This window comes from Pseudomonas sp. NCHU5216, from assembly GCF_052156495.1.
GTDB lineage: Bacteria > Pseudomonadota > Gammaproteobacteria > Pseudomonadales > Pseudomonadaceae > Aquipseudomonas.
Genome location: NZ_JBQLIX010000009.1, coordinates 56,754 through 167,201 on the forward strand (window position 1 = coordinate 56,754; position 110,448 = coordinate 167,201).

81 protein-coding genes, 1 tRNA gene and 1 pseudogene (1 of these 83 cut by a window edge) are annotated in these 110,448 nt (G+C 64.3%); 30 read left to right on the forward strand and 53 right to left on the reverse strand.

What is annotated here, in order from left to right; translation table 11 throughout:
- The 9 genes from ACSVIK_RS09335 to ACSVIK_RS09375 all read right to left on the reverse strand — a co-directional run.
- A protein-coding gene (locus tag ACSVIK_RS09335; RefSeq protein WP_442444067.1) for a non-ribosomal peptide synthetase crosses the window boundary here: on the reverse strand, positions 1–2,659 show its 5' portion. 1,124 nt of this gene lie to the left of the window's left edge; only the first 2,659 of its 3,783 coding nucleotides appear in the window; its start codon is at positions 2,657–2,659; its stop codon lies beyond the left edge, outside the window.
- Positions 2,656–11,670, reverse strand: a complete 9,015-nt coding sequence (locus ACSVIK_RS09340) for an amino acid adenylation domain-containing protein (RefSeq protein ID WP_442444068.1) — start codon at positions 11,668–11,670, stop codon at positions 2,656–2,658. The genes ACSVIK_RS09335 and ACSVIK_RS09340 overlap by 4 nt, the downstream gene beginning before the upstream one ends.
- A 2-nt stretch (positions 11,671–11,672) precedes the next feature.
- Entirely contained in the window at positions 11,673–21,149 is a 9,477-nt protein-coding gene (locus tag ACSVIK_RS09345) for an amino acid adenylation domain-containing protein (RefSeq protein WP_442444069.1), read from the reverse strand.
- 50 nt (positions 21,150–21,199) lie between these two features.
- Positions 21,200–26,005 carry a condensation domain-containing protein gene (locus ACSVIK_RS09350; RefSeq protein ID WP_442444070.1) on the reverse strand — a complete coding sequence of 1,602 codons (4,806 nt, stop codon included), beginning with the start codon at positions 26,003–26,005 and terminating at the stop codon, positions 21,200–21,202.
- A 68-nt stretch (positions 26,006–26,073) separates the two neighbouring features.
- The gene (locus tag ACSVIK_RS09355; protein WP_442444071.1) at positions 26,074–27,060 is read right to left on the reverse strand and encodes a TauD/TfdA family dioxygenase; all 987 of its coding nucleotides are present in this window, start codon (positions 27,058–27,060) and stop codon (positions 26,074–26,076) included.
- 185 nt (positions 27,061–27,245) lie between these two features.
- A complete protein-coding gene (locus ACSVIK_RS09360; RefSeq protein ID WP_442444072.1) occupies positions 27,246–28,181 on the reverse strand; it encodes an ABC transporter substrate-binding protein in 936 nt (311 codons plus the stop codon).
- Between the two features lie 30 nt (positions 28,182–28,211).
- On the reverse strand, positions 28,212–29,255 hold the full coding sequence (locus ACSVIK_RS09365) for a FecCD family ABC transporter permease (protein WP_442444073.1): 1,044 nt from the start codon (positions 29,253–29,255) through the stop codon (positions 28,212–28,214).
- A complete protein-coding gene (locus ACSVIK_RS09370) occupies positions 29,252–30,235 on the reverse strand; it encodes a FecCD family ABC transporter permease (RefSeq protein WP_442444074.1) in 984 nt (327 codons plus the stop codon). Before ACSVIK_RS09370 ends, ACSVIK_RS09365 begins: the two co-directional genes overlap by 4 nt.
- Entirely contained in the window at positions 30,232–31,038 is an 807-nt protein-coding gene (locus tag ACSVIK_RS09375; RefSeq protein WP_442444075.1) for an ABC transporter ATP-binding protein, read from the reverse strand. The genes ACSVIK_RS09370 and ACSVIK_RS09375 overlap by 4 nt, the downstream gene beginning before the upstream one ends.
- 413 nt (positions 31,039–31,451) lie before the next feature.
- Here ACSVIK_RS09375 and ACSVIK_RS09380 point away from each other — a divergent pair, with 413 nt between their 5' ends.
- The 7 genes from ACSVIK_RS09380 to ACSVIK_RS09410 all read left to right on the forward strand — a co-directional run bounded on the left by ACSVIK_RS09380 (position 31,452) and on the right by ACSVIK_RS09410 (position 37,362).
- Positions 31,452–33,581, forward strand: coding sequence for a TonB-dependent siderophore receptor (locus ACSVIK_RS09380; RefSeq protein WP_442444146.1), 2,130 nt, complete (start codon positions 31,452–31,454; stop codon positions 33,579–33,581).
- A 296-nt stretch (positions 33,582–33,877) separates the two neighbouring features.
- The gene (locus ACSVIK_RS09385) at positions 33,878–34,138 is read left to right on the forward strand and encodes a pyocin activator PrtN family protein (RefSeq protein WP_442444076.1); all 261 of its coding nucleotides are present in this window, start codon (positions 33,878–33,880) and stop codon (positions 34,136–34,138) included.
- A gap of 40 nt (positions 34,139–34,178) precedes the next feature.
- Entirely contained in the window at positions 34,179–34,481 is a 303-nt protein-coding gene (locus ACSVIK_RS09390) for a tyrosine-type recombinase/integrase (RefSeq protein WP_442444077.1), read from the forward strand.
- Between the two features lie 289 nt (positions 34,482–34,770).
- Entirely contained in the window at positions 34,771–35,634 is an 864-nt protein-coding gene (locus ACSVIK_RS09395) for a hypothetical protein (RefSeq protein WP_442444078.1), read from the forward strand.
- A gap of 156 nt (positions 35,635–35,790) precedes the next feature.
- The gene (locus ACSVIK_RS09400) at positions 35,791–36,021 is read left to right on the forward strand and encodes a helix-turn-helix transcriptional regulator (protein ID WP_442444079.1); all 231 of its coding nucleotides are present in this window, start codon (positions 35,791–35,793) and stop codon (positions 36,019–36,021) included.
- Positions 36,018–36,476, forward strand: a complete 459-nt coding sequence (locus tag ACSVIK_RS09405; RefSeq protein WP_442444080.1) for a Rha family transcriptional regulator — start codon at positions 36,018–36,020, stop codon at positions 36,474–36,476. Before ACSVIK_RS09400 ends, ACSVIK_RS09405 begins: the two co-directional genes overlap by 4 nt.
- A 253-nt stretch (positions 36,477–36,729) precedes the next feature.
- Entirely contained in the window at positions 36,730–37,362 is a 633-nt protein-coding gene (locus tag ACSVIK_RS09410) for a hypothetical protein (protein WP_442444081.1), read from the forward strand.
- A 111-nt stretch (positions 37,363–37,473) separates the two neighbouring features.
- Here the strand turns inward: ACSVIK_RS09410 and ACSVIK_RS09415 are convergent, their stop codons facing one another.
- The 8 genes from ACSVIK_RS09415 to ACSVIK_RS09450 all read right to left on the reverse strand — a co-directional run bounded on the left by ACSVIK_RS09415 (position 37,474) and on the right by ACSVIK_RS09450 (position 46,155).
- Entirely contained in the window at positions 37,474–37,761 is a 288-nt protein-coding gene (locus ACSVIK_RS09415; protein ID WP_442444082.1) for a hypothetical protein, read from the reverse strand.
- A 268-nt stretch (positions 37,762–38,029) separates the two neighbouring features.
- Positions 38,030–38,578 (reverse strand): hypothetical protein, encoded by a 549-nt coding sequence (locus tag ACSVIK_RS09420; RefSeq protein ID WP_442444083.1) that lies wholly within the window; start codon positions 38,576–38,578, stop codon positions 38,030–38,032.
- Complete coding sequence (locus ACSVIK_RS09425; RefSeq protein ID WP_442444084.1) at positions 38,575–39,504, reverse strand: hypothetical protein; 930 nt, start codon at positions 39,502–39,504, stop codon at positions 38,575–38,577. Before ACSVIK_RS09425 ends, ACSVIK_RS09420 begins: the two co-directional genes overlap by 4 nt.
- Positions 39,505–39,645: 141 nt before the next feature.
- The gene (locus ACSVIK_RS09430; protein ID WP_442444085.1) at positions 39,646–40,365 is read right to left on the reverse strand and encodes a hypothetical protein; all 720 of its coding nucleotides are present in this window, start codon (positions 40,363–40,365) and stop codon (positions 39,646–39,648) included.
- 48 nt (positions 40,366–40,413) lie between these two features.
- A complete protein-coding gene (locus ACSVIK_RS09435) occupies positions 40,414–40,665 on the reverse strand; it encodes a helix-turn-helix domain-containing protein (RefSeq protein ID WP_442444086.1) in 252 nt (83 codons plus the stop codon).
- A 542-nt stretch (positions 40,666–41,207) separates the two neighbouring features.
- A tRNA-Arg gene (locus tag ACSVIK_RS09440) sits at positions 41,208–41,282 on the reverse strand.
- A 220-nt stretch (positions 41,283–41,502) separates the two neighbouring features.
- Entirely contained in the window at positions 41,503–42,615 is a 1,113-nt protein-coding gene (locus ACSVIK_RS09445) for a Leu/Phe/Val dehydrogenase (protein WP_442444087.1), read from the reverse strand.
- A gap of 72 nt (positions 42,616–42,687) precedes the next feature.
- Positions 42,688–46,155: an indolepyruvate ferredoxin oxidoreductase family protein gene (locus ACSVIK_RS09450; protein ID WP_442444088.1), complete on the reverse strand. Its 3,468-nt coding sequence runs from the start codon at positions 46,153–46,155 to the stop codon at positions 42,688–42,690.
- Positions 46,156–46,351: 196 nt separating this feature from the next.
- Here ACSVIK_RS09450 and ACSVIK_RS09455 point away from each other — a divergent pair, with 196 nt between their 5' ends.
- Complete coding sequence (locus ACSVIK_RS09455; RefSeq protein WP_442444089.1) at positions 46,352–46,819, forward strand: Lrp/AsnC family transcriptional regulator; 468 nt, start codon at positions 46,352–46,354, stop codon at positions 46,817–46,819.
- Here the strand turns inward: ACSVIK_RS09455 and ACSVIK_RS09460 are convergent.
- Positions 46,805–47,800: a DMT family transporter gene (locus ACSVIK_RS09460; protein ID WP_442444090.1), complete on the reverse strand. Its 996-nt coding sequence runs from the start codon at positions 47,798–47,800 to the stop codon at positions 46,805–46,807. The genes ACSVIK_RS09455 and ACSVIK_RS09460 overlap by 15 nt on opposite strands.
- Before the next feature lie 280 nt (positions 47,801–48,080).
- Between ACSVIK_RS09460 and ACSVIK_RS09465 the strand changes: the two genes are divergently transcribed.
- Positions 48,081–48,332: a DUF6316 family protein gene (locus ACSVIK_RS09465; RefSeq protein WP_442444091.1), complete on the forward strand. Its 252-nt coding sequence runs from the start codon at positions 48,081–48,083 to the stop codon at positions 48,330–48,332.
- A 7-nt stretch (positions 48,333–48,339) separates the two neighbouring features.
- Here the strand turns inward: ACSVIK_RS09465 and ACSVIK_RS09470 are convergent, their stop codons facing one another.
- A complete protein-coding gene (locus ACSVIK_RS09470) occupies positions 48,340–49,332 on the reverse strand; it encodes an alpha/beta fold hydrolase (RefSeq protein ID WP_442444092.1) in 993 nt (330 codons plus the stop codon).
- A 270-nt stretch (positions 49,333–49,602) separates the two neighbouring features.
- On the opposite strand from ACSVIK_RS09470, the gene ACSVIK_RS09475 reads away from it, so the two are divergent.
- Positions 49,603–50,265, forward strand: a complete 663-nt coding sequence (locus ACSVIK_RS09475) for a Yip1 family protein (protein WP_442444093.1) — start codon at positions 49,603–49,605, stop codon at positions 50,263–50,265.
- Between the two features lie 61 nt (positions 50,266–50,326).
- Positions 50,327–50,821 (forward strand): SprT family zinc-dependent metalloprotease, encoded by a 495-nt coding sequence (locus tag ACSVIK_RS09480; protein WP_442444094.1) that lies wholly within the window; start codon positions 50,327–50,329, stop codon positions 50,819–50,821.
- Positions 50,822–50,838: 17 nt separating this feature from the next.
- Here the strand turns inward: ACSVIK_RS09480 and ACSVIK_RS09485 are convergent, their stop codons facing one another.
- From ACSVIK_RS09485 to gspE, 9 genes are all read right to left on the reverse strand, one after another.
- Complete coding sequence (locus ACSVIK_RS09485; protein WP_442444095.1) at positions 50,839–51,363, reverse strand: type II secretion system protein M; 525 nt, start codon at positions 51,361–51,363, stop codon at positions 50,839–50,841.
- 2 nt (positions 51,364–51,365) lie between these two features.
- Entirely contained in the window at positions 51,366–52,505 is a 1,140-nt protein-coding gene (gspL, locus tag ACSVIK_RS09490; RefSeq protein WP_442444096.1) for a type II secretion system protein GspL, read from the reverse strand.
- A complete protein-coding gene (gspK, locus tag ACSVIK_RS09495; RefSeq protein ID WP_442444097.1) occupies positions 52,502–53,473 on the reverse strand; it encodes a type II secretion system minor pseudopilin GspK in 972 nt (323 codons plus the stop codon). Before gspK ends, gspL begins: the two co-directional genes overlap by 4 nt.
- Positions 53,470–54,111, reverse strand: coding sequence for a type II secretion system minor pseudopilin GspJ (gene gspJ / locus ACSVIK_RS09500; protein WP_442444098.1), 642 nt, complete (start codon positions 54,109–54,111; stop codon positions 53,470–53,472). The genes gspK and gspJ overlap by 4 nt, the downstream gene beginning before the upstream one ends.
- An 83-nt stretch (positions 54,112–54,194) precedes the next feature.
- Positions 54,195–54,581, reverse strand: coding sequence for a type II secretion system minor pseudopilin GspI (gspI, locus tag ACSVIK_RS09505; RefSeq protein ID WP_442444099.1), 387 nt, complete (start codon positions 54,579–54,581; stop codon positions 54,195–54,197).
- Entirely contained in the window at positions 54,578–55,099 is a 522-nt protein-coding gene (gspH, locus tag ACSVIK_RS09510; RefSeq protein WP_442444100.1) for a type II secretion system minor pseudopilin GspH, read from the reverse strand. The genes gspI and gspH overlap by 4 nt, the downstream gene beginning before the upstream one ends.
- Before the next feature lie 91 nt (positions 55,100–55,190).
- Positions 55,191–55,619 (reverse strand): type II secretion system major pseudopilin GspG, encoded by a 429-nt coding sequence (gene gspG, locus ACSVIK_RS09515; protein WP_442444101.1) that lies wholly within the window; start codon positions 55,617–55,619, stop codon positions 55,191–55,193.
- A gap of 4 nt (positions 55,620–55,623) precedes the next feature.
- Positions 55,624–56,841 carry a GspF family T2SS innner membrane protein variant XcpS gene (gene xcpS, locus ACSVIK_RS09520; RefSeq protein WP_442444102.1) on the reverse strand — a complete coding sequence of 406 codons (1,218 nt, stop codon included), beginning with the start codon at positions 56,839–56,841 and terminating at the stop codon, positions 55,624–55,626.
- On the reverse strand, positions 56,842–58,329 hold the full coding sequence (gene gspE / locus ACSVIK_RS09525) for a type II secretion system ATPase GspE (protein WP_442444103.1): 1,488 nt from the start codon (positions 58,327–58,329) through the stop codon (positions 56,842–56,844).
- Between the two features lie 546 nt (positions 58,330–58,875).
- Here gspE and ACSVIK_RS09530 point away from each other — a divergent pair.
- Together ACSVIK_RS09530 and gspD are read left to right on the forward strand one after the other, a co-directional pair.
- Positions 58,876–59,439 carry a type II secretion system protein N gene (locus ACSVIK_RS09530; protein ID WP_442444104.1) on the forward strand — a complete coding sequence of 188 codons (564 nt, stop codon included), beginning with the start codon at positions 58,876–58,878 and terminating at the stop codon, positions 59,437–59,439.
- Positions 59,440–59,443: 4 nt separating this feature from the next.
- On the forward strand, positions 59,444–61,393 hold the full coding sequence (gspD, locus tag ACSVIK_RS09535; protein WP_442444105.1) for a type II secretion system secretin GspD: 1,950 nt from the start codon (positions 59,444–59,446) through the stop codon (positions 61,391–61,393).
- A 162-nt stretch (positions 61,394–61,555) separates the two neighbouring features.
- Here the strand turns inward: gspD and ACSVIK_RS09540 are convergent, their stop codons facing one another.
- The gene (locus tag ACSVIK_RS09540; RefSeq protein WP_442444106.1) at positions 61,556–62,620 is read right to left on the reverse strand and encodes a helix-turn-helix domain-containing protein; all 1,065 of its coding nucleotides are present in this window, start codon (positions 62,618–62,620) and stop codon (positions 61,556–61,558) included.
- Between the two features lie 192 nt (positions 62,621–62,812).
- On the opposite strand from ACSVIK_RS09540, the gene ACSVIK_RS09545 reads away from it, so the two are divergent.
- On the forward strand, positions 62,813–64,201 hold the full coding sequence (locus tag ACSVIK_RS09545) for a DUF1254 domain-containing protein (RefSeq protein ID WP_442444107.1): 1,389 nt from the start codon (positions 62,813–62,815) through the stop codon (positions 64,199–64,201).
- A 201-nt stretch (positions 64,202–64,402) separates the two neighbouring features.
- Complete coding sequence (locus tag ACSVIK_RS09550; RefSeq protein ID WP_442444108.1) at positions 64,403–64,789, forward strand: cupin domain-containing protein; 387 nt, start codon at positions 64,403–64,405, stop codon at positions 64,787–64,789.
- Between the two features lie 109 nt (positions 64,790–64,898).
- Here ACSVIK_RS09550 and ACSVIK_RS09555 read toward each other — a convergent pair whose 3' ends face one another.
- Positions 64,899–65,210: a hypothetical protein gene (locus tag ACSVIK_RS09555; protein WP_442444109.1), complete on the reverse strand. Its 312-nt coding sequence runs from the start codon at positions 65,208–65,210 to the stop codon at positions 64,899–64,901.
- 138 nt (positions 65,211–65,348) lie between these two features.
- Between ACSVIK_RS09555 and ACSVIK_RS09560 the strand changes: the two genes are divergently transcribed.
- Complete coding sequence (locus tag ACSVIK_RS09560; RefSeq protein WP_442444110.1) at positions 65,349–65,852, forward strand: winged helix-turn-helix transcriptional regulator; 504 nt, start codon at positions 65,349–65,351, stop codon at positions 65,850–65,852.
- A gap of 4 nt (positions 65,853–65,856) precedes the next feature.
- Here ACSVIK_RS09560 and ACSVIK_RS09565 read toward each other — a convergent pair whose 3' ends face one another.
- The gene (locus tag ACSVIK_RS09565) at positions 65,857–66,621 is read right to left on the reverse strand and encodes a substrate-binding periplasmic protein (RefSeq protein WP_442444111.1); all 765 of its coding nucleotides are present in this window, start codon (positions 66,619–66,621) and stop codon (positions 65,857–65,859) included.
- A 170-nt stretch (positions 66,622–66,791) separates the two neighbouring features.
- Here ACSVIK_RS09565 and ACSVIK_RS09570 point away from each other — a divergent pair, with 170 nt between their 5' ends.
- From ACSVIK_RS09570 to ACSVIK_RS09580, 3 genes are all read left to right on the forward strand, one after another.
- Positions 66,792–67,634 (forward strand): EamA family transporter, encoded by an 843-nt coding sequence (locus tag ACSVIK_RS09570; protein ID WP_442444112.1) that lies wholly within the window; start codon positions 66,792–66,794, stop codon positions 67,632–67,634.
- Positions 67,635–68,033: 399 nt separating this feature from the next.
- Positions 68,034–70,517 (forward strand): glycerol-3-phosphate 1-O-acyltransferase PlsB, encoded by a 2,484-nt coding sequence (gene plsB / locus ACSVIK_RS09575; RefSeq protein WP_442444113.1) that lies wholly within the window; start codon positions 68,034–68,036, stop codon positions 70,515–70,517.
- A 134-nt stretch (positions 70,518–70,651) separates the two neighbouring features.
- The gene (locus ACSVIK_RS09580) at positions 70,652–71,365 is read left to right on the forward strand and encodes a S1 family peptidase (protein ID WP_442444114.1); all 714 of its coding nucleotides are present in this window, start codon (positions 70,652–70,654) and stop codon (positions 71,363–71,365) included.
- 298 nt (positions 71,366–71,663) lie between these two features.
- Here ACSVIK_RS09580 and ACSVIK_RS09585 read toward each other — a convergent pair whose 3' ends face one another.
- The 5 genes from ACSVIK_RS09585 to ACSVIK_RS09605 form a co-directional block, all read right to left on the reverse strand.
- Complete coding sequence (locus tag ACSVIK_RS09585) at positions 71,664–73,271, reverse strand: malate:quinone oxidoreductase (RefSeq protein WP_442444115.1); 1,608 nt, start codon at positions 73,269–73,271, stop codon at positions 71,664–71,666.
- Positions 73,272–73,565: 294 nt separating this feature from the next.
- Positions 73,566–74,249 (reverse strand): LrgB family protein, encoded by a 684-nt coding sequence (locus tag ACSVIK_RS09590; protein ID WP_442444116.1) that lies wholly within the window; start codon positions 74,247–74,249, stop codon positions 73,566–73,568.
- Positions 74,249–74,602 carry a CidA/LrgA family protein gene (locus ACSVIK_RS09595; protein ID WP_442444117.1) on the reverse strand — a complete coding sequence of 118 codons (354 nt, stop codon included), beginning with the start codon at positions 74,600–74,602 and terminating at the stop codon, positions 74,249–74,251. The genes ACSVIK_RS09590 and ACSVIK_RS09595 overlap by 1 nt, the downstream gene beginning before the upstream one ends.
- Complete coding sequence (locus ACSVIK_RS09600; RefSeq protein ID WP_442444118.1) at positions 74,599–75,117, reverse strand: DUF934 domain-containing protein; 519 nt, start codon at positions 75,115–75,117, stop codon at positions 74,599–74,601. The genes ACSVIK_RS09595 and ACSVIK_RS09600 overlap by 4 nt, the downstream gene beginning before the upstream one ends.
- Positions 75,114–76,781: a nitrite/sulfite reductase gene (locus ACSVIK_RS09605; RefSeq protein ID WP_442444119.1), complete on the reverse strand. Its 1,668-nt coding sequence runs from the start codon at positions 76,779–76,781 to the stop codon at positions 75,114–75,116. Before ACSVIK_RS09605 ends, ACSVIK_RS09600 begins: the two co-directional genes overlap by 4 nt.
- Positions 76,782–77,123: 342 nt before the next feature.
- Between ACSVIK_RS09605 and ccoG the strand changes: the two genes are divergently transcribed.
- From ccoG to ubiM, 3 genes are all read left to right on the forward strand, one after another.
- The gene (gene ccoG / locus ACSVIK_RS09610) at positions 77,124–78,536 is read left to right on the forward strand and encodes a cytochrome c oxidase accessory protein CcoG (protein WP_442444120.1); all 1,413 of its coding nucleotides are present in this window, start codon (positions 77,124–77,126) and stop codon (positions 78,534–78,536) included.
- A gap of 164 nt (positions 78,537–78,700) precedes the next feature.
- Complete coding sequence (mapR, locus tag ACSVIK_RS09615) at positions 78,701–80,113, forward strand: GntR family transcriptional regulator MpaR (RefSeq protein ID WP_442444121.1); 1,413 nt, start codon at positions 78,701–78,703, stop codon at positions 80,111–80,113.
- 409 nt (positions 80,114–80,522) lie between these two features.
- Positions 80,523–81,695: a 5-demethoxyubiquinol-8 5-hydroxylase UbiM gene (gene ubiM / locus ACSVIK_RS09620; protein ID WP_442444122.1), complete on the forward strand. Its 1,173-nt coding sequence runs from the start codon at positions 80,523–80,525 to the stop codon at positions 81,693–81,695.
- 4 nt (positions 81,696–81,699) lie between these two features.
- Here ubiM and ACSVIK_RS09625 read toward each other — a convergent pair whose 3' ends face one another.
- Positions 81,700–82,368, reverse strand: coding sequence for a TIGR04211 family SH3 domain-containing protein (locus tag ACSVIK_RS09625; protein WP_442444123.1), 669 nt, complete (start codon positions 82,366–82,368; stop codon positions 81,700–81,702).
- A gap of 212 nt (positions 82,369–82,580) precedes the next feature.
- Entirely contained in the window at positions 82,581–83,936 is a 1,356-nt protein-coding gene (locus tag ACSVIK_RS09630; protein WP_442444124.1) for a putative bifunctional diguanylate cyclase/phosphodiesterase, read from the reverse strand.
- Between the two features lie 284 nt (positions 83,937–84,220).
- On the opposite strand from ACSVIK_RS09630, the gene ACSVIK_RS09635 reads away from it, so the two are divergent.
- The 4 genes from ACSVIK_RS09635 to ACSVIK_RS09650 all read left to right on the forward strand — a co-directional run bounded on the left by ACSVIK_RS09635 (position 84,221) and on the right by ACSVIK_RS09650 (position 87,891).
- On the forward strand, positions 84,221–85,999 hold the full coding sequence (locus ACSVIK_RS09635; protein ID WP_442444125.1) for an acyl-CoA dehydrogenase C-terminal domain-containing protein: 1,779 nt from the start codon (positions 84,221–84,223) through the stop codon (positions 85,997–85,999).
- A gap of 112 nt (positions 86,000–86,111) precedes the next feature.
- Positions 86,112–86,654, forward strand: coding sequence for a chalcone isomerase family protein (locus ACSVIK_RS09640; RefSeq protein ID WP_442444126.1), 543 nt, complete (start codon positions 86,112–86,114; stop codon positions 86,652–86,654).
- Positions 86,655–86,662: 8 nt separating this feature from the next.
- Positions 86,663–87,196, forward strand: coding sequence for a DUF3833 domain-containing protein (locus ACSVIK_RS09645; RefSeq protein WP_442444127.1), 534 nt, complete (start codon positions 86,663–86,665; stop codon positions 87,194–87,196).
- Positions 87,193–87,891, forward strand: a complete 699-nt coding sequence (locus ACSVIK_RS09650; RefSeq protein ID WP_442444128.1) for an SDR family NAD(P)-dependent oxidoreductase — start codon at positions 87,193–87,195, stop codon at positions 87,889–87,891. Before ACSVIK_RS09645 ends, ACSVIK_RS09650 begins: the two co-directional genes overlap by 4 nt.
- Before the next feature lie 6 nt (positions 87,892–87,897).
- On the opposite strand, the gene ACSVIK_RS09655 is transcribed toward ACSVIK_RS09650, so the two are convergent.
- Positions 87,898–88,299: a hypothetical protein gene (locus ACSVIK_RS09655; RefSeq protein WP_442444129.1), complete on the reverse strand. Its 402-nt coding sequence runs from the start codon at positions 88,297–88,299 to the stop codon at positions 87,898–87,900.
- 1,150 nt (positions 88,300–89,449) lie between these two features.
- Between ACSVIK_RS09655 and ACSVIK_RS09660 the strand changes: the two genes are divergently transcribed.
- A complete protein-coding gene (locus ACSVIK_RS09660; protein ID WP_442444130.1) occupies positions 89,450–90,127 on the forward strand; it encodes a DUF4197 domain-containing protein in 678 nt (225 codons plus the stop codon).
- 61 nt (positions 90,128–90,188) lie between these two features.
- Here ACSVIK_RS09660 and ACSVIK_RS09665 read toward each other — a convergent pair whose 3' ends face one another.
- The 4 genes and pseudogenes from ACSVIK_RS09665 to acs form a co-directional block, all read right to left on the reverse strand.
- Complete coding sequence (locus ACSVIK_RS09665; RefSeq protein WP_442444131.1) at positions 90,189–90,974, reverse strand: EAL domain-containing protein; 786 nt, start codon at positions 90,972–90,974, stop codon at positions 90,189–90,191.
- A 47-nt stretch (positions 90,975–91,021) separates the two neighbouring features.
- A complete protein-coding gene (locus ACSVIK_RS09670) occupies positions 91,022–91,885 on the reverse strand; it encodes a methyl-accepting chemotaxis protein (protein WP_442444147.1) in 864 nt (287 codons plus the stop codon).
- Positions 91,877–92,755 (reverse strand): annotated as a pseudogene (locus ACSVIK_RS09675) (CHASE3 domain-containing protein); the annotation flags it as partial. The pseudogene ACSVIK_RS09675 and the gene ACSVIK_RS09670, both read right to left, overlap by 9 nt.
- A gap of 132 nt (positions 92,756–92,887) precedes the next feature.
- Positions 92,888–94,849, reverse strand: coding sequence for an acetate--CoA ligase (gene acs / locus ACSVIK_RS09680; RefSeq protein ID WP_442444132.1), 1,962 nt, complete (start codon positions 94,847–94,849; stop codon positions 92,888–92,890).
- 290 nt (positions 94,850–95,139) lie between these two features.
- Between acs and ACSVIK_RS09685 the strand changes: the two genes are divergently transcribed.
- Both ACSVIK_RS09685 and ACSVIK_RS09690 read left to right on the forward strand, forming a co-directional pair.
- On the forward strand, positions 95,140–96,342 hold the full coding sequence (locus tag ACSVIK_RS09685; RefSeq protein WP_442444133.1) for a CaiB/BaiF CoA transferase family protein: 1,203 nt from the start codon (positions 95,140–95,142) through the stop codon (positions 96,340–96,342).
- Between the two features lie 209 nt (positions 96,343–96,551).
- Positions 96,552–97,487, forward strand: coding sequence for a hydroxymethylglutaryl-CoA lyase (locus tag ACSVIK_RS09690; protein ID WP_442444134.1), 936 nt, complete (start codon positions 96,552–96,554; stop codon positions 97,485–97,487).
- Between the two features lie 16 nt (positions 97,488–97,503).
- Here the strand turns inward: ACSVIK_RS09690 and ACSVIK_RS09695 are convergent, their stop codons facing one another.
- From ACSVIK_RS09695 to ACSVIK_RS09740, 10 genes are all read right to left on the reverse strand, one after another.
- Entirely contained in the window at positions 97,504–99,030 is a 1,527-nt protein-coding gene (locus ACSVIK_RS09695) for a DHA2 family efflux MFS transporter permease subunit (RefSeq protein WP_442444135.1), read from the reverse strand.
- Between the two features lies 1 nt (position 99,031).
- Positions 99,032–100,225: an efflux RND transporter periplasmic adaptor subunit gene (locus tag ACSVIK_RS09700; RefSeq protein ID WP_442444136.1), complete on the reverse strand. Its 1,194-nt coding sequence runs from the start codon at positions 100,223–100,225 to the stop codon at positions 99,032–99,034.
- Positions 100,226–100,234: 9 nt separating this feature from the next.
- Positions 100,235–101,671 (reverse strand): efflux transporter outer membrane subunit, encoded by a 1,437-nt coding sequence (locus tag ACSVIK_RS09705; RefSeq protein ID WP_442444137.1) that lies wholly within the window; start codon positions 101,669–101,671, stop codon positions 100,235–100,237.
- A gap of 8 nt (positions 101,672–101,679) precedes the next feature.
- Positions 101,680–102,147: a MarR family winged helix-turn-helix transcriptional regulator gene (locus ACSVIK_RS09710; RefSeq protein WP_442444138.1), complete on the reverse strand. Its 468-nt coding sequence runs from the start codon at positions 102,145–102,147 to the stop codon at positions 101,680–101,682.
- A gap of 224 nt (positions 102,148–102,371) precedes the next feature.
- Positions 102,372–103,367: a TRAP transporter substrate-binding protein gene (locus tag ACSVIK_RS09715; RefSeq protein ID WP_442444139.1), complete on the reverse strand. Its 996-nt coding sequence runs from the start codon at positions 103,365–103,367 to the stop codon at positions 102,372–102,374.
- Positions 103,368–103,441: 74 nt separating this feature from the next.
- Positions 103,442–104,269, reverse strand: a complete 828-nt coding sequence (locus tag ACSVIK_RS09720) for an HpcH/HpaI aldolase/citrate lyase family protein (protein WP_442444140.1) — start codon at positions 104,267–104,269, stop codon at positions 103,442–103,444.
- Positions 104,270–104,408: 139 nt separating this feature from the next.
- The gene (locus ACSVIK_RS09725) at positions 104,409–105,608 is read right to left on the reverse strand and encodes a CaiB/BaiF CoA transferase family protein (protein WP_442444141.1); all 1,200 of its coding nucleotides are present in this window, start codon (positions 105,606–105,608) and stop codon (positions 104,409–104,411) included.
- Between the two features lie 66 nt (positions 105,609–105,674).
- A complete protein-coding gene (locus ACSVIK_RS09730; protein ID WP_442444142.1) occupies positions 105,675–107,027 on the reverse strand; it encodes an MmgE/PrpD family protein in 1,353 nt (450 codons plus the stop codon).
- A gap of 10 nt (positions 107,028–107,037) precedes the next feature.
- Entirely contained in the window at positions 107,038–108,201 is a 1,164-nt protein-coding gene (locus ACSVIK_RS09735; protein ID WP_442444143.1) for an acyl-CoA dehydrogenase family protein, read from the reverse strand.
- A 179-nt stretch (positions 108,202–108,380) separates the two neighbouring features.
- Positions 108,381–109,208: an FAS1-like dehydratase domain-containing protein gene (locus ACSVIK_RS09740; protein ID WP_442444144.1), complete on the reverse strand. Its 828-nt coding sequence runs from the start codon at positions 109,206–109,208 to the stop codon at positions 108,381–108,383.
- Positions 109,209–109,348: 140 nt separating this feature from the next.
- Here ACSVIK_RS09740 and ACSVIK_RS09745 point away from each other — a divergent pair, with 140 nt between their 5' ends.
- Complete coding sequence (locus ACSVIK_RS09745; protein WP_442444145.1) at positions 109,349–110,236, forward strand: LysR family transcriptional regulator; 888 nt, start codon at positions 109,349–109,351, stop codon at positions 110,234–110,236.
- The last annotated feature ends 212 nt before the right edge of the window (positions 110,237–110,448 follow it).

Sequence of the window (110,448 nt, forward strand, 5' to 3'; positions counted from 1 at the left end):
CATTGCTGTTCAGCGGCAGGGCTTTCAAGGCGAAAATGCCGGCGGGCAGCATATAGTCCGGCAGTTGCCGGGCCAGGTCGTCGCGCAGCAGATCAGCCGCTCGGTTCTGCCCCTCCTCCTCCACGACGAAGGCCAGCAGGCGTTCGCCATCGAGCAGCACCGCCGCCTGTTGCACACCCGGCAGGCCACGTAAGGCCTGTTCGACCTCCACCAGTTCCAGGCGGAAACCGCGAATCTTCACCTGCTGATCGTTGCGCCCGAGAATGCGCAAGGCGCCATCGGCCTGGCGCAACGCCAGATCGCCAGTGCGATACAGACGCGCGCCGGATAGCGGATCCTGGCCGAATGCCGAACTGCCGACATTGCCCAGATAACCACGACCGACACTGGCCCCGGCCACGCACAGCTCACCCGCCTGCCCGGAAGGCACGGGGCGCTGCTGTTCGTCGAGCAGGTAGATACGGTTGTTGCCCAGCACCTGATTCAGTGCCGTGCCGCTACTCCCCAGCTCGCTGTCGATGGCGCGCCAGAGCACGCCCACCGTGGTTTCGCTCGGCCCGTAGTGGTTGTACAGGCGGCAGCCAGCGCCTGCCTGTGCCAGCCGCGCCAGCAGGCTGTCGCCCACCGCTTCGCCGCCGAGCACCAGCACCTGACGCGGCAGCACCCCTTCCAGCGGATGCTCGCCGAGCAAGGCCTCGAGGTGCGACGGCACGATCTTCAACACATCCAGCGGATGCTCGCGCAGCTCCTCGGCGAAGGCCTGCGCATCGGTAACGCTGGCCTGGCTCAGCAGGTGCACACAGCCGCCCTGCAACCACGCTGGGTACAACACAGTATTGCCCAGGTCGGCGAGCAGCGACGACACCAGCCCGTAGTGCGCACCAGCCGGCAGATCCAGGGCATGGGTGATCTGGCTCGCGTAGTGGCGCAGTTGCCCCTGCTCGATCTGCACCCCCTTGGGTTTGCCGCTGGTGCCCGAGGTGTAGAGCACATAGGCCAGGTGTTGCGGCGCACTGGTCACAGGCCCAGCCAGGGGAGCAGCGCTGCTGACCCGCGACCAGGCCAGGCTGGGCACCTCACTCGGGTTCGCCTGCTCATCCAGATGCAACAGCAGCGCTGGCTTGGCATCCTCGAGAATGCTGGCCAGGCGCAGCGGAGGCAGCGCCGGATCCAGTGGCAGATAAGCCGCGCCGGCCTTGAAACAGGCGAGCATGGCCACCAGCATCTGCGCGCTGCGCGGCAACAGCAGCGCCACCACCTGATCAGGGCCGACACCGGCCTGCTGCAGGCTACCGGCTACCCGATCACTCAACTCGTCCAGCTCGGCGTAGGACAGTACCTGCCGGCCATCGCGCAGCGCCGGGCTAGCCGGCTGGTTGCGCGCATGGCTGCGGAAGCGCTCGATGATATCCACGTCCGCAGGCAGTTCCCCGGCAGTCGCCGCCGGCTGCGCCTCCTCCGCCAGCAAGGCCTCCAGGCTGTCCAGCGGCGCTTGCGGCGCCTGCAGCAGTTGCCCGACCCAATGCAGGTAGCGGCGTAGCAGCAGTTGCATCTGCTCACGGCGATACAGCCCGCTGTCGTACACCAGGGCCAACTGGCCCTGGCCGGACTCATCCAGCAGCCAGTGCAGTTGCAGCTCCAGCGGCGTATCGAAGGACAAGGCCTGCAGCGCCTGCACATCGGCCAGATGCTGCACGCGCAGCCCGGCCTGATAGCTGGCGCGCCACTCCGGCAGCAGTTCGGCCTGGCCGAGGTACTCCTGCCAGAGCACGGCGTTTTCCAGTTGCCGCGCCAGTTGCCGCGCCAGGCTGAGCCAACTGGCGTGCTCGGACAGATGCACCTGCATGGGCAGGGTCTGCTCGAACAGCCCGTAGGCGCCCTGCAGCTCCTCATAGTCGTCACGCGGGTCATGCTGCAGGCCCAGTTGCGCATGGCGCTGACCGTTGAGGCGGCCAAGCAAGGCGCCCCAGGCAGCCAGGGCGAGCGGCTCGACGGCCAGCGCCTCGCCCGCCGCCAGTGCCTGCACGGCCGAACGCAAGGCAGGATCGAGCGCCTGCTGCACGCAACCACGGGCACCGCTGGCCATGCCATAGCGTTCGATCAGGCGCAGCCCCGGCACCTCCTGCAGGGCCAGGTTGCGCCAGAACTGCACGCCCTGCTCGGCGTCTTCGTCCAGTTGCAGGCCGGCGATCCACTCGGCGTAGTCGCTGTACTGCATCGGCTCGGCCTGCAGTGCCGCGCTCTGCCCCAGCAGCTCACGGCGCAGTTGCTCGAGGCTGCGCAGATCCAGCGAGTAGGCCGGCAATGCCAGCCATAGCTGTTCATCGCGCCACCAGGCCAGCAGGTCGGGCTGCTGCGCCTGGCACTGAGCCTGGGCCTCGCGCTGCCAGGCCAGCGCATCGGTGTCGGCAGGGGCCCGGCGCCAGTCAAAACGCAGCTCGCCTGGCTCGGCCACGCGCTGGCGCAGGCCAGTGGCGCCGAGCGGGCGCTGGTAGCGCAGGCGCAGCGCCTCATGGCTGCTCAGCAGCTCACGCAGACGTTGTTCGACACGCTCCGGGGCAACGCCGGCGAGCCTCATGCGCACCCAGCGATACGCCTGCGGGTTGGCCTCGGCCAGTTGCTTCTGCGCCGGGGAAAGCGGCAAACCAAGATCCATCATGGTGTCATCTCCAAAGCGTTTTCCTCGGCCATGGCCGGTGCGGGCGCCACCTGATCGCGGCGGTAGATATCGCCCATGGCGACGACGATGCGTCGCTCGCCCTCGAAGGGGTCGCGGGCATGGGCGGCGAGCATGTTGTCGAGCATCACCACATCGCCGCGCTGCCAGTCGAAGCGCACCGCGCAACGCTCGTAGGCGGCGTTGATCGCCTCGATGGCGGCCTCTTCCAGTTCGCTGCCATCGCCATAGAACACCTGCCGGGGCATGACGCTGTCGCGGCCCTTGAGGAACTGCTCACGGATATCGGCATCGAGAAACGCCGGATGATAGAGCTGGATCTGGTTGAAGAAGCTGGCATCGCCGGTCAGCGGGTGGAGGATCACCGCCGGGCAGACCTGGCGCGTGTGCAGTTCGTTGGCACCGCGCCACTCGAACTCGATGCCACCCTCGCGACAGATGCGCTCGGCCTCGGCACGCTCCTCGGTCTGGAAGAAGTGCTGCCAGCTGACGTCCAGGCTGGCGCTGAAGTTGCGCACGTACATCAGTTGCTTGCGGCGCAGCTTGTCCTGCAGCCAGGCCGGCAGCTCGCGGTATACCTCACGGCTGTCGACGATGGGCGTGGCCCCGCCACTGGCAGCCGGCGTCTCGCAATAGAACCACTGGCGGCGCGGCCAGCGATGCTGGTGGGCGCTCTCGTTGTGGAACATGATCATGCGGTCTTTCGGGTAAGGCGTGGACTTGTAGATCTTCTTGCCGCCCTCCTTCTTCGGCAGATCGCCGTACTGGCCGTACAGCTCCGGGCACAGCGCCTGGCAGAACTGCTCGAAGTCCGTCGGGGTGGGCAGATCGAAGCCGCGGAAAAGAATCCCGCCGTGCTCGCGCAGCCAACCTTCCACCTGCTCGCGATTGGCTTCGGCCCATACCGCTGGCGCCAGTTCGCGGTCGCGCAGTTGCACCAGTAAGGGGAAGTTGGAACCGGCGCGCAGCGGCCGGGTTTCGATCGGTATGGCAGCGGCAGCCGGGCCGTTCTGGCGCAGCTTGCCGAGCTTGCTCATCTTGCGTTGCATCGGGTTGTCCGGGGTGGTGGACATGGCAGCGGCTCCCTTGGAAGGCAGTGATAAGGTGTCGATGGGGCTGTCCGGCGCGCCCAGCGCAGCATCGAGCAGCGCCAGGAAGCTGTCGCGCAAACGCTCGATGGTGGCCGGGCGGAACAGGCTGGTGCGATACACCCAGCGCAGGCTGAGGGCATCGCCGTCGGCACTGGCGAACAGCGCCATGTCGAACTTGGAGTGTTGTTGCTCGCCGCTCAGCGGCGTCACCTCGAGGTCGCCCAGACGGCGCGGCTGACGCGGCGTGTTGTCCAGCACGAAGAGGGTCTGCAGCAGCGGGTGCTGGTTGGTCACGCGCGGCAGGTCGAGACATTCCACCACCTGCTCGAACGGCGTGTCCTGCCAGGCGAAGGCATCCAGACAGACATCGCGCACCAGTGCCGCCTGCTCACGGAAGCTCAGCTCCGGTTGCACGCGGATACGCAACGCCAGCAGGTTGACGAAGAAGCCGATCAGCGCCTCGGTGGCCGGGTGTTCGCGGTTGGCCACATCGGTGCCAATGACCAGATCGCGGCCCTGGGTTTCCCGCTGCAGCACGGCGGCATAGACGGTCAGCAGCAGCATGAACAGCGACAGGCCGCTGTCACGCTGCAAGACCTCCAGGCGTGCCAGCGTCGCCGCCGGCAACTGGAAGTCCAGCGCCGCACCACCACTGCTGTCACGTTCGCCACGCGGGAAGTCGAACGGCAACGGCACCTGGCTCGGTATGCCGGCCAGGGTACGTTGCCAGAACTGCTGGCCCTGGCGCTGACGGGCACGCAGCGCCGGCGAAACCTGCCAGGCGGCATAGTCGACGTACTGGATCGCCAGTTCCTGTTCCACGGGTGCCTGGCCCTGGCTGTAGGCCTCGTAACCTTCCACCAGCTCAGCGATCAGCACCGAGCCGGACCAGCCATCGGAGGCGATATGGTGCAGCACCAGTTGCAGCACATGTTCCTGCTCACCGAGGCGATAGAGCACCGCGCGCAGCGGCGCCTCGGCGCTCAGATCGAACGGGCGCGTGGCCAGTTCATGAGCCGCCTGGGCCCACTGGGTTTCACTGCTGCTCTCCACCTGCAGCGTCAGCGCCGATTGCGCGTGGATACGCTGGCGCGCCTCGCCCTGCTGCTGGTGGTAGGTGGTGCGCAGGATCGCGTGGCGCCGTACCACACGCTGCAAGGCCCGCTGCAACGCCTCGACATCGAGCTGGCCACGCAGGCGCACATTGCTGCTCATGTTGAAGCTGCTGTCGCTCGGCTGCAGTTGCTGCATCAGCCAGACCCGTTGCTGCGCAGGCGACAGCGGCTGGTCGAGCTGCTGATCGACCCGCGCGATGCTCAATGTGGCCGGATCGATGGTGGCGGCCTGGGTCTCCAGGCGCGCTGCCAACTCCGTCAGCACGGGCGTCTCGAACAGCCAGCGCAGCGGCACCTCGAAGCCCTGCTCACGCAACCGCGAACGTACCTGCGCGGCCATCAGCGAGTGCCCGCCGAGCTGGAAGAAATGCCCATCGAGCGGCACCTGCTGGAGCTGCAGCACCTGGCCCCAGATCTCGCTCAGCAGGATCTCGCTGGCACTCATTGGCCGCTGCGAAGTGGCGGCTCCGGTCTGCGCTTCGTTGCGTAGCTGTGGTAATTGCTTGCGATCCACCTTGCCATTGCTGTTGAGCGGCAAGGCGTCCAGCGCTTGCAGATGGGTCGGCAGCATATACACCGGCAGGCGTGCCTGCAGATGCTCACGCAGCGCGTCTGCGCTCGGTTCGGCAACGGTATTGGCCACCCAGAACGCGGCCAGGTGCTCGCCCTGCACCGCCACCACCGCCTGGGCGACATCCGGGTGGCTGAGCAGCGCCGCCTCGATCTCGCCCAGCTCGATACGGAAGCCGCGCAGCTTGATCTGATCGTCGCTGCGGCCCAGGTAGTACAACTGGCCATCGGCCTGCCAGCGCGCCAGATCACCGGTGCGGTACAGGCGCCCGCCTGTGCCGAACGGGTCGGCGATAAAGCGCTCGGCGCTCAGCGCCGGCTGTCCGGCATAACCACGGGCCAGCCCAAGGCCTGCGATATACAGCTCGCCGGCACGGCCCGGTGGCACTTCGCAGAGGAACTCATCGAGCACATGGCAGCGCGTATTGAGCAGCGGCCGGCCAATGGGCACCACTGGCTGACTCAGCTCATTCACCGGCGTCTGGGTCGACCAGACGCTGGTTTCGGTCGGCCCGTAGACGTTGATCAGGCAAGCGACATGCTGCTTCAGCTCGCTGGCCATTTCCGCCGCCAGCGCCTCGCCACCGGCCAGGGCGATGCGCCCGGCCAGTACCTGGCGATCGCCCTGCAACAGCATGGCCCAGGTCGCCGGGGTGGCCTGGATCAGATCCACCTCACGCTCACGGATCAGTTGCGCCAGCAGCAGCGGGTCCTGGCGTTGCTCGTCATCGGCCAGCACCACGCTGGCCCCGCGTACCAGCGGCAGGCACAGCTCCAGGCCACTGATGTCGAAGGTCACGGTGGTCAACGCAAGGTAACGCTGTACGCCGTCCAGCGGCAAGGCGCGCTCCATCGCCAAGAGGAAGTTGGCGAAGTTGCCCCGGCTGATCTGCACGCCCTTGGGCTGCCCGGTGGAGCCGGAGGTGTAGAGGGTATAGGCCAGTTGCTGCAGGTGCCTCGGCAGCGCCGGGGCATGAACCGGCTGCGCCGACAAGGCCAGATCCTGCCAGCACTGACAACGCAGCTCGGCCGGGAAATGCTCATCCTCACGCTCGCACAGCAGCAGATGCGGCCGTGCCCGCTGCACGATGGCCGCCTGCCGCGCAGGCGGATGACTGGGATCGAGCGGCAGGTACTGCGCCCCGGCCTTCTGGATACCCAGCAGGCAGACCAGCAGACGTTCATCACGCGGCAGGCAGAAGGCCACCGTCGACTCCGCCGTCACACCTTGCGCCAGCAACCAATGGGCAAGCTGATTGGCCTGCGCCTGCAACTGTCCATAGCTCAGTTGCCGGTCGTGGCAGAACACCGCGGTGCGCTGGGGATGCAAGGCGGCCTGCACCTCGAAGCGGGTCACGAAATCCGCCTCGACCTCCAGCTCGGTGATCTCGCCAGTACGCTGCAACCGCTGAACCGATACGATGGGCAAGTCCAGCAGCGGCTGCTGCAGATCCAGATGCGCCAGGCTGGCCAGCAAACCGAGATAGTCGTCCACCAGGCACTGGATGCGCGCCGGGTCGAACAGCGCGGTGGCGTATTCGACTATCAGTTGGCTGCTGGCTTCATCGCCACGGCCCTGGCTGAACAGGTTGAAGGTGAGGTCGAACTTGGCGCTGATCGCCCCCTGCGGCAATGCCAGGGGCGCTACGGTGACACCCGGCAGTTGCAGATTGCGCTCGCCGAGGTGATCGACCTGGTAGTTGAACATGGCCTGGAACAAAGGCGTGCGGTCGAGGCTGCGCTCCACCTGGAGCACGTCGAGCAGGCGCTCGAACGGCAGTTGCTCGTGGGCCCGGTCATCCGCCAGGCACTGGCCAAGACGGTGCAGGAAATGCTCCAGGCTTTCCAGCTCGTCGAGCTGCACGCGGTAGGCAAGGGTGTTGACGAACAGACCGACCAGCGCCTGGCTGTCCGCCGCCTCACGCCCAGAAACCGGCAGGCCTATGGCGAAATCGCGGCGCCCGGAGTGTTTCCACAGCAGCAGTTGCTGCGCGGCGAAATACAGCACGAAGGGGGTCACCCCAAGCTGCCTGGCGCGGGCCGCGAGTGCCGAGGTCAGCTCGCCCGGCAACGGGAACTGCTCACGCGCGCCGGCATATTCCTGTAATGCGGGGCGCGGGGTTTCGCTGAGGGTCAGCGGCTCATCGCTCAAGCCCTGCAGACGCTGCTGCCAGTAATTCAGCAGTACCTGGCCGGCATCGCCTTCCAGAGCCTGGCGCTGCGCCTCGATCACCTGTAGCAGGCCCGTGGCCGGCGCCGCCTGACGGCCCTCGTAGAGCGCGGCCAGATCCTGTACCAGCAGCCCCATGGACCAGCCATCCACGGCGATATGGTGGGCGTTGAACAGCAGGCGGTAGTCGTCCTCCGCGAACTGGAACAGGTCGATGGCCACCAGCGGCCCCTGGGCCAGGTCGAACACCCGCTGCGCAGCCTGGGCGATCATCGCCTCGCGCGCCTCGGCCGGTGATGCGCGCAGATCGTGCAGGGCAAAGCTGGCCTCGGGCGCCGCGTCCAAGCGCTGACGCACCTGCCCGTTGTCCTCGAAGAAGCGGCAACGCAGGGCTTCGTGACGCTCGATCAGCCCCAGGCAGGCGCTGCGCAGGCGTGGCACGTCCAGCTCACCCTGCAAGGCCAGCAGTTGCGTGACGTTGTAGGCGGTGGCATCGGGTTCGAGCTGTTGCATGAACCACAGCCGCTCCTGGGCATGGGACAGACGCGCCACGGCGGTGATCTGTGCTGGCGGCGCCGCTGCCGGTTCAGGTGCTGGCTCCAGCGCAGCCGCCAGTTGCCGTGGTGTGGGGTTTTCCAGCAACTGGCGCGGCATCAGGCGCAGGTCGGCCTGGCGCAGCCGGGCGATCAGTTGCAGACTGAGGATCGAATCGCCGCCCGCGGCGAAGAAGTCGTCGTCCAGCCCCAGTTGCGGCTGGCCAAGCAGTTCACGGAAGGCCGCCAGAATGCTGGCCAGGCGCGGCTGCGCACGGCAGTCGGCACTTGCTGCCATGGCCTCCAGGGTTGATTGTTCAAGTACGTCGCGCGGTTGCAGGCGCAGCCCTTCGCGCGCGGCCAGGCCGATCAGTTGCAGGCTGAGAATCGAGTCGCCGCCGAGGTCGAAGAAATCGTCCTGGCGGGTGACCGAGGCGCAGCCGAGCACCTGGCACCACAAGCGGGCCAGCAATTGCTCGCTGGGGCCCTGCGGCGCCTGCCAGCCCTCGTCCACTGCCACGTTGGTTTCAGGCTCGGGCAAGGCGCGGCGATCCAGCTTGCCGTTGGCGGTGAGCGGCAAGGCCTCCAGGCTCGACCAGTACGCCGGCTGCAGTGGTTCGGGCAGTTGCGCACGGGCCTGCGCCTGGATGGCACTCAGCTCATCCGCGCTCAGGCGCGGCGCGACATAGGCCACCAGTTGCATACGCCCCTGGATCTCGCGTGCCATCACGGCGGCTTCGCGCACCAGCGACTGTCGGCTCAGCCAGGCACTGACCTCGCCGGGTTCGACGCGGAAACCACGAATCTTAACCTGATCGTCCTGGCGCCCGAGGAACGCCAGACGCCCATGGTGATCCAGGCGTACCCGATCACCGCTGCGGTAGAAACGTCGCCCTGCCTCCTCGATAAAGGCGGCGGCCGTGGCCTCGGGCTGGCCGAGATAGCCCAGCGCCACCTGCGGGCCGCCGATCAGCAACTCACCGGCCACGCCGCGCGGCACCGGCTGGCCCGCCGCATCGACGATACGCAGCTCGGCACCGGCCAATGGCTGGCCCAGCGGCAGGTAAACGTCCTGCCCGGCCTCCGCCACCTCGCCACAGACTACGCCGACGGTGGTTTCCGACGGGCCATAATGGTTGAACACACGCAGCTCCGGGGCCAGTTCGCGGATACGGGCGAACAGCGCCGCATCGAAGCCTTCACCGCCGAGGATCAGCAGCCGACGCGGCAGTACCCGCCGAGCATCGTCCAGCGCCATCAGGCCGCGCAGGTGCGAAGGGGCGATCTTCAGGCAATCCACAGGATGCTGCGCTAGGAAATCGGCCCAGCCCGGTGGATCGAAGGCCAGCGCGGCATCCGGCAGGATCAGCGGATCACCGCTGTGCAGCGCAGCGAAGACGCAGGTAAGGCCCAGGTCGGCGGCCACCGTGGCCAGGGTCGCCCAACGGCTGCCGGCGCTGGCCTGCAAACGCTGGCTGACGGCGGCGGCGTAGTGCGCCAGGTTGGCATGGCTAACCAGCACACCCTTGGGCTGGCCGGTGGAGCCCGAAGTGTAGATCAGATAGGCGGCCTGCTCGGGCTGGCTGAGGCTGGCCACCGGCTGCTGCGGGGCGGGCGCGGCAAGATCGGCGGCGCTCAGTTGCAGGCGTGCGACCGCACTGTTCAGCGCCGGCGCCTCGGCCAGGCTCAGCAGCAGGCTCGCCGCGCTGCTCTCCAGCAGTTGCTGCAAGCGCTGCGCGGGCTGCGCCGGGTCGAGAAACAGGCAGATGGCGCCACGTTGCCAGCAAGCCAGCATGGCCAGCACCTGCTCGGCGCTGCGCGGCATGCACAGGGCCACCACCTGGCCGGGTTCGACACCCTGCTCGGCCAGGCGCAGCGCCAGTGCCTGCACGGCATTGCCCAGCTCGTCATAGGCCAGCGACTGGCGGGCATCGCACAGGGCGGGCGCCTGCGGCGTGCGTGCGGCCCACTGCTGCACCTGGCGATCCAGCGGCTCGACAGCGGCGTCCAGCGCCGGGCCCTGCAGCTCGCTACGCGGCGAAGCCAGACGCAGCGCTGACAGACGCTGTGCGGGATTGCCTGATGCGTCCTGCAGGATGGCCTGCAGATCGTCGAGCAGTTGCTCGATGGTAGCCGCCTCGAACAGCTCGTCGCTGTATTCCAGCTCGCAGCGCAGGCGCTGGTCGGCGCAACGCAGCAGGCGCAGGGTGAGGTCGAAACGGGCATGGCGCTGCGGCGGGTCGAGCACCTCGACGCTGACGCCCGGCAGGCTCAGGGTGCGGCTTTCCGGCAACTCGACCTGGACGAACATGGCCTTGAACAACGGGCTGGAACGCGGTCGATCGAGGGCTTCGAGCACCTTCTCGAAAGGCAGGGTCTGCTGGTCGAACGCCGCAGCCACGCTGTCACGGGTGCGCAGCAAGGCGCTGCGAAAGTCAGGGTCATCCTCCAGGCGCTGGCGAATCACCAAAGTATTGAGCAGCGGGCCGATCAGCGGCGCCAGTTCAGGTCGATCACGTTGCGCCACCGAAGTGCCCAGGCACAGATCACGCTCGCCGCTGTAGCGCGCCAGCAGGCAGGCGAAGGCGGTCAGGCCGAAGATATACAGAGTCACGCTCTGCTCACGAATCGCCTTATCGACCTGCGCCGACAAGGCAGCCGGCAGCTCGCGCACCCGCACTGCACCGCTGTGACGGCGCTGGTTGGCGGGCGGCTGCGGGTGGTCGTAGGGCAGAGCCAAAGGGCCAGGCGCATCGGCCAACTGGTTGCGCCAGTAATCGAGCTGCTGGCGGCAGACATCGCTGGCCAGCCATTCGTGCTCCCAGGCCGCGTAATCGGCGTACTGGATATCGAGCGGCGGCAACTGGGGCGGCTCGCCCAGGCTCAGGGCACGGTAGCCCTCGGCCAGTTCGCGGGTCAGTTGCTGGGCCGACCAGGCGTCGTAGGCAACGTGGTGGATGGTGAAGAACAGCCAGGTGCTGCCCTGCTCGGCATCGCTGAACGCGCGCCAGCGCCAGGGCACCTCGCGGCTCAGGTCGAAGGGTTCGGCCAGTTGCCGGGCGTACTCGTCGGCGCACCATTGCTGCGGGTCGGCGACGGCTTCTGGCGGCAACGGCTCGACCGCCGGCAGGCCCGCCGTCCAGGGCTCGCAGTGCGCCTGCAAGCGGCCCTCGGCATCGGCCAGGTAGCGGGTACGCAGGATGGCGTGGCGCTCCACCAGTTGCTGCATGGCCTGCTGCAGGCAGGCCAGATCCAGGCGGCCATCGAAACGCAGTACCGAGCAGAGGTTGTACAGCGCACGGCTGCTCAAGGCCTCGGCCGAGAGAAAACGCAGTTGCGCATGGGCCAGCGGCAGCGCTGCACCTTCCCCGCCAGCGGCCGGGACAATGGGCAGGCGCCAGCTATCGATGCCCTTCTCGGCCAGGCGCTGGCGGAACAGCTGCTTCTTGTCCGCCGGCAGCGAGGCCAGGCGCTGGGCGATCTCGACGAAGGCCTGTTGGTTGGTCGCATTCATCTTCAGTCTTCCATCTCTGCCAGCAAACGCTGCATCTCATCCAGTGCCTGGTCGGTCGAAGGCCGCTGCGGGTTTTCGATCTGCTCGGCCAGGCCGGCAATGGTTGGGTTATGGAACAGGCTGCGCAGCTCGACCTTGACGCCGAAGCGGCTCTCCACGCGAGTCATCAGGCGCATCGCCAGTAGCGAATGGCCACCCAGCTCGAAGAAGCTGGTGAGCACGCCGACCTGCGGCAGGTCGAGCAGCTCCTGCCACAACTCGGCCAGCTCGCGCTCCAGCTCCGTGCGTGGCGCCACGCCTTGCTCGGCCTGCGCTTGCGGCGCCGGCAGGGCCTTGCGGTCGATCTTGCCGTTGGCATTGAGGGCGAAGCGCGGTAGCTGGATGAAACCGGTCGGCACCATATAGGCCGGCAGCAGGCTTTCCAGATGACGGCGCAGCGCCGTCTCGTCCACCGGGCTCGCGGCCTGCAGCCAGGCGAACAGGCTGTGGCTGCGAGCATCGAGCATGACCACTGCCTCTTCCACGCCGGGGTAACGGCGCAACAGCGATTCGATCTCCCCCGGCTCGATGCGGAAACCGCGCACCTTGACCTGGAAGTCGGCGCGGCCGACATAGGCCAGACGCCCATCGCTACGGCGGCGCACCAGATCGCCAGTGCGGTACATGCGGCTGCCAGGCTCGCTGGCGAACGGATCGGGCAGGTACGCCGCTGCGGTAATAGTCGGCGCCCTCTGGTAGCCACGGGTCACCCCGCTGCCGGCGATATACAGCTCGCCGGTGCTGCCCAGCGGCACCGGGCGCAAGCAGTCGTCGAGCACGTAGCAACGGGTGTTGAGCAGCGGCATGCCGATATCGGCGACGCCGGCCGGCACCTCGCGCAGCACCTGGGTGGTCGACCAGACGGTGGTTTCCGTCGGGCCATAGGCGTTGATCAGTTGCACACCCTTGGCCTGCAGCACCTTGACCAGCTCGGCCGGCACCGCTTCACCGCCGATCAGGCCGCGCAGGGCCAGCCAGTCGTCACGCCCGGTTTCCAGGAGTATCTGCCAGCCGGACGGGGTGGCCTGGAACACCGTAGCGCGGCGCAGCAGCTCGAACAGGCGGTGACCGTCGACCACCTGCTCGCGGCGCGCCAGGAGGATGGCCGCGCCCTTGAGCAGCGGCAGGAACAGCTCCGGCTTGCACATATCGAAGGCGTAGGTGGTGCTGGCCAGCCAGACATCCTCGGCGCTCAGCGGCAAGTGGCGGTCGAGGCCGGCGAGCAGGTTGCTCAGGTTGCCACGGGTGACCTGCACGCCCTTGGGCGTGCCGGTGGAGCCCGAGGTGTAGATCACGTAGGCGCGCTGCTGCGGCGCCACCGGCAAGGCCAGGTCATGCGCCGGCTGCTGCTCCAGCGGCAGGCACTCGACAAGCGTACTGTCGACAGCGACGAGCACCTCGGCGCAGGCCTGCTCGCTGAGCACCAGGGCCGGCCGCGCATGCTCGATGATAAAGCGCAGGCGTTCGCCCGGTTGCTGCGGATCCAGCGGCAGGTAGGCCGCGCCCGCCTTGTGGATCGCCAGGATGCTGGGCAGCAGCCAGGGGCCACGGCTCAGGCACAGTGCGACCAGATCGTCGCAACCGACACCCTGGGCGCGCAGCCAATAGGCCAGGCGGTTGCTCAGGACATTGAGCTGGGCATAACTGTAGCGCTGCTCCTGGCAATCCACCGCCAGTGCATCCGGGGTGCGCTGGGCCTGGCGCTCGAAGCGGGCGATCAGATCCTCGGTTTCGCTCAGCGCGTGCGCCGGCAGGTTCCACGGGCGGCGGGTCAGGGCGTGATCGGCATTGGCCAGATCGATGTCCCATAGCCGCGCGTCGGGGCGTTGCAGCATGCCAGCGAGCAGATGCAGGTATTCATCGGCATAACGCTGCATGGTGCTGGCGACGAACAGCTCGGTGTTGTACTCCAGCACGCAATGCCAGGCGCTGCCGTGCTGCTCGATATGCAGGCCGATGTCCACCAGGGCGCTGTCGCTCTCGACATCCAGGCGCTGCGCTGGCAGGCCGGCGAAGCCCTGGCCGACCGCCGCCACGTCGTCGCGCTGGATCAGGTTGAACAGCGCCTGGAACAGCGGCGTATGGCTGAGATCGCGACGTACCTGCAAGGCCTCCACCAGGCGCTCGAAGGGCACGTCACCGTGCTGCTGGGCGCTCAGATGGGTAGCCTGCAGCGTCTGCCAGAACGACGCCACCGATTGCAGTGGATCGATCTGGCTGCGCAGCACCTGGGTGCTGGCGAAGTAACCGATAAGGTTGTCGGTGTACGCCTGCTGACGCTGCGCCACCGGCATGCCGATCCACAGCTCACGCTGCCCGGAATGCCTGGCCAGCAGCACCTTCCACGCCGCCAGCAGCGGCGCGAAGGCAGTCAGGCCATGGCGCTGCGCGGTGCTGCGCAGGCGCTCGACCAACTCGACCGGCAGCTCGAAGCGCAGGCGCCGGCCGTGGTAGCCCTGCTCGGCAGGGCGCGGCAGGTCGGTGGGTAAATCCAGCACCGGCGGCTCGCCGGCCAGGGCCTGCCGCCAGTAGTCCAGTTGCGCGTCGATGCGCGCCTGCCCGGCCGCGCTCTGCCAATTGGCGGCGACATCGCTGAATTGCAGTGGCAGCGGTGCCAGCGCCGCCTGGGCTCCGTTCAGTTCGGCCTGGTAAAGGCGTTGCAGCTCGTCGAAGAAGATCTCCAGCGAACGGGCGTCGGCGATGATGTGGTGCAAGGTGGCCTGCAGCACGCTCTGCCCTTCGCCCTGGTACAGGCGCACGCGCCACAGCGGCATGGCGCTCAGGTCGAAGGCGCGCTGCGCTTCCTCGCTCAGGGTGCGGGCGAAGGCCGGCGACTGCACATCCTGCTGCAAGGCTTCTACGCTGAGCAGCGGGCCGTGCCATGGCACGACCTGCTGCTGCGCGCCGGCATCCGTCTCGCTGAACACAGTGCGCAGGCTGTGCTGACGCTGCGCCAGTTGCGCCAGGGCGCGTTCCAGTACCTCGGTTTGCAGGTTCCCGTGCAGGTGCATGGCCAGGGACAGGTGGTAGGCCTGGGTGTCGCCCTGCAAGCGGTCGAGGAACCACAGCCGCTGCTGGGTGAAATGCAGCGGCGCCGGCGCCTCGCCGAATGGCTGCAGGATGCTTTCGTCTGCACCCTCGGCAGTGACCAGGCTGGCCGCCAGTGCGCCCAGGGTCGGGCACTCGAAGACGCTGCGCAGCGGCAGTTGCCGCCCGTGGCGTTCGGCGATACGTGCCACCAGCCGTGCCGCCAGCAGCGAATGGCCGCCGAGGGCGAAGAAGTTGTCGCCGGCGCCCACCGCGTTGCAACCGAGTAGCTCACACCAGAGCTCGGCCAGTTGCACCTCCCAGGGCTGGCTCAGCTCGCCGTCGCGCTGGCCCTCATGTTGCGCGGGGGCCGGCAGCGCTTTGCGCTCCACCTTGCCACTGGGGCTCAGCGGCAGCGTGTCGAGGCGCACGAACTGGCTCGGCAGCATGTAATCCGGCAGGTGCTGCGCCAGTTGCGCGCGCAACGTGGCATCAGTCAGCTCTTCTGCCGCCTGGGTGACCGAGTAGTAGGCCACCAGGCGCGCGCTGTCGCCGCTGCCGAGCAGCACCACAGCGGCCTCACGCACCCCGGCGACGCGCGCCAGCAAGGCTTCGATTTCGCCCAGTTCGATACGGAAACCGCGCAGCTTGACCTGGAAGTCCAGGCGCCCCTGGTAGTCCAGACTGCCATTGGCATTGCGCCGCACGCGGTCGCCAGTGCGGTACATGCGCGCGCCCGGCACGAAGGGGTCTGGCAGAAAGCTGGCCGCGCTCAGCGCAGGCGCGGCGAAGTAGCCACGGCCCAGGTTGGCGCCGGCCAGGTACAGCTCGCCGGAAACGCCCGGTGCCACGGGTTGCAGGTCAGCATCCAGCACATAGGCGGCGGTATTCACCACGGGCCGGCCGATTGGCACCTCCACCCCGTCGCTGTCGCCCTGGCGCGGCTCGAAGGTGCTGTAGACGCTGGCCTCGGTCGGCCCGTAGCCATTGATCACCCGCGCGCCACGCTGCTCCATGGCCTCGGCCAGCGCGCTCGGCAGCGCCTCGCCGCCGGAAATGGCACGCACGCCCTGCCAACTGCGCTGGGTATGCGCCACCAGCATGCGCCAGGTGGCCGGCGTGGCCTGCATCACCGTCGGCTGCCCGGCCTCGATCAAGGCATCGAGGGCTTGCGGGTCGCGTGCCTGCTCACGGTCGGCGAGCAGGATGCTGGCCCCGCGAGCGAGCGGCAGCAGCAGCTCGACGATGGCGATATCGAAGGTTGCGGTGGTCAGTGCCAGCACCCTGTCCTGCGCCGTCAACGGCAGCACCTGCTGCACGCCGAGCATGAGGTTCATCAGGTTGCCACGGGCGATGGCCACGCCCTTGGGCTGGCCGGTGGAACCCGAGGTGTAGAGCACGTAGGCGAGCTGGGCGGGATGCACGCTCGGCGCACGGTAGGGCTCGCTGCTGCTCAGTGCATCGATATCCAGCAGTTCGACATCGCTACCCCACTCGGCCAGTTCCGCCAGGGCCTCGGCATTGCTCAGGCACAGCCGTGGCTGCGCGTGGGCGAGAATGTAACGGCCGCGCTCGGCTGGGGTGTCCTCGGCCAGCGGCACGTAGGCGGCGCCGGTCTTGAGAATGGCCAGCATGGCCATGGGCAGCCGTGCATCGCGCGGCAGGCGCAGGGCCACACGATCCTCGACGCCGACACCACGGGCCTGCAAGGCAGCGGCCAGGCGCTCGGCGGCCTGGTTCAGTTCGGCATAGCTCAGGCGCCGTTGGCCGGCCTGCACGGCGATGGCCTTGGGCTGCTCGGCGACCTGCCGGGCGAAAGCCTGCAGGATGTCCTCCTGGCCCTGCACAGGCTCGCCGTGCAAGCGGGCCAGCGCGCGCTGCTCGGGCTGCCAGGCGAGTTCACCGAGTACCTGCTGCGGCTGTTCGAGCACGGCATCGAGCAGCGCCAGGTATTGCTCGAGCATAGCGCGAGCGGTCTGCTCGCGGAACAGCTCGCTGCTGTATTGCAGGCTCAGAGCGATGCCGTGCTCGCTGTCGCGCACGTCCAGATGTAGGTCGCAAAGGGCGCTGTCCGGGCGATTGTCGAGGGGCTCGGCGATCAGCTCGGTCAGCTCGAAACGCTCCAGGGCATGGCCCGGGAAGTAGTTGAACATGGCCTGGAACAGCGGGTTGTAGCTGACCTGACGGGCCACGCCGAGCTGTTCGATCAGGTAGTCGAAGGGCAGATCCTGGTGCGACTGCACCGCCACCGACAGCGCCTGCAAGGCGCTCATGTGCTGCAACAGGCTGGCTGCGCCGGAGAGCTTCTGGCGATACACCAGGGTGTTGACGAAGCAGCCCACCAGCGGCTGCAACGCCGCGTGATGGCGGTTGGCGGCCGGCACCCCGACGAGGATGTCGTGCTCGCCGCTGCGGCTGCGCAGCAGCAACTGGAAGGCGCAGAGCATGGGGATGAAGTTGCTCCAGCCGTGGCTCGCGCTGAATGCCCGCAGGCGCGCCACCAGGGCATCCGGCAGGCGCTGCTCGACGCGCCCGCCAGCCTGGCTGGCATGGGCCGGACGGGGGAAGTCCGCCGCCAGTTCGAGCACCGGCAGTTCGCCGGACAACTGCTCGCGCCAGTAGGCCAGCTCGCTCTGGCAGGCGGCGCTGTCCATCCACTGGCGTTGCCACAAGGCATAGTCGGCGTACTGCATCGGCGTCTCGGCCACCACCGGTTCACGCCCCTGACGCAGCGCGCGGTAATGGGCGCAGAGGCCGTCGATGATCAGTTGCAGCGACCAGCCATCGGCGACGATATGGTGGCAATTGAGCGCCAACACGTGGGCCTGTGGGCCCAGACGGTACAGGCAGGCGCGCAGCAGCGGCGCGCTGTCCAGGGCGAACGGGGTCATCGCGTCCTGGCGCAGCAGCTCGTGCAACTGCGCCTCGCTGGCCACCTCGATCAACGGCAAGGCCAGCTCGGCCCTGGCGAGGATGACCTGCACCGGCTCACCACCGTCGCTGACGAAACGGGTACGCAGGACTTCGTGCTGGTCGACCAGGGCCTGTAGCGCTGCCTGCAGGTCAGCGACATGCAGGTCGCCGCTCAGGCGCACCGCGCCGGCCAGGTTGTAGGCCGGGCTGTCGGGCTGCAGTTGCTGCAGGAACCACAGGCGCTGCTGAGCGAACGACAGCGGTAGGGTCTGCGGACGCGGCAGGCGCTTCGGCGTGTTGCTCTCGCCAGCCTCCTGCTGCTCCAGCCACTCGGCCATGGCGGCGATGGTCGGGCGCTCGAAGACCACGCGCAGGGGCAGCTCCTTGCCGCTGAGCTTACCGATCTGGCCGATCAGTTGCGTGGCCAGCAGCGAATGCCCGCCCAGCTCGAAGAAGTGATCCTGAATGCCGACCCGCGCAAGTCCCAATACGGACTGCCAGGCCTCGACCAGTTGCCCCTCCAGCTCGCTGCGCGGCGCCACGTAGCGCGCCTCGCTCTGCGCGGCGAAGTCGGGTGCCGGCAGCGCCTTGCGGTCGATCTTGCCGTTGGCGTTGAGCGGCATGCGTTCGAGCAGCATGAAGGCGCTGGGCAGCATGTAGGGTGGCAGGTTGGCGGTGACGAACTCGCGCAGCGCCTCGATGGAAGGCTGCGGCTCGGCCACCAAATAGGCCACCAGCACCTTGGCGCGCTGCTGGTCGTCACGGGCCAGCAGCACCGCTTCACGCACGCCGGGGTAACGGGTCAGACAGGCTTCGATCTCGTCCAGCTCGATACGGTGGCCGCGAATCTTCACCTGGTGGTCGGTACGCCCGACGTACTCCAGTTCGCCATTGACCAGAAAGCGCGCCAGGTCGCCGGTGCGATACAGGCGGCTGCCGTCGTTGGCCATGGGGTCAGGCAGAAACACCGCCGCCGTGCGCGCCGGGTCGGCCATATAGCCACGGCCAACGCCGACGCCGGCGACGAAGATTTCCCCCACCGCACCGCGCGGCACCGGTTGCAGTTCGGCATCCAGCAGGTACAGGCGGTTGTTCAGGGTGGCGCGGCCAATCGGCACGCTGCTGCGTGATTCCGGCAGGCGCTCGATAAGCGGATGGAAGGCCACGTCGTCGGAACATTCGGCCGGGCCGTAGGCATTCATCAGCGGGATGCCCGAGTAACGCTCGAACCAGCGCCGCGCCAGCGCTGGTGGCAGCGCCTCGCCAGTGGCCAGTACCCAGCGCAGCGCGGTGCGCTCCAGGCCGGCATCGAGCAGGCTCTGCATCAGCGACGGCACCGCTTCGAGAATGCTCACACCATGCCGGGCGATTGCCTCAGCCAGGGCCTCGGGGTTCTGCATCACGCAGTCGCCAAGAATCACCGTGCGTGCCCCCAGTACCAGGCCGGCGAGGGTCTGCCAGACGGAGATATCGAAGCACTGCGGCGCGCTCTGGGCGATCACGTCATCTTCATTCAGGCCCAGGCCCGGCAACTTGCCGAGGATGTTGTTGAGCATGCCGGCATGGGCCACCATGGCGCCCTTGGGCGTGCCGGTGGAGCCCGAGGTGAAGATGCAGTAGGCCAGCGACAGGCCATGCACGGGAATGTTCAGGTCGGCATCGCTGTAGCCACTCAGGGCCGCTGGCTCGTAGCGGATCGCCGCCGGTGGCTGGGCCATCTGCTGCAGCGCCTGCTGGGCCAGCTCGCTCTGTTCGGCGCCATGGATCAACAGCGGCGAACGGCTCTGGGTGAGCACCTGGGCCAGGCGCTGCGGCGGGTTGCGCGGGTCCAGCGGCAGCCAGCCGGCGCCGGCCTTGAGCGTGGCGAGGATCATCACCACCAGGTCGAGGCCGCGCTCGTCGAGCAGCGCCAGCAGGTCGCCGTCCTGCACGCCATTGGCACGCAGATGACGGGCCAGGCGGTTGGCTGCCCGGTTCAGTTGATCGAAGCTCAGGCTGCGCTCGCCATGCACCACGGCAATGCGCTCGGGGGTGCGGCGCACCTGCTGTTGCACACGCTCGATGTAGAGCAGCTGCAACTGCGCTTCGTCCGCCGCCAGGCCACCTGCGGCCCAGGCATGCTGCTGGGCGATCTCCGCCGCATCGAGCATGGCCAGACGCTGCAACGGCATCTCGGTATCGCGCGCCAGGGCGTCGCCCATATTCAGCAGCAGCGTGCGGAAGTGGCGCAGCATCTGCTCGACTTCCTCGCGCAGGAACCAGTCGGTCTGGTAGGTCAACTGCAGGTGCAGGCGCTCGCCGGGCACGATCACCACGGTGATCGGGTAGTTGGTGTGGGTGCGGTTGGCCATGTCGCTGATCAGGTAGTCCAGCTGGCCCTGACGCAGGCTGGCGGAGATCGGCGCGTTCTCGAAGACGAACAGGCTCTGGAACAGATCCTGGCGCGGCACCTCGCTCCAGCCCTGAATCTGCGCCAGCGACACGCTTTCGTGCTCGCGCAGGCTGAGGTTCTCCGCCTGCAGGGCCTTGAGCCAGGCACCGAGCGACTGCTGCGGCTGCCAGTTCCAGCGCAGCGGCAGGCTGTTGATGAACAGCCCAACGATGCTCTCCATGCCCTGCATGTGCACCGGGCGCCCGGCCACGGTGACGCCGAACAGCAGATCGCGATTGCCGCTGTAGCGCCCCAGCAGCAAGGCCCAGGCACCCTGCACCAGGGTGTTGAGAGTGATGCCCAGGCGGCTGGCGGCCTGCTGCAGGCCCTGGGTCTGCTCCGGGCTCAGGTGTTCGACGCAATCCTCCACCGGCTCCGGCGCATCGAGCACGCGGCCGGCATGGCCGAAACCGAAAGTGGTGGGCGTATCGAAACCGGCCAGGCGCTGCTGCCAGAAGGCCTGATGATCCTCGGGCTTCTGCTGTTCCAGCCAGCGGATGAAATCGCGGTACGGGCGTGGCTTGGGCAGCTCCAGGCGCCGCCCTTCACGCGCGGCGCGGTAGCCGTCGAGGAAGTCCATCATGATGATGGAGAAGCACCAGGCATCCATGAGGATGTGGTGATAGCTGCGCACGAACTGGTAGGTATCCGGCGCCAGCTTGAACAGGCGCACGCGCATCAGCGGCGCCTGGGTGAAATCCAGCCCCTCGCGGCGCTCCTCGGCCAGCAGATGCTCCAGGCGCGCCTGCTGCTCGGCCTCGTCGATATCCGACCAGTCCTCGTAGGTGATCGGCAATTCGACCTGCTTGTGCACCACCTGCATCGGCCGCTTCTGCTGCTTCCAGACGAAGGAGGTGCGCAGCAGCTCATGGCGCTCCACCACCTGTGCCCAGGCCTGGCGGAAGGCGTCCAGGTCGAGCTGCGGCAGTACCATCACGTGGCGGTACTGCAGCAGGTACATGCCCTTGCCCGGATGCATCAGGCTGTGGAACAGCAGCCCCTGCTGCATGGGCGCCAGTGGGTAGATGGCCTCGATATTGCGGGAAAGTGCCTTGACCTTGTCGTTCATGCCGAGGGTCTCCTTGCCGTGAGCTGGGGATGTGGGGGCGCCAGGTGTGGTCATTGCAGTTGCTCGAGCAGGCCGAGGAATTCGTCGTCGGAAAGCCCCGAGTCGGCGAAGTCGGCAGCGGTGGCGCGGCCGGCTTCGGGATCCAGGCAGTGTTCGAGCAGGGCTTCGATGCGCTGCTGGAACTGCTGCGCCAGCGCGCCGATCAGAGCCTGGTCATGTACCTGCGGGGCGTAGCGCCATTCGATGTGCAACTGGCCCTGGTCGACCAGTGCGGTGACATCGAGCAAGTGGGTGCGGCGGGTATCGGAGGCACGCATGGCCGGGCACAGCGGCTGCGCCAGGCGCCACAGGCGCGAACCGCCCAGCCACTGGTCGACCCGCCCCAGATAGTTGAAGGTGAGCAGCGAAGCGGCGCCGAGCCCGTGCCGGGGATCGAGGCGCAGCAGGCCGTAGCCGATGCCCTGCTCCGGTATGCGGCGCAGTGCTTCCTTGGCAGCGATGATGGCCTCCTCCGGTTGCTCGGCGGCAGGCACGGCCAAGGGGTAGCGACTGGTGTGCCAACCCACCGAGCGCGACAGATCCGGGCCCTGCTCCCAGCCACTGCGACCGTGGCTTTCCATCTCCAGGGTGACCTGCTCGCGCCCCAGCCATTGGCCGATCACGCCAGCCAGCGCCGCGACCAGCAGATCCTGCACCTGGGTGCCGTAGGCCCCATGGCAGTCGCCCAACAACCATTCGGTTTTCTCGACGGACAGCCTGGTTTCCAGTGTGCGGCTTTCGCCATACAGGCTGACGTCACGGGCGACCTCGCCCTCCTCGGCCAACTGCGCCTGCCAGTAGTCGCGCTGGGCCAGCACTTCGGGAGCCTGACGATGGCGCTGCAAGGCCGCGCTCCAGCCATGGAAACTGGTGGAAACCGCCGGCAGCGCGGCTTGCGGGTCGAGGTACAAACCTTCCAGCTCTTCCAGCAGCACCTGCCAGGACACCGCATCGACCAGCAGGTGGTGCGCCGTGCACAGCAGATGCCCGCTGCCGGTGAAGTACACCCAGCGGATCAACGGCGCGCGATCCAGTTGCCAGCCTTGCTGCCATTGCTGCAGCAGCGCGTCATCCAGTGGCTGTTCGACCACCTGCAGCAGCTTGCCGGCCATGTCCGCCGACAGCGGTTGATAGCGTTGCTGCCAGCCCTGCGCGCTCTGCTCGAAAACCAGCCGCAGGCTGCTGTGACGCTGCAGCAAGGTGGCCAGCGCCGTGGCCAGACGCGCCGGCTCCAGCGGCTGCTGAACGGCCAGCAGCAGGGACTGGTTCCAGTACTGCGGGGTGGTCTGCTGCTGATCGAAGAACCAGGCCTGGATCGGCGTCAGAGCGAAAGCGGCGCTTGGCTCGGCGTTATCGACCTTGGCCGGCTCGTCCACACTGGCGAGATCCACGGCCTGCTCGGCCCAGCCGCTGACCGAAGGGAACTCGAAGATCTGCTTGGGCTTGAGCTGCAGGCCCTGCTGCTTGGCGCGGGCGATGATCTGCAGGCTGAGGATCGAGTCGCCACCGACCGCGAAGAAGTTGTCGTCGGCTTGCAGGTCGGGCTTTTCCAGAATCTCCCGGGCAATCGCCAGCAGGCGCTCGCCCCTGGCCCGCTGCGGCGTCTGCGCCACTCGCGCCAGCGCCCGCACGCTGGGCTCGGCGAACAGTTGCTTGGGCGTGAGGGTGATCTGCTGCTGGCGCGCGCGGGCGATGATCTGCAGGCCGAGAATCGAGTCGCCACCCTGGGCGAAGAAGTTGTCATCCGCGCCGATATCCGGGTTGCCCAGCAGCTCGCGCCAGATATCCAGCAGGGTGCTTTCCACGGCATTCAACGGCTGCTCGGCACGCGCCTCGACACTGCGCGGCGCTTGCTCGGCCAGGTTCAGCAATGCCTGACGGTCGACCTTGCCGTTGGCCAGCAGCGGCATGGCCTCCAGGCAATGCCACTGCGCCGGCTGCATATAGTCCGGCAGGCGTGCCTGCAACGCGGCCTGGATATCCGCCAGGTCGCCATCGGCAGCGACCAGGAAGGCCACCAGGCGATTACCGGTCAACGGCGTCGGTGCGTTGAGCACACGCACGTCCGCAACCTGCGGCAGCGCGCGCAATTGCGCCGCCACTTCCGAAGGCTCGACGCGGTAACCGCGAATCTTCACCTGCTCGTCCAGGCGCCCGAGGAACAGTACCCGCCCCAGATGATCGAGGCGCACCCGGTCGCCCGTGCGATAGCCGAGTTCGCCGAAGCGCGCCTGATCGGCCTCGCTGGCACTCAGATAGCCACGCGCTACGGTGGCGCCTTCGATATACAGCTCACCGCTGACGCCAGCCGGCAGCAGCGCGCCATCCGGCCCACGCACGCTGATGCGCACGTTGCCCAGGGGCCGACCGAGCGGCGCGTCACCCTCGCCTTCGACCTCGTGGGTCAGCACGCCCACCGTGGTTTCGCTGGGCCCGTAGTGGTTGACGATGCGCAGATGCGGGCTCAGGGCACGTACCCGCGCCAGCAGCTCGGCACCCAGCGCCTCACCGCCGAGCACCAGGCACTGGCGCGGTAACAGGCGCTGTGGTTCGCTGGCCACCAGCAGGGCATTGAGGTGCGAGGGCACGATCTTCAGCATGTCCACGGGTTGCTGGCCGAGCAACGCCGCCAGTTCCTCGGCATCGAAGGCCAGCGCCTCGTCCAGCAGGCGCAAGCGCCGGCCGCTGAGCAACGCGCCGAACAAGGCGGTGTGGCCCAGGTCCGTGGCGCAACTGGCCAGGCTCGTCAGGCTGGCGTCACCGCTCAGTTGCAGGCGCGCCAGGCAGGCGCTGACGTAGTGGATGAGGTTGCCCTGGGTCACCTCCACGCCCTTGGGTCGCCCGCTGGAGCCCGAGGTGTAGACCACGTAGGCCGGCAAGTCCGCCGGCACGCTGGTGCGCAGCGGCGCATCGCTGAACGCTGCCTCGCCCGGCACGGTCAGCCACTGCACCTGCTCTGGCAACCAGTCTGGCCGCTCGCCCTCGCCCACGCAGACCCTGGGCGTGGCATCCAGGCAGATGTCCTGCAGACGCGACTCGGGCCACTGCGGGTCGAGGGCCAGATAGGTGGCGCCGCACTGCCAGGCGGCGAGCATATGCATCACCAGTTCACGACTGCGCGGCAGGCACAGAGAAACGCGATCGCCCAGGGCGTTCAGCGAGCCTTGCAGGCGCTCGCCACGGGCGACCACGGCGCTGGCCAGCTCGGCATAAGTCAGTTGGCCCTGCTGATCCTCCAGGGCGATGGCCTGTGGTTTTGCCTGGCAGTGTTTGGCAAAGGCCTGCCAAGCGCCCTCCTCCGGCACCGGCAGAACCTCGCCAGACAATTGCGAACGCTGCTCCAATGGCTGCCAGTCCAGTTCGGCGAAGGGCACATGCGGCTGCTCCATGGCCGCCATGACCAGGGCCAGGAACTGCGCCTGGAAGCGTTCGACGCTCTCGCGCCGATACAGCGCCTTGCTGTAGCGCCAACGGCCGATGAACTCGGGCAGATCATCGATGATCACCAGGTTCAGCTCATGGGCCGCGCCACGCTGCTCGCCGATCATGCGCTCGATATAGCGCTCGAATGGCACGTCACGCTCCTTGTTCAGCGTGAACATGTGCTGGAACACCGGCGCCCTGCCCATCTGCCGTGGCAGATCCAGATGTTTGGCCAGGCGCGCGAAGGGATAGTGGCGGTGGCGCAAGGTCTGCCGCATAGTGCCTGCCACCTGCCTGGCCCAATCAGCGCTGGACAGGTCGCGCCGCACGCGGCAGCGCACCGGCAAGGGGTTGACCAGATAACCCGGCAGCTCGGCCTGCTCGCGCTTCAGGCGCCAGCCACTGGGGGTGCCGAGGATGAAATCATCCTGCCCGGAGAGCAGGCCGAGAAACTGCTGGAACAACGAGAACCAATAGACATAGGGCGTCACGCCCAGGCTTTTGGCCACCGCACGCAGCCGCTCGCTGTTGGCCGCGCCGAAGTGAAACGACAGCTCGCCACCCTCGAAGCCCTGGGTGCTGCCATGGGCGAAGTCGGTGGGCAGTTCCAGGGTCGGTGCATCGGCCAGTTGCGCCTGCCACCAGGCCAGCTCTTCGGCTTCGATCACTTCACTGCGCAGGTAGAGGGCACTGCACCAGTTGCGGTAGGCCTGGGGATCGACCTCGGCCAACTCCTGGCCATCGACCAGGGCGAACAGCTCGCTGAACAGCACGTCGAAGGTGGTCAGGTCGGAGGCGATATGGTGAATGCCCAGCAGCACTGTGTGCTCGGTACGGTCGCCCAGTTCGTTGCTCAACAGGACGAGCCGGCTGACCTCGCCGGCTGCGAGATCGAAAGGTGTGTCAGCCAGCTCGATCACGCGCTGCTGCACGCTGGCCGCATCCGCGCACTGCCAGGTTTCGCACTGCAGCGAAGTCGGCTGGGGACGGCTGTCCCACTGCAGCAACTCGCCATCGCGCTCGACATAGGCACTGCAGAGGTGCGGATAACGCCGCTGTACCGTCTGCCAGGCCCGCTCCAACCGCTGTGGCAGATCCGCCCAGAGATACTGCGGCCTGACCCGCCCGGCCAGGGCGATGTTGTATGCGCAACTGCCTGGCTCCATGCGCTGCAGGAACCACAGGGCCTGCTCGTTATCACTGAGCGGACGCGCCTCGAAGTAATCCGGGTGGCACTGCAGCCAGGGCAGAATCTCGGCAGTGCGCGCCTGCAGTTCCTGCTCCAGCTCGGCGCTCAGGGCCTCCGGCAAGGCAGCGGAAATCATCAGGCGGCCTTCGCTGGCGGACAGGCGAATACCGCGCAGCCAGCAATCACGCATCAGGCGATCGAGCATGTGTCGTCCTTCATCTTGCAGAGTCGAGTTCTGCCGCCTTCGCGGCGGCATCGGAAATGAGCGGGTTATCAGCCCGCCGGCGCAGGCTCGGCCATGGCCACCACCACCTTGCGCGCCCCCTGGAAGGTGGAGCGCCCATGGGCGACCAGCATGTTGTCGAGCATCAGCGCATCGCCCGCCTGCCAGGGGAAAATGATCTGGGTGCGCTGCAGTACATCGCGCAAATGCTCCAGCGCCTCCAGTTCGATGGCCGAGCCATCGCCGTAGAAAACGTTACGCGGCACGCCCTCCTCGCCGACGATGGACACCAGCGTCTCGCATAGCGCCGCCGGCAGGTTGGAGATGTGGAACAGGTGCGCCTGGTTGAACCAGACCCACTCGCCGGTGACCGGGTGCTGCGCCACAGCCTGGCAGACCTGGCGCGTGCGCAGCTCGCCGTCATCCTTCCACTCGAAGTCGATATGACTGAGGCGGCAGAAGCGCTCGACCTCATTGCGATCCTCGGTGCTGAACGCCTGCTGCCAGGTGAGATCCAGGCCATTGCCGTAATTGCGCACGTACATCAGACGCTTCTCGGCAAAACGCTGGCGAATGGCGGGATCGATGCGCTGGTAGACCAGGCGACTGTCGGCGATGGGGGTTTCGCCGCCGACCGGCGCGGCCTGGATGCAGTGGAACCAGATCTTCATCGGCCAGTTCAGCGAGTAGGACTGCTCGTTGTGCAGCGGAATGACCTGGTGGGCCGGATATTCGGTGGAGGTGTAGACGCGGCTGTTGAGCTTGGTGCGCGGCGTGGAGGCGTAGTCGTAGGTCAGCAGCTCGTGACCGAAACTACGGGCGAAATCCTCGAAATCGCCGGCATCACGGAAGGCGAAGTCGCGAAAGAGGATACCGCCGGTGGTGTGCAACTCGCGGTCGACGGTTGCCTTGATAAGTTCCGCATGATCGCGCCAGGAGTCGCCTGACACAGGGGCGCGCAAGACGAATGGCAGAGCCCCCTCGATATCTGCTTGAACCGGGGCGTGGTCTGCGCGGAAGAGCGAGTCGGTGAGCATCTGGATTCCTTGGCGCTACTGATGAGGCGCACCAAATTATCGCAAAACACACTCACTATCAAACAGGAATTAATATTATTTGATAATAAACCATGAATCGCTCACACCTTTGCGAAAAGCCCGAGATAGAAGGCTCCATGGCCATTATTTGGCCACCCTGCAACCTGCTGTCTACAGCCAGCCGCTCACTTCTCCTGCAGGTTGTAGGCACGCTCACCGATATGCGACAGCAGCAGGTAGGCCGAGCCGATCATGCCCTGCATGGTGTCGGCGAAACGGCTGCGATTGAAGTAGAGGAACTGGTGGTTCTTCACCGCGAACAGGTTCTGCCATTGCGGCGAACGACGGAATGCGGCGGTACTGGCTTCGGAGTCGAGCATTTCTTCGTAGGTATCGATGATGAAGTCACTGTCGAAATCACCAATGCGCTCCAGGCTGTAGGGTACGTTCTGCCGCGCCTCCTTGTAGGCCGCCACACGTCCGAGGCCGAAGTCGGCGATCACGTCATCCATGCCGGAACGACCGATCAGTTGGAAGCCATCCGGATAGACTTCCAGGGTGGTCACAGTGATGCGTCCCGGCTCCTTCACCCGTTTGGCGAACTCGCCGACGATCCACTGGTACTCCTTGAGCATCTCCTGATAGCGCTGCTGCTTGCCCACCAGATCCGCCAGCTCCTTGGCGTAGGTCTTGATATTCGCTTCACGCGCCGGCAGCAGCACCACCGGGGCGATCTTGCTGAGCCGCTCCTTGAGCTCCTCGTGATAGGACAGCCCGACGATCAGGTCCGGCTTGAGCGCCGCGATGGCCTCGAGATCGGGCGACTGGTGCGAGCCGACATAATGAATGCCGGAGACATCGAAGCGCTGCTCAGCGCCGCGGAACAACGCATCGGAGAACAGCTTCTTGCGGCCCGTGGAGCCACACGGCGTCACGCCCAGCTCGAGCAACTGCGTGGTCAGGCTGAGATCATGCAAGGACACCACGCAACGCGGCGCCACGGGCACCTCGACACGACCGAAACGGTTCTCGAACACGCGCGTCTCGGCGGCACCAGCCTGCACCGAGGCCAGGCCGAGCAGCACGCAGGCCATTGGCAAAAGGGCTTTGAGCTTCAGCATCATTTCCTCATGTACTTGTATGGCGACACGTCAGCGATTACGTTGCCGCGCCAGCAAAACCAATAGATAGGGGGCGCCAATGAGCGCCACCACCAGCCCGGCCGGCAACTGCAAAGGCGGTAGCAAAGCACGGCCCAGGGTGTCACCGAGCAAGACCAGGACGGCACCGAACAACGCCGACAGCGGCAGCAGCGCTCCGTGTCGTTCACCACAGAGTTGCCGCGCCAGATGCGGCGCCACCAGGCCGACGAAAGTCATCACGCCGATATTGGCCACCGTCGCCGCGGTCAGCATGACGCTGCACAGCAACAGCAGGAGCATCAGCCAGGTCAGGTTTAGGCCTCGGCTGAGCGCCACGCCCTCGCCCAGTTGCATGAGATTGAGCTGGCGATGGCAGAACAGCAGCGGCAGACCGGCAATCAGCAGCCAGAGCGCGAGACTCTGTACCTGCGGCCAACCACCGCGATGCAGGCTGCCACCGAGCCACATCAGCGCCGATTCGACGCGATCGATATTGCCGTAGGTGATCAGCAGATCGGCGACGGCACCGAGCATGGCCGTCAGGCCCACGCCCACCAGAATCAGGCGCAGTGGTGCAATGGCGCCACGCCAGGAAAGGCCGACGATGAACAGCGCCACCGCCAGGCCACCGAGCAGCGCCGCCAGCGGATAGAGTTGCAGCGGCAAGGCCGACGGCCACAGCACCAGGATCAGCAGCATGGTGACGCTGGCGCCCGCCTCCACCCCAACCAGGCCCGGCGCAGCCAGCGGATTGCGCGTCAGCGACTGCATCAGCACACCGGCCAGGGCCATCGCCGCACCACCGAGAATCGCCAGCAGGATGCGCGGCAGGCGCAACTCCCACAACACGTTGTCCTGTATGGCAGACAGATCGCCACTGAACAGGCTCTGCCAGAGCTGCGCCATGCCCAGTGAATAACTGCCTACCGTGGCGGCATACAGCGCCAGGCCGAGCAGCACCGCGATCAGCAGCAAAGCCGAGAGCAGGTCGATCGGCCGCCCGATCCAGGGCAACCCGGCAAGACGCCTGGGTGTCGTCAACCAGCGGCTCATTTCATCTTCCTCAATACCAGGACGACGAACACCGGGCCACCGATCAGGGCGGTGACGATGCCGGTGTTGAGCTCGTAGGGGCTGACCAGGGTACGCGCGACCACATCGGCCAGGATCAGCAGCAAGCCACCGAGTAGCGGCGCCGCCAGCAGCAGACGCCGCAGATCGTGCCCGAGCAGCAGCCGCGCAGCGTGCGGCACCACCAGGCCGACGAAGCCGATAGGCCCGGCCAGCGCCACCGCGCAGCCAGACAGCAACACCACCGCCACCAGGCTGAGCAGGCGCATGCGCAGCAGATTGACGCCCATGCTGGAGGCCACCTGTGCGCCCAGGCGATAGGCATTCAATGCCCGCACATTGATCAGGCATAGCAGCACACCTGCCGCCAGATAGGGCCAGAGCCAGGTCGGCAGGTTGCCACCGGTGATGCCGAGCGAGCCGGTCAGCCAACGGCGCAGGCTGTCGAGCCCCTGCTGATCGAGCAGCAGCAGGATCGCCGTGATGGCGCCGAACAGCGCGGCCATCATCGCCCCGGACAGCGTCAGGCGCACCGGATTGGGCGTTCGCCCGGCCAGCAGCATGACGCCGATGGCGGCCACCAGGGCGCCACTGAAGGCGAACAGCGGAATCATGCTCATGTCATTGCCAGGCAGCACCAGCAGCCCGATCACCACGAACAGGGCTGCCCCACTGTTGATCCCGAGAATGCCCGGATCAGCCAGGGGATTGTCCCCCACGGCCTGCATCACGGTGCCCGCCAGGCCCAGGCAGGCCCCCACCGCCATCGCTATCCACAGACGCGGCAGACGCGAGCCGCGGATGACGCTGTGGTCGGCATTGCTCGGGTCATAGGCGACCAGTGCATGCCAGACATCCACCCAGGGAATCGACTTGGCCCCCACCGCCAGATGCAGCATCGACGCCAGACCAATCGCCAGCAGGATCGACAGCCACAGCGGCCAGCCCCACGCCCGGTTCATGAACAGACCTTGGCTTCGACTGCACGTAGCCGAGCGGGCACCGCCGGTACGCACAGCAGATCGCCTGAATGCGGGTCGCTGATGATGTGCGCATCCAGGTCGAACACGGCCTTGAGATTGTCCGTCGTGAACACCTCGGCAGGCGCCCCCTGCGCATGTACCTTGCCCTGGCACAGCATCACCAGATTATCGGCGTAGCGCGCCGCCTGGTTCAGGTCGTGCAGCACCGCGACTATGGTGCGGCCCTGGTCACGCAGCACAGCCAGCAGTTCGAGCAGGGCGATCTGATGGGCGATATCGAGAAAGGTGGTGGGCTCGTCGAGCAGGATAATGGGCGTGTCCTGCGCCAGGGTCATGGCGATCCAGCAACGCTGGAGCTGCCCGCCGGAGAGGGTGGACAGGGTGCGATCGAGCAGCGTGGCGATATCGGCCAGTTCCACCGCTCGATCCACCGCCTGCTGATCCTGTTCGCTCCACTGCTGCCACCAGTTCTGCCAGGGGTAGCGCCCCTGCATGACCAGCTCGCGCACGGTGAGGCCTGCCGGCGAGGCGGTGCGCTGCGGCAGCAGGGCAACGCGCCTGGCCAACTCACGTCGTGAGAACTGCGCATGGGGCTTACCCTCGAGCAACACCTCACCACTGGCCGGGCGCTGCATGCGTGCCAGCACGTTGAGCAAGGTGGTCTTGCCGCAGCCATTGGCGCCAATCAGCGCGGTAAAGCAGCCCTCGGGAATCGTCAGGCTGATGTCATCCAGCACCTTCAGCTCGTCGAACTGCAGCCGAAGTCGCATCGCTTTCAACATGCACACACACTCAATTCGGATCGCATCGCCACCCGCCCAACGCGCATGGCGTGCAGGCTCGGAGGCATACGGATTCACCAGGAAAAATCTTGCTCGGCTCCTTCGCGAACGTCGCGTTCTTCGAGCCAGCGTCCGAGCCATGAACATCCGCGCGTAGCTTGCAGCAATAGCGTGGTGATGACAATAAATTGTGAGCTAGTACAAATCTTTCTCATTTAGATGTACAGTCCACACCGCCAGAGCAATCTGCCACCTGCGCGACGGCATGCAGGATCACCAGAAAATCCTCAGCCTTGCACCGACACCTAACCAGACGACAACAGGACTCGTTCGCCATGCGCCATTTCATGCAGAACCGCCCGAAACAGGATGCTCGCCGTCCCGCCTTCAGTCTCTCCGCTCTGGCTCTGGCCATGGCCAGCATGAGCTCAGGCAACCTGGCCGCCGCAGAAGCTACTCTGGCAAACCCAGCTGATCCCGTGGAAATCGGCAGCATCAATGTCACCGGCCAAGTCGTGGAGCAACCCACCGAGCATGTGACGGGCTATGTTGCCAAGCGCAACATGAGTGCCACCAAGACCAACACACCGATCACCGAAACGCCGCAGTCGCTGTCGGTGGTGACCAGCGACGAGATCCGCGACCGCCAGTCGGAAACGCTGGCCCAGGCGCTGAGCTACACCCCAGGGTTCACTGCCAGTTCGACCGCTTTCAACCGCACTGCGGACCGCTTCCGCCTCCGCGGTTTCTCGGTCGAATCCGCCACCGGCGGCTCGCTGCGCGACGGCCTGCGCCTGCAGAACAACTCCTACGACGGCATTCAGGAACCTTATGGCCTGGAGCGCGTCGAGGTCATTCGCGGCGCGGCCTCGGTGCTCTACGGCCAGCTCTCGCCTGGCGGCATGGTCAATGGCGTCAGCAAGCGCCCGACCGAAACGCCCTTTCATGAGCTGAACCTGCAAGTGGGTTCCCACGACCGCAAGCAACTCTCTGCAGACTTCAGCGGCCCGCTGGCTGGCAGCGACACCCTGAGCTATCGCCTGACCCTGCTCAGCCGCAAAAGCGACACCCAGCAGGATCATATCAACGACGACAAGTTCTACATCGCCCCGGCGCTGACCTGGCGCCCCAACGAAGACACCTCGCTGACCCTACTGTCCTTCTACCAGAAGACCGATACGCGCTTCCCCGCACCCCTGCCCTATCAGATGGTGAAAGGCGTGGGCGATGGTGCTTTCAAGATTGGTCGCCATGATTTCATCGGCGAGCCGGACTATGACGACATGAACGGCGAGATGTCAGCGCTCGGCTACGAGTTCACGCACAGCTTCAACGAAAACATCACGCTCAATCACAAGCTGCGCTATTCCGAGTCCGACGTGAAGTGGAATTACCTGCAGATTCAACCGGCGCCCGCCGCCATCGACTTCTCCGCAAGCACCGGCACCCTGCTGCGTCGCTACAGTGATCGCCACGAACGTGCTCGAACCTGGGCCAGCGATACCAATATCGAATCGAAGTGGCAGCTTGGCAGCGTCGAGCACACCGTACTGGTCGGTTTCGACGGCTACGACAGCTCTTATGACTCGCATAACTTCCGTGGTAACGCCCCCAGCCTGGATCTGAGAACTTACAACTATGGTCAGCCGGTGGTGGTCAACAAGAACCCCGCAGCGGATCGCGGCTCGCAGCTCGACACCCTGCAAAAAGGTATCTATCTGCAGGATCAGATCAAATTCGACGACAAGTGGATTCTGCTTCTGGGTGGCCGCCATGACTGGGCCGATCAACAGCAAACAGCGCATCGCAATGGCGACAAGGCCAGCCAGAGCGATGAAGCCACCACCTACCGTGCTGGCCTGGTCTACCTCGCAGATAACGGCCTGGCGCCCTATATCAGCTACAGCGAGTCGTTCTTCCCGGTTTCGGTTGCGTCAGTAACCGGCCAGACTTTCGACCCCACCGAAGGCAAGCAGTATGAAGTCGGGGTGCGCTATCAGCCCAAGGACAGCAACATGCTGCTCAGCGCAGCAGTCTACGAGCTGACCCAGACCAACGTGCTCAAGCAGGATCCAATTACCGACCAGTACCGCCAAACCGGCGAGGTACGCTCCCGCGGCCTGGAGTTGGAAGCCAAGGCGGATGTCACCCAAGCACTCAGCGTGATCGCCACCTACGCCTATACCGATTCGCGCACCACCAAGAGCAGCATTGCCTCCGAAGTGGATCAACGCACCGACGAAACGCCCTACCACCAGGCCGCCCTGTGGGCCAGCTACGACTTCGTCAACTGGGGCATGCCGCAACTGACCGTAGGCGCCGGCGCTCGCTACATGGGTACCACGCAGGCCTCGGAAATGGACTCGCCGATGCCCGCCTATACCCTGTTCGACGCCATGGCGCGCTACCAGATCGACGACAACTGGGCCGTGACCCTGAACGCCAACAACCTGACCAACAAGCACTACACGCAGTGCAGCTTCTCCACCTGTGCCTATGGTGACGAGCGCACCCTGCTGACCTCGGTGAACTTCACCTGGTAAGTGAGTGAGAGGGTCGCTTCGATCGAGATGGCCCTCGACCTGTCCCACGCCCAGAACGAAAAAAGCCGGCTGCGATAGCCGGCTTTTTCGTTTCTGAGTCTATGGCCGTACTGGAATCGAACATTACCCCCCAAAGCCATGCCAACACTGGGCTTTAGCGTTTCCATATTCCATCTATACCCCTAAAACGGAAGTACCCCGTCTTTGACAGCCAAGATGACCGATGCTTGATCTTGCTGCGGGCAATCAGAACTCAGTCCGCAGGATCGAACATACTGAACAAAGCAGGTCATCCAGTGAACACAGCATTCCTACTCATGGCCCAATACGGCGGGATCGCCGTCATTCCCCTGGACAGGGTATGTACCGATTACTTCAGCCACCTGACACCAGAGAAGTTCAAACAGAAGGTACTGATCGGCGCCATCGATCTACCAATCGTTCGCATGGAGCGCTCGCAGAAAAGTGCCAAGGGCGTTCACCTTCTGGATCTGGCCAACTACTTGGATGCCCGGCGTGCTGAGGCTTTAAAGGAGTGGGAGATACTTCGGCATTGACGCCAGCGGCTTATCATTCACTTTCCTCCCCTAACAAGCCGTGGTCATCCTGCGCCAGCTCCATCAGATCATCGGTAAGTACTCGCTGGTGTTCGCCGGCCGGCACGACACCAGCAGCCCCATAAGCAAGAACACCGCGAACCTGGCACTACAGGCGCTCAGCGGCAAAGATCGCCATACCAGCCATGGCTTCCGCTATCCGGTCAGTACCGAACTGAACAGCCGCGGCTATAACCGCGATTGGATCGAGCGCCAGCTTGTCCATGAAGATCGGGACAAGTTTCGGGACACCTACAACCACGCTATCGATCTTGAGCAGCGTCGAGAGATGATGCAGGCCTAGAGCGACCCGATAGTCCCCCTGTCTGCCGGTGCCAGCGTGGTGAATATCAAGCACAAGCTGACATTCTTCCCAAATCGCGCCCGTATTCATTGAGTGTTCTCGTATAGGGTCACAACCACCCTTTGGTGCTGTTACTATTGCCGCACTACTGTATAGACGAACAGGAGTGGCAGCATTGCCAAGCCAGCCCCCTCAACCCTTTGGCCGCACCCGACTGACTCAGATTGTCGAGTCATGGTCTGCAGAGCACCCGCTTAATCCGCGAGCGCTGGCATACGAGCTGGCCGGCGTGTTGCGCACAATTGGGCCGGGCTCTCAGCTCCTGGGGGCAACTGCCGCCAGCGTGACCTTGTTTGATTCCTCCACCGGAGCAGGTGGTATCACCCTTGGCGCCCTGGCTGATTACTTTGATCGGTACGCGGCCGGAGCCTCAGCGGACACGATAGAAACAACCAGCGGAGCCGTCCAAGCCGGCGCGGTGATGTTGAGCAAGCAGTGGCTGGGCCGCCTCGAGAGCGAGGCCGATTCCCGTGCAAAGCTTGCAGCCGGCCTACAACAAATCGCACCAAAACCATTCACCACTGGTGGCGCACAACCGGCTGGGCAGAATCAGTTGCCACTATCTGGCAGCGATCCGCAATGCCTTGCCTTGCTTCAAGAGCAACACCGCCAAGAAGGCCAACAACAGGCCGCCGAACAGCTCGACGCTACCACGCAAGAACTTGCCAGCCTAAAGCAGCAAAGCGCCCGCCTACTGGCAAGGCTTGAGCTTATGCAACGGGAAAAGCATGACGCCGACAACCGCGCCGAGCAATACCGCCGAGAGGCGCAGGAGGAGCGCCGCTGCCGTACGATCACCGAAGAGAAGCTGCACGAGCTGGCGGGAGTTATCGCCTTCATGAACGAAGACAACCCACTGTCACCAGTAGAGGGCAGGCGAGCAGTGACGGCTTGGTGCGACCTGACCGATAACGGCCAGACAGACCCAACGGACGGCACGGGCATAGGCGTAGGCGAGCTGGCGCGGCGTTGGTGGCAGACGCGTTTCGGCGAGCCGAAGGGCATAGTGATGAAGCACCTGCAATGGATACTGGCTTGGCCAGCCCGCAAGAAGGGTGGCGCAGTGGCCAAGAAGTCCCCGAAAAAGGGGTGACAGGTTACAGCCACTGCCCCGCCTGACACTTGGCAAGTTATCCACAACGCAGGTGCTAACCTGTCACCCCTTTACTGAAACCTGTCACCTGTTTCAGCGCTCTCCAGCCACCGAAGCTGTGTCCATGTTCCCAACGCCACCCAAGGAGGTGACAACATGGCCGCATCAGCCCATAAAGTACCGACAGAACGCCCCCACCGCTTCATCAAGCTGCGCGAAGTCAAAGCCCTGACCACCCTCTCCACCTCAGAACTCTACCGCCGCATTGCCGCCGGCACGTTCCCGCGCCAGGTCACGTTTGGGCCAAAATCATCTGCGTGGGTTGAAGCCGAAGTGCTGGAATTGCTCGAAGCGCGCATCTCTGAACGCAGCGGGGTGGCAGCATGAACGTCATTCACCTGACCCAGTACCAAAATGAAACCCGCGTAGATAGCCGTGTTATTGCAGAGCAGTTGGGCAACCAGCATGAAAGCTCGATGAGGCTGATCCGTACCTACAAGACTGACTTTGAAGAACTGGGAATACTCCGATTTCAAATCGGAGAAATCATCGGCCGAGGACAGCCGGAACAGTTCGCACTGCTCAACGAAGATCAGGCCTATCTGCTGCTGACCTACAGTCGGAACACCAAAAAAGTGAGAGCCCTCAAGGTCAACCTGGTGATAGCCTTTCGTGAAGCCAGATATGGCAGCGCCTACAAGGTGCTGGCGGCGCGCAAGGAGGAGGCCAGCAAGTGTGGCCGTGGCCTGGCTCAATGGCGCTACGACAAGTCCGTGGTCTATGAGCGTGTTGCCTACCTGCGCGAACAGCTCAAGCTACCAATCGACCTGGAGGGTGTATGAAGAGGCTTGCACTTTCAAAGCGCCGAGGTCTGATCAGATTAGCGAAGATACAACCAGAGGCCACATGGCCTCTGGCTGGTCAGGTTGCCGCGGGTAGCTCACACAGCCTGGTAGCTTGTCCGCTCTGCATACTCCGTCATTGGTAGATGTCCGAAACCCTTACCGCCACTCTGAAATATGCAAGCTCGCAGCGCCTTGGCAGCCTATTCCACGACTGGCAAACTGCCGCCCTTTACCAAGGACGCAGCCCTATATGGAAATCTTCAAGCAAGCCCTGGCATTCATAGACGCCAGATACATTCCTGCATTCACCGTCGCGGTGACCCTGCTGTCACTGCTGCCCAAGCTGGTGGCGCCGCTGATGAGCGCGCTGGAAGCTCACGACAAACACTTCGTGCGTAAGCCAATGGAGCGGCTGAGAGCCCTACGCTCTAGTGTCGCCAAAAATCCGAACCTCTCCCACTACCTGGAAAGCTCCATCGAGCTGGAAGCGTTTCGTATAGCCTCGGGGGTCAACACCAGCCGGGCCAAGATGGAGTTTTTGATAGCACTGAACAAAGACGGCACATGGACAAAGCAGCAGCTACGCCGCCTCTCACAGCACGTGCACATCTCTGATGACACTGGGGAACCGCAACTGACCCTAAGTGGCTTCGACAAATTCGCGGCCCTCTGGAGTGCCTACTCTGCTGGAGTAATCGCTCTGCTTGGAGCGACTTTCTTTGTCCTGCTCGCCATCCAGGGCAGCCTTCAGCTCTTCACAGGCGGCGCCTTAACCTTCGCTATATTTATTGCGTTTGCTCGTTTCATTCTGAACGACTACATCAGCTACAAGATCGCTCGCAGCGCCCAAACCGCTCTGGCCAGGCAGCGGCGTAACGCTTGAGCCATCGACCTCAGCGCACCTCGGGCAGATCCCCTGCGGCTTGTGTAGCGCAGCTCCTGTTTCATTGAACACCCAACCAGCATCGGCACGCGCTCCAGGTGGTGGGAGGTGTTACAGCGGGTCGCCGATCAGCACCGCCGTACCGGTGTCACCCTCGCGTTCGCCGTCACCGGGACGCCACTCCAGCGTGGCGCCCTCGCCCACCAGATCCACGTTCAGGATGCGGTGCAGGCACTCGCCCATGCCGTCCTTGTCGATGGCCGACAGGTGCTGGTAATCCCAAGCGGTCACCTCATAGTCGAACGCCTGCGCTTCCAGATTCTGACCTTCGGTGTGGTACAGCAGCGAGGCATACGCCTCCAGGCAGGTCTGCCGCTCACGGTTGCAGATGATCTCCACGCCGTAGGCATACCCTCAAGGGTGCGCCAGCCGCCCCAGATGATCAGGTTGTCACCCTCGGCAATGCGCAACGGGGAATGGTAGCGGTGCGCTCCAGCGGCGCAGGCCGGCGATCCAGATGGCCACATAAACGGCCACCAGGACAGAAGCGAGGGCAACGGAGAGATAGCAAAGAATGGGCATGGTCGAACTCCTTTTCGTGGGAGGTGCCGTCCTGGCATCAATTCAATGACCCTAGCCTACCCGCAAGGATAGAGTAATTGTACAGTTACCTTGCAGTAGTCAGAAGAACATGAAGGCGTTTAACAACCATAACGATAGTGAGCATAAGGTTAGAGACAGCAAACAACGCAAGCGGCGTGAGAAAGTAAACCTCTAAAGAGAAAGCACCAAATACCTTTACACCACTAAAAACGCTTCCTAAAAAACAAGCCAATATCAGAAACAACGCGATCAATATCGAGTAACTAATATTCAAATAAAGCTCACGCAGCAACTCAATTCGCAACTCAAACAGACTAGACACTGTCTTTCCCGCATCAACTTGAGCATCTCTGTAAGCATGAGCTTTATTTTCCTGCTCGTAGACCAGCACTAGAACGGACAATAATAATGCCGTAAATATAGCGCCAAAAGTCACCAGCAAAGATATCTGAGCCTCACTTAGCTTTAGCCCAAACACGACCCCAAGAGCCGCAAAGATAAAGGGCAAGCCAATAAAAATAAGGTAATCCCCCAGCAAGGCAGCACCACTTGCCCCCTTAAGAGTGAGATAGTGCCCCTTGACAATTTCAAGCACGTTAATCTTGCTTGTCATACAGGAACCTTTACGCCTTTATATAGGTTGTTAGCAAGCTCAGAGAGCAGCTTATCACACCACTTGATCAATGATGGTATATCTGGATTCCCACCAGGGCATGGCACTTCTTTCTCGTCAAGTTCAATTTGGCATACCTGATCGGGTAGGTTTTTCCCCATTCTAAATGTGCGAGTTTTGCCATTAATCACAACCTTAGTTCGCACTTGCTCGCACATTGGAGTAAGAACTTCAAGCAACTGATGCTCATCTGTGCCCTGCTTGAAAAACTCTTCAAGCTTGCCTAAATCCTTTTTTCGGCCGGGATTGATAACAAGTGTCTGTTCACCATGACCTAGAGACTTTAGGCGATCAGCAATGTCGCTACACTCAGTAAATTTTACCAATTTAATTTCTTTGGTCTTAGCGCCCAGCCACTGTTTATACGCAGTCAAATACGGGAGAGGCCGCATCTGCAAAGGTCGCTTTACAATTGCCTTAAAATTATCTAACAACAGTTCGTAAAGCAAAGTTTTAACACCATCACCACCATGATTCAGCATCAGGCATATACCTTCATTCATACCAGCAGGCAACAGCATATCCACATAGTAGTCAATGATCTCGGCATTTGACTCAAGTTTTTGATAATCTACATTCCCCGTCTTAATATCTATAATGTCGCCTTTTCGGCCATACGCACCAACTTGAAACAGCCCGCGAATTCGACGACTATTATCATCAAAAATAAACGACTTGAATCTATATATTTGCTTGCGACTCTGAATAACTGTATACGCTCCATCATTCAGACCATCAATATAATTTTTAGTTACCACATAAAGATCAAACGCACCAATCCTATCCAGAACATCATACCGTCTATCAATAGGCCCAGCCAAATTCGCATTAAAACAGCGAAAAGTATATGGAGACACCGAATGCATCAACTACCCCTTATATTGCTTCTTATTAATTTCATTCAGCAACTCCAGAACATCTTCTTCTGTCATGCCAGAGTTCTTGTCCACAGCCTTTTTACTAGAAGCTCTTGCCTTTAACCACTTCAACCCTAATGCCACTGCATTTTAACTATTTGCACCAACCGAAGACGCAACTTTTTTCCTATACTCATCTAGCTCCGCTCGAATACGACGCAACTCCTCCGTCTTCTGCCCAACAGTCGCATCATTCGCTCTCTTAAGGTCTTTTATTTCATCTTGTAGATTCCTATTTGAGGCTTTTAGATTTTCCAGGACGCCACCATTAGCGCTCATCTCACTAAGGAACTTTTTAGCATCCTGCCTAGCACCTTCCAATTCCATTGCTTGCTGAGCCATTCTTTCTTCTAACTCTTTGATAAGTGCTCGGCATTGCTTCAAAGCGGTATCCTTTTTATCAAGTTCCGCCTCATACCTAGCAGCCTCAGAATGTCGCTCGGCAATAATCTTACGAGATTCCTCGACACTAAGTGGCGTTTCATCTTCCACTCTATGTCTAATCTTTCGATTTTCGCGACTTTGCTTTAGCGCGTACTCATATACCCATCGAGAGGGGTGCGGGTAGATGATTATATATATCAAAGCCGTCGCCAGTGGAACTAGAACACCCCATACGACCACAGAAACAGAGTCAGGATACAGATGATTTTGCACGTATGAAAATTTCACATAAGGCTTCATATCCGAGACCAAGATCACAACAAGCTTATAATTCCAGATAAGCCAGGAGACAATAAACGTCCCAGTTAGTGGATTTGTAAATCTGTCTTTAATGGCAGCCCCGATGGAGTCAAAAATATCTCTCACGCCAACCTCGCTAGATCAACACTAGGCATTACCAATATCCATAGCATTTCAGCCCACCTCATCTGTAAAGCTGCGCCGAGCAATCAGCACATAGCTGAGATCCACCCCGCAATGAGCCAGGTAGGCCATGAGTTGCATTGTCAGAGGACGTTGGCTGCCAGCCTCGATTGCGTTCATTTTTCGCAGGCTGATTCCAAGCTTGGCGGCTAACTGGGCTGGAGTAAGGCCGAGCCGCTCGCGCTCTTGGGCGATGCGGTGGCCGATCAGGTGTGGGGGATGCTGGGTGTCGGTCGCTAACATGATCTGGGTATTCCTTTACGTTCCCAACGGGAACAGATAATGCCAGCCTTTTGCCAGCTACGACAACGGCCTCCCGCTCCGAAATACGTAGCTCTAGGGTATTCGGGCGTTTCTTCTCCTCGAGCAGTTCGCTGTATTTCTCGCTGGTCACCACAGGGCTGACAGCGTCCGTTCATGCCCAGTGAGATCGATCCTGAGCCATCCTCCAACAATCGTCGCAGCCGTTCCTCCTAGGACTCTTCATGCTCCTGTTCATAGAGGTTGTATGCCTGGCGCTCCAGGGTGATCAGTGCCTTCAACGTCTCGCCCAGCGACTCGACCAGCCAATTCTCTCGCCTCCTACTCAATCTCCTTAGCCAACTGATCCAATGCCGCGCGCACCAACTCCAGCGCGCTGGGTATCACCAAGCGTGTCGACATTCTCAACGGCGTCTATACGTCATTTGGAAGAATTCAAGCAAAAGAAAACCGGCTCTAGTGGCCGGTTTGTCTTGGTTCCCGTCTTATTCGGGTGGATGCGGGAACATCCGGGAGAATGTCTATGGCGTCCCCTGCTGGAATCGAACCAGCATCTAGCCCTTAGGAGGGGCTTATTCTATCCGTTGAACTAAGGGGACAGGGCCGTATTCGCAACGGCCGGGCGGCATCTTAGCGGCGACGCGCGCATTTGTCATGTCGTGCCCCGCTCAGAGCCTAGCAGGCCGTTGAAAACCGTAGGCGAGGCAGCCAGTGCAAGGCAAAAACAGCCGAAAAAGCGCAGTTTACGTGTTGTAAATGAGCATTTTGAGGCTGTTTTTAACGCAGCAATGGCAACACAGGTAGTTTTTCAACAGCCTGCTAGCGCTGCCAGCCCTGAGCCGCGACCTTGAGGCTCGTCGCCGCACGCGCCGGTTGCTGACCGCCGCGCAAGCGCTCCAACGCCATGCGGTCGGCAATCGCAGTGGTGGTCGCGCCCTCTTGCTCGGCACGCTGGAAGATTTCCGTCAGGGTCGGGCCGATGGTCTCGATATGGGCCTTGAGCTCGGCCGCACTACCACCGGTGCGCTCGTAGCAGACATCGATGATGCCGCCGGCATTGATCGCGTAATCCGGCGCATACAGGCACTCGCGGCGGCGCAGCAGTTCGGCCAGGCTGGCATCGGCCAACTGGTTGTTGGCCGCACCGGCGATGATCGGGGCACGCAGCGCTTCGAGACTCTGCAGGTTGACGCTGGCCCCCAGCGCGCAGGGCGCGAATACGTCCACGTCGAGGCGGTAGATATCGTGCTGGCCGACCGCAGTGGCACCAAGCTGGCTGACGGCACGCTGCACGTTGGCTTCGACTATGTCCGTCACCCACAATTGCGCACCGGCCTCCTTGAGCAGCCTGGCCAGGCCGAAGCCGACCTGACCGACACCCTGGATGGCCACGCGCACGCCATCCAGATTCTGGCGCCCGAGACGGTGCGCCACAGCGGCCTGGATACCAATGAATACACCATAGGCGGTGGAGGGCGAGGGATCACCGTCACGACGGCCACCGCCGAATGCTTCACGCTGCCCGGCACCGGCGACATGGCGGGTGCGCTCGGCCATGATGCGCATTTCGGCCACGCCGGTACCGGAATCCGCAGCGGTGATGTAACGCCCACCCAGGCTGTCGACGAAATCCCCCATGGCCTGGAACAGCGCCTCGCTCTTGCCGGTGTGCGGGTCGCCGATGATCACCGCCTTGCCGCCACCCAGCGGCAGACGCGCCAGGGCCGATTTGTAAGTCATGCCACGCGACAGGCGCAGTACGTCGCGCAACGCGTCCTCGTCGCTGGCGTAGTTCCACATGCGGCAGCCGCCCAGTGCCGGGCCAAGGGTGCTGTCGTGAATGGCGATGATGGCGCGCAGGCCACTGGCCTGGTCGTGGCCATAGACCACCTGTTCGTGATGATCGAAGTCGATGTGGTTGAAGACGGACATCGGGTTACCTCGGATATAAAAGGCCGCCCCTCTCCCGCGCGGGAGAGGGTGGCAAAGGGGATCAGTGAACGCTCAGGCCGCCGGCTCGAACAGTTGCACCGCGGCAATCTCGCTGACGGTCAGGCGAGCCTTGAGCTGATTGGCCTGCTCGCGCGCCTTGGTCAGCGCCGCCTCCTTGACATGGCCGTAGCCGCGGATCTGCTCCGGAATCTCGGCCAGGGCCACCGCCGTGCGGTAGTTGTCGGGCTTGAGCTCGCGCAGCAGATAAGCCACGTTGGCCTCGTACTCCTCAATCAGCTCGCGCTCCAGGCGCCGCTCGGCACTGTGGCCGAAGGGGTCGAAGACGCTGCCACGCAGGAACTTGAAGCGCGCCAGCACGCCGAAGGCCTTGAGCATCCAGGGGCCGAAGCTGCGTTTGATGGGCTCGCCGGTGACAGCATCGGGCTTGCTCAGCCAGCTCGGCGCCAGGTGAAATTGCAGGCGGTATTCCCCCTGGAACTGCGCTTCGAGCTGCTGGCGGAAGCTGCCATCGCTGTACAGGCGCGCCACTTCGTACTCGTCCTTGTAGGCCAGCAGTTTGTAGTAGTAGCGCGCCACCGCCTTGCTCAGGCGCTGCTCGGCATCGCTGTCGGCCTGGCGCACGCGCGCGACCAGCTCGCGGTAGCGTTGGGCATAGGCGGCGTTCTGATAGGCAGTCAGACGCTGAGCACGATCCTCGACGAGCTCATCGAGCGTGCTGCAATGCGGCGCCTCGACCACCTGGGGGGCGACGAGTTTTTCCACCGCCGCCCGGTCATGGGCGGTACGCCGCCCCCAGAGGAAGGCCTGCTGGTTGAAGGCGACGGCCACGCCATTGAGCTCGATGGCCTTGTCGATGGCTTCGGCCGAGATCGGCACAAGGCCCTTCTGGTAGGCAAAGCCGAGCATAAACAGGTTGCTGGCGATGCTGTCGCCGAGCAGCCGGGTGGCCAGGCGGGTGGCATCGACGAAGTGGGTCTTGCCCTCGCCCACCGCCTCGCTGATCGCCTCGCGCATGGCGGCGCCGGGCACCTGGGCATCGGGGTTACGGGTGAACTCGGCGGTCGGGGTTTCATGGCTGTTGATCACCGCATGGGCGATCTTGTCGTTGAGCTTGGCCAGGGCATCTTCGCTGGCGGCCACCACCAGGTCGCAGCCCAGCAGCAGGTCGGCTTCGCCAGCAGCGATGCGCACGGCGTAGATGTCCTGCTGCCGCTCGGCGATGCGGATATGGCTGATCACCGGGCCGAATTTCTGCGCCAGGCCGGCTTGGTCGAGCACGGTGCAGCCCTTGCCTTCGATATGCGCGGCCATGCCCAGCAAAGCGCCGACTGTGGTCACGCCGCTGCCACCGACGCCAGGCAGGAGGATGTTCCATGGCCGCGCCAGGGCCGGGCGCCGGGGCTCGGGCAGCGTCACGAAGAGCGCCTTGGCGCCCACCGCTTCGGGCTTGCGCAGGCTGCCGCCGTGCACGGTGACGAAACTCGGGCAGAAGCCTTCCAGGCAACTGAAGTCCTTGTTGCAGGCGCTCTGGTCGATCTCGCGCTTACGCCCCAGCTCGGTTTCCAGCGGCAGCACCGACAGGCAGTTGGATTTCACGCTGCAATCGCCACAGCCTTCGCACACTGCCGGGTTGATGAACACCCGTTTGGCCGGGTCGACCAGCTTGCCGCGCTTGCGCCGCCGGCGTTTCTCGGTGGCGCAGGTCTGGTCGTAGAGGATCACCGACACGCCCTTGAACTCACGCAGCTCGCGTTGCACGGCATCCAGTTCACGGCGGTGATGGAAGGTCACACCCGGGGCGAAGGTGGCGCGACTCGGGTATTTGTCCGGCTCGTCACTGACCAGGGCGATGCGTTTCACCCCCTCGGCGTGCACCTGCTGGCTGAGCTGGTCAATGCGCAGCTCGCCGTCGATGGGCTGGCCGCCGGTCATGGCCACGGCGTCGTTGTAGAGGATCTTGTAGGTGATGTTGATCCCGGCGGCCACGGCCGCACGCAGCGCCAGGTGACCGGAGTGGAAGTAGGTGCCATCACCCAGGTTCTGGAACACGTGCGGCGTATCGGTGAACGGCGCCTGGCCGATCCAGGTGGCACCCTCGCCGCCCATCTGGGTGAAGGTGTCGGTGCTGCGGTCCATCCACTGGGTCATGTAGTGGCAGCCGATGCCGCCGAGAGCGCGGCTGCCTTCCGGCACCTTGGTCGAGCTGTTGTGCGGGCAGCCGGAACAGAAATGCGGGGTGCGCAGGGTCTTGTGCTTGGGCGCGGCCAGGGCCTGTTCCTTGGCATCGAGGAAGGCCAGGCGCTCTTCGATGGTGGGGCTGCTGTAGATCGGTGCGAAGCGCTTGGCGATCACTCGGGCGATCATCGCCGGGGTCAGCTCGCCGAGGTTGGGCAGCAGCGAGTTACCCTGCTCGTCGAACTCGCCCACCACACGCGGACGCTTGCCCACCGGCCAGTTGTAAAGCTGGCCGGTGAGCTGGTCCTCGATGACGCTGCGTTTTTCCTCCACCACCAGGATCTCATCCAGGCCTTCGGCGAAGCGATGCACGGATACCGGCTCCAGCGGCCAGCTCATGCCAACCTTGAGCACGCGCAGGCCGACCCTGGCGCACAGCGCCTCGTCCAGGCCGAGGTCATCCAGGGCCTGGCGCACGTCGAGGTAGGACTTGCCGGTGGTGATGATGCCCAAGCGCGGGTTGGGCGAATCCAGCTTGACCTGGTTGAGGTCGTTGGCCAGGGCAAAGGCGCGGGCGGCATAGATCTTGTAGACGTTGAGGCGCTTTTCCTGGGCCAGAGGCGGGTCGGGCCAGCGGATGTGCACGCCATCTTCCGGTAACTGGAAGTCCTCGGGAATCTTGATCTGGATGCGCAGCGGGTCGACATCCACCACCGCTGAGGAGTCGACGTTCTCGGCGATGGTCTTCAGCGCCACCCAGCAGCCGCTGTAGCGCGACAGCTCCCAGCCGATGATGCCGTAGTCCAGCACTTCCTGGACGTTGGCCGGGTTGAGCACTGGAATCGACGCGGCGATGAAGGCGTGCTCGCTCTGGTGGGCGATGGTCGAGGACTTGCAGCCATGGTCGTCGCCGGCCAGCAGCAGCACGCCACCATGCTTGGAAACACCGGCCGAGTTGCCGTGTTTGAACACATCACCACTGCGGTCGACGCCCGGCCCCTTGCCGTACCACATGGCGAACACGCCGTCATAGCGCGCGCCAGGGAACAGGTTGGCCTGCTGGCTGCCCCACACGGCAGTAGCCCCCAGCTCTTCGTTGACGCCGGGCTGGAAGTGGATGTGGTTGTCCTTGAGATACTCGCGCGCATCCCACAGGCTCTTGTCCAGGCCGCCCAGGGGCGAGCCGCGATAGCCGGAGATGAAGCAGGCGGTATTCAGACCGAAGGCGGCGTCACGCTGCTTCTGCAACATGGGCAGGCGGGTCAGCGCCTGGGTGCCGGTGAGATAGAGGTGGCCTGTGGCGAGGCGGTATTTGTCATCCAGGCGGATTTCGGCCAGAGACATGGAGCGCTCCTTTTATTCTTATGCGAGCACGAGGAGCGCGACGGTAAACACGCTCCGTTGGTTCCACGGCAGGATCACTGCGGTGGGTTTGTCTAAAGCATGACCGGGGGGTTCCGCTTTTTTCTTTCTATTTTCGGGCTTACGCGACGATACTGCGCATGAACCTTCCAACAATCACAAGAAAACGGAAATAGTCATGCAAGACAAGCTCAGCCCCATCGACCGGCGGATTCTCCGCCTGCTGCAGCACAACGCGGATCTTTCCGCCGCCGAGGTGGCGGAGAAGGTCGAGCTGTCGCAATCACCTTGCTGGCGGCGCATTCATCGTATGCAGGAAGAAGGACTGATCGAACGCAAGGTTGCCCTGCTCAATCCCAAGCGTCTGGGCTTCGGCATCACGGTGTTCGTCGACATCAAGCTGTCCGCCCACGGCCGTGGCAATCTGGAGGAGTTCGAGCAGGCGGTGGTGGGTTATCCGCAGGTGCTGGAGTGTTACACCATGGCCGGCGGCTCGGATTACCTGCTCAAGGTGGTGGCCAAGGACATCGGCGACTACGAGCGCTTCCTGCGTGACCACCTGCTGCAGCGCCCGCACGTGCAGGAGGCGCATTCGCACATCGCCATGAGCGAGGTCAAACGCACCACCGAGCTACCGCTGGATTGAAGCAGCCTGCGCCCTGGCCAGGCGCCGCGCCTGGCGCCGCGCCTGGCGCGCCCGCAGGCTGGCCAGCAACGAGGGGCCGAGTGCCGTCAGAGAAGAGCCCAGCACGACGATCACCGCGCCGGCATAAGCCAGCCCGTTGGCCTGCTCGGGCTGCACGTGCGTAGGCCACCAGCTCGCCGCCAGCGCCACGGAGACGAAGGTCACCAACGGCGTCAGCGCCAGGGTCGCGCTGACCCGCGAAGCCTCCCAGTGCGCCAGCGCCTCGGCGAAGGCACCATAGGCCACCAGGGTGTTCAGGCAACAGGCCAGCAGCAGCCACCCCTGCAAGGGGCTCAACTGCAGCACCTGCAACGGCTGCGCCCAGGGTGTGAGCAACAGCGCGCAGGCCAGGTAGATCACCATCATCACCTGCACCGAATTCCACAGGGTCAGCAACTGCTTCTGCGCCAGACCATAGAAGGTCCAGACGAAAGCAGCCGCCAGCACCGTCAGCACCCCGGTGGTGTAGGTGGTCAGCGAACCGAGCAGCTCATCCAGGCGCTGATTGAAGAACAGGCCGAAGCCCAACAGCATCACCAACAGGCCGATGCCCTGGCCCAGACTGAAGGACTCGCGAAAGACCAATACGCTACTGATCAGCAGCAGGATAGGCGCCACCTGGATTACCAACTGTGTGGTGCCAGGGCTGAGCAGGTTCAGGCCCATCAGGTACAGCACGTAGTTGGCGGTGAGCCCGCCGACTGCCAACAGCAGCAGCCAGGCGCCCTTGCGCCCCAATGGACGAAAGCGTGGCAAGCGTCGGGCAGCGGCAAGATAAGCGAGCAGCAGGGAACCGGCCACCGCCAGGCGATACCAGGTGACCGTGATCGGATCCATCACCTGCAGCACTTCCTTGAGCTTGATCGGCAGGATGCCCCAGAGCAGCGACGTACTCAGGGCGAGCGCCAGGCCGTAGAGCCAACGGCCGGAGGAGATATGCATGAAGACCTCGAACAGGCAGCCAGGCCTGATGCCAGGGCTGCGGGCACCATTGTAGTGCAGTACCCAGGGCCGCCACAGTAACAGTTCGTCGAGGCCTGCAGCCGCAACTGTACTGATCGACGCGCCAGCAGCGTCATCTTTCAGGCGCCAAAATTCATTAAAAACCCTGAAAAGGCCGGTAAAAAACAGAAACCAGCGACCATCCATCGCTTCGCTTGATACCGTGAACTGGCGCACATTAGACTCATCACTCAGACCTTCCCTTTCTCGGGAGTCCGCCATGCATATCCAGCGCAGTGTCGATCAGCAGCCTGGCACCTACTTCCGTAGCGCTCGCGTCAGCTCGGTCAATGGTCGGTATTTCTTCAGCACCCGTGAAGGCACCCTGGAAGGCCCCTTTCGCTCGCTACATGACGCCGAGCGCGGCATCGCCGATTACATCGAGCGGGTATTGCTCGCCGAGAAGCTGTTCAAGCATTGCAGCGAGCATATCGACAGTCTCTATCGCAAGGCGCCGCGCAAGCCCGAGTGAACACCCGTCACAGGTGCGCCAACTGCGCCCCGTCGCCACGATGCCCTGCCAGATAGGGCAACACCGCCGCCAGCAACGGCTCCTTGAAGGCATCCTGGAAGCGATGCGCCAGACCGGGAATCAGCTTCAGCTCCGAGCCCTTGATATGCGCCGCCACGTGCACGCCATGCATCACTGGCAGCAGCGGGTCGGCCGTGCCATGCACCACCAGGGTCGGTACACGCAAGCGATTGAGCAGTTCCACCCGGCTGGGCTCGGCGAGAATGGCCAGCAGTTGGCGCTGCACCCCCTCCGGGTTGAAGGCGCGGTCATAAGCCACCTGCGCCTGTTTGAGCAGTGCCTGGCGATCATCCCGGACTTCCGGGCTACCCAGCGCAGCCAGAAGATCGGCCTGCTGCTGCAGAGCCTGCTCGCGGGTACTGGCTTCGCGGCGGGCCAGCAACTTGAGCAGCGAGTCACTGGGCGCCGGCAGGCCCTCGGCACCGGAGCTGGTCATCACCAGGGTCAGGCTGAGCACGCGCTGCGGCGCCATGTCTGCCAGGTGCTGGGCGATCATGCCGCCCATGCTCGCACCCAGCACGTGAAAATCGGCGATACCCAGGTCATCCATCAGCCCCAGGGCGTCGCCGGCCATGTCTCGCAGGTGATAAGGCGCACCCAGCGACAGGCCCAGGCGATAGCGCACCACCTCGTAACCCAGGTTGATGCTCGGCACCGGGCGCAGCCAACTGCTCAGGCCGACATCACGATTGTCGAAACGGATGACCCGGAAACCCTGCTGACACAGACGCTCCACCACCTCGTCCGGCCAGTGGATCAGTTGCCCGCCCAGGCCCATGATCAGCAGCAGCGTCGGGTCGCGTTCGCTCCCCACGCTCTGATAGGCCAGGCGCACGTCGCCGACATCGGCATACCGGGTCGGCTCACTCAGGTCACAACGATTGGCCGCAAAGGACGGCAGGCCGCACAGCAGCGCGGCGAGAAAGATCAATGCACGCATGGAAAACACCAGAAACGCAGAACCCCACTGAAATGCGAGTCTGATGAAAGTCATTCGACGGCGCTGCCACACAAGCATGACAATTTGATGAAGCAGGACGAACGGTTAGCCAGACGGTGACCAGAGGCGCCATCCAGAGCGTCGCGCCAGACTCTGGGAGAGGGATGCAGCCTCCGAGGACGCTCGAAACCCCGCCGGAAAAATTCAGGTTGAACCACCCGCCCTGGCTACTGCCGGAATCTTTAAAGCAGTCAGCGGATGGTGCTCCCCATGTACACGAATCTCTATACCCTGCTCACCCGTCCCGATCGGGCCTGGACGCGCATTCGCCAGGACGAGGAACGCAACAGCGCGAATTACCTGCCCTACCTGCTGCTGATCAGCCTGCTGCCGGCGCTCTGCCTGTTCATCGGCACCCATTGGGTCGGCTGGAGCCTGGTGGAGCGCGAACGCATTCGCCTCGATGCCTCGAGCGCCTTGCAACTGAGTGCGCTGCTGTACCTGTCGATATTGCTGGGCGTGGCCATCATGGGCTACTTCATGCGTTACATGTCGCGCACGTTCGAGGCCAGGCCGACCTTCAACCAGTGCGTCGGCTTCATCGCCTACACCTGCACGCCGCTGTTTCTCGCCGGTATCGCCGCGCTATATCCAACGCGCTGGCTGGCCATCACCGTACTGCTGATCGCCGGTGCCCATGCCAGCTACCTGCTGTATGTCGGCCTGCCGCGCTTCATGCGCATCGACGAGCAGCAGAGCGTGCTCTATGCCGCCTCGGCCTGGGGCGTAGCGCTGCTGGTGCTGGTCACCATCCTGGTCAGCATGATCCTGTTCTGGAGCTACAGTTTGCAGCCGGCCTACCAGCGCAGCGTGCAGCAGGATCAGAGCTACGGCACCCAGGAGGAACGCGCGCAGCCACCCGGCGACGAATGAGGCCTGCGCCAGGCCGCGGCTTGCGGCATAATCGGCCGACCGCAATACCCCGGCAGCGATCATGCCCGAACAGCTCCACGCCCGCGTCGAGGCCTGCTACCAACTGGCCGAGGCCTTCTTCAAGCAACGCTTCGCCCGCCCCGAGATCAGCTTCAAGCTGCGTGGGCAGAAGGCCGGCGTCGCCCACCTGACGGAAAACAAGCTGCGCTTCAACCTGCAGCTCTATCGTGACAACCGCGAGGATTTCCTGCGCCAGACCGTGGCCCATGAAGTGGCCCACCTGGTCGCCCACCAGTTGTTCGGTTCGCGCATTCAGCCCCATGGCGAGGAGTGGCAGCTGATCATGCGTGGCGTTTACGAGTTGCCGCCGCACCGCTGCCACAGCTACGAGGTGGAGCGGCGCAAGGTCAGCCGCTTCATCTACCGTTGCAGTTGCGCAGATGGCGAATTTCCCTTCTCGGCCCAGCGCCATGCCCTGGTGGCCAAGGGCCGACGCTACTACTGCCGGCGCTGCAAGGCGACGCTGCAGTTCACCGGCCAGCAGCGCCGGGAGTGAGCATCAGGGGGCAGGCCCTAGCTGCCAGCGCGCAGGCTCAAACGCGCCACCACCAGGTTGTCTTCAGCGCGATCGAAACCGGCTTCCTCCACGCTCACGCCCTGGGCCTCCAGGGTTTCGATCCAGCGCAGCAGTTGCTCGAAGGGCACCGGCTGCAGGCCGACCTGCACGGCACCCTGGCTTTCGGCATCCAGGCGCTCGATGACCAGCCCCTGCTCCGCCGCCGAGGCGGTCACCAGGCCTTGCAGGCGGGTCGGGTCGAGGCTGGCGCGGGCCTGCAGGTCACGGCCGCGCAACTCGGGGGCCCGGCTCTGCAGATAGGCATAGAGGGCTCGTTGCTCCTCGAAGGCGGCACGCGCGTCGCGCGCCTGGCGCTGCGCCGGTTGCCACAGCAACAGGTAGAGCAGCACCAGCAGCAGGAAGGCACCGAGCAGCAAAAGTGCCAGGCGATCACGCGGCGGCAGGGTCTGCAGGCGTTGCGCCAGGGTCGAGCGCTGCCACTGCTGGTTAAGCGTCTGATTGAGGTCACGCCAGGTCGCCATGTTCATCCTCCTATCACCATGCGTGCGCTGACGCCTTCGTCCTCACGACTGGCCGAGCCCATCTGCACCGCGCGGCCGGTCTGTTCCAGTCGTTCACGCAGGCCCTCCAGTTCGGCGAACCCCGGCGCCTGCAGTTGCAGCGCCAGGTCGCCGCGAGTGGCGCTGTAGTCCACCTGCCTGACTTGAACCTGGGCCGCCCCGCCCGCCTGCAAGGCCGTGGCGACGTCGCCGAGCACACCGAGCAGCGGGCTGTCACGGCCCTGCGCTTCGGCCAGGTGCTGATCGAACTGCGCGCGCAGGTTGATCAGCTTGCTGTCCTGCGGGAACAGCTCGCGGTACAGCGCTTCGCTGGCCTCGGCATAGGCATCGGCCTGACGTTGCAGGTACCAGCCCTGAGCCAGGTTGAAGCCCCACTGCAACAGCAGACACAAGGCCACCACACCGCCCAGCGACTGCCAACGGCGCCAACCGCTACCGGCTTCACGCACGGCGAACTCACCCTGGGCCAGATCGACGCCCTGCCCCACCTGCGCCAGCCATTGAAAGGGATGCGCCAGGCGCCGCAGTTCGTCCACCGGAGCCGGGGCACTCATGCCCTCGGGCAGATGCGCCACCTGGGGCATCGGGCAGCGCGCGGCCAGCAGCGGCCAGTCCTCGGCCTGCACGGCCAGGCGTGTTGGCGACTCACCACCGAGCAGCCAACGCTCGTGCAACCAGAGCAACTGGCTGCCCTCATGCGGCAGCATGTCGGCATCCACGCGAATCGCCGCGGGGGGCCGCTCGGCGCAGAGCGCCAGGCATTCGCGCAGCCAGGCGGCGCGCAGGGCATAAACACGGTGGCGACCATCGGCCAGGGCCTCGCCCAGCGCCAGGTGCATCGCCTCCACCTCCTCGGCCAGCAGCTCCTCCACGGCGAACGGCAAGGCCTGGCGCAACCAGCGCGCCTTCTGCGTTGGCAACTGCACCACGCAGCAGGTCACGGCCTCTACCGGCAGCACCAGTTGCCACGGGCCGTCCAGCGCCTGCAGCGCGGCCTGCAGGCTCAGCGTCCGGCTGCTGTCGGCAGACACCAGTTGCACCGGCAACTCGGGGTCGAGCCCCTGGCAGGCCTGGGGTGGCAGAAAGATCCATCGTTGATTCATGGTTGCGGTTCCTCGACGGGCGGCGGCGCTGCGCCGCCCTGCCCCAGATCACGGGCCAGTACGCTGACCTGGCCATCATTGCCGCGCTGCAACAGGCTGCGCAATACCACGCGACGCTCACCGAGGCTGACCTCGCTGATCACCTCGAAATAATTGCTGCCCACCGCCACACCCTGGCCGATACCCGTGCCCAGGCCGGCCAGCATGGGCTGCGCGGTGAACGCCGCCAGGCTGGCAAAGCCTTCGCGGCCACGCGCCGCGACCAGCGCCGTCGCCGCGTTGCCATCGAGGCCATCGGCCAGGCTGGAAAGCACCAGCGCGCTGGCAGTGTTGACGTTGAGGGCAACCTCGCTCGGCAGGGCCGTGACGAAGGGCAGTAGGCGGCGATAGTCGGCCTCGTCCATCTCCAGCAGCAGGCGCAGTTCGGAGGCGTCGGTCATGGCTCGGTTGGCCGCCCGATAAGGCGGCGTGGCCAGCAGGTACTGGTTGTCTTCGGCGCCCTGGCTGCCGCGCGGTTCGCTGTCGGCATCGAGCCAGTCGACCAGGCGCTCGGCATAGGGTTTGTCGATCTCGAGGCGCAGCAGCAGGCGACGAAAGCGTTGCAGCGCCAGTTCATTGACCTGGCCCCGGCGCACCAGGCTGTTGAGATTGAAGCGGCCACTGGGGTCGAGGATGCGCACGCGCAGTTCGCCACCTTCGTCCAGCGGGAAGCTCATGGGCTGTGCCCAGGGCTCGCCGAGGTGATCCACCGGCAGGCGTGGATCGCCCCGGCGCAGGTCGCGTTGCAGGATTGCCTTGGCCAGGGTTTCGCCGCCCAGGGCGTACTGCCAGGCCTGATTGACGTGCAACTGGTTGGCGCTGCTGCGAATCGACAGCTGCTGGCGGGCGATCAGGCCGGCGCATACCACCGTGACCACGGCCACCACCAGCAGCACGGTGATCAGGGCCACGCCGCGCTGACGCCTCATGGCTGCACCTGCGAGCCGGCGGGCGCCGTTTCCGGTGGCAGATCCGGCAGGCGTATCAGCCGACGCAGCTCACCATAGCGACGATGCTGCAGGCGCAGCTCCACCGCGCGCGGCAGCTCGACGAGCCGTGCTTCCCCGCTGCGCTCGGTCGGCGGCCAGTCGGTCTGCCATTGCCCGTCCTTGTCGAGGTAGCGCAGGCTCAGGCTGGTCACCCCATCGAGTGCACGCTGCACTTGCGGCAGGCTGTCCTGAGCGCGATCGAGCACGCGCCAGTAACGCCGCTGCCATTGCTCGCCGCTCAGTTGCCAGCGCACCCGCTGCAGCTCGGCGCGCGGCTGGCCGAGCGGATTGCGCCAGCCGGCGCGGGTCAGCTCCAGCGCCGAGGCATCGTTCAGATCGCTGTGCAGGGCCGGTTGCGCATCGCCGAAGCCATCGCGAATGGGGCGTACCGCCACTTGCCGCACATCGCGCTCAAAGGCGGAGATGGCACGGGTCAGCTCGCGCAACTGGCGTTCGTGCTCACGGGTGACGGCATCGGCGCTGAGCACGCTGTCGAGCATGCGGTAGGTGGCCAGGCCCAGCAGGGCGAAGATGGCAATGGCGATCAGCAGCTCCAGCAGGGTGAAGCCGCGTTGCAACGAAACTGTAGGAGCGAGCTCTGCTCGCGAAGCGGTATCGATGTCGTTTCGCGAGCAGACCTCGCTCCTACGAAGTGGGCGGATCACTGCGGCGTCTCCAGAAAGCCGCTGAGGCTGACTACCGCGCGCTCGCGCAGGTCGCCACTGACGCCACGCTGCTCGGGCGCCACCCATAGGGTCACGCGGCGCATGGCCGGCTCGCTGGTGGCCTCGATCTCGCTCTGCCACGCCCAGCGGCGCCCGGCGAACTCCACCTGGCCCTGGTCGCGACCATCGGCGGGCGGTGTGTCGGCCAGTTGCAGCTCGGTCAGGCGGTTGTCGGCCACCCACATGGCCAGGGTCTTGTCCTCCAGTTGGCCCGCGGTGCGCACACTGCGGGCGCTGGCCGTCAGCACGCTGGCGGCGACCAGGGCGAAGATGGCCAGGGCCACCAGCACTTCGAGCAGGGTAAAGCCGCGCGTCGATTTCATCCGCTGCGCCCCGTGCCCAGCTCCTCGACACGCGGCAGGCCGAAGCCATCGCTGGACAGTTGCAGGCGCAGGCCATCACGTCGGCGTTCGCCCAGGCGCAGCCGGAAAGGGGTCAGCTCGCCGCTGGAGAGAATCAGCAGTTGTGGGTTATCGGCGCTGGCCTTGGCCGGCAGGCTCGCGGCCTGGTCGGCGTCCTCGCCCTCCACTTCGAGCGTCAGTTCGGCCCAGTCCGGCAGACGATGGGCCTGCTCATCCAGCGCCTGCCACTCGGCGCGTTGCGGGTCGTAGCGCAGCACCCGGTAGCCTTCGCCGGTGAAGCTCAGGCCGTACTCACGGTTGTCCAGCACCGCTTCGTCGGCCAGTACGCCGATCAGCCCGCTGAGGCGCTCGGCCTCGCTGCGCAGTTCGCGCGCCGGCCCGGCAATGCCGGTGCTGAGCACCGCCAGGCCGATCAGGCAGCCGAGGATGACCAGCACCACCAGCAGCTCGATCAGGGTAAAGCCGTGCTGCGCTGTCATTGTAGGAGCGAGCGCTGCTCGCGAACGGCCTCTGCAACAAAGGCTTCGCGAGCAAAGCTCGCTCCTACAGGTGAACAGCAGCATGATCGGGTCAGAGATCCCAGTTGCCGATATCGGCGTTCAGGTCGCTACCGCCCTGCTTGCCATCGGCGCCGAGGGAATAGAGGTCGAAGGCGCCGCCCTTGGTGCCGGGCGCCAGGTACTGGTAGGGATTGCCCCAGGGGTCGATGGGCAGGCGCTTGAGGTAGCCGTCCTTGTTCCAGTTCTTCGCCGGCGGGTTGCCACCCGGCTTGCTCACCAGGGCCTCCAGCCCCTGCTGGGTGCTGGGGTAGTTGTGGTTGTCGAGCTTGTACATGTCCAGCGCCGCGCCGATGGCGCGGATGTCGTTCTGCGCGGCGGTGACCTTGGCCTGATCCGGCCGGCTCATCACCTGCGGCACCACCAGGGCGGCAAGGATCCCGAGGATCACCACCACCACCATGATTTCGATAAGCGTGAAACCTTTTTGCCTGCTTTTCACCTAGTTACCCCACCATTTGGTTCAAAGAAAGAATCGGCAGCAGGATGGCCAGCACGATCACCAGCACCACTGCGCCCATGAAAACCAGCATGAACGGCTCGAATAATCCGACCAGCAAGGCGATCTGTGCGCTCAGGTCGTTTTCCTGATTCTTCGCCGTGCGCGCCAGCATCTGATCCAGCTCACCGGAGCGTTCGCCGCTGGCGATCATATGCAGCATCATCGGCGGAAACTGCCCGGTGGCCTCCAGCGAACGGGTCAGGCTGCCGCCCTCGCGCACCTTCTGCGCCGCCACCAGCACCTCGCCACGGATCACCCGGTTGGCGATCACCTCGCCGGCAATCGCCAAAGCTTCTACCAATGGCACGCCACTGCGAGTGAGGATGGCCAATGTCGAGGCGAAACGTGCGCAATCGGTGGCACGCCCCAGCCGCCCGATCAGCGGCAGACGCAGCAAAAAACCATGCCAGCGCAGGCGCAGCGCTTCGTCGCGCAAGGCCATGCGCAAGGCCACCACGCCGATGCCCAGCACCAGCACCGCCAGCAGCCCCCAGGCCTTGACCCAGTCGCTCAGGGCGATCAGCCCACGGGTCAACAGCGGCAGGGTCTGCCCGGAGTCGACGAACACCTTGACCACGTCCGGCACCACGTAGCCGAGCAGGAAGCCGACGATCAGCAACGAGGCGCACATCAGGATCACCGGATAGAGCAGCGCCAGTTGCACTTTCTGCCGCGATTGTTGGCGCTGTTCGGTGTAGTCGGCCAACTGTTCCAGCACCGGGCCGAGATGCCCGGCATGCTCGCCCGCCGCCACCGTGGCGCGGTACAGCTCGGGGAAGGCGGCAGGGAACTCCTTGAGGCTGGCAGCCAGGCTGTGGCCCTCCAGCACACGGGCGCGCACCGCCAGCAACATGCCCTGAATGCGCGCATGGGTGGCTTGCGCCGCCGCGGCGCGCAGGGCCTCTTCGATGGGCAGCGCGGCCTGGATCAGGGTCGCCAGTTGCCGCGTGACCAGAGCCAGGTCACGTGCCGACAGGCCACGGGCAAAGCCCAGGCGCGTGCCGCCACTGCTCTGCTCGCGGCTGCGCGTGGCCTTGACCTCCAGCGGTGCCAACTGGCGCTCACGTAGAAGCTGACGCACCTGGCGCGCACTGTCGGCCTCCAGCACGCCCTTCTGCTGGCGACCGCGCCCGTCCAGGGCAATATATTCAAAGGCCGCCATCTATTCTTCTCGCGTCACGCGCAACACTTCCTCCACCGTGGTCACCCCTTCCAGCACCTTGCGCCGACCATCGTCGCGGATGCTCGGGCCCAGGGTGCGGGCGTGGCGGGTCATGTCCTGCTCGGAGGCACGGCTGTGCACCAGCGTGCGCATGGTTTCGTCGAACACTACCAGTTCGTAGATGCCGGTACGCCCGCGATAGCCCTGCTGATGGCACTGGGCGCAACCGCGCGCATGGTACAGGGTCGGCGGCGAGTTGGCCGGCACGCCGAGCAGCACGCATTCGGTGGCATCGGCGGTATAGGCTTCCTTGCAGGCCGGGCACAGCACCCGCACCAGGCGCTGGGCCAGCACGCCGAGCAAAGAGGACGACAGCAAAAAGGGCTCCACGCCCATGTCCACCAGACGGGTGATGGCGCCGATGGCGCTGTTGGTGTGCAGCGTCGACAGCACCAGGTGGCCGGTGAGCGAGGCCTGCACGGCGATCTCGGCGGTTTCCTTGTCGCGGATCTCGCCGACCATCACCACATCCGGATCCTGGCGCAGGATGGCGCGCAGGCCTCGGGCGAAGGTCATGTCCACCTTGGCGTTGACCTGGGTCTGGCCGATGCCTTCGAGGTGGTATTCGATAGGATCTTCGACCGTGAGGATATTGCGCGTATGGTCGTTGAGGCTGACCAGGCTGGCGTACAGGGTGGTGGTCTTGCCCGAGCCGGTGGGGCCGGTGACCAGCAGGATGCCGTGGGGCTTGCGTACGGTTTCCTCCATCAGCGCGCGGTCTTCACTGCGCATGCCCAGGTGTTGCAAGGACAGGCGCCCGGCCTGCTTGTCGAGCAGGCGCAACACCACCCGCTCGCCATTGGCCGACGGCAGCGTGGAAACGCGGATGTCCACCTCGCGCCCACCCACCTTGAGGGAAATGCGCCCGTCCTGCGGCACGCGCTTCTCGGCGATATCCAGCCTTGCCATCACCTTCACCCGCGACACCAGCAAGGCGGCCAGCTCACGCTTGGGTTCTAGCACTTCACGCAGGATGCCATCGACACGAAAGCGCACCACCAGGCGTTTCTCGAAGGTTTCCAGATGGATGTCGGAAGCGTTTTCCTTGATCGCCTCGCCGAGGATGGCGTTGATCAGGCGGATGATCGGCGCGTCGTCTTCCTGTTCCAGCAGGTCTTCGGTTTCCGGCACCTGATCGGCCAGCGAGGCCAGGTCGAAACTGCCGCCGATATCCTCGGCCAGTTGCATGGAAGCCGAATCATGCTGGTAGGCAGCGCCCAGTGCTTGGGCGAACTCGCTGGCCGCGAGCACCTGCAGCGGCAGGCTGCGCCCGGCGAAGCGCTGCGCTTCAGCCAGCGCCGTCAGCTCGCAGTCGGCCCTGTGGATCAGGCAGGCGCGCCCTTCGTGCAGGCCGAATACCAGGCCATGGCGTTTGGCAAAGCTGAAGGGCAAGCGGCGCAACGGGGTTTCCGGCAGCGAAGCATTCATGCAGCGAACCTTGAATCTGAACCTGATGCCTGGAGTCTCGCAGCCTAATGCGACAACTGATACACAGTGTTGTCACCCAAGTCCGGCAGCATCGAAGGGTTCAACGCGCCGCACATGTGCTGGCCAGGGTTTCTTGTGGTAATGATGCAGCCATCTTTAACACATTGCCGAGAGCCATTCACCCACCTAACAGGCTGTTGAAAAACTACCTGCGTTGGCAATACTGCGTTAAAAACAGCCTCAAAATGCTCATTTACAAGACGTAAACTGCGCTTTTTCGGCTGTTTGATTCGCTAGCGCTCACCCTTCGGGCCAGCCGTTGGCTGTTACTCCCGTTGGTCGTTGCGCCTTGTCTTGCCTGCCTCGCTTACGTTTTTCAACGGCCTGTTAACTCAGGGGATACCAAGCGGGTTCAGGCTGCTATGATCGGCCCGCGCCGTCTCCAAGAAGAACTACAACGCCGTTTCCGGAGTGATGCATTTGCCCGTTCCCCTGCGCTTGAAGGACAGAGCCCCAACCCTGATTGGCGCATCGCTGCTGATCATCATGAGTCTCGCCCTCGCCTGGCAGAGCGCCGACCTGCTGCGTCTGGTGCGCGGCCCGTTGCCCACTGCCAGCAGCGCCAGCGACAGTGCCCCGACACCGACCACCAGCGCCCCCATCGCCCAGCTCTTCGGCACGGCGCAAAGGCCCGAGAGTGGCCCGCCGCCGGCCACCAACCTGCAACTGACCCTGCTCGGTAGCTTCGTGCACAGCGACCCGCAGCGCTCCAGCGCGATGATCCAGCGCCAGGGCCAGCCGGCGCAGCTCTATGGCCTGGGCAGCGAAGTGGACAACGGTGTGCGCCTCGACGCGATCTACGCCGACCATGTTGAACTGCTGCGCAACGGTCGCCGCGAGAGCCTCGGCTTCCCTCGCCCCAGCAGCAGCCCGTACAGTGCTCCGGCCATGCCCGAGGCGACCAGCGACAGCACCCTCGAGCAGCTCGAACAACTGCAGCAGGACAACAGCGAAGAACTGCGCCAGCGCATGCAGGCGCTGCGTGAACAAATGGAATCCAGCGCCGCCGAGCCGGAAACTCCCACCGATCAGCCCCAGGAAAGCGATTGAACCGATGCATGCCCTCCGTAGCCGATTGACCTTCGCCCTGCTCCTGGCCAGCCTTGCCAGCGCCCCTCTGCCGCTGTACGCCGAAATAACCCCGGCCACCGGCAGCAAGAAGCAGCAGCAAGAAACCTGGACCATCAACCTCAAGGGCGCCGACATCCGCGAGTTCATCGACCAGATCGCCGCCATCACCGGGCAGACCTTCGTCGTCGACCCCCGGGTCAAGGGCCAGGTCACCGTGGTGTCGAGCACGCCGCTGGGGCTGTCCGAGGTCTACCAGCTCTTCCTCTCGGTCATGGCCACCCATGGCTTCAGCGTGATGACCCAGGGCGACCAGGCGCGCATCGTGCCCAACGCCGAGGCCAAGGCCGAAGCGGACAGCAGCAGCCCCGCGCCGGATCGCCTGGAAACCCGCCTGATCCAGGCCCAGCAGACGCCGGTGGCCGAGCTCATCCCGCTGATTCGCCCACTGGTGCCGCAGTATGGCCACCTGGCCGCCGTCACCTCGGCCAACGCCCTGATCATCAGTGATCGCAGCGCCAACATCGCGCGTATCGAAAAGCTGGTGCACCAGCTCGACCACAGCGGCGCCCAGGATTTCACCGTGGTCACCCTGCAGAACGCCTGGGTGATGGACGCCGCCGAGGTGCTCAACAACAGCATCGCCCGCGGCCAGGCCAAGGGCACCAGCGCCACCCAGGTGGTGGCCGACGCCCGTACCAACCGCCTGATCCTGCTCGGCCCGCCGGAAGCGCGTGCCAAGCTGGCCGACCTGGCCCGCTCGCTGGACGGCCCCAGCAGCCGCTCGGCCAATACCCGCGTCATCCGCCTGCGCCACAACGACGCCAAGGCCCTGGCGGAAACCCTCGGGGAAATCTCCGAAGGCCTGAAGAATCAACAGGGCAGCGACGCCACCAGCAAGCCGGCGAATATCCTCATCCGCGCCGATGAAAGCCTCAACGCCCTGGTGCTGCTGGCCGAACCGGACATGGTGGCCACCCTCGAAGACATCGTGCGCCAGCTCGACGTGCCGCGCGCCCAGGTGATGGTGGAAGCCGCCATCGTCGAGATTTCCGGCGACATCACCGACGCCCTGGGCGTGCAGTGGGCGGTGGATGGCCGCAGCGGCAGCGGCGGTCGCGGCAGCCTCGGCGGCGTCAACTTCGGCGGCACCGGGCTCTCGGTCGGCACCGTGCTGCAGATCCTGCAGAGCGGCGAAATCCCCGACAACACCAGCCTGCCCGATGGCGCCATCATCGGCGTCGGCAGCGACCGCTTCGGCGCGCTGATCACCGCACTGTCGGCCAACAGCAAGAGCAACCTGCTGTCCACACCGAGCCTGCTGACCCTGGACAACCAGAAGGCGGAAATCCTCGTCGGGCAGAACGTGCCCTTCCAGACCGGCTCCTACACCACCGATGCCGCCGGCTCCAGCAACCCCTTCACCACCATCGAGCGCAAGGACATCGGCGTCACCCTCAAGGTCACCCCGCACATCAACGAAGGCGCCACCCTGCGCCTGGAAATCGAGCAGGAAATCTCCTCCATCGCCCCCAGCACCGGGCTCAACGCCCAGGCGGTGGATCTGGTGACCAACAAGCGCTCGATCAAGAGCACCATCCTCGCCGACGACGGCCAGGTGATCGTGCTCGGTGGGCTGATCCAGGACGACGTCACCCAGGCCGTGTCCAAGGTACCGTTGCTGGGTGACATCCCCCTGATCGGCGGGCTGTTCCGCTCCACCCGCGACTCGCATATCAAGCGCAACCTGATGGTCTTCCTGCGGCCCACCGTGGTGCGCGACGGCGCCGGCCTGGCAGCGCTTTCCGGCAAGAAATACGGCGACATCCGCATTCTCGGCAATGGCAATGGCCAAGGCAGCCCGAGCATCCTGCCGCGCAACCCGACGCAACTCTTCGACGGCCAGGGCGCGCCAGCGGTGGATTTGCGGCAGTGAGGGCAGGCGGCTTGCGAGGGCGTCTGCCAGGGGTGTCTGCGTGAGCCGGCGCAATAACGCCAGTGACTGGGTGCGGCACAGTCAAATGCCGGGGAAGATAGAGCGTATCGAGGCCTACTTAGGGCGCCTCAGCCGAGGTAATTTTTCAACGGCCTGCTAGGCTCAAGCCCCTGCACGCCCTCGGACATCCTGGCGGTATTCTCCCGGCGTCTTTCCGGTCCAGTTCTTGAACGAGCGATAGAAAACCCCTGCATCCTTGAAGCCCAGCAGGAAGGTAATGTCTTCATAGCTGTATTCGGGGTGGCTCAGATACTCTTCGGACAAGCGCAGGCGCAAGGCATTGAGCAGTTGGCGAAAGCTGGTGCCTTCGTCTGTCAGGCGTCGTTGCAAGGTTCTCGGCGTAACGGCCAGCAGTTCGGCCATGGCATGTTTTGTCGGCTCGCCATAGCACAGCAGCAACTCCAGCAGGAAGTTACAACGGCTGCTCCAGGGTTCGTCAGGCTGATTGCGGTGATGCGCGGCCTCCAGCGCCTGAAGATGACGCAACGACTGCACAGCGATGCCGCTCGGCCTCGCTGACTCGCTATGCTTTTTTTCCTCCGACACAGGAAAGACAACACAGGTTTGCCCCTGATCGAATTCCGGCATGATGCCAAGCACACGCTCATAGATAGCGGCATCCGACAGCGCCTTTGGCAGCGGGTGAGCAAAACGGATTCGCTCGGCCGACAGTGCAAAATTATCCCTGATGGCATCGCACAGTGATGCAACGAAGCCTTCATGTTGATGCGGGCTGACGTAGATATCGGGATGAGGAATGCAAGCGAGCGTCAAACGACCGGGAGCTTCTGTTATTTCAATCGTCAGAACTTCAGTCATCAACCCCAGATAGCGTTGCAGCAGGCCACAATAATCCAGCAGCGCGAACTCCCGTTTCTTGAAGAAAAACGCGAGCTTGGGGTGCAGGCGCGTAGAGCCCGGTGACAACTTCAGGCCGATATTGGGCTCATTCAGCCACTGGGATAGCCGATCAAGATTCTTACCCACAAGATCGCCCGGAATCCGGCTACCCGGTGGATAACCAGACAAGCCGTCATTCACCAGTTTCTGTACCGTCTGAAACACCTGCTGCTGCCCGCGTTGCAGGAGATAGGACTCAAGTGCCCCAAGGTGAGAAAGCACCGTGTCGCGGGCGATCGTAGGCTCACGGCTGGCCGTACTGTGCATAAGAACATGCTCTCTGGCAGACCCGAGGATTCTGCCTGTGAAGCGGCTGTAACTCTACAGGGCCAGACTGAATCACCGCCTTTGTCTCAAATGGTCATAAACCTTTGCACCCGCCCCTTCTATCGTCTCCCGGCGAGATGAAATCTCATCAAGCGCCCCGCAAAAACCAGAATAAGAATAAAGGTCATGCCCATGAAGAAATACTCGAAAGCAGCACTGCTTATCACCACCCTGTCACTCATCGCGCAACCAGTGATGGCGGCCGCCACCACAACGGTCGCGTCGATGGGATATATCTACGGATTTCCACTGGTATTGATGGGTGAAACCCGCAATGGACTGACTGGCTCGGCACGCTCCTGCACCCTTGGCGCCGACCTCAATACCTTCACCAACGTGTTCGACATTCCCAATAAGAACTTCCAAGCGGTCGTTCGTCCGAATGTCGACACGCTCTATACCTCGGCCATGCTCGATCTGTCGCAGGGGCCGGTAATGCTCGATATGCCTGCCGTGTCAGACCGCTATGTGCTGATGGCGCTTCTGGATGCCTGGTCGAACAACTTTGCTGGCGTTGGCACCCAGAGCCACGGTGCGAACGAAGGGCACTACTTCATTACCGGGCCTAACTGGCGCCAGGCATCGGTTCCTCAAGGTTACATACAGATACCTGCGCCAACCAATCTGGTCTGGATAATCGGCCGTACGGAAGTCAAGGGCGAGAGCGATATCGCCGCAGTGCATGACATTCAAAGGCAATACAAGTTGACCACCTACAATGGCAACACGGCTGCCACAACCGACGTCGATTGCGTAGAAGACCAGGACAGAACACCACCGATCGATGTGGTGAAAAGCCTCAATGGAGAAGAGTTCTTCTCCCGCCTGTCGCAACTGATGAAGGAAAACCCGCCGCCACAAGATGAACGCTGGATCGAAAAGTCGCTGGCGACGATCGGTGTGGGTCGTTTTGCAGAGAAAGACGTCAGCGACCTGTCCAGGTTGGATAAAAAGGCGCTGGACGCAGGCATCAAACTGGGTCAGCTATCCATCGATCAGGCGTTGAAGATGCTTGGACTGAATGGCTGGGGCCCTGATCCGGAGAAAATCCCCCTGGGCAGTTATGGCCACCGTTACTTTGTTCGTGCTGTCGTGGCGCAGATTGGCTTTGGTGCCAACAAAAATGAATATGCCGTGTATCAGAATGCCGAGCGCGACTCGAACCGGGAACGTTTATCAGGGGTGAATCATTATGTATTCACGCTCAAAGGTGATGATCTGCCGCCTGTCGATGCCTTCTGGTCGCTGACGCTGTACGGCGATGATGGCTTCCTGCGTGACAATGATGCCGCCGCCCTGCTCGGCCCCCAGGTTTATGCACTGGGCAGTAATAACGATCTGGTCGCGGACGAGAATGGCGACATTCACATCCATATTTCGGCGATCCCCCCTGCTGGCGTACCCCTGAGCAACTGGCTGCCAGCACCGCCGGAGAAATTCCAGCTGACACTACGTTTCTATGCCCCCCAGCAAGCCATTCTGAAAAATGAATGGAATATTCCAGAAGTGGTGAAGCAATAAGGTGATCATGCGGGGTCGGCTCCGGCCCCGCTCTTGCTCCTTCGCCCGGCCCAGTTGCTCACCGGCCTGATGCAGCAGTTGATAGCCACCGGGCGTTCAAACACACCTCTGGACGCCTATCACTGCTCAAGCGGTAGGATCGTACAAGACGCCGCCATCGCACCTCGTTAGTCTGAAGAAAACCACAACGAGGATTCCCCGATGTCTCATTCCGTCGATAACCGCGCGACTGGCGCGATCAACCTCCAGCAGAAGCTCTCACTCATCCGCGAGCACTGGTCGCCTCGGGTGGTAGCGGAGATGAACGACTACCAGTTCAAGGTGGTGCGCGTCGAAGGCGACTTCGTCTGGCATTCCCATGCCGACACCGACGAAGCCTTTCTGGTACTCGAAGGACAACTACGTATCGATTTTCGCGACGGCCATGTCGTTCTGCAGGCTGGCGAACTCTACGTGGTGCCCAAGGGAGTCGAGCACAAACCTTATGCGGCCGAGGAAGTGAAGATGATGCTCATCGAACCCCGTGGGGTTCTGAATACGGGCAACGAAGGCGGCGAACTTACGGCGGAAAATGACCGTTGGATCTGAACGAGCCGCCCTGGGCCATCCCTGCTGCATCCCGCACTGCGCCCAAACGGCCAGATAGCCACTCCATTGCGGGCGCCTTACGGCGCCCTGCTCTCATCCGGCACGATGCTCAGGGCCGCACTGCGTAGCGATTCTCCCGAGCGACTCGCGCCAGCCCCCGCTCGACCCTTTCCAAGCCTTCGCTGGCCTGGCTGGCGCCGAGTGTCTGGGCGTACAGAAACCAGCTATGGGCATACTCCAGGGCCACGATGCGCTGCGTGTCGTCACTGGCCTGGGCCAGGTGGCAGTGGCCTGCGGCGAGCGCCATCTGCGCCGTGATCGAGCCGGGCTCCAGCTCATTGGTGAGGCAGGTTTGCAAAGGGGCGGCATGAGCCGTTGCGACAACCACGAAGGCCGTTACGGCCAGAAGATGCTTGATCATGAGCGGAACCTCGATCGGACTGGACTTAAAGGTTCTATAAAAGAACCATGCAAGCCAGACGTTAGGTGCTATCATGGAACCTGTCAACCGTTTTCTCGTCAGGCGCCGAAAAGACCTGCATACCCGGAGACCTTCACAGTGGAACGAGTCACCTTCGAGGATCGCAATTGCTCTATCGCCCGCTCGGTGGACGTCCTGGGCGACTGGTGGAATCTGATGATCGTGCGCGAGCTGTTCTGGGGGACGAACAAGTTCGATGAGTTCCAGCGCAACCTGGATATCTCCAAGGGCATCCTGTCCAAGCGCCTCAAGTCGCTGCAGGAGTACGGCATCGTCGTGAAGAACGCCGTCGGTGCCGGCACCGAATACGCCTTGACCGACAAGGGCCGCGCCCTGCACGTCATCATCATTGCCATGCTGCAGTGGGGCGATGAGTGGAACCCGCTGCCCGAAGGGTCGCCGGTGCTTCTCGTCAATCGCCGCACGGGGGCACCACTGGCCCCCGTGCAACTGCGTGATGTCGACGACCGGCCGGTCGCCCTGAAAGATCTCGGGCTGCTGCCCGGGCCAGGTGCGGACGCGACGACCTGCGCGCGCCTGGATCAGCTAAGCCAGGCTTCGCCAGCCAAGGCAGACACCTGAAACACTAGGGCACTGCTTGATCGCTACCCTGCGCCGACAGGTAGCGCTGCACGATGCGCTCCAGCTCGCCCGAGCGGCGCAGTTGCGCCAGCGCGTCGGCCCAGGCGGCGACCAGAGCATCGTCGCTGTCTTGGCTGAAGGCGATGTACAGGGAGGCGCGAAACAGCTCCAGAGGGATACGCCGCAGCGTACCGGGGGCGATGTCCAGTTGGCGGCTGTAGTAGGCGACTCCGGCATCGGTATCGCCGATAATGATGCGGGTGCGTCCGGCCAGGAGCATATGGTAGAGCTGTCGGCTGCTGCTGGCGCTCTTGTCGAGATTTCTGAAACCCAGCTCATGAAGCATGTCAGGCACCAGCCCGGCGTGCCGAGTGGTGATGCGCGGGGCATGCAGCAGTTGCTCCAGGGAGTTCACCGGCGGGCTGGCGGTAGCCAGTTGATAGGGGTAGATAGCGCCTTCCAGCATGGGGCCGACCCATTTGTAGAGAGGCTCGCGCTCAGGCGTACGGAACATGGAATATTGAATGGTGCGCGGCCGGTTATGCAGTGTGAGCGTGGCGCGCATGCTGGGCAGCAAGTGAATCTCGAAATCGTCCCCGGTCAGCGCCATGATGGCACGCACGATCTCGGTGGAGATGCCGCCTAACCGACCGTTTTCCTGATAGTTGTAGGGCGCCCATTCTTCGGTGACGATCTGATAGGGCTCGGCAGCGAAGGCGGAGCCGAGAGCTAGGTAGAGCAACGCTGTGGTGATGATCCTGTGCTTCACGTAGTCAGCCTGGAGCCTGAGGAGGGCGAAGAGCTCGACTAAGCATAGTCGCTGCTTGGCCAGCAGCCTGAGCCAATGCAGCGAATCTGTCGATACATTGGCTCTCTCGTGCGCACAGCCGCAAAAGACAGTAGCCTGACGCGCTTCCCACCCCGTCTTCGAGGCCGAACTTGGAAACCCCGGTATTTCTCGCCGTCATCACCGCAGCCGCCCTGCATGCCGGCTGGAACGCCCTGCTCAAGATCGGCCTGGATCGTTTCCTCACGGCTACCCTGATCCAGATCGGTGCCGGCCTGGTGGCACTGTGCGCCCTGCCATGGGTAGCAGTGCCACAGGGCTCGGCCTGGTTCTGGATCGGGCTGTCGGCACTGCTGCATATCGGTTACAACGTCTTTCTTGCCCGCGCCTACCAGTATGGCGACCTCGGCCAGGTCTACCCCATCGCACGCGGCAGCTCGCCCTTGATGGTCGCCCTGCTCTCGCTGCTGCTCCTGCATGATGATCTCGGCCCCTGGCAACTGTGCGGTTTGCTGATTCTGGTAACGGGTATCTGGTTGATGGCGTTGCGTGGCGGGCAACACAAGGCGCCGCAAGCGGCGATGCTGTTCTGCGCCCTGATGACGGCGCTGTTCATCGCCGGCTACACCCTGAGCGACGCCATGGGCGCCCGCGCCAATGGCGATGCGCTGAGCTATTCGCTGTGGCTGTTCGCCGTCAACGGCGTGGTGATGGCGCTGGTGTTGGCTATCACTCGTGGGCCGCGCGCCTTCCTGCAACTGGGGCCGCACTGGCGCGGCGGGTTGGCCGGTGGAGCGATGTCGATGGCGGCCTACAGCATCGTCATCTGGGCCATGACCCAGGCGCCGGTGGCACTGGTCTCCGCCTTGCGCGAAACCAGTGTGCTGTTCGCCGTGCTGCTGGGAGTGGTGCTGCTCAAGGAAACCCTACGCCCCATTCGCCTGCTGGCCTGCGCGGTGATCATCGTTGGGGTGGTGGTGATGAAGCTGGCGTAAGAACACCACTCTCCCCGGATAGTCAGGAAGCCTGTAGGAGCGAGCTCTGCTCGCGAACCGCCAGGCGCAAAAGCTTCGCGAGCAGAGCTCGCTCCTACGCGGTTCCCAGATGCAGGGATCAGATAAGGAGGCGATGCGTTACATCGGCTTGGCCTGACTCGGCATTCGGTTCGGGAACCCAACACCTGGTTTGCCGTTCTGTTGATCAACGGGTGCTGAGCCATCACGCGTTTTTCCGTCATCTGTCTTGTGCATGCTGGCCAGGCTGAACGCACGGACGCGAGCGTTTTTGGTGCCTTGCCAGAATCGTCGCCGACGATTTTTTGCCCGTCTGCCGTGGCTTGCGGCACACTAGCGCCCTTCCCGAGCATGCGCTCGTTTAATCGTTCAAGAGCCCGTATGACACGTTCTCCCTTCCGCCGCATGGCCTTCAGCGCGTTGCGCCGCCTGCTGTACCTCTGGGTACGCTCGGAAACCATCAACCAGTCCGCCTTTACCCTCAAGCTCGACCGCAGCAAGCCGGTGTTCTACGTGCTGCAGCAGCCCTCGGTGAGCGATCTGGCGGTGGTCGATCGCGAATGTACCAAGGCCGGCCTGCCACGCCCGGTGCTGCCGCTGGCGGTCGGGGAACACGTCGAACCCGCCGCCTTCTTCTACCTGACGCCGGAGCCGGACTGGTTCGGCCGCCAGGACAAACGGGGCATCTCGCCAACCCTGGCCCGGGTGGTCGCCGCCCTCGCCCGGCATGATGTGGATGACGCGCAGATCGTGCCGGTCAGCGTGTTCTGGGGGCAGTCGCCGGATCGCGAAACCAGCGCCTGGAAGCTGCTGTTCGCCGATAGCTGGGCGGTGACCGGGCGCTTGCGCCGCCTGGTCAGCATCCTGATTCTCGGGCGCAAGACCCGCGTGCAGTTCTCCACGCCGATTCACCTGCGCGAGCTGGTCGAGCAGGACAAGGGCCACGAGCGCACCCTGCGCATGGTGCACCGCATCCTGCGCGTGCACTTCCGCAACCAGAAGGCTGCGGTAATCGGCCCGGACGTCTCGCACCGGCGTAACCTGGTCAAGGGCCTGGTGCACGACCCACTGGTGCGCCAGGCCATCATTGATGAAGCCGAGCGCGAGAAGATCAGCCTGGAGAAAGCCGAAGCCCAGGCGCTGCGCTATGGCAACGAGATCGCCTCGGATTACACCTACACGGTGATCCGCTTCCTCGAGCTGGTGCTCTCCTGGTTCTGGAACAAGATCTACGACGGCATCAAGGTGCACAACGTCGAAGGCGTGCGCGACATCGCCCAGGGCCACGAGGTGATCTACGTGCCCTGCCACCGCAGCCACATCGACTACCTGCTGCTGTCCTACCTGCTGTTCCGCAACGGCCTGACGCCGCCGCACATCGCCGCCGGCATCAACCTCAACATGCCGGTCATTGGTGGCCTGCTGCGCCGTGGCGGTGCCTTCTTCATGCGCCGCACCTTCAAGGGCAACCCGTTGTACACCGCGGTGTTCAACGAATACCTGCACACCCTGTTCAGCAAGGGCTTTCCGGTGGAGTACTTCGTCGAGGGCGGGCGCTCGCGCACCGGGCGCATGCTGCGGCCGAAGACCGGCATGCTGGCCATCACCCTGCGCAGCTTCCTGCGTTCGCACCGTCTGCCCATCGTCTTCGTGCCGGTATATATCGGCTACGAGCGCGTGCTCGAAGGCCGCACCTACCTGGGCGAGCTGCGCGGCGCGAGCAAGAAGAAGGAATCGATCTTCGACCTGTTCAAGGTGCTCGGTGCGCTCAAGCAGCGCTTCGGCCAGGTCTCGGTGAACTTCGGCGAGCCGATCAAGCTGGCCGAGTTCCTCGACCAGCAGCAACCCGGCTGGCGCCAGCAGGAGCTGGGCCCGCAATACCGCCCAGCCTGGCTCAACGAAACTACCAACCGCCTCGGCGAACACGTGGCGCGCCACCTCAACGAGGCAGCGGCGGTCAACCCGGTCAACCTAGTGGCCTTGGCGCTGCTGTCCACCAGCAAGCTGGCCCTGGACGACCGCGCCCTGGCGCGTGTGCTCGACCTGTATCTGGCGCTGCTGCGCGCGGTGCCCTACTCGCCGCACACCACCCTGCCGGAAGGCGACGGCGCGGCGCTGATCGAGCACGTCAAGGGCATGGAGCTGCTGGCCGAGCAGAAGGATGCGCTGGGCAAGATTCTCTATCTGGACGAGCAGAACGCCGTCCTGATGACCTACTACCGCAACAACGTGCTGCACATCTTCGCCCTGCCGGCGCTGCTGGCCAGTTTCTTCCAGAGCAGCGCGCGGATCAGCCGCGAACAGATCCTGCGCTTCACGGGTGCGCTGTACCCCTATCTGCAATCGGAGCTGTTCATCCGTTGGCAGCCGAGCGAGCTGGAGGGCGTGATCGACCAGTGGCTGGCGGCCTTCGTCGAACAAGGCCTGCTCAAGGTCGAAGGCGACGTGTACGTGCGCCCGGCGCCCAGTTCGCGCCAGTTCGTGCTGCTGACCCTGCTGTCGCGTTCGGTGGCGCAGACCCTGCAACGCTTCTACATGGCCATCGCCCTGCTGCTCAACGCCGGGCAGAACGCGCTCAGCGCCGAGGAGCTGGAAGACCTGTGCACGGTCATGGCCCAGCGCCTGTCGATTCTGCATGGCCTGAACGCGCCGGAGTTCTTCGACAAGAGCCTGTTCCGTCACTTCATCCAGAGCCTGCTGGATCAGGGCGTGCTGCGCCAGGACGAAGCCGGCAAGCTCAGCCACCACCCGCTGCTCAGCGAGCTGGCCGAAGGTGCCGCCAAGCGTGTGCTACCGGCGGAAATTCGCCTGTCGATCCGCCAGGTGGCGCTGGATCGCAACGAGGACGAACCGGTAACAGTCTGACTGCATCGTAGGGTGCGCTGTGCGCACCTTCAAATCACTGTAGCCACCGGTGCGCACGGCGCACCCTACGGAACGAACCCCTGCCATGTTTGGCAGTCAGCCACTAAGCCACTCCCGGCAGGAGGCCATTGCCCATGATCGACTCCCTGATGCTCAGCGCGACACGCATCACCACCCTGGCAGCCGAACAGGTGCTGACCAATGCCAGCGGCTTCCTCTTCCAGCGCGACAAGCGACTGTTTCTGGTGACCAGCCGTCACGTCGTGTTCGACGAGCCCAGCGGGCATCAGCCGGACAGCCTGCGCATCGAGTTGCACACCGATGCGGACAACCTGGCAAGCACCGCGGACATGACCATCGCCCTCTACGAGGGCGAGGAACGCCAGTGGCGTCAAGGCATCGATGGTGCCGGTGAGATCGACGTGGCGGTAATCGAGCTGGATCGTATGGCGCTACCGCCAGGCAGCGTCTACCAGGCCTTCACCGAACAGCATCTGCTACAAGCCGACGAGCACGTGGAAATCGGCTCGACGCTGCTGGTGGTGGGCTTCCCCCTGGGCTTTCAGGACGACCTGCACCGCATGCCGGTGGCGCGCCACGCCGGGCTGGCGTCCTCCTTCGGCTTGCGCTTTCAGGGGCTGGGTTACTTCCTCACCGATGGCCGCACCCATCGCGGCATCAGCGGCGCCCCAGTGGTCAAGCGCGCCAGCGTCGATGGCGAACTGCCCTGGCACCTGCTCGGTATCCACTCCACCCGCCTGCTGGGCAACCGTGACGAAGATCAGGACGAAGCCCTGGGCCTGAACTGCACCTGGTATGCCGATATTCTGATGACCCTGACGGAATAATCCGAAGCGGAGCGCCGGCCAATCGTAGGGCGGGCGTAGGTTGGGCGTAAGGCGGGCGTAGGGCGGCCTCAGGAGCGCCAGCGAACAGCCCGCCGGGCCATGCCCAGTTCGGCACCACGACTCACGCCCAATACACCCATCAACGGCGTACTCCTACTACTTCCAAGCAACCGGCGTCCCGGAACGCCCTACTCGCCTTCCCGGATTTCATCCGGGCTACGAAATACGGATGGCCGCCCAAGAAAAAAACCCGCCCTGCGCATCACGCGGGGCGGGTTTCTTTACAGCGCCGTAAATCTTACAGCGTCACGGCCGCCGGATTGGGCTCGGCGGCCACCTCCATGTCCGGCGCCACTTCGACGTGCAGCAGGCCAAGGCGTTCGCTGCTCCACTGACGAATGCGGTTGGTCAGCGCCAGGTCATCGTTGAGCTTCTGCCCGTAGGACGGAATGATCTCCTTCAAGCGCGCCTGCCACTCGGGGGTGGCCACCTTGTCGGCGAAGGCCTTCTCGATCAGGTGCAGCATGATCGGTGCGGCGGTCGAGGCGCCCGGCGAAGCGCCCAGCAGTGCGCTGAGGCTGCCGTCAGCCGAGGTCACCACCTCGGTGCCGAACTGCAGCACGCCCCCCTTGACCGGGTCTTTCTTGATGATCTGCACGCGCTGGCCGGCGTTGATCAGCTCCCAGTCCTCGTCACGCGCCTGCGGGAAGTATTCGCGCAAGGATGCCATGCGCTCTTCCTGGCTGAGCATCAATTGGCCCATCAGGTAGGTGCTCAGCGACCAGTTGTCCATGCCGGCGTTGACCATCGGCAGGAAGTTGTCGGTGGTCATGGCGCTGAACATGTCGAGCAGCGAGCCGTTCTTGAGGAACTTGGTGGAGAAGGTGGCGAACGGGCCGAACAGCAGCACGGTCTCGCCATCGATCACGCGGGTGTCCAGGTGCGGCACGGACATGGGCGGCGAGCCCACCGAAGCCTTGCCGTAAACCTTGGCCTTGTGCTGGGCGACCACGTCCTGGTTGCGGGTCATGAGGAACTGGCCACCGACCGGGAAGCCAGCGTAGCCCTCGGCTTCTTCGATGCCGGACTTCTGCAGCAGCTTGAGCGCGCCACCACCGGCGCCGATGAAGACGAAGCGCGCGTTGACGCTCTGCTCGGCGCCGCCCTTGGCCAGGTCGGCCACGGTCACACGCCAGGTGCCGTCGTCGTTGCGCTGCAGGTCACGCACCTCATGCTCCAGGTGCAGGCTGGCCTTGTCCTTGCCGATCAGCGAGTCGACCAACTGGCGGGTGATCTCGCCGAAGTTGACGTCGGTGCCGATGGCCATGCGGGTGGCTGCGATCTTCTGCTGCGGATCACGGCCGTCCATGATCAGCGGCACCCACTGGGCGATCTGCGCGGGATCCTCGCTGAACTCCATGCCACGGAACAGGTTGCTGTGCTGCATCGCGGCGTGGCGCTTGCGCAGGTATTCGACGTTGTCGTCGCCCCAGACGAAGCTCATGTGCGGCGCGTTGTTGATGAAAGTCCTGGGCTTGCTCAGCACGTCGCGCTCGACCTGGGTGGCCCAGAACTGCTTGGAAATCTCGAACGACTCGTTGATGGCGATGGCCTTGCTGATGTCGATGCCACCGTCGGCGGTTTCCGGCGTGTAGTTCAGCTCGCAGAATGCCGAGTGGCCGGTGCCGGCGTTGTTCCAGGCGTTGGAGCTCTCGCCGGCGACGCGGTCGAGACGCTCGTAGATGTCGATGCTCCAGTCGGGCTGCAGCTCGTTGAGGTAAGTGCCGAGGGTGGCGCTCATGACGCCAGCACCAATCAATACGACGTCGACGGTTTTCTCGGGCTCCTGGGGTTTGGAGCAACCGATCACGCTGAGGCAGAGCAGCGTCAGCAGGGTTTTCTTCATGGGACAGTCCAGTGTTGTCGCATGGCGATAAGCCATGCAGGCAAGGTTTCGAGTAGCAGCCGTATGGGCCGCTCATGGGCGATAGCCGCAGGTCTGCGGCGCGGCGGGAGGAAGGGTGCTTCAGGCCTCTTGATGGGCGTACTCCAGCGCGCCGCGGGCTAGAGCAAGTTGCGTGCCGCTGAAAGGTTTCAGCTGTAATTGCGCGGCTTTCTGTCGCATAGCCCGCGCATGCTCTGGCGAGAACTCGCCAGAGCATGCTCAGACAGCCTATTCAGATGGCGGGATTCCGCCCGCTCAAGCCAGCAGCAGTGGCAGGAGCACCGCCGTGATGATCCCCAGCAGGCTCATGCCCAGTGCGGCGAAGGCGCCGCATTCCTCACCTTCCTGCAGGGCGTGGGCGGTGCCTATGGCATGAGCGTTGATGCCGTAGCTCAGGCCACGCGCCGCCGGATGCTCGACACCGGCCCAGCGCAGCAACAGCGGCCCCATGGCCGTGCCAATCACCCCGGTGAGCATTACCATCACCGCCGCCAGCGAGGCCACGCCACCGATCTGCTCGGCCACCGGCATGGCGATCGGCATGGTCACGAACTTGGGCGCCAGGCTCATCACCACGCTCCAGTCGGCGCCCAGTGCCCAACCAATGGCCAGGGTCAACGCCACCGACAGTGCGCCGCCGGCACAGAGGGTGATCAGCACCGGCCAGAATAGCTGGCGAATGCGCGCGATATTGTGCTGCAGCGGCACGGCCAGAACGATGGTCGCCGGCCCCAGCAGCCAGGCGATGGGCTCGGCGCCGGCGCGGTAGGTGGCGTAGTCGACACCACAGGCCAGCAGCGTGCTGACGATCAGCACCACGGACACCAGCACCGGTTGCAACAGCAGCCAGCCGCTGCGCCGATAGAGCCAAGCGGCAATGAGAAAAGCCGCCAGGGTCAGGGCGATGGCGAACAGCGGATGCTGAGTCAGCACGCTCATCACTTGCGCTCCTGACGGCGGATCAGGGTTTGCAGCAACCAGCCGCAGAACGGCACGGTGATCAACAGCGACAGCACCAGCGCGGTGGCGATCACTGGCAGTTCGGCGAGCAGCACGTCGCCGCTGGTCATGATCCCCGAGGCCGGCACCGCCAGCAGCAGCGGCAAAAATGGCAGCAAACCACCGGCGGCCTGCTGCAGAGGCTCGGGCACGGCGCCGCGCCACATCAGCCACACCGACAGCAGCAACAGACCAATGATCGCCGCTGGCAGCATGGGCAACAGCCAGTGATTGAGCACGACACCGGCGAGCTGCAGCAGTACCAGCCAGAACAGGCCGCGCAGCAGCGTCATAGCGACTCCTCCTTGAGCCGTCCGCGCCGGAACAGGGGGCGCGGCTCGATGGCCGAGCGACCGTAGAGCACGCTCAGGCCGGCCAGCCCCTTGAGGGCGTCCTCAACCGACTTGTCGGCGCGTATGGCAAAGGCATCGAAGCCGCACTGGCGCATATGCGCTAACTGGTCACGCAGCACGTCACCCAACGCGCGCAACTCGCCGCGCCAGCCCAGGCGGGTGCGCAGCAGGTAAGCCTGGCTGTAGCCACGGCCATCGCGGAAGCTGGGAAAGTCGATGGCGATCAGCGGCAGGCTGGCGAGAAACGGCTGCAGCGCTTCGGGCTCGTCATCCACCTGCAGCAGCAGGCCGTCGGCGCTCAGCGCCCTGCCCTCCAGCACCTCGGCCGATTGCCGTTCGCGCCAGGCCGCCAGCGGCAGGATCAGCGGCGCGCCGCTCTCTTCGCCCTGCAGTTGCCAGGGGTCGTCGCTGACGATACGAGCCTGGCCGTCGATCAGGCGAATCAGGTTGTTCATGCCACCTCCTCGCGGCTGTACACGCGCTCCTTGAACGGCTCCAGGCCAATGCGCTGGAAGGTGTCGAGAAAGCCCTCGCCCACCTCGCGATAGTCCACGTAAGTGCCGACGATGCGCTCGATCACTTCGGGCACCTGCTCGGCGGCGAACGACGGGCCGATCACCTTGCCCAGCGCCGCCTGTTGGCCCTGGCTGCCGCCGAGGGTGAGTTGGTACCACTCGCTGCCATTCTTGTCGACGCCGAGGATGCCGATGTTGCCGATATGGTGATGACCACAGGCGTTCATGCAGCCGGAGATGTTCAGGCTCAGCTCGCCGAGATCGTGCAGGTAGTCGAGGTCGTCGAAACGCTGCTGGATGGCCTGGGCAATGGGGATCGACTTGGCATTGGCCAGCGCGCAGAAGTCGCCACCGGGGCAGGCGATGATATCGGTGAGCAGGCCGGCGTTGGCCGTGCCCAGGCCAGCGGCCTGGGCCTCGACCCACAGCGCATGCAGATCGGCCTTGCGCACATCGGGCAGCACCAGGTTCTGCTCGTGGGCCACGCGGATCTCGCCGAAACCGTAGCGCTCGCTCCACTCGGCCACTGCCTGCATCTGCTCGGCGGTGACATCACCGGGCGGCGCGCTGATGCCGGGCTTGGTCGATAGCACCACGCTGACGTAACCCGGCACCTGATGCGCCATGACATTGCGCGCGACCCAACGGGCGAAACCGGCGTCGCGCGCCAGGTGGGTGCCGAAATCCAGATCGGTCTGCGCCAGCGACGCATAGGCAGGCCGACGGAAGGACACGGCGACACGCTGATACTCGTCCTCGGTCAACTGCGCCGGGCCGTCCTTGATCATCTGCCATTCGCGCTCAACTTCGGCGGCAAAGGCCTCGATGCCCAGCGCCTTGACCAGGATCTTGATGCGCGCCTTGTATTTGTTGTCGCGCCGGCCATGGCGGTTGTACACGCGCAGGATGGCCTCGACGTAGGACAGCAGATCGCGCCAGGACAGGCCCTCACGCAGTGGCTGGGCGATGATCGGCGTACGCCCCAGACCGCCACCGACCAAGACACGCAGCAGCAACTCACCGGCAGCGTCGCGATAGACCTGCAGGCCGATATCGTGCACCTGCACCGCTGCGCGATCCTGCTCGGCGGCGCACAGGGCGATCTTGAACTTGCGCGGCAGAAAGAGGAATTCCGGGTTGACCGTCGACCACTGGCGCAGAATCTCGGCCAGTGGACGCGGGTCGAGGTACTCGTCGGCGGCGACGCCGGCGAAGGCTTCGGTGGTGATATTGCGCACGCAGTTGCCCGAGGTCTGGATGGCATGCATGTCGTGATCGGCCAGCCAGTCGAGGATGTCCGGTACGCGCTCCAGCTCGATCCAGTTGAACTGGATGTTCTGCCGCGTGGTGAAGTGCCCGTAACCGCGGTCGTACTCACGAGCGATATGCGCCAGCGCGCGCATCTGCTTGGCCGACAGGGTGCCGTAGGGAATCGCCACACGCAGCATATAGGCATGCTTCTGCAGGTACAGGCCGTTCTGCAGGCGCAGCGGCAGAAACTCCTCCTCGCTCAGCTCGTCAGCGAGTCGCCGCTGTACCTGGTCGCGGAACTGGGCGACGCGCTCGCGCACCAGCGCGCGGTCATAATCGTCGTATTGGTACATGCCGGCAGGCCTCCTGATCACGGGGCGTCGACTATGCCTGCCAGGCGTGCACCGAAAACAGCGCCAGAAAAGCCTTAAAAAAGCGGATCAGATGGGTGCGGCAATGACCGGTGCAGGTCACTGATTGGCGTGGCGCGATGTCGCAGGGCGGCCTCTGTATCGCCAGCCAGCAAAGCCGCAGACGTCAGAAATGCCGCGGCCTGGCGATCTGCCAGGCACTTTTCCCTGCGTTCGCCGCCAGCATCTGATCCGCTTTTTTATCGAAAACCTGAGTCTGTTTCGCGATCAGTTGCCCTCGGATCATGGCGCCAGCCTGAATAAACGCCTGATGAGGGCAAATAAATGACCGATCTGATCCCCGTGCGCAGCGTCGAGACCATCGACCCGAGCAAACCCATCCGCCTGACACCGGCCCAGGCCGGCGGCCCGATCCATACGCGCAGCTTCACCGGACGCTTTCGCAACCTGCGTCTGCTAGGTGCCGGCCTGCTGTTCCTGCTGTTTTTCGGTACTGCCTGGATCGACTGGAACGGCCGCCAGGCGGTGCTCTGGGACCTGGACAACCGCCAGTTCCACATCTTTGGCGCCACCTTCTGGCCACAGGATTTCATCCTGCTCTCGGCCATCCTGATCATCGCCGCCTTCGGCCTGTTCTTTATCACCGTGCTGGCTGGCCGCGTCTGGTGCGGCTATGCCTGCCCGCAGAGCGTATGGACCTGGGTATTCATGCGTGTCGAGCAGATCACCGAGGGCGACCGTGGCCAGCGCATCAAGCTCGATGCCGCGCCCTGGTCACTGAACAAGCTGGCCCGGCGCGGCGCCAAGCACGGCCTGTGGCTGACGGTGAGCCTGGTCACCGCACTGGCCTTCGTCGGCTACTTCACCCCGGTGCGCCAACTGACGCTCGACCTGGCGACCCTCGAAGTTGGTGCCACCACGGCGTTCTGGGTGCTGTTCTTCACCGCCGCCACCTATATCAACGCCGGCTGGCTGCGCGAGAAGGTGTGCCGCGACATGTGCCCCTACTCGCGCTTTCAGAGTGTGATGTTCGACAGCGATACGCTGGTCATCTCCTACGACGCCGCCCGTGGCGAGAACCGTGGCCCAAGGCGCAAGGATGCCGACTACAAGGCCGAGGGCCTGGGCGATTGCATCGACTGCACGATGTGCGTGCAGGTCTGCCCCACCGGCATCGATATCCGCGACGGCCTGCAACTGGAATGCATCGGCTGCGGCGCCTGCGTCGACGCTTGCGACAGCATCATGGACAAGCTCGGCTATGCCCGCGGCCTGGTGCGCTACAGCTCCGAGAACGAGCTGGCCGGCGGCAAGACCCACTGGCTGCGCCCGCGTCTGGTCGGCTACGCGGCGATGCTGGCGGTGATGATCGGCGCCTTCGTCTGGGCCCTGGCCGAGCGCCCGCTGATTTCCCTGGACGTGACCCGCGACCGTGGTCTGTTCCGCGAGAACGCTCTGGGCCAGATCGAGAACATCTACAGCCTGAAGATCATCAACAAGACCCAGCAGCCACGCAGCTATGCCATCGCCCTGGTCGAGCCCGGCGACTTCGAGCTGCACGGCCCCAGCACGCTGAACCTGGCCCCTGGGGAGATTCGCGACTTGCCGGTCAATGTCGCCCTGACCTCGCCAGACAACGGCGCCAGCACACGCACTGTGGAGTTCGAGGTAAGCGACCAGGCCAACCCGGACAGCCGCGTCAGTACCCAAAGCACCTTTCTCGCACCGCTGCGTTGAAACCTGTAGCCCGGATGCAATCCGGGGGCTCTGTGCCCGTTCCCCGGATTGCATCGGGCTACATCCGCCATACCCCGCTGAATGATTCACGAGGCACTGCCATGTCTGCCGCTCACCCCGTAAAGTGTCCGCCCATACCCTTTGCGGCGGTGAACCAGGACAGGATGAAACGCTACGAAAAATTCGCCGACGAGATCGCCGAGCTGATCCGCACCGGAGTGCTCGGCCCCGGCGAAAAGGTGCCCTCGGTGCGCCATGCCAGCCGCACCTACGGGGTCAGCCCGTCCACCGTGTTCCAGGCTTATTACCTGCTGGAGGATCGCGGCCTGATCCAGGCGCGGGCGCGTTCCGGCTACTTCGTCCGTGAGCACGCCAAACGCCCGCTGCACGAGCCTGAGCTGACCGCCCACACCGCGCAGACCACCGATGTCGGTGTCAGCGAACTGGTGTTTTCCGTGCTCGCCTCGCTCAAGGATCCACACACCGTACCCTTCGGCTCGGCCTTCCCCAGCCCCGATCTGTTCCCCCTACCGCGCCTGGCCAAGAGCATGGCGCACGCCCTGCGCATGCTTTCGCCGCACGAGATCATCGCCGACATGACCGCCGGCAACGCCGACCTGCGTCGGCAGATCGCCCTGCGCTACATGGTCAGCGGCGTGATGCTGCCGATGGAGGAGCTGGTGATCAGCAACGGCGCCATGGAGGCGCTCAACCTCTGCCTGCAGTGCGTGACCCAGCCGGGCGACCTGGTGGCCATCGAGTCACCCACCTTCTACGCCTGCCTGCAGGTGCTGGAACGCCTGCAGCTCAAGGCCGTGGAAATCCCCGTGCACCCGCGCGAGGGCATCGACCTCAATGCCCTGTCGCAGAGCCTGGAGCAACTGCCGATCAAGGCCTGCTGGTTCATGAGCAGCCTGCAGAACCCGCTGGGCGCGAGCATGAGTGAGACCAAGAAGCAGGCGCTGTACGAGCTGCTGGTGGAGCATCAGGTGCCGCTGATCGAGGACGACGTGTACGCCGAGCTGTACTTCGGCAGCCACCCGCCCAAACCAGTGAAAAGCTTCGACCGCGACGGCCTGGTGATGCATTGCAGCTCCTTCTCCAAGAGCCTGGCGCCGGGCTATCGCATCGGCTGGGTGGCGGGCGGGCGCTACGCCGAGCAGATTGCCCGACTCAAGCTGATGACCACCATCTCGCCCTCGGTGCCGGCCCAGGCGGCGCTGGCCGACTACCTGCAGCACGGCGGCTATGATCGCCACCTGCGCAAGCTGCGTCATGCCCTGGAAATGCAGCAGAGCGCCATGCTCGCCTCGGCGGCCCGGCACTTCCCCGCCAGCACACGGGTGACGCGGCCGGCCGGTGGCTACTTCCTCTGGTTCGAGTTCCCCGAGCGCCTGGACTCGCTGCAACTGCTGCGCCTGGCGCTGGCCCAGGGCATCAGCCTGGCACCAGGGCCGATCTTCTCCGCCAGCCAGGGCTTTCGCCACTGCGCGCGGCTGAACTACGGCCACCCCTGGAACCCCCGCAGCGAACAGGCCATGGAAGTGCTCGGGCGCCTGGTTGCAGGGCTGTTGTAGCCCGGATGAAATCCGGGGCCGGAAGGTGGATTTTCCCGGATGGCATCCGGGCCAAGCCGTTGGTGCGCACGGCGCACCCTACACCCGCCCACGGCCATGCCCAACCCGTAGGGTGCGCCGTGCGCACCGGAAACAAGGCCCATGATCCCGAACCATATCCCCCGCACGTCTCCAGCCTAGTTGTAGCCCGGATGCAATCCGGGGTAGGAGGGTAAATTTCCCGGATGGCATTCGGGCCAAACCGCTGGTGCGCACAGCGCACCCTACACCCGCCCGCTCCATGCCTAACCCGTAGGGTGCGCCGTGCGCACCGGAAACAAGGCCCGCACTGCCGACATGATCCCGGACAATATCCGCGCCTCTTCTGCGGCCTAGACTCGGCCCTTTCCGAGTTCGCAAGGAGAGCAGCATGTCCCCCGATATCGTCATCGTCGGCGCCGGCCCGGCTGGCCTGTGTCTGGCGCGCGCCCTGTCCGGTCACGGCCTATCCATCCTCGTGCTGGAGCGCCAGGCCGAACAGGCACTGGCGGAACCTGCCTTCGATGGCCGTGAGATCGCCCTCACCCATGGTTCGCAGGCCCTGCTCGAACGCCTCGGCCTATGGGCGCGCCTGCCCGCAGAAGAGGTCGCCGTGCTGCGCGATGCCCAGGTATTCAACGGCCCCTCGCTGTTCGCCCTGAAGATTCGCGCCGAGCAAGCCGGCGCCGAACGCCTCGGCCATCTGGTGGCCAACCAGGCCATTCGCCGCGCTGCCTATCAGGCCGTGAGCGAGTGCGCCGATGTGCAATTGCGCTGTGAAACCAGCCTGCGCGCCATCGAGCAAGACCAACGTGGGGTAAGGCTGACCCTGCAGGACGGCCAGGTGTTGCAACCACGCCTGCTGGTCGCCGCCGACAGCCGCTTCTCGGAGACTCGCCGTCAGCTCGGCATCGGCGCGCAGCTCAAGGATTTCGGCAAGACCATGCTGGTGTGCCGCATGCAGCATGAAGAGGATCACCAGCAGGTGGCCTGGGAATGGTTCGGCTACGGCCAGACCCTCGCCCTGCTGCCACTCAACGGCCGGCAGTCGTCCACCGTGCTGACCTTGCCGCCGCGCGAGATCGAGCACTTGCAGAAACTGGATGAAGCCAGCTTCGCCCGTGAGATGGAGCAACGCTTCGACCGCCGCCTGGGCGCCATGCAACTGGTCAGCAGCCGTCACGCCTACCCGCTGGTGGGCGCCTACGCACGGCGCATGGTCGGCAACCGCTGCGCCCTGCTCGGCGATGCCGCCGTGGGCATGCACCCGGTCACCGCGCATGGTTTCAACTTCGGCCTGATCGGCGTGCAGCTATTGAGCGACGCCCTGCTGGCGGCTCACGCCAAGGGCCAGGACATCGGCGCAGTCGCCCCGCTGGCCCGCTACGAGCGGCAACTGCGTCTGGCTACCTGGCCGCTGTACCAGGCCACCAACCTGCTGGTGGAGCTGTACACCAACGACCATCTGCCCGCCCGCCTGCTACGCGGCGCCGGCCTGCGCGTGGCGCAGGGCCTGCTGCCACTGAAGAAAGGCATCGCCCGTCATCTGACCGCCCAGGCCTGAGCGCTCACACCCACTGGTCGTTACGCTTGCGCCGCACGCGCAGCATGGTCGGCAGAATCAGCCCGAGCAGCAGGCCGGCACCGGCGATGCTGCCGCCATAGACCATGTAACGCATCAGTACCTGCTGCTGCTCATCGCCGAGTTGTGCCTGGGCATCACGCAGTTGCGAACGGGTGCTGGTCAGCTCGGCGTCCAGCGCGCTGCGTGCGGCCTGCAACTCGTCGATCAGTTGCTTGCGTGAGTCCAGGGTTTCCTGCATGCCCTGCACGCGGGCTTTCCAGGCATCGTCGATGCCCTTGAGCTCGGCGGTCAGGTCGGCGACCTTCTGTTCCAGTTGCGGCAGGCGCTCGGCCTGCCCCGGCACCGATTGCAGGTCGCGGCTGGGAATCCACACCGTATTGCCACTCTCGCTGCGCACCTGGCTGTAATCGCCCTGGGTACGCAGCAGCTCCACCTTCTCACCGGAGGTCAGGGTACCGACGATGCGGTAGCCGTCGGTGGGCCCACTGCGCACGTAGGTGTTGAGGCTGTCGCTGACCCAGCGCTGATTGCTGGCGGCTTCTTCGGCCTGGGCCGGGCTGACCGTGCCGAGCAGACCGCCGAGCAGGCAGGCCGCCAATGCGCGGGAGGGAAGCGGAGAGAATCGAACGGGAAAAGGGCGGGATGGGAACATGAGCAATCTTCGACTGAGTGGTACGAAGCCCGGCTGACGGGCACGGCAATGGTCGACACGCCCCAGCAACCGGAAGTTGCACACAGGATCACCGCTGAAAGCCACACGATAGCGGCCAATAGCCATCAATTCCTGCCCAGGCAAGTCGACAGCAGACAGACATTGCTGCCGCCCCCGGAGTTCATTCGAGCGGCGAATGCGGGATGGGCGGTTCAGGTGTCGAGGCGACGGACGAAGGGGACGAAATCCGCCAGCGGCATCGGTCGACCGAACAGATAGCCCTGGAACTGGCTGCAGCCATTGTCCATCAGGAAAGCGTGCTGGGCCCCGGTTTCCACCCCCTCGGCGATCACCATCATGCCCATGCTCTGCCCCAGCGCGATGACGCTGCGCACTATGCTTGCGCTGCTGGCGTCGCTGAGCACGTCGCAAATGAACGAGCGGTCGATCTTCAGCTTGCCCAATGGCAGACGCTTGAGGTGGCTGAGGGAAGAGAAGCCCGTGCCGAAGTCGTCCAGGGCAAAGCGCACGCCATGCTCGACCAATACCGCCATCTTGCGCCCGAGGTCTTCCATGTCCTGCACGATCAGGGTTTCGGTCAGCTCCAGCTCCAGACGCTGCGCGTCGATACCATGACGTTCGATCAGCGCCAGTATCTCGCTATCGAACCCAGGCCGGTGAAACTGCTTCTGGCTGATGTTCACCGCCAGGCTGAGCTCACGCAGTGCAGGGTCGCCAGACCATTGGCGCAGGCAGGCACAGGCCTGCTCCAGCACCCACTGCCCCATGGGGATGATCAGCCCGGTCTTCTCGGCGTGATCGATGAACTCGCCCGGCCCGAGCAGCCCACGCTGCGGGTGTTGCCAGCGAATCAACGCCTCGGCGCCGATCACTCGGCCGGCATGATTCACTTGCGGCTGGTAGTGCAGCACGAACTGGTTCTCACGCAGCGCCACTTGCAGGTCACGCTCCAGCCCGGAACGCTCGGCAGCATCGCTCTGCAGGATGTGCAACAGCAGAAAGAGCAGCAGCGTGGCCATTCCCGCCTGCACCCAGGAGCCGACCATGCGCAGATCGTCAGGCAGGACATAAAGATCGCTGGGGCGCCAGGTGGATGCCGCCAGGCCGACGAACAGCAGCAGGCCTGTCAGGCAGACGCCGTAGCGCAGCCAGAGCGGCTCGTCACGAAACGCCATCAGTGCCCCCACCGCCACCGGCAGCAGGTACAGATGAGTGGCGCGGGGTGCCGCCAGGGTCGGCGGGTCGAGCAGCAGGGTCGAACCGACGATGAGCAGCAGCAAGGCGCCGAACAGCACCAGGTTGGCGCTACGCGGCCGGTGGTTCAGGGTGAGGATGAACACGGCGGTGCCACTGAGGACGATCGCCAGATCCATCAGCACGATGGGCCAGTAACCGTGAATGGCGAAGAACAGCCCCCAGCCCAGCCCCACCAGCGGCATCACCAGGCTGGCCAGCAGGCGCATGCGTCGCTCCCGGCGCTGGCCGATCAGGGCGAGATCGGAGGCCTCCCAGAGCTGAGCCACACGCTTGAAGAATGTCTGGAGCATGCCGGTGATATCCAAGGTGCCATCACCTCATTCTCGAAGGTCGCTGGCCGAATGCAAGTCGCGGTGACTTCTCCTGCTGCCAATGCGCCGTGCTCGGCAAGCAAACCGGCAGCAGGTATCCGGCGCCGTTTTCGGGCTGGCAAAAAGCTGAACCACCTGGAGAAGAATCGGACTGACTCATCGGTCACCCTCGATTCCCAAGCAAAAGGGCTTGCAATACGACCCAAATAACTCTACAAAAACTGTACATGCACATAATCTTGTACAGCTTAGGGTAAACAGCCATGCCGTCTTACCACGCTCCGCTCCGTGACATGCGTTTCGTCTTCGAGGAACTGCTCGACGCTTACAACGTGCTGCAAGCACTGCCCGAGCAACGTGAGTTCAGCGCCGACCTGGGCGGCGCGATTCTCGAAGAGGCAGCCAAACTGGCCGAGAACGTGCTGGCACCGCTCAATGGCCCTGGTGACAAGCAGGGTTGCCAGTACGACCCGGACACCCACTCCGTGCGCACCCCGGAGGGCTTCAAGGCGGCCTACAAGCAATTCGCCGAAGGGGGCTGGACGGCACTGGCCTGCCCGCCGCAGTTCGGTGGCCAGGGGCTGCCCCATGTGCTGAACATGCTGGTGGAGGAGATGACCTGCTCGGCCAACCTGGCGCTGGGCATGTATCCCGGCCTGACCCATGGCGCCATCAATGCCCTGACCAGCCATGGCACGCCCGAGTTGCAGGAGAAGCACCTGCCGCGCCTGATCAGCGGCGAGTGGACCGGCACCATGTGCCTCACCGAGCCACAGTGCGGCACCGACCTCAGCCTGATCCGCACCCGCGCCGCGCCGCAAGCCGACGGCAGCTACGCGCTGAGCGGCACCAAGATCTGGATCACCAACGGCGAGCACGATCTGGTGGACAACATCGTCCACCTGGTGCTGGCCAAGTTGCCGGATGCGCCGGACAGCGTGAAGGGCATCTCGCTGTTCCTGGTGCCCAAGTTCCTCGACGACGGCAGCCGCAACCAGGCCTTTTGTGGCGGCCTGGAGCACAAGATGGGCATCAAGGGCTCGGCCACCTGCGTGATGAACTTCGAGGGCGCCCAGGGCTGGTTGATCGGCGAACCGAACAAGGGCCTGAGTTGCATGTTCACCATGATGAACTCGGCGCGCCTGATGGTTGGCATGCAGGGCCTCGGCGTGGCCGAAAGTGCCTACCAGATTGCCCTGGGCTTCGCCCGCGAGCGCCTGCAGAGTCGTTCCATCGCCGGGCCGAAAGCGCCCGACAAACCTGCCGACCCGATCCTGGTGCACCCGGACGTCAGGCGCATGCTGCTGCGGCAGAAGGTGATGATCGAAGGCTGCCGCGCCCTCGCCTATTTCGCTGGCCTGCAACAGGACATCGCCCACGGTGCCGAGGATGCCGAAGCACGAAGCCGTGCCGATGACCTGGTGCAACTGCTCACCCCGGTGGTCAAGGCCTTCCTCACCGACGAGGGCTTCGCCTGTGCCAACGAAGGCCTGCAGGTGCTCGGCGGCTCCGGCTTCACCGAAGACTGGGGTATCGAGCAACTGGTGCGTGACTGCCGGATCACCCGTATCTACGAAGGCACCAACGGCATCCAGGCCCTCGACCTGGTGGGCCGCAAGCTGGCCCTGGGCGGTGGCCGCGCGGTGCGCGCCTTCTTCGCCCTGGTCGACGACTGGCTCAAGCGCAACGCCGAGGCGCCGCATGCTGCTGAGGTGACCCAGGCGGTCAAGCAACTCCAGCAAGCCACCCTGTGGCTGGCCAGCGAAGGCAGCAAGGATCCCGAGCAGGCCGCTGCGGCCGCCACGCCCTACCTGCGCCTGTTCGGCCTCACCAGCCTGGCCTGGCTGTGGGCGCGTATGGCCCAGGTGGCGCGCCGGCAACTCGATGCCGACAGTTCCGAGACCCACTTCTACAACGCCAAGATCAAGTCCGCCGACTTCTTCATGGCACGCATCCTCCCGGAGGCCGGCACCCTGCTGGCCGAGATCAAGGCCGGCAAGGAAACCCTGATGGCCTTCTCCGACGAGGAGTTCGCCGCCTGAGAACAAGCTGCGCAATCCGGCAACCCACCACTCCCCTTTTGGTTGTCGGATTTTTTTATTCCAGGGTCGTGACCACAACGGGTCACGGCCACCACCCGCGGAGGGATGGCTCATGACGACGCTGCTAGCGCGTCTGTGTTCGGCCTCGGTGCTCGCTCTGGCACTGGCCTGTGCGGCGCAGGCCAATACCCAGAACGGCTGGCGCGAACAACTGCCACAGGCCGAACTGGTCGGCAGTGGTGACTTCACCTGGTTCGGCTTCTCGGTCTACAACGCCAAGCTGTGGAGCCCATCGCGGCCGGTGAAGTTCGACCAGCCCTTCGCGCTGGAACTGACCTACCGCCGCAACATCAGCCGCGAGACCCTGGTGGAAACCAGCCTCGACGAGATTCGTCGCATCGATGCCAAGGCCCTGCAGGGCGGGCGCGAAGCCCAGTGGGCAGAAGAGATGCGCCAGGCCTTCGTCGATGTTCGCGATGGCACGCGCATCACGGGTGTGTATCTACCGGGCAAAGGTTGCCAGTTTTACGTCGACGGCAAGCTGCAACACGTCATCGACGATCCGGTCTTCGCCCGTGCCTTCTTTTCCATCTGGCTCGATCCGCAGACCCGCAGCCCGAAACTGCGTGCGGCGCTGCTCGGCCGCAACCCTTGAGGTAGCTCATGAAAGCGCTTGTGATTGTGCTGACCAGCCTGTTGCTGATCAGTTGTGGCCAGGTTCCGGTGGAACGCTACGCCAACGAGAAACCCGTACTGGATCTGCCCAGCTTCTTCTCCGGGCCGGTACAGGCCTGGGGCATGTTCCAAGATCGCTCCGGGGAGGTGATCAAACGCTTCCATGTCGACATCAACAGCCGCCGCGATGGCGACAAGCTGATCCTCGACGAGCGCTTCCTGTATAGCGACGGCACCCGCCAGCGCCGGGTCTGGACGCTGACCCCGGATGAAAGCGGGCGCTGGATCGGCACCGCCGGCGATGTGGTCGGCGAGGCCATCGGCGAAGTGGCCGGCAATGCCCTGCACTGGCGCTACTACCTCAACCTGCCGGTGGATGACAGCACCTATGTCGTCCATTTCGATGACTGGATGTACCTGATGGACGACGACACCATGATCAACCGTTCGGTAATGAGCAAGTTCGGCGTCGAGCTCGGCCAGGTCACCCTGTTCTTCCGCCGTGGCGCCGCCCAGCCATGACCCTGAGCAGCCTGGGCAATGGTTACAAGGCGCTGGTGATCGGCGCCAGCGGCACCCTTGGCCAGGCCTTCTGCCAGTTGCTGCGTGGCGATGGCAATTGCGCCAGCGTGCGTGAGCTGAGCCGTGGCAGCGTACCAGCACTCGATCTGGAAGACCCGGCCAGCATCGCCGATGCGGCTGCAGCACTGGCCGATGACGGCCCCTATCAACTCATTCTGCACACGGCCGGGCTGCTGCATCGCCCGGGCATCGCCCCGGAGAAGAGCCTCAATGCCATCGAAGCCGATGCCTTGCAGGCGGTGTTCCAAGTCAATGCCCTGGGCCCGGCGCTGGTGCTGCGCCACTTCCTGCCGCTGCTCGACAAACAGGGCGCCATGGCTCTGCTTTCGGCCAAGGTCGGCAGCATCGGCGACAACCGCCTGGGTGGCTGGTACGCCTACCGCGCCTCCAAGGCCGCCCTGAACATGCTGATCAAGACCGCCGCCATCGAATTGGCGCGCAGCAAGCCCAAGGCGCGTCTGCTCAGCCTGCATCCCGGCACGGTGATCTCACCGCTGTCGCAACCCTTCCGTGGCGCCGCTGCCGCGCGCCCCGCCGAACTGGCCGCAGCCGAGATGCTGCAGGTGATCGACAGCCTGGGGCCCGAGCACAGCGGCAGCTTCCACGCCTACGATGGGCAGCCCCTGCCCTGGTAATAGCCGCTACAGGCCACCGAACAGGTCGAAGGAATCCAGCAGACGCCAGGCGATTTCCGGCTTTTTCTCCATGGCCCGGCGGATCGCCGCCGGAATGCTCTGCCGGGTCTTGCGGCATAGCCCCGGATGCGCCTCGAAGCGCATGTGAATGCCGCGCATGCTGCGCACCTCGCCATGGCTCGGCTCGATATGCAGACGAATGCCCAGTTGCTCGAACATGCGCTGCTGCATGCGCTGCAGGTCTTCCAGGCTTTGCAGGTTTTCCAGGCGCTCGAGCAGGCGCTGCTCCTCATTGCGGGTCAGCAGCAACACACGCGTGTCGGCGCCCGGCACGTCCAGCAGCTCATCGCGCTGGCAGTCACAGGCGCCTGGTGGGCAGGGATTACGCAATGGTAATGGGGAATTCATGGTTCTGATCATAGCCATCGCCGCGCGCGCTGCCCATCCACGGCTATCGGCTGGCTGAGGGCATGAGGTGAGAATGAGTATTTTCGGGGGATCGCTTGTTTGATACCGGACTGGCAAATTTGTGTTTTTTGGTGTTCTGGACGCCGCTACGGTGTGTTCGGAAACTCCTTGTTTCGCCCCCTCGGGCGACTCACTTTTCTTTGAAATGCGCAAAGAAAAGTAAGCAAAAGAAACGCACCCCCGCCATCCGGGTCTCGCTGCGCTCGACTCCCCTCACTCCGGCACCGCTCCGGGGTCGGCGTACATGGGCCATCCCTGGCCCATTACGCCTCTCGTGGCATCCATGCCACTCGCCCCCTGCGCAATGCCTACGTTCGGCCTCCTGAAGGGGGCATTTGCGCGCCTGAACGTACATTTTTTCCGGAGATATACCCGGCGTGTTCTGGTAGTTGTGAAGTAGCGATGTGGCTATCGAGTTAAACCAATACTTTCATTCGCGTAGTTTCATTCGCCTGGAGAGCTTGCCGGCTTTCAGCCGGCATCCCGGTCAGCCCTACGGCTGACCTCATGTTCAAGCACTCCGCACTACTTCTGGGTTACCTAACGTTCAGGCGCGTGCAGAGCCCGCCCAGGAGGGTGAGCGGAATCGTCGTGGAAGAGGTTGAGCGGCATGGATGCCGCGAAAGCCACGATGGGCCAGGGATGGCCCACCGCGGCGGGCCTCTGGAGCGGCGATGGAGCGAACGAACCCTGGCGCAGCCAGGGCCGGATGAAAGGGCGGAGGTTTTGGTTACTTTTGCCCCAAAAGTGACTCGCCCGGGAGGGCGAAACCAAAAACATCAGCAAAAACGCGGCAATTCGGAACAGACACAAGAACAACTAACACCGTATTGCCAGTCCGGTGTCAATACTGATTTTCCCGAGATTCCGCGAACATCAGCAAAAACGCGGCAATCCGGAACAAGAACCCGAACAAGCAACAAGCAACAAGCAACAAGCAACAAGCACTCACCCAAACTTGCCAGCCCAGTATCAACCCCAACTTCCCCGCCCTTTCACAAAGAACCCTGCAAGCCTGCAGCACCAACGCAGCCAGTTTCCCAACAGCCTGTTAAGCTCGAAACATTCCCCCGACGCAAGGAACACCAACATGCTGCGCCTCACCACCTTAGCCGCCGGCCTGCTGCTCTCGGCCAACGTCTTCGCCCTGTCCCTCGCCGACCTCAGCCAGCAGGACGCCAGTGGCGGCCTCAAGGATGCGCTGATCCAGGGCGCCCAGGTGGCGGTCAAGCAACTGGGTACGCCCGGTGGTTTCAGCAACAACCCGGAGGTGCGCATCGAGCTGCCCGGCAAGCTCGGCAAGGCCGCCAAGACCATGAAGATGATGGGCATGGGCGCCCAGGTAGAACAGCTCGAAGCGAGCATGAACAAGGCCGCCGAAGCCGCCGTGCCACAGGCTCAGGCATTGCTGGTCGATGCCGTGAAGAAGATGACCGTGGCCGATGCCAAGGCGATTCTCGCCGGCCCGCAGGATTCCGCCACCCAGTACCTGAACAAGAGCAGCCGCGAACAGATTCGCGCCAAGTTCCTGCCCATCGTCAAGCAGGCCACCGACAAGGTCGGCCTGGCCCAGCAGTACAACGCCTTCGCCGGCCAGGCGGCCAGCTTCGGCGTGGTCGATGCGAAGAACGCCACGGCCGAAGGCTACGTCACCGAGCAGGCGCTCAATGGTCTGTTCGAGATGATCGCCAAGCAGGAAGCCAGCATTCGCCAGAACCCGGCCGCTGCCGCCACCAGCCTGGCGAAGAAGGTGTTCGGCGCGCTCTGAAACCTCGGCTCGACATACACACTAAAACGCCCTGATCATCAGGGCGTTTTTCGTTACTGCCTCAAGGCAGGCAAAGCCTGTCGATCTGCGGCCTGGCGAAGAAGTACCCCTGCATGTAGCGAATGCCCAGATCGAGCAGGGCATCGCGCTCACCGGCGGTTTCGATGCCCTCGGCAACGATGCGAATGCCCAGGCGCTGCGCCACCAGCAGGATACCGGCGACGATGGCCTGGCGCACCGCGTCCTTGTCGATGCCGCGGGTCAGGGCCATATCCAGCTTGAGAATGTCGGGCTGGAATTCGGCCAGCAGGTTGAGCCCCGAATAGCCGGCACCGAAATCGTCGATGGCCGTGGCGAAACCTTGCTTGTTGTACTCGGCGAAAATCCGCTTGAGGTGGTCGGCATCGTGTATCTGCTCGCCCTCGGTCACCTCGAACATCAGCCGCTCCTGGGGAAAACCGAAGCGCGTGGCGGCTTCCAGGGTCGCGCGGATGCAAGTTTCGGGGCGATATACCGCATTGGGCAGAAAGTTGATGCTGAGCAGGCAGTCGGGAATGTCGAGCAAACCGAGCTGGGTGGCCTGCTCGATGGCCTTGACCCGGCAAGCCTGGTCGAAGCGGTAGCGATTGCTCTCGTTGACCCTTGCCAGCACCTCGCGCGCGCCTTCACCCCGGGTGCCGCGCACCAGCGCCTCGTATGCGAAGGGGCGCTGCTCCTGCACATCGAGTATGAGCTGGAAGGCCATGGTGAAGTCGAAGCCCAGCGCCTTGGCGTTACGACATTCGGCACAGCCCAGGGCGCGAAAGGGTCGGGGGAAGGTGGTGCGGTTTTCTGTCTGGATCTGCATGCCCCACTCCTCGTGCAAACATGAACAACGCACCGCCATCAGACTAGTCAAAAGCGAAACAGCGCAACAGTTTTTTCCAGAGAAACGGCCAACTGCTGCAGTTCATGCGCCGTGCGTGAGGTATCGCTGACCGCTTCGCTGTTTTCCACCGACATCTGCGCGATGCGCTCGACATTGCGTGCCACGTCCTGGCTGGCGACGGTCTGCTCGCGCAAAGCCAGGGAAATCTGATCGACCACCCCGACGACACGTTCGGAGGCCGTGCGGATGCTGACGATGGCGTCGCCCGCCTGACCGGCCTGCACCAAACCGCCATTGACCTGTTCCACGCCCACTTCCATGTTGCTCACGGCATTGCGCGTGCCGCTCTGGATCTTCTTGATCATCTCGGTGATCTCCTGGGTGGAGTTCGCCGTGCGCTGCGCCAGCAGGCGCACCTCGTCGGCCACCACGGCAAAACCGCGACCCTGCTCGCCGGCCCGCGCCGCTTCGATGGCCGCGTTGAGCGCCAGCAGGTTGGTCTGGTCGGCAATATCCTTGATCACGTTGACGATGGAGGAAATCTGATCCGAATGCTGACCCAGCTCGGCAATCTGCGCCGCCGCCCCCTGCACGGTATCGGCGATACGCTGCATGCTGCCCAGCGTCTCCTGGATCACCGCCCCGCCTTCGGCCGACTGGTGCCCCGACTCACTGGACAGTGAGTGGGCCTCGTTGGCGTTGTCGGCCACGTGGTTGATGCTCACGGTCAGTTCCTCGACCGTCGCCGCCATGCTCGACGCGGCCTGCGACTGCTCCTGCGCGGAAACCGACAGCTGACTCGAGGCGCTGGAAATGCTCTGCGCCGAAGCCACCAGTTGCCCGGCCCCGGCGCGAATCTGTCCGATCATCTCGCGCAGGCGCTCCTGCATGGTGGCAAAGGCATCGAGCAGCACGCCGATCTCGTCGTGACCAGCGCGCTCGATGCTGGAGTCGAGCCGACCTTCGGCGATCCTGCGCGCAACCTCGACCGCCTGCTGCAGACGCCTGGAGATGCTGCGCGACATCACGAAAGCCACGCTCATGGCCAGCAGCGTGGCAATCAGCCCACCCACCAGCAGGATGGTCAGCGACAGGGACTTGGCAGCGTTCATGGAGGCGGTGCGCTGCTCCAGCAAGGCACGCTCTTCGCTCTGCATCTCACCGATGATCTGGCGCATGGCATCCATCTTGATTTTGGCGGCGCCGGCCGCCAACCACTCGATCAGAGAGTCGAAAGTCTGCTTACCAGCCAACACCTGGCGGCGCAAATCGAGGCTGGTCTTGATGTCGTCGTTCATCCACTGATCGTGCAGCACTTGCAGCTCACCGAGACGACGCATCTGAGCCGGGTTATCACTGGTGAGCTGACGCAACTGGGCGAGATAAGCCTGGAAGTTCTTTTCACCGACATCCAGCGGGCCGAGAAACGGGTCACGCCCGGTGATGATGAAGCCACGCGCGCCAGTTTCGATATTGATCAAGCTGGCCAGCAAATCGTCCGATTCATTGATCACAGCATAGGTATGGATATTGAGCCTGACCGTGCGATCGACCTGGTCGAAACCACGCCAGGTGGACAGCACCAAGATCAGGATAACCAGTAATACAACACCAAAACCCGCATATAGCTTCTGGGAAATGCTAAGACTGGCAAACATGAGAACCTCGGTCTTGAGGAAATTGGAGGGCACTCGGATACATCGAGCCAAGAGCCAGGGCTCGACATCACAAGGCATTGGAGCAGGATGGAGCCGCACCATTGATAGCACATTGCTACCATGCACAAAGAAGATAATCCTAAGATTACAAATTCACGTCCAAGCCAGACGGCCAATAAAAAGAAACCCCGCCGGGCTTCTGGCCGGGCGGGGTTTTTGAGGTGCCGTTGCCGATCAGGCGCAGGCCGCTTGCATCTGCTTGTGGGTGTCGATGAGGTGTTGCACCACGCCTGGGTCGGCCAGGGTGGAGATGTCGCCGAGCGCATCGTATTCGGCGGTGGCGATCTTGCGCAGGATACGCCGCATGATCTTGCCCGAGCGGGTCTTGGGCAGGCCGGGCGCCCACTGGATCACGTCCGGCGTGGCGATCGGGCCGATCTCCTTGCGTACCCAGTTCTTCAGTTCCTGACGCAGTTGCTCGGAAGCTTCCTCGCCAGCATTCAGGGTGACGTAGACGTAGATGCCTTGCCCCTTGATGTCGTGCGGCACGCCAACCACGGCAGCCTCGGCCACTTTCGGGTGGGCGACCATGGCACTCTCCACCTCGGCGGTGCCCATGCGGTGGCCGGAGACGTTGAGCACGTCGTCGACGCGACCGGTGATCCACCAGTAGCCGTCTTCGTCGCGGCGCGCGCCGTCGCCGGTGAAGTACATGCCCTTGAAGGTCTTGAAGTAGGTGTCGACGAAGCGGTCGTGGTCACCGAACAGGGTACGCGCCTGGCCCGGCCAGGAATCGATGATCACCAGGTTGCCTTCGGCCGGCCCTTCGATGATGTTGCCCAGGTTGTCCACCAGCGCCGGCTGTACGCCGAAGAACGGCCGTGCGGCAGAGCCCGGTTTCATGGCATGGGCACCCGGCAGCGGGGTCATCAGGCAGGCGCCGGTTTCGGTCTGCCACCAGGTGTCGACGATCGGGCAACGGCTCTGGCCGACGTTCTCGTAGTACCACTGCCAGGCTTCCGGGTTGATCGGCTCGCCCACCGAACCGAGCAGGCGCAGGCTGGAGCCGTCGGCACCAGCCACCGCAGCCTTGCCCTCGGCCATCATGGCGCGAATGGCGGTCGGGGCGGTATAGAGGATGTTGACCTTGTGCTTGTCGACGATCTTGGCCACGCGGGTCACGTCCGGGTAGTTCGGTACGCCCTCGAACATGACGGTGGTGGCGCCGTTGGCCAGCGGCCCGTAGATCAGGTAGGTGTGGCCGGTGACCCAGCCGATGTCGGCGGTGCACCAGAAGACTTCGCCCGGGCGGTAATCGAATACGCGCTCATGGGTCAGCGAGGCGTACACCAGGTAGCCGCCGGTGGTGTGCAGCACACCCTTGGGCTTGCCGGTGGAGCCGGAGGTGTAGAGGATGAACAGGGCTTCCTCGGCGCCCATTTCCTTGGGTGCGCAGACGCTGCCGGCGACCTTCATCAGGTCTTCGTACCAGATGTCGCGATGCTGGTTCCACTTGATCTCGGACCCGGTGCGCTGGACCACGATGACCTTCTGCACGCTGTGGGTTTCCGGGTTGGTCAGGGCGTCATCGACGTTGGCCTTCAGCGCCACCTTCTTGCCACCACGCACACCCTCGTCGGCGGTGATCACCACTTTCGATTGGCAATCGATGATGCGGCCGGCCAGCGCTTCCGGGGAGAAGCCACCGAACACCACCGAGTGGATGGCGCCGATACGGGCACAGGCCAGCATGGCCACCGCTGCTTCGGGAATCATCGGCATGTAGATGGTCACCACGTCGCCGCGGTGAATGTCCTGACCACGCAGGGCGTTGGCGAACTTGCACACCTGCTCGTGCAGCTCGCGGTAGGTGATTTCCCGGTGCTCGGACGGGTCATCGCCTTCCCAGATGATGGCGATCTGATCGCCGCGCTCTTCCAGATGACGGTCGAGGCAGTTGTAGGAGACGTTCAGGGTGCCGTCGGCGTACCACTTGATGTCGACGTGGTGATCGTCGAAGGAGGTCTGCTTGACCTTGGTGTAGGGCTTGATCCAGTCGATGCGTTTGCCCTGCTCGCGCCAGAAGCCCTCGGGGTTGACCACCGACTGCTGGTACATGGCCTTGTAGGTGGCCTCGTCGGTCAGGGTTCGCGCGGCCACCTCGGGGCGTACAGGGTAAAGGGACGCAGCACTCATGGAATCACCTCGGCGAGTTAGTTGTTTTTCTATGCTGCCTTTTGTATCCCCCGACCCTTCGTGAGGCCATTCGACCATGGTCTTACCAGGCTAAGACCATGGTCGCGAAGCCATGTCTGACGCAGGCCGAGCCAATTCAACAGCGCCATGAATACGTCAAGAAAGTCCTCATGAGCAAAGCGAGAGTGCTCCGCCAGTAACGCTCAATTGTCCACCGCACGATTGTCGCCGCCGCTGTGCTGCGCCATCCTGCGCACCATGAAAAACGCACAGGCAAATCAGGTGCAGCCATGACTCAGAGCAACACCAGCAACATGGCCCTGCAGGGGCTCAAGGTGATCGAGATGGGCCAGCTCATCGCCGGTCCCTTCGCCAGCAAGCTGCTCGGCGAATTCGGCGCCGACGTGATCAAGATCGAGCCGCCGGGCGTCGGCGACCCGCTGCGCAAATGGCGCAAGATCAAGGACGGCACCTCGCTCTGGTGGCACGTACAGTCGCGCAACAAGCGCTCGCTGACCCTCGACCTGAAGCAGGCCGAAGCCCAGAACATCGTGCGCAAGCTGGTGGCCGAGGCCGACGTGCTGGTGGAGAACTTCCGCCCCGGCACGCTGGAAGGCTGGGGCCTGGGCTACGAGGCGCTGAAGGCGATCAACCCGCGGCTGATCATGCTGCGCATCTCCGGCTACGGGCAGACCGGCCCCTACCGCGACCTGCCCGGCTTCGGCGTGATCGGCGAAGCCATGGGCGGCCTGCGCCACCTTTCCGGCTACCCCGGCCAGGCGCCCGTGCGCGTGGGCATCAGCATCGGCGACTCGTTGTCCTCGCTGTACGGCGTGATCGGCGTGCTGCTGGCCCTGCAGGAGCGGGCGCGCAGCGGTGAAGGCCAGGAAATCGACGTGGCGCTGTACGAGTCGGTATTCGCCATGATGGAAAGCCTGATCCCCGAATACGACGCCTTCGGCTACATCCGCGAGCCGGCCGGCAGCGCCCTGCCCGGCATCACCCCGTCCAACTCCTACCCCTGCAAGGACGGCAGCTACGTGCTGATCGCCGGCAATGGCGACAGCATCTACAAGCGCCTGATGAGCCTGATCGGCCGTGATGACCTGGGCAACGACCCACGCCTGGCGCAAAACGATGGCCGTAGCCAGCATGCCGAACTGATCGACGGCGCCATCGCCGAATGGACCGCCCAGCGAGGCCGTGACGAAGTGATCGAAGCGCTCAAGGGCGCCCGCGTACCGGCCGGCTACCCCTACACCGCCGCCGATATCGTGCAGGACCCGCACTACCTGGCGCGGCAGATGATCGAGCAGGTACAGACCAGCGTCGGCCCGCTCAAGGTGCCGGGCGTGCTGCCCAAACTCAGCCGCACACCAGGCCGCATCGGCAGCGGCGGCCCGCAACTGGGCGAGCACAACGACGATATCCTCGCCGGGCTTGGCCTGAGCGCGGAACAGGTCGCCGGCCTGCGCGAGCGCGGAATCATCTAACAGCAGCTGCAAGCTTCAAGCGGCAAGCTACAAGCAAGCGGCTTCGGCTTTTACTTGCAGCTTGGAGCTTGTGGCTTGCAGCGTCCCCAAGCCCGTAGGGTGCGCCGTGCGCACCAGAACCCAAGCCGGTGCGCACAGCGCACCCTACCGCTACAAGCTTTTACTTGCAGCTTGAAGCTTGCGGCTTGCAGCTCCCCCAAGGATTACCCATGAACAAACGCCTCTATATCCAGGACGTCGCCACCCGCGACGGCTTCCAGATCGAAGCCACCTTCGTACCCACCGAGGACAAGATCGCCCTGATCGACCGCCTGTCCCATACCGGCCTGGCGAAGATCGAAGTCACTTCCTTCACCTCGCCCAAGGCCATCCCCAACCTGCGCGATGCCGAAGAGGTGATGCGCGGCATCCAGCGCGTGGCGGGCGTCGAATACACCGTGCTGGTGCCCAACGTGAAGGGCTGCGAGCGGGCGCTGTCGTGCGAAGTGGACGAGATCAACCTGGTGATGTCGGCCAGCGATACCCACGGTCTGGCCAACCTGCGCATGACGCCAGAGCAATCGCTGGCGCAGTTTCGCGAGATCATCGAGGTGACGCGCGGCAGCGGCGTATTTATCAACGCCTCGCTGTCGACCACCTTCGGCTGCCCCTTCGAGGGTGAAGTGCCCGAGGCGCGCGTGCATGAACTGACCGAGCGCCTGCTGGAGATCGGCGTGCAGGGCGTGACCCTGTGCGACACCACCGGCATGGCCGACCCGGCGCAGGTCGAGCGCATCTGCCGCGAATCACTGCAGCGCTGGCCTGAAGCGGTGTTCACCGCACACTTTCACAACACCCGTGGCATGGGCCTGGCCAATGCCCTGGCGGCGCTGAATGCCGGTATCGAGCGCTTCGACGCCTCCCTCGGCGGCCTCGGCGGCTGCCCTTATGCACCGGGCGCCAGCGGCAATATCTGCACCGAGGATCTGGTGCACATGTTCCAGCGCATGGGCCTGGATACCGGCGTCAACCTGGATGCCCTGCTCGACGCGGCTGCCACTCTGCCCGGCCTGATCGGCCACGAGGTGCCCGGCGCCATCCTCAAAGCCGGCAAGGCCGATCGTCGCTACCCCAAACCCAAGTGGATGCGCGACGCGCAAGGCTGAGACGCGAACGCCTTGCTCAATGCCCGCCGCCCGCCTCCGCGCCCTTGGCCGAGAACGGCGGTTTGGCCAGCCAGATGATCAGGATCAGGCCGAGGAACAGCCAGCCCAGCAGGGTGAAGTAGTCCACCGTGGAGAGCATGTAGGCCTGGCTTTCCACCACCCGGTCGATCTGCGCATAGGCCGACTGCGAAGCGCCGCCAAGCTGCTCGAGATAGTGCTGGGTGGTCGGGTCGTAGGCCGTGATGTGCTCGGTCAGTTGCGCGTGGTGGTAAATCTCCCGGCGGTGCCAGATCCAGGTGGTCAGCGACGAGGCGAAGCTACCCCCCAGCACGCGCAGAAAGGTGGCCAGGCCGGAACCGTCGGCGATGTCCCTCGGCGGCAGGCTGGAGAGCAGGATGCTGGTGGTGGGCATGAAGAACAGTGCGACGCCCAGCCCCATGAACACCTGCACCTCGGCGATATGCCGGTAATCCACCTCGGTGTTGAACGAGGCGCGTATGAAGCACGAGACGCCCATCACCAGGAACGAGGCTCCGGACAGCAGGCGCAGGTCGACCTTGTGCGCGTACTTGCCCACCAGCGGCGACAGGAACAACGGCAGGATGCCGATGGGCGCCGCCGCCAGGCCGGCCCAGACCGGCGTGTAGCCGAGCTGGGTCTGCAACCACTGCGGCAGCAGCAGGTTGATGCCGAAGAAGCCGGAATAGCCCAGTACCAGCGCCAGGGTGCCGAAGGTGAAGTTGCGGTACATGAACAGGCGCAGGTTGATGATCGGGTGCTTGTCGGTCAGCTCCCAGATCACCAGGGCCACCAGCGAGACCACGGAAATGGCGGTGCCGATCTGAATGAAGCCAGACTCGAACCAGTCCAGGTCGTTGCCCTTGTCCAGCACCACCTGCAGCACGCCGACGCCGAGCACCAGCAGCATCAGCCCGACGTAGTCGATGGGTTGGTGCTCGGTGACCTCCGGGCGGTTGCGCATCTGCGCCCAGACCACCAGGGTGGCGAGAATGCCGATGGGCACGTTGATGAAGAAGATCCACGGCCAGCTATAGCTGTCGGTGATCCAGCCTCCGGCAATCGGCCCGATGATCGGAGCCACCACCGTGACCATCGCCAGCAAGGCCAGGGCCATGCCGCGCTTGGCACTGGGAAAGATCGCCAGCAGCAGCGTCTGCGCCATGGGATACAGCGGCCCGGCCACCAGCCCCTGCAGCGCGCGGAACACCACCAGTTCGGGCATGGAGCGGGCGATGCCGCAGAGGAAAGAGCTGATCACGAACAGCACCACCGCGGCGAGGAACAGCTTCACCTCGCCGAAGCGCCGCGCCAGCCAGCCGGTCAGCGGCAAGGCGATGGCGTTGCACACGGCGAACGAGGTGATCACCCAGGTGCCCTGCTCCGCACTGACCCCCAGGTTGCCGGAGATGGTCGGCAGAGCGACGTTGGCGATGGTGGTGTCGAGCACCTGCATGAAGGTCGCCAGGGAGATGCCGATGGTGGCCAGCAACATGCTGGCCGGGCGGAAATTGGCGTCACTCATCTCAGTTCTGCCGTGCCGGCTCGGCAGCCGAAACCTGCGGCCCGTTGGCGTGGATGATGCGTTCGATCAGCGCATCGGCCTCGGCCAGCGGCTCGTCGTAGACCGCCGTGCTGAAGCGCGCCTGCTTGGGCATCTGCGTCGATAGCTGAGGGCCGCTCTGGTCGTGCAGGTCGACGGTCACCGTGGTCGACAGGCCGATGCGCAGCGGATGCTTGTCCAGGGCCTCTTCGTCCAGTTGGATGCGCACCGGCAGGCGCTGCACGATCTTGATCCAGTTGCCGCTGGCGTTCTGCGCCGGCAGCAAGGAGAAGGCACTGCCAGTGCCCACGCCCAGGCTCTCGACATGGCCCTGATAGACCACGTCGTCGCCGTACAGGTCGGCTTCGACGGTCACCGGCTGGCCAATGCGCATGTCGCGCAACTGGGTTTCCTTGAAGTTGGCGTCGACCCAGATGTCATGCAGTGGCACCACGGCCATCAGTGCGGCGCCCGGCTGAATGCGGCCGCCCACCTGTACCGAACGCTGTGCCACGTAACCGCTGACCGGCGCCAGCAGCGTGGTGCGGGCATTGTTGAGGAAGGCCTGGCGCAACTGCGCGGCGGCGCTCTTCACCTCCGGGTGGGAAGCGACCTCGGTGTCGTCGACCAAGGCCTGGTTGCTGTCCAGTTGCTGCTGGGCGGCGACCAGTGCGCTCTGCGCGCTGTTCAGCGTATCGCGGGCGTGGGCCAGCTCCTCGCGGGAGATCGCCCCCTTGCTGGCCAAGGCCACCCGGCGTTGGTAATCGGCCTGGGCGCGTTGCACGTCGATCCTGCGCGAGGCCACCTGCGCCTTGTAGCTGTCGACGTTGCTGTACAACCCGCGCACCTGGCGCACGGTGCGTGCCAGGTTGGCCTCGGCGCTCTGCAGCGCCACCTCGGTGTCGGCCGGATCCAGCCAGACCAGTGGCTGGCCAGCCTCGACGTAGTCGCCGTCGTCCACGGCGATGCGGGTGACAGTGCCGGTGATGCGTGGGGTGATCTGCACCAGGTTGCCGCCGACATAGGCGTCGTCGGTTTCCTCGTAGAAGCGGCCATATAGCTCGTGGTAGGCGAAGACCGCCGCGCTGCACAGCACGACGATGGCCCCGAGGCCCAGCAACAGGCGTTTGCGCTTGCCCGAGTTATCGGTGGCAGGAGTGGCTTGAGAGTCGGTCATGGCGAGTACTCAGCGTGCGGAAGTGGATGACACAGTGGTGGCCTCGAAGCCGCCACCGAGGGCCTGCATCAGCAGCACCGAAGCGTCGATGCGCTCGGCCTGCAGGCTGGCCAGTTGGCGTTCGCTCTGCAGCAGTTGTTGCTCGACGCTCAGGGCATTGAGGTAGTTGCCGATGCCATCGGCGTAACGTTGCATGGCGATGTCGTAGGAGCTGCGGGCAATGTCGCGGGCCCGCTGCTGCTGCTCGATCTGCCGTTCCAGGGAATGGATGCGCTGGATAACGTCACCGATGTCCCCCAGCGCAGTGACCAGGGTCTGGTTGTACTGCGCCACGGCCAGGTCGTAGTCGGCATTGCGCCCGGCCAGCGCTGCGCGGCGCGCACCGCCGTCGAAGATCGGCAGGCTCAGCGCCGGAGCGATACTGAAGAAGCGGCTGGCGCCGCCGAACATGGCATCGCCGAGCAGCGACTTGCTACCAGCGGCCACGCTCAGGTTGAGGTTGGGATAGAAGTCGGCCTTGCTGGCCTCGATATCACGGCTGGCCGCCTCGACGCGCCAGCGTGCCGCCACCAGGTCAGGGCGACGGCCGATCAGTTCCGCCGGCACGTTGGCCGGCAGGCTCACTGCGCTGGGTGCGATCAGTTGCGGGCGCGGCAAGCTGGCACCGCGATCCGGGCCCTGGCCGAGCATCACCGCCAGGCGAATGCGTGCGCTCTGCACCTGCTGGGTGGCGGCGGTCAGGTTGGCTTCGGCGGCGGCCTCCAGGCTCTGGGTCTGCTGCAACTGGTATTCGCTATCGAGGCCGGCTTCGACCCGGCTGCGGCCCAGTTCGAGCATGTCACGGCTGCGCTGGAGATCCTGCTCGGCCAGATCCTGAGTGGCGTAGGCCAGGCCCAGGTCGTTGTAGGCGCGGGTCACCTCGGCAGCCAGGGTCAGGCGCGCGCCCTGGCGATCCACCTCGCTGGCATGGGCGCGGCCGAGGGCTGCTTCCCAGGCGGCGCGGTCGCCACCCCACAGATCGAAGTGGTAGCCACCTTCCAGCGACAGGCTGCGCAGGGTGCCATAGCGCCGGCCCTGCCCAGTGGGATCGTCGACCCGCGCCGAGCGTGAGCGGGTCACCCCCGCCTCGATGTCCAGGGTCGGCTGGCGCAGGGCATCGGCCGCCAGCACCGCGGCATTGGCCTGACGGGCGCGGGCGTCGACGACCTGCAGATCCGGATTGCAGCGCAGGGCCTCGTCGATCAGTGCGTCGAGCTGTGGATCACCCAGGCGGTTCCACCAGTCACTGGCCGGCCAGGCCGCTGGCGACAGCGTGCCGCCGAAGGTCGGCCCTTGCAGGCTTTCGGCATCCAGCGCCTGTCCTTGGCTGTGCAGGCCCTCCTGCGAGGCACAGGCGGCCAGCAGCAGCGCGCTGAATATCAGGGATAAGGGAGTACGCAACGGCATGGTGTTCTTCATTCTCCTGGCAACTGCGGCAAGGCGTCGGCAGCCATCAGCATCTTCTTCATCAGGCGTTGGAATTCGTCGAGTTCACTGCGTGTCAGGCAGCCGGTCAGCTCATTGATGGCGTCCGCCGCGATCTGCGGCACCAGCAGGCCCAGCGCCTCGCCGGCCTCGGTGAGGCGCAGGTGCACCTGGCGGCGGTCGGCATGGCTGCGCTCACGGGTCAGCAGGCCCTTGTGTTCCAGGCGATCGAGCATGCGGGTCATGGCCCCGCTGTCGAGGTTGAGCAGGCGCACCAGATCGGCCGGCGTACTGGCGCGTTGCTGGCTGATCAGCAGCACTACCTTGAACTGCGCCGCAGTGATCTGGTGATCCACCAGGTGACGCTCCAGAATCCGATCCTTGAGCTGGTTGATCAGGGCGATCAGATGGCCGGGGGAATGCTGCAGCGAGAAACGTTCACGATCGAAATGTGGCATCGGCTATTACCTGCCCAGGCAGTGAGTGAAATGCACAATACTGCCTAGGCAGAGATATGCCCAATCATGGTTGGTAATATTCGATATCGATATCAGACATATTTAGAAATATTCAGGTGACAAGAGACTGACTCTCGGAAGCTGGGCGAGTTCAGTGCATTGCCCTGAGAGCCAGACGCAAACGCCCGGAGCAAGCTCCGGGCGGGGTCGCGATCGGTTGTCCTTCAGCCCTGATTGGACCTCTCTGCCGCCTGAATCAGCTCAGCGCCGATGTCCTGCTCGAACTTCTTCCATACCGGACGCATGGCCTCGCGCCATTCGGCCCGCTGCTGCGGGGTCAGCCCGATGATCTCGGTGGTGCCGGCCTTGGCGATGTCCTGCTTGGCGCTGCGGTTCAGCTCGTCGGCCTGCTTGTTCACCGCTACGGAAACCTCGGCCATAACCTTTTCCAGTTCACTGCGCACATCATCCGGCAAGCCCTTCCAGAACTGGGTGTTGGTGATCACCATGTAGTCGATCAGGCCATGATCGGACTCGGTGATGTACTTCTGCACCTCATTCACCTTCTGGCTGTAGTAGTTCGACCAGGTGTTCTCGGTGCCGTTGACCACGCCGGTCTGCAGGCCCTGATAGACCTCGGCGAAGCTCATCTTGCGCGGGTTGGCGCGCACCGCCTTGAACTGCTCCTCCAGCACCGCCGAGGCCTGCACGCGGAACTTCAGGCCACGGGCATCGGCCGGGTCGCGCAGCGGCTTGTTGGCCGACATCACCTTCAGCCCGTTGTGCCAGTAGGCCAGGCCGGTGATGTTCTTGTCTTCCATGGAGGTCAGCAGGCCACGGCCCTCGGGGCTGGCCTGGAAGCGGTCGACCGCCGCCATGTTGTTGAACAGAAACGGCAGGTCGAAGAGCTGCACCGGCTTGGCGTACTGCTCGAACTTGGCCAGCGATGGCGCCAGCATCTGCACGTCGCCGAGCAACAGCGCCTCCATTTCCTTGCCATCGCCGAACAACGAAGAGTTGGGGTAGACCTCCACCTTCACCCGTCCCGGCAGGCGCTCCTCGGCCAGTTGCTTGAACAGCAACGCGCCCTGGCCCTTGGGCGTGTTGTCCGCCACCACATGGGAGAACTTGATGATGATGGGTTCATCGGCAGCCTGGGCCAGGCCGGCACAGGAGAGGATGGCGGCGCAGGCCAGCGCCTTGGCGGTGAGTTTGAACATGACGTTACCTCATTGTTGTTGTAGGTCGGTACGTGGGGGGGGTGGGAAGCCGGACGTGATCGCCCAGCCGGTTTTCAGGCGGGAGACTCTCCCGCGCGTTGCAGCAGGCGGCGGGCACGGCCCAGCACCGGGGCGTCGACCATCTGGCCGTCGACCACGAAGACCCCTGCGCCGCTGCTGGCCGCCGCAATCACTCGGCGCGCCCAGGCCAGCTCTGCATCTGCCGGGCGCAAGGCGTCGTGAATGATCGCGACCTGGGTCGGGTGAATGCACAGCAAGCCGTCAAAGCCCATATCACGGGCATCACGTGCGGTACGGGCCAGGCCCTCGCGGTCTTCGATGGCGGGAAACACGCTGTCCAGCGGTGCCGCCAGGCCGGCCGTGCGCGAGTGCAGCAGCAGGGCGTAGCGGGCCTGGTCGAGGATGCGTTCGGCAGCCGCGCTGCCGCTGCTGAGGCCCAGATCCAGGCCCAGATCGAGGGCGCCGAAGGACAGGCGCTCGACGCCTTCAGCGCGAGCGATTTCCGCCAGCCCCAGCAACCCCGCCGCACTCTCGATGATCGGCCACAGCGGCTTGCCGCAGGCCGCGACACGCGCCACCTGGGCAGCGTTTTCCACCTTGGGCAGCAGTACGCCGATGACACCGGCATGGTGGGCGCAGAGGTCGATGTCGGTGCCGTGCCCGGCATGCTCCGGCGCGTTGATGCGCACCAGCAGACGGGCCTGTGGGTTGGCCGTGAGAAAGGCATCGAGATGGCCCCGCGCCTCCACCTTCAGGCTCTCCTGCACGGCGTCTTCCAGATCGACGATGACCGCGTCGGCGCCGACGGCGAGCGCCTTGGGAATGCGTTCCGGGCGGCTGGCCGGCACGAACAGGGCAGTGCGAATGATGGGCTTGCTCATGACCTGCCCTCCTTGAACTCAGGTGGCAGGTGGACGAAAAGAGCGTCGTCCACCCTACGGGGCGTAGCCCGGATGCAATCCGGGAGCGGTCTGATGGCTGCCAGGAAATTCCCGGATTGCATCCGGGCTACGGTCGAAGTCATACGGCCCCCTGCTGATGCAGGCGCTGGATGTCAGCGGCGGCATAACCCAGTTCGGCAAGCAGCGTATCGGTGTGCTGACCCAGTGCGGGGATGGCGTCCATGCGCGGCTCGAAGGCGCTGTTGCGCCCCGGCGGCAGCAGCGCCGGCAGGCTGCCGCTGGGGCTGTCGACCTGGCGCCAGCGCTGGCGTGCCTGCAGTTGCGGGTGCGCCCAGACGCCGGCCATGTCGTTGACCTGGGCATTGGCGATCTGCGCCAGCTCCAGGCGCTCGATGACCTGCGCCGCGTTCAGGCGCGAGAAAGCATCGACGATGATGGCGCGCAGCTCGGCGCGGTTGGCCGAACGCTTGAAGTTGGCGGAAAAGCGCTCGTCACCAGCCAGTTCCGGCTGCTCCAGCACCTTGGCGCAGAACGCCTGCCACTCACGCTCGTTCTGCAGGCCGAGCATTACCGTGCCGCCGTCGCCAGCCGGGAACGGGCCGTAGGGATAGATGGTCGAGTGCGCGGCGCCAGCACGCGGCGGCGGCGTGGCGCCGTCGTAGGCGTAGTACAGCGGGTAGCTCATCCACTCCACCAGGCTTTCCAGCATCGACACGTCGACGCGGCTGCCGACGCCAGTCTTGCCGCGCAGCATCAGCGCCGACAACACGCCGGTGTAGGCATACATGCCGGCAGCGATATCGGCGATGGAACAACCGGCCTTGGCCATCTCCTCCTCGCCCGGCCCGCCGGTGACGGAGAGAAATCCGCCCTCGCTCTGGATCAGCAGGTCGTAGGCCTTCTTCTGCTCGTAAGGGCCGCCCTCGCCATAGCCGGAGATGTCGCAGACGATCAGCCTGGGAAAGCGTTCGTGCAGCGTTTCGAACGACAGGCCCATGCGCGCCGCGGCGCCCGGCGCGAGGTTCTGCACCAACACGTCGGCATCGGCCAGCAGGCTGCCGAGCACCTGGGTGGCGTCGTCCTGTTTGAGGTCGAGGGTCAGGCTTTCCTTGGAGCGGTTGGTCCAGACGAAATGCGAGGCCAGGCCATTGACCCGCTCGTCGTAGCCACGGGCGAAGTCGCCGCTGCCAGGGCGCTCGACCTTGATCACCCGCGCGCCCAGATCGGCGAGCTGGCGGGTGCAGAACGGCGCGGCGATGGCGTGCTCCAGGCTGACCACGGTGATGCCATCCAGTGGCCGGGGTTGTGCGTTGTTCATCTGCAGATTCCTGATCCGTAGGGTGGATCGCGCTTCACCGATCCACCGCAAAGTAGAAATGAACCGTCAGGCCAGGTTGCTCAGATCATCGGTCTGGCTCAGGCGCCAGACCCGCTCGATCAGCACACCCGCCTCATCGCGGCTGCGCTTGCCGGCGAACGCCAGCAGGCGACGGAACTTGTCTTCCAGCTCGGCGCGGCTGAGGGTGTTGCCGGGGTCGCCCTTGGGCTCGTCGATGGCGCCGCGCAAGGTGCGACCATCGGTGGTGACCACCTCGACCCGGCCCAGCCAGCGCGCCGGGTAGGCGTTGTCCACCTCGGGGTCGAGACGCATGCTGACCTTGTCGCGAAAGGCCGCGACGTCGGTATCGGTCAACGACAGGTTGGCGAATTCGGTGAGCTGCGCCTTGCCATGCACGGCGATCAGGCCCAGCACCGTGCCCATGGAAAACTTGGCCTGGTGCACGGTCTGCGGCACCTGCACGCGGCCGAGCACGTCGATGGCGCCCTGGTGCACATGGGCGGTCACTTGAGCGATATCGCTGTGACGCAAGCATTCGCGCTGCATCAGCGCCAGCAGCGCGTCGGCAGCCGGATGGGTGTGACGGCAGGAGGCGTGGAACTTGAACGAGGTTTCCACCAGCGCCCAGCGACGGCCCAGACGGTCGGACAACGCCGCAGGATTGGCATCGCTGGACATACCGGCAGCCATGCCCTGCTCGCCTTCGAGAATGTTCTGCGCGCCGGTCAGGCCCTGCGCGGTGAAGTACGCCGCGAGTAGGCCGTCGGCCGCCGCCTTGGCGGTATGCAGCTGTTTGGAGTCGGCGGCGTCACGCAAGAACTCCCACAGCCCGGCAGCCTGAGTGCCGGCGTTGCCGAGCAGATGGATGAACTGCTGCTGATCGAAGTCCAGCAGCTTGCCCACTGCCACGGCGGCGGCCAGGGTGCCGACCGTGGCCGTGGTGTGGAAGATGCGGTAATGCGAGCGGCCGAGGAATTCGCCGATGCGAATGCCCGCCTCGTAGCCGGCCACCGAGGCCAGCAGCAACTCGCGACCGGACTTGCCAAGATCCTGCGCAGCGGCCAGGGCCGCCGGAAAGACCACGGTGGCCGGGTGCAGCACCGAACTATTGTGCAGATCGTCCTGCTCCACCAGGTGCGAGGAGGCGCCGTTGACCAGCGCGGCGAAGTACGCCGAGGTGCCGCGGCCGTTGACCAGAATGCGCGCCGGGCCATCGGCCGGGCCCATCTTCTGCGCATAGGCCTCGAACAGCGGGATCGGCCTTGCACCTTCGCTGGCCAGGGCCGAGCCCAGCCAGTCGAGGAACAGGTCTTCGGTGCGATCCAGTACGTGCTCGGGAATCTGCTCATAACTGAGATCGGCGAGGAAGGTGGCCAGTTGCTGAGTGTGCTTGCTCATGATCGCGGCCTCAGAAGGAACGGGGCAGTTCGAGCAAATGCTCGGCCACGTAGCTCAGGATCAGGTTGGTGGAGATCGGTGCCACCTGGTACAGGCGGGTCTCGCGGAACTTGCGCTCGACGTCGTATTCGTTGGCGAAACCGAAGCCGCCATGGGTCTGCAAGCAGGCGTTGGCCGCCTCCCAGCTGGCCTTGGCCGCCAGGTACTTGGCCATATTCGCTGCCGCTCCGGCGTTGCGCCCGGCGTCATATTCCTCGCAGGCGCGCCAGCGCATCAGGTCGGCGGCCTCGATCTCGATATGCGCCTCGGCGATGGGGAACTGCACGCCCTGGTTCTGCCCGATGGGGCGGCCGAACACCACCCGATCACGGGCGTACTGCGCGGACTTCTCGATGAACCAGCGACCATCGCCGATGCACTCGGCGGCGATCAGCGTGCGCTCGGCATTGAGGCCGTCGAGGATGTAGCGAAAGCCCTTGCCCTCCTCGCCGATCAGGCTGCTGGCGGGGATTTCCAGGTTGTCGAAGAACAGCTCGTTGGTCTCGTGGTTGACCATGTTGGCGATCGGCTGCACGGTCAGACCGTTGCCGATGGCTTCGCGCAGGTCGACCAGAAAGATCGACATGCCCTCGGACTTGCGCTGCACCTCGGCCAGTGGCGTGGTGCGTGCCAGAAGGATCATCAGGTCGGAGTGCTGCACGCGCGAGATCCACACCTTCTGGCCGTTGATCACGTACTTGTCGCCCTGACGCACGGCGGTGGTCTTGATCTTGGTGGTGTCGGTGCCGGTGGTGGGCTCGGTGACGCCCATCGACTGCAGGCGCAGTTCGCCGCTAGCCAGCTTGGGCAGGTAATAGCGTTTCTGCTCCTCGCTGCCGTTACGCAGCAGGGTGAACATGTTGTACATCTGCCCGTGAATGGTGCCGGAGTTGCCGCCGCAGTGATTGACCTCCTCGAGGATCACCGAGGCCTCGGCCAGGCCCAGACCCGAGCCGCCGTATTCTTCCGGGATCATCGCCGACAGCCAGCCTGCCTCGGTCATGGCCGTGACGAAGGCTTCCGGGAAACCCTTCTCCTCATCGAGCTTGCGCCAATATTCGGCGGAAAATTCCGCGCAGAGGGCACGCACGCCTTCACGGATGGCGTTGAGTTCTTCGTTGTTGTTGGGGTTCATCGGTCTTCCTCGGAATCATGGATGACACGTAGGGCGTACTCGGCTTTGGCCTCCTGCGTCGCTCTAACTCCTGCATCCATGTAGTCGTCGCGAAGCAGTACGCCGCTTAGGGCTCACCTCAGTCGGCGGACTGTTCGCTTAGGCTACGAGCGGCCGGCGTCCCGGTCCGCCCTACAAAATCAGTCGAATTGCACCTCGGCGCGTTGTGCCAGGCCGGCCTCGTTGCCGGCCCACATCTCGGCCTGCCCCTCACCACTGATGCGCCCGCCCACCTCGAACGGCTGTGGCGCGATCAGCGGGCGCAGGCCGCGATAGGCGAAGCGGCGCAGACGCGCCTGCGGGTTGGCGCGGCAGAAGGCGCGCAGACTCAGGGTGGCGATCAGCGGGCCGTGTACCACCAGGCCGCTGTAGCCTTCGGTTTCGGTGACGTAGGGCCAGTCGTAATGGATGCGGTGGCCGTTGAAGGTCACCGCGCTGTAGCGAAACAGCAGAGTGCTGGACGGCGTGACTGCCTCGCGCCAATCACCGGCTACCATCGGCTCGCCGCTGCTGGCCTTGGGCGGGCTGGGCTCGCGGTAGACGATGTCCTGCTCCTCGCGAATGGCCAGTCGGCCGTCCTGCAGGTAGTCGTGCTGCACGGTGACGAACAGCAGCGCGCCGGTGCGGCCGTGCTTCTCCTCGATGTGCCTGATGGTCGACACCCGGCTGGCTTCGCCACCCACGCGCAGCGGCTGGATGAACTCCAGCCGACCACCGGCCCACATGCGGTTGCGGTTGTCCGCCGGCGGCAGGAAGCCGCCGCGCGCCGGATGGCCGTCCTCGCCCAAGCCGTTCTCGGCGATGGGCTCCTGGAAGAACGCCCAGTGCCACAGTGGGGGTAGCGCCTCGCCATGGGCTGGCGTGGTTTCACCGAAGGTGGCGGCAATGCGCTTGATCAGATTGTGGCTGAGTTGGTCGTGAGCCTCTTCGCGACGACCGATCCAATTGGAAAAAGCAGAATTACTCATGGGGCAGGTTCCAGCTCGGTTCTTGTGTGAACCGAGCATGCGACGCCGCCTTCGTTCAGAGAATCCGCATTTATTTGAACCAGCGTTCGGCTATGCTTAACGCCACTCTTGATCTACATGCGCTTCAGTAAATGGCCGCCATGCATTTCGATCTGCCCGATCTGCGCCTGTTCATCCATATCGCCGAGTCCCCCAGCCTGACCCAGGGCGCGCGCAAGGCCTTCCTCTCGCCGGCCGCCGCCAGCGCACGGATCAAGGCGCTGGAAGGCCAGCTCGGCAGCCGCCTGCTGTACCGCGACAGCCGTGGCGTCGAGCTGACCCCGGCCGGCCAGCGCCTGCTGCAGCATGCGCGGCTGATCATGCGCCAGGTGGATTACCTCAAGAGCGAGTTCACCGAATACGGCACCGACGCCGCCGGGCATATCCGCATCTTCGCCAACACCACGGCGGTGACCGAGTTCCTTCCCGAGGTGCTGGCCGGCTTTCTCGCCCAGCGCCCGGGCGTCACCGTCGACCTGCAGGAGCGCCTCAGCCGCGACATCGTGCGTGGCGTGCTGGATGGCGCGGCGGACCTGGGCATTATCGCCGGCCCGGTGCAGGCGCCCGGCCTGCAGGTGCTGCACTTCAGCACCGACCGCCTGGTACTGGCAGTGCCCTTGGGCCACGCCCTGGCGCAGCGACAATCGGTGAGCTTCGCCGACACCCTCGCCTACCCGCATATCGGCCTGCACGAAGGCAGCACCCTGCTGAGTTTCTTGCGAGAACGGGTGGAAAAGCTCGGCGCCAGCCTGGCGCTACGCATCCAGGTATCGAGCTTCGAGGCGATCTGCCGGATGATCGAGGGCGGTGTAGGCATCGGCATCGTTCCCGAATCCGCCGCGCGCCGGCACAGCCGCACCATGCAGTTGGCCATCCTGCAACTGGACGAAGCCTGGGCAGTGCGTGAACGCAGCATGCTGGTGCGCGAGCTGGACGCGCTACCAGGCGGCGTGCGCGCGCTGATCGAGCGGCTGAACCAGGGTGTGTAGCGCCGGGTGAATGCGCAGGTAAAAAAGGTTCTTCGCGGAATCTCGGGGAAGTCAGTCTTGACACTGGACTGGCAAGTTTGTGTGAGTGCTTGTTCGGGGGGCTTGTTCCGAATTGCCGCGTTTTTGTTGATGTCGTTGGTTTCGCCCTCCCGGGCGAGTCACTTTTGCGGGCAAAAGTAACCAAAACCCTCCGCCCGATCATCCGGCCCTGG

What these genes read in the sequence shown, in the direction of transcription:
- ACSVIK_RS09655 (WP_442444129.1), bottom strand. Translation starts at nt 88,299, where the DNA reads ATGAATTCCCCATTACCATTGCGTAATCCCTGCCCACCAGGCGCCTGT.
- ACSVIK_RS09600 (WP_442444118.1), bottom strand. Translation starts at nt 75,117, where the DNA reads ATGAACAACCTGATTCGCCTGATCGACGGCCAGGCTCGTATCGTCAGC.
- ACSVIK_RS09545 (WP_442444107.1), top strand. Translation starts at nt 62,813, where the DNA reads ATGAAGAAATACTCGAAAGCAGCACTGCTTATCACCACCCTGTCACTC.
- ACSVIK_RS09590 (WP_442444116.1), bottom strand. Translation starts at nt 74,249, where the DNA reads ATGAGCGTGCTGACTCAGCATCCGCTGTTCGCCATCGCCCTGACCCTG.
- ACSVIK_RS09745 (WP_442444145.1), top strand. Translation starts at nt 109,349, where the DNA reads ATGCATTTCGATCTGCCCGATCTGCGCCTGTTCATCCATATCGCCGAG.
- ACSVIK_RS09470 (WP_442444092.1), bottom strand. Translation starts at nt 49,332, where the DNA reads ATGCGTGCATTGATCTTTCTCGCCGCGCTGCTGTGCGGCCTGCCGTCC.
- ACSVIK_RS09400 (WP_442444079.1), top strand. Translation starts at nt 35,791, where the DNA reads ATGGCCGCATCAGCCCATAAAGTACCGACAGAACGCCCCCACCGCTTC.
- ubiM (WP_442444122.1), top strand. Translation starts at nt 80,523, where the DNA reads ATGTCCCCCGATATCGTCATCGTCGGCGCCGGCCCGGCTGGCCTGTGT.
- ACSVIK_RS09585 (WP_442444115.1), bottom strand. Translation starts at nt 73,271, where the DNA reads ATGAAGAAAACCCTGCTGACGCTGCTCTGCCTCAGCGTGATCGGTTGC.
- ACSVIK_RS09550 (WP_442444108.1), top strand. Translation starts at nt 64,403, where the DNA reads ATGTCTCATTCCGTCGATAACCGCGCGACTGGCGCGATCAACCTCCAG.
- ACSVIK_RS09715 (WP_442444139.1), bottom strand. Translation starts at nt 103,367, where the DNA reads ATGTTCAAACTCACCGCCAAGGCGCTGGCCTGCGCCGCCATCCTCTCC.
- ACSVIK_RS09360 (WP_442444072.1), bottom strand. Translation starts at nt 28,181, where the DNA reads ATGCTGAAGCTCAAAGCCCTTTTGCCAATGGCCTGCGTGCTGCTCGGC.
- mapR (WP_442444121.1), top strand. Translation starts at nt 78,701, where the DNA reads ATGAAACGCTACGAAAAATTCGCCGACGAGATCGCCGAGCTGATCCGC.
- ACSVIK_RS09685 (WP_442444133.1), top strand. Translation starts at nt 95,140, where the DNA reads ATGACTCAGAGCAACACCAGCAACATGGCCCTGCAGGGGCTCAAGGTG.
- plsB (WP_442444113.1), top strand. Translation starts at nt 68,034, where the DNA reads ATGACACGTTCTCCCTTCCGCCGCATGGCCTTCAGCGCGTTGCGCCGC.
- ACSVIK_RS09465 (WP_442444091.1), top strand. Translation starts at nt 48,081, where the DNA reads ATGCATATCCAGCGCAGTGTCGATCAGCAGCCTGGCACCTACTTCCGT.
- ACSVIK_RS09425 (WP_442444084.1), bottom strand. Translation starts at nt 39,504, where the DNA reads ATGCATTCGGTGTCTCCATATACTTTTCGCTGTTTTAATGCGAATTTG.
- ACSVIK_RS09690 (WP_442444134.1), top strand. Translation starts at nt 96,552, where the DNA reads ATGAACAAACGCCTCTATATCCAGGACGTCGCCACCCGCGACGGCTTC.
- ACSVIK_RS09450 (WP_442444088.1), bottom strand. Translation starts at nt 46,155, where the DNA reads ATGTCTCTGGCCGAAATCCGCCTGGATGACAAATACCGCCTCGCCACA.
- ACSVIK_RS09650 (WP_442444128.1), top strand. Translation starts at nt 87,193, where the DNA reads ATGACCCTGAGCAGCCTGGGCAATGGTTACAAGGCGCTGGTGATCGGC.
- ACSVIK_RS09485 (WP_442444095.1), bottom strand. Translation starts at nt 51,363, where the DNA reads ATGGCGACCTGGCGTGACCTCAATCAGACGCTTAACCAGCAGTGGCAG.
- ACSVIK_RS09340 (WP_442444068.1), bottom strand. Translation starts at nt 11,670, where the DNA reads ATGAATGCGACCAACCAACAGGCCTTCGTCGAGATCGCCCAGCGCCTG.
- ACSVIK_RS09720 (WP_442444140.1), bottom strand. Translation starts at nt 104,269, where the DNA reads ATGAGCAAGCCCATCATTCGCACTGCCCTGTTCGTGCCGGCCAGCCGC.
- xcpS (WP_442444102.1), bottom strand. Translation starts at nt 56,841, where the DNA reads ATGGCGGCCTTTGAATATATTGCCCTGGACGGGCGCGGTCGCCAGCAG.
- gspL (WP_442444096.1), bottom strand. Translation starts at nt 52,505, where the DNA reads ATGAATCAACGATGGATCTTTCTGCCACCCCAGGCCTGCCAGGGGCTC.
- ACSVIK_RS09595 (WP_442444117.1), bottom strand. Translation starts at nt 74,602, where the DNA reads ATGACGCTGCTGCGCGGCCTGTTCTGGCTGGTACTGCTGCAGCTCGCC.
- ACSVIK_RS09645 (WP_442444127.1), top strand. Translation starts at nt 86,663, where the DNA reads ATGAAAGCGCTTGTGATTGTGCTGACCAGCCTGTTGCTGATCAGTTGT.
- ACSVIK_RS09365 (WP_442444073.1), bottom strand. Translation starts at nt 29,255, where the DNA reads ATGAGCCGCTGGTTGACGACACCCAGGCGTCTTGCCGGGTTGCCCTGG.
- ACSVIK_RS09345 (WP_442444069.1), bottom strand. Translation starts at nt 21,149, where the DNA reads ATGAACGACAAGGTCAAGGCACTTTCCCGCAATATCGAGGCCATCTAC.
- ACSVIK_RS09700 (WP_442444136.1), bottom strand. Translation starts at nt 100,225, where the DNA reads ATGACCGACTCTCAAGCCACTCCTGCCACCGATAACTCGGGCAAGCGC.
- ACSVIK_RS09455 (WP_442444089.1), top strand. Translation starts at nt 46,352, where the DNA reads ATGCAAGACAAGCTCAGCCCCATCGACCGGCGGATTCTCCGCCTGCTG.
- ACSVIK_RS09740 (WP_442444144.1), bottom strand. Translation starts at nt 109,208, where the DNA reads ATGAGTAATTCTGCTTTTTCCAATTGGATCGGTCGTCGCGAAGAGGCT.
- ACSVIK_RS09605 (WP_442444119.1), bottom strand. Translation starts at nt 76,781, where the DNA reads ATGTACCAATACGACGATTATGACCGCGCGCTGGTGCGCGAGCGCGTC.
- acs (WP_442444132.1), bottom strand. Translation starts at nt 94,849, where the DNA reads ATGAGTGCTGCGTCCCTTTACCCTGTACGCCCCGAGGTGGCCGCGCGA.
- ACSVIK_RS09460 (WP_442444090.1), bottom strand. Translation starts at nt 47,800, where the DNA reads ATGCATATCTCCTCCGGCCGTTGGCTCTACGGCCTGGCGCTCGCCCTG.
- ACSVIK_RS09695 (WP_442444135.1), bottom strand. Translation starts at nt 99,030, where the DNA reads ATGAGTGACGCCAATTTCCGCCCGGCCAGCATGTTGCTGGCCACCATC.
- ACSVIK_RS09725 (WP_442444141.1), bottom strand. Translation starts at nt 105,608, where the DNA reads ATGAACAACGCACAACCCCGGCCACTGGATGGCATCACCGTGGTCAGC.
- ACSVIK_RS09730 (WP_442444142.1), bottom strand. Translation starts at nt 107,027, where the DNA reads ATGAGCAAGCACACTCAGCAACTGGCCACCTTCCTCGCCGATCTCAGT.
- ACSVIK_RS09580 (WP_442444114.1), top strand. Translation starts at nt 70,652, where the DNA reads ATGATCGACTCCCTGATGCTCAGCGCGACACGCATCACCACCCTGGCA.
- ACSVIK_RS09405 (WP_442444080.1), top strand. Translation starts at nt 36,018, where the DNA reads ATGAACGTCATTCACCTGACCCAGTACCAAAATGAAACCCGCGTAGAT.
- ACSVIK_RS09635 (WP_442444125.1), top strand. Translation starts at nt 84,221, where the DNA reads ATGCCGTCTTACCACGCTCCGCTCCGTGACATGCGTTTCGTCTTCGAG.
- ACSVIK_RS09625 (WP_442444123.1), bottom strand. Translation starts at nt 82,368, where the DNA reads ATGTTCCCATCCCGCCCTTTTCCCGTTCGATTCTCTCCGCTTCCCTCC.
- gspD (WP_442444105.1), top strand. Translation starts at nt 59,444, where the DNA reads ATGCATGCCCTCCGTAGCCGATTGACCTTCGCCCTGCTCCTGGCCAGC.
- ACSVIK_RS09530 (WP_442444104.1), top strand. Translation starts at nt 58,876, where the DNA reads ATGAGTCTCGCCCTCGCCTGGCAGAGCGCCGACCTGCTGCGTCTGGTG.
- gspK (WP_442444097.1), bottom strand. Translation starts at nt 53,473, where the DNA reads ATGAGGCGTCAGCGCGGCGTGGCCCTGATCACCGTGCTGCTGGTGGTG.
- ACSVIK_RS09380 (WP_442444146.1), top strand. Translation starts at nt 31,452, where the DNA reads ATGGCCAGCATGAGCTCAGGCAACCTGGCCGCCGCAGAAGCTACTCTG.
- ACSVIK_RS09710 (WP_442444138.1), bottom strand. Translation starts at nt 102,147, where the DNA reads ATGCCACATTTCGATCGTGAACGTTTCTCGCTGCAGCATTCCCCCGGC.
- ACSVIK_RS09660 (WP_442444130.1), top strand. Translation starts at nt 89,450, where the DNA reads ATGCTGCGCCTCACCACCTTAGCCGCCGGCCTGCTGCTCTCGGCCAAC.
- ACSVIK_RS09410 (WP_442444081.1), top strand. Translation starts at nt 36,730, where the DNA reads ATGGAAATCTTCAAGCAAGCCCTGGCATTCATAGACGCCAGATACATT.
- ACSVIK_RS09350 (WP_442444070.1), bottom strand. Translation starts at nt 26,005, where the DNA reads ATGCTCGATCGCCTGATGCGTGATTGCTGGCTGCGCGGTATTCGCCTG.
- ACSVIK_RS09705 (WP_442444137.1), bottom strand. Translation starts at nt 101,671, where the DNA reads ATGCCGTTGCGTACTCCCTTATCCCTGATATTCAGCGCGCTGCTGCTG.
- ACSVIK_RS09540 (WP_442444106.1), bottom strand. Translation starts at nt 62,620, where the DNA reads ATGCACAGTACGGCCAGCCGTGAGCCTACGATCGCCCGCGACACGGTG.
- ACSVIK_RS09735 (WP_442444143.1), bottom strand. Translation starts at nt 108,201, where the DNA reads ATGAACCCCAACAACAACGAAGAACTCAACGCCATCCGTGAAGGCGTG.
- ACSVIK_RS09640 (WP_442444126.1), top strand. Translation starts at nt 86,112, where the DNA reads ATGACGACGCTGCTAGCGCGTCTGTGTTCGGCCTCGGTGCTCGCTCTG.
- ACSVIK_RS09665 (WP_442444131.1), bottom strand. Translation starts at nt 90,974, where the DNA reads ATGCAGATCCAGACAGAAAACCGCACCACCTTCCCCCGACCCTTTCGC.
- ACSVIK_RS09375 (WP_442444075.1), bottom strand. Translation starts at nt 31,038, where the DNA reads ATGTTGAAAGCGATGCGACTTCGGCTGCAGTTCGACGAGCTGAAGGTG.
- ACSVIK_RS09555 (WP_442444109.1), bottom strand. Translation starts at nt 65,210, where the DNA reads ATGATCAAGCATCTTCTGGCCGTAACGGCCTTCGTGGTTGTCGCAACG.
- ACSVIK_RS09445 (WP_442444087.1), bottom strand. Translation starts at nt 42,615, where the DNA reads ATGTCCGTCTTCAACCACATCGACTTCGATCATCACGAACAGGTGGTC.
- gspI (WP_442444099.1), bottom strand. Translation starts at nt 54,581, where the DNA reads ATGAAATCGACGCGCGGCTTTACCCTGCTCGAAGTGCTGGTGGCCCTG.
- ACSVIK_RS09420 (WP_442444083.1), bottom strand. Translation starts at nt 38,578, where the DNA reads ATGACAAGCAAGATTAACGTGCTTGAAATTGTCAAGGGGCACTATCTC.
- ACSVIK_RS09370 (WP_442444074.1), bottom strand. Translation starts at nt 30,235, where the DNA reads ATGAACCGGGCGTGGGGCTGGCCGCTGTGGCTGTCGATCCTGCTGGCG.
- gspH (WP_442444100.1), bottom strand. Translation starts at nt 55,099, where the DNA reads ATGACAGCGCAGCACGGCTTTACCCTGATCGAGCTGCTGGTGGTGCTG.
- ACSVIK_RS09630 (WP_442444124.1), bottom strand. Translation starts at nt 83,936, where the DNA reads ATGCTCCAGACATTCTTCAAGCGTGTGGCTCAGCTCTGGGAGGCCTCC.
- gspE (WP_442444103.1), bottom strand. Translation starts at nt 58,329, where the DNA reads ATGAATGCTTCGCTGCCGGAAACCCCGTTGCGCCGCTTGCCCTTCAGC.
- ACSVIK_RS09475 (WP_442444093.1), top strand. Translation starts at nt 49,603, where the DNA reads ATGTACACGAATCTCTATACCCTGCTCACCCGTCCCGATCGGGCCTGG.
- ACSVIK_RS09435 (WP_442444086.1), bottom strand. Translation starts at nt 40,665, where the DNA reads ATGTTAGCGACCGACACCCAGCATCCCCCACACCTGATCGGCCACCGC.
- ACSVIK_RS09355 (WP_442444071.1), bottom strand. Translation starts at nt 27,060, where the DNA reads ATGCTCACCGACTCGCTCTTCCGCGCAGACCACGCCCCGGTTCAAGCA.
- ACSVIK_RS09480 (WP_442444094.1), top strand. Translation starts at nt 50,327, where the DNA reads ATGCCCGAACAGCTCCACGCCCGCGTCGAGGCCTGCTACCAACTGGCC.
- ACSVIK_RS09670 (WP_442444147.1), bottom strand. Translation starts at nt 91,885, where the DNA reads ATGCAGGAGCGCCTGCGCGAGATGATCGGACAGATTCGCGCCGGGGCC.
- ccoG (WP_442444120.1), top strand. Translation starts at nt 77,124, where the DNA reads ATGACCGATCTGATCCCCGTGCGCAGCGTCGAGACCATCGACCCGAGC.